Raw genomic sequence first — 115343 nt, forward strand, 5'->3', positions numbered from 1 at the left:
AGATGCTGCGCCAGCATGTCGCGCAGGGCAGCATCGTCGACCTCTTCGGCTGTGCCGACCTGGCCGACACCGGCGTTGTTGACGAGCACGTCGATGCGACCGAACCGGCTGATCGCCTCGGTCACGACATCCGCTGCCCGGTCGGTGTCGCGAACATCATGTGCGATTGTGCAGAGCGTGTCAGGATACGCCTGCCGCAGGTCAGCGAATCTGCTGAGGTCGCGAGCGGTGCCGACGACCCGTTCTCCTGACTCCAACGCTGCCGTCGCCAGTGCCCGGCCCAGACCGGACGACGCCCCGGTGATCAGCCAGACTCTGCTGGCTGCTGTCTTCTCGACTGATTCGCTGCTGCTCGCGTGGTCTGTGTTCGTGATGGTGTCTGCTCTGTGAGCATTGTTCGTTCTGTGGATGCGGTCTGCTCTGTCGTTCGTCATGTCGACGACGGTAGAGGTTCGAGCGCGCTCGAACGCAAGTCTCTGGAGAAAAAGCAGCGGGTGCGGCAGCGTGCTCGGGGCAATCGCACTACAGCGAAGCGGCTGAGGCGGCTACGGCCAGATCGCAGAAGCTGGGATAGTGTTGGTCCCAGCCTGAGCCTGCACACAGAGCACAACATCCAGCCGCGCCCACCCCACGACTGAAAGCAGACCGCATGACTGACACCGCGCATCCCCAGAACGATTCGACGCCTGACGAGACGCGCTCGACGCTCTTCATCGGGGGCGCCGCGCGCGCGACCGACGAGACGACGGCCATCATTGATCCGGCGAGGCCGAGCCATATTGTCGGCCATGCGGCGGCGGCATCGCCAGCAGACGTGGCAGACGCCGTGGCTGCGGCGAAAGGTGCGTTCGCGCAGTGGTCGGCGCTGACCCCGCAGCAGCGCGCCGACCTGATGACCGAGGCCGTCGCAGACATCGCGGCAGACCGAGATGCGGATGCCGCGCTGCTGTCGCGAGAGAACGGCAAGATCGTGGCCGAGGCGTGGGTCGACGCGCTTGTGTTCGAGCTGCGCTGGCGACAGGCGCTCACACTGGTCGACCAAGTCGATGCGGATGCCGTGCTGCACCCCGAACCCGGCATCCCGGTCGAGACGACGGTGACGTATCAGCCGCTTGGTGTGGCCACGGTGATCGTGCCGTTCAACTGGCCGCTGGCGATTCTCGCGGCATCGCTGCCGTACGCGCTGCTGGCCGGCAACACAGTGATCGTGAAGCCGCCGCTGACTGCTCCGCTGGCGACGGCGCAGCTCGTGCAGCGGGTTGCCGAGCGCCTGCCCGCAGGCGTGCTGAACGTCGTGACCGGGCCGGACGCGAACATGACGGGACTGATTCGCAACGATGATGTCGCGAAGGTCTGCTTCACCGGGAGCGTGAGCGGCGGTCGTCGCATGATGGAGCTCGCCGCGCCGACGCTGACCCGTGTGACGCTGGAGCTCGGCGGCAACGATGCGGCGATCGTGTTCGATGACGCTCCGCTCGACGAGGAGCACTTGGACCGGCTCTTCCACGCGGTGTTCGACTCGACCGGACAGATCTGTATGAACGCCAAGCGCATCTACGTGCACCGGTCGCGCCTCGACGAGCTGGTGGCCGGGCTCTCTGCGCGGCTCGACCACGTGGTGCTCGGCGACGGTGCCGACCCGAAGACGACGATGGGGCCGCTGCATTCGGCGGAACAGAAGAGGTTCGTCGACGGGCTGATCACCGAGGCGAAAGCGGCCGAGGCCGACGTGCGAGAGTTCGGCGAGCTGCCGGGCGGCGATCTGGGGGCAGGCAACTTCGTGCGGCCGGCGATCGTGGTCGAACCCGATGCGGGTCTGCGCGTGGTCACCGAAGAGCAGTTCGGACCGGTGATCCCGGTGATGGCGTTCGACGATGAGGCGGATGCGGTGCGCCTTGCCAACGACAGCTGGGCGGCCCTGGGCGGCTCGGTCTGGACGATGGATGCGGCGCGGGCTCGGCGGGTTGCCGGCCAGCTGGTCTGCGGGTACGTGTGGATCAACGACCACGGTGCGAACCGGCTCGATCTGCGGGCGCCGTTCGGTGGACTCAAGTCGTCGGGCATGGGGCGTGAGCAGGGGCTGGACGGGCTGCGTGACTTCCAGGATGCGCGGGCGGTCGCGGTGCTGGAGTCTGAGGTGCTCGAGTCGGCGTAGTCGGCTCGGGGAGATGACAGCCAGATGACGCCACCATATCAGCGGGTTCTGGTGATATGTCAGGACCGCGCTGCATCCTCGCCCGGATATCGTTGACCTATGCTGCACGATTCGCTGCTCATCAGGCATGGCCGTGTGCTCGACGTCGACGGTCATATCGAGCGTCTGTCTCGGTCCAGCGGCTGGTCGCTGGACCGAGTGCGTGCTGTCTACCGCGAGCTGCTGCAGAAGCCGGAAGTCGCAGAGGGCCTGTGGTTTCCGAGGATCTCGATCGATCAGCTGACGTGTAGGGTGCAGACGCGCTCGATCGCAGAAACGACACTGCGCACTGAGGTGCGTCTCTGGACGCCATCGTGCTCTGACCCCCGCCAGCGGCCCGAGCTGAAGGGCCCTGACTTTCCGGTGCAGATGTCGCTGCGCGCCCAGGCGCAAGCAGGCGGCGCAGACGAAGCGGTGCTGGTCGGCGCTGACGGCACGCTTCGTGAGGGCGCCTTCAGCAGCATCGTGCACTGGTCTGAGGGCCGACTGGTGGTATCAGGCAGCGAACAACGGCTGCCGAGCGTCACAGAAGCTGCGGTCATCCGAATTGCGGGCCTTCGGGGCGATGCGGTCGCAAGTCGGCTCTGCACCCCAGACGAGGTGCGCGCGGCCGACGAAGTGTGGGTGCTCAGCTCACTGCATGGTATTCGTGTGGTCAGTACATGGGATGGCCTGCGGGTCGCTTCGAACGGGCGGGCGGATGACTATCGAGCGGCGCTGCGAGGGTGTGAGCAGCACGTCGTCGAGTGGCTTGAGAATGCGCCGGCAGAACGGAGCGCGCAGCGGCACATCGCTCATCTGCGTCAGGCGGAAGGCTACGTTCCACACCAGTGCAAGCGCGATCGACACATATGAGCACATGCGACGAGACCACCGCAGAGCGCTGGTGGATCGACGTGCGACGTCTGCACATCGATCTCTGCGCCGCAGACGTACACGCCGCGCTCTACGCCGATGATTCACGGAGCTTCTGGCTGGACAGCAACAGTGGCGACGAACGATCGGCGATCAGTGTGCTGGGCACGCTCGACGGAGTGCACGCTCACGTGCTCTCGTATCGTGCAGGGGAGTCCCATACGACAAGAATCGCTGTCGACGGCAGCAGCGAACAAGTCGAAGGAGACCTGTTGCACGTCGCTGAGACACAGCTGACGAGGTTCGCCACTGGACGGCCGCCACCCGCAGTCGGAGGCTTTTGCCTCGGCTACATCGGCTATCTCGGGTATGGGCTCAAAGCCAGCACCTGTGGCGTCGCTGACTCGACACCCTCTGACATGCCAGACGGGCTTCTGACCTTTGCCGAACGAGCGATCGTCTTCGACCATGTGTCGGGTGAGGTGCAGCTGCTTGCGTTGCGCTCCGAAGGGGCTGACAAGACACTGGATGCTGCCTCGCGGCTCTGGATGCGGCGAACGACCCGCACCCTGCTGACGTTGGCGGCGACGTCGTCTGTGTCGTCGGGCAGGCGGCTGCGGAAGCAGGAGCAGCAGGAACGCGGCTTGTCGCCGGCGGAGTCGCGGGACGGGGCGTCGTCTCAGACCTGCGCGCTCCCAGATGATGCGACGCTGCAGGCCGCTTTCGGCTTTCGCCATGACCGTGAGTGCTACATGGAACGTGTGCAGACGAGCCAACGACACATAGCCGCTGGTGATTCGTACGAGGTATGTCTCACGAACATGGCGGAGTACCCCGTGTCAGTCGACCCCGTGTCAACCTATCAGCGGCTCAGAGAGCTCTCACGGGTTCCCTACGGTGCGCTGCTGCGATGCGGTGACTTCTCGGTGCTGAGCGCCTCGCCAGAGTGCTTCTTGACGATCGACGAGAACAGAACGGTCGAGACACGGCCGATTAAAGGCACCAGCCCACGCGGGGCGACTCCGCTGCAAGACGCACAGCGTCGTGAAGAACTGTTCAGCTCTGAGAAAGAGCGCGCAGAGAACCTGATGATCGTCGATCTCATGCGGAACGACCTGAGCCGAGTGTGCCGACCAGAGACGGTACGGGTGCCGAGGCTGTTCGCGGTTGAGTCGTTTCCCGGCGTTCATCAACTGATCAGTACGGTCAGAGCAGAGCTGCGAGACGACTGCACAGCGTTCGACTGCATACGCGCGACGTTTCCGGCCGGCTCCATGACTGGAGCACCGAAACGTCGCACGATGCAGATCATCGACGAGCTTGAGGGCGGCCCACGCGGTGTCTACGCCGGTGCCCTCGGCTGGCTTTCGCCGAACGGCACACTGTCACTCAGCGTGGTCATTCGCACGATTGTCGTCGAGCCGCATCGTGCGACGTTCGGCGTCGGCGGCGCAATCACGCAGCTGTCACAGGCAGCGGACGAGTACGCTGAGACGCTCGTGAAAGCGAGGGTTCTCGGTGCTGCGCTGCTGCAGTCCGGGCTCAGCGATCCTGCGGAAAGCCCCAGACCTCGTCGGCGATCTTCGTGATCTCGCGGAGCTTCGCCCACTGCTGTTCCTCGGTGAGCACGTTGCCCTCTTCGGTCGAGGCGAAGCCGCACTGCGGGCTCAGGGCGAGCTGATCGAGCGGGGCGAATTCCGCAGCCTCGCGAATACGCGCGCGCACGGCATCCGCCGATTCGAGGTCACCCGACTTCGACGTGACCAGCCCGAGCACGACCCGGCGACCGTCATGTGGCAGAAAGCGCAGCGGCTCGAAGCCGCCTGCACGATCGGAGTCGTACTCCAGGAAGAAGCCGTCGTAGTCGACCTGGCCGAGCAGGTACGGGGCGACCGGCTCGTAGCCGCCCGACGAGATCCACGTCGAGCGGAAGTTGCCACGACAGACGTGCGTGGTGATCGTCATGTCGTCAGGGCGGTCGCGAACGATGTCGTTCAGCAGATCGGCGTAGGCCTGAGCGATGTTCTCAGTGTCGAGTCCGCGCTCGCGGGCACGCTCCAGTTCCAGATCAGAGCAGAGATACGCCCATGCGGTGTCGTCGAACTGCAGGTAGCGGCACCCCGCAGCGTGGAACGCACGGACGGCATCCCGCCACGTCTGAGCCAGATCGGCGAACAGCGAAGCCCGGTCGGGGTAGACGCTGTGGTCGATGCTCTCGGGGGCCAGACGAAAGTGCATGACGGTCGGCGCCGGGATGCACTGCTTGGCCGTGACCGTGGTGTGGTCGCGCACGAAGCGGAAGTGCTCGAGCATGGGGTGGTCGTCGGGAAAGCTCACTTTGCCGGTGATGTGCACGGCGTGCGGCTTCGGCGCCGTGCCGTGAAAGGCCATGCCGCTGTCTTCTTCGACGATCTCGACGCCGTTGAGCCCGCTGAAGAAGTCGAAGTGCCAGAAGGCGCGACGGAATTCACCGTCGGTCACGGCCTGCAGCCCGACCTCCTGCTGCTTGGCGATGACGCGTGCGATCTGCTCGTCTTCGACGGCGCGCAGCGCGGCAGCGTCGATCTCGCCGCGGGCGAAGCGGTCACGCGCGTCGTGAACGGCGGGCGGGCGAAGCAGACTGCCGACCTGGTCGGCGCGAAATGGGATGCTGTGCGAGGTTGTCATAGGTTCAGTTCTATCAGTTCGGTGGCCGCTGAGGGCTTCTGGCGGCGCCGGACCACGGCTTGTCGTGGTCAGTCGGTATCCTTGAGTGACAGCCGTACGAGCGCTGTCTATCGAAAGGCACGAACCGCATGACCGAGGGAATGATCGACCACCAGACCGATCTGCAGTACGTCTCGACACGAGGGGGCATGCAGCCCGCGACGTTCACCGAGGTGCTGCTCGACGGTCTCGCCCCCGACGGCGGGCTCGTGGTGCCGCAGACGATTCCCCAGGTGAGCGCCGAACAGCGCGAGTCGTGGCGGTCGCTGACCTACCCGCAGCTCGCAGCGAAGGTGATCGCGCTCTACGCGACCGACATCCCGACTGCCGATCTCGAAGCGCTCACCGCCAAGGCCTACGGGCCCGAGCGCTTTCCCGACCCGGTCGTGCCGCTGACCCCGCTCGACGGGCGCACAGTTCTGGTGGGCCTGTCGCAGGGCCCGACCATGGCCTTCAAAGACCTGGCGATGCAGTTTCTGGGCGAGGCGATGCCCTACGTGCTCGCGCGCCGCGGCCGACGGCTGAACATCCTGGGCGCCACTTCGGGCGACACCGGCTCGGCCGCAGAGCACGCCTTTCGCGGCAAGCCCGGCATCAGCGTGTTCATGCTCTCGCCACAGGGCCGTATGAGCGATGTGCAGCGTGCGCAGATGTACTCGATCACCGACGACAACGTGCACAACATCGCCATCGACGGAGTCTTCGACGACTGCCAGAACATCGTGAAGGCGATCAACGGCGATGCACAGTTCAAGGCCGACCAGGCCATCGGCGCCGTCAACTCGATCAACTTCGGCCGAATCAGCGCACAGATCGTGTACTACTTCTGGGCGTGGCTGCGTGCGACGGATGCAGTGGCCGAGTCCGACCGCGCCGAGGCGATGCTCTCGGTGGCGGTGCCGTCGGGCAACTTCGGCAACATCTACGCGGGTCACCTCTCGCGCAGCATGGGGCTGCCGATCGACCGTCTGATCCTCGCCACCAACGAGAACAACGTGCTCGACGACTTCTTCCGCACCGGTGTGTACGTGCCGCGTTCGCGCGAAGAGACGCTGGCCACGTCGAGCCCCTCGATGGACATCTCGAAGGCCTCGAACCTCGAACGCTTCATCTGGGAGCTGCTGGGCACAGACGCATTCCCCGAGCGCTGGGCCGAGCTGCAGCGCACCGGTCGCCTCGACCTCAGCGCCGAGCTGCCGCGCCTGCACGCCGAATTCGGCTTCATCAGCGGAACCAGCACTCACGCCGACCGGCTCGCCAGCATCCGATCGACCTATGAGCACAGCGGCGTCGTCATCGATCCGCACACCGCTGACGGGGTCACGGTGGCGCATGAGCTCGATGTGCCCGGCCTGACCCTGGTGCTTGAGACGGCGCTGCCGGCCAAGTTCAGCGACACGGTGCACGAGGCGCTGGGCGATGACGTCGACGTGATCTCGCCCGCCGTGCGTGAACTGCTGCAGCAGCCTCAACACGTCGTCGATCTGCCAGATGATGTGGATGCCGTGCGTGCGTACCTCGAGGAGCACGCGCTGACGGCGCAGGTCTGAGTCTGCGCAGCTGACGGCGCGAGGTCTGTACCAGCGGATCTTACTTACCAGGTGAACTAAACTGGGATCATGACGACTCTGGTGTGGTTTCGAGACGATCTGCGGGTGAGGGACAACCCGGCGCTGCTGCAGGCGTCTCGTGACCCGGAGGGCGTCGTCTGTGTCTACCTGCTCGATGAGCAGAGTCCGGAGACCCGCGCACTGGGCGGAGCGGCGAAGTGGTGGCTGCACCAGTCTCTGATGCGCCTCAGCGAGCGGCTGGCCGAGCTCGGCGCGCCGCTGCTGCTCGAGCGCGGAGCCGCCCGTGAAGTGATTCCGCGTCTCATCTGGGGTGCTGGCGCTGGTGCAGGCGCACACGCTGAGGTCGGTGTGCATGTCGAGGCTGGTTCGCACACAGATGGTGGCGCGAACGTCGGCACCGGGGCGACGCAGATCACCCGGGTCGTCTGGAACCGGCGGTACGGTCCAGAGAAGGCGATCGATGCCGATCTGAAGCTCCGGCTGCGCAACGCAGGCGTCGCCGTGCAGTCGTTCGCTGCGAATCTGCTGCACGAACCCTGGACCGTGCAGACGAAGACCGGGGGAGCGTACAAAGTCTATTCGCCCTTCTGGCGAGCCTGTGGCGAACTGCCCGTTCGCGCTCCGGTGCCGGCGCCCGACCATCTCACGCCTGCATCCGTCGAACTGCCGACGCAAGACGGAGGACGTGAGCGGTCTGCCAGCACTGCCAGCACTGCCAGCACTGCCAGCACTGCCAACTCTGCCAGCTCGGCCAGCTCGGCCGCCGAGACGTTCTCGACGACGCTTGCGAGCTGGAACCTGCGGCCGAGCGCTCCCGACTGGTCAGCGGGCCTCGCGGATCGGTGGACACCGGGAGAGGACGCGGCCCATCGACGGCTGGCGACCTTTCTGGGCGAGGAAGCGTCGTATGCTGCCCCGGGAAGCTCACAGAGACCTGCGCCGATTGACGAGTATGCCGAGCACCGTGACGAACCTGCCGACGACGACGCGGTCTCGGGGCTCTCGCCACACCTGCGGTGGGGAGAGATCAGCCCGGCGACGGTCTGGCGGCAGGCCATCGCGAGCGGTCGGTCGGTCGGGACGTTCCTGAGCGAGCTCGGCTGGCGGGAGTTCGCATGGCACACGCTCTTTCAGCATCCCGATCTGGCGACGACCAACCTCGACCGCCGATTCGATGCGTTTCCGTGGCGAGCCGGGGCGAGGCAGGCCGCGGATGCCGCAATGTCTGCCGCAGAGAACCCTGAGCTGCGGGCCTGGCAGCAGGGCCGCACAGGGGAGCCGCTCGTCGACGCCGGTATGCGCGAACTCTGGCACACCGGCGTCATGCACAATCGCGTGCGCATGGTGGCCGCTTCGTATCTGGTCAAGAATCTGATGATCGACTGGCGGGTCGGGGAACGCTGGTTCTGGGACACGCTCGTCGATGCGGATGCGGCGAGCAACCCATTCAACTGGCAGTGGGTTGCCGGGTGCGGGGCGGACGCTGCGCCCTACTTCCGCATTTTCAACCCCGAGACCCAGCGGCGTCGGTTCGACCCGCAGGGAGAGTATGTCGACCGGTGGCAGGCGAGGCAGCCCGGGATCGAGCCGCTGGTCGACCTGCGCGCGAGTCGTGCGCGTGCGCTCGCAGCCTATGCCGAACTCACACGGGCGCCTCGGTGATACCGGTGATCGAGGTGACGGTGACGCGCCCGGCCGCGAGCAGAGCTGCGTCAGAGCCGGCGATCGGCAGATCATCTGGGTCGGCGATCATCAAATGGACGTGGTCGCCCTGACGTTCGGTCATGGTGGTGTGCACGATGCCGAACGGCGCCAGTGTCGCCGAGACCGCTTCGATGCTCTCAAGCCGGCCGGGCGCGGCGTTGGGAACGTTCAGGTTCAGAACGGTGCCCGGCGCGCTGTTCGCGACCCTGGGCAGCGCCGCCCTGACGGCGTCGGCGGCCGTCGCCCAGTGCGGATGCTCGCGCGAGTCGGCGACCGCCAGCGAGACCGCGAGGCCGCGGGCGCCGTTGACCCCGCCGGTGAGTGCCGCACCGACCGTGCCGGAGTGCAGGATGGCCCGGCCGATGTTGGCGCCCCGATTGATGCCGGAGAGCACGAGGTCGGGAGGCGGGCCGAACGCCTCATGGGCGGCGAGCAGCGCGATGAGGGCAGGCGCTGCGAAGACAGTGAAGGCCTCAGCGTCAAGATCGGCGAGCTCTCTCGGCTCGACGCGAATGCTGCCGTGCCCGCCTGCCGCAGTCACCGCTGACGACTCAGAGGCGTTGATCGATGCGCTGCTGCCGCTCGCCTCTTCTGGTGGGGCTGCGACGACTACGTCGTAGCCAGCTGCTCTGGCGGTGCGAGCCAGCGCGACGAGGCCGGGGGAGTCGATGCCATCGTCATTCGTGATCAGGGCTCGCATCGCTCGGTCCCTTTCGGATCAGTCGGGCCAGCTGGACGGGTGACAGTCGTACGCGCGGTTCTGGCGCATCGGCGGCGAATGGCGAGATCTGCACGAACCTGCTGAGGTCGATGATGGCCGAGCGGTCTCCGGTGCCGAGCCCGTGCCGCGTGACGCTGAGCGCGCCTGCGGCGGCTCCGATGACTGCAGCCTGTTCGACCGACTGCTGCTGCGCCAGGCAGGCGGCCACCGCCGCAGTGAACGAGTCGCCGGCGCCTGTGGCGTCGAGCACTGCCATGCGTGGGGCGGTCACCTGCTGCACGGCATCACCGGCGAGCATCAGCAGAGGCAGCTCTGCGCGTGTGACGAGCACGACATCGGCGCCGTGGTCTTGGATCGCACGCATAGCCCTGACGATCTCGACCGGCTCGGTCGACGAGACGCGGCGGTCGGCGAGCAGCTCGTCGTGGCTGATCTTCACAATGTCGACGCCGCCCTGCAGAGCGGCGTCGAGACGCGGGCCGGCCAGATCGACCATGACCTTGGCAGATCGGTCGCGCAGGTCGGCCGCCAGACGCCGGTAGACGTCGGCAGGCAGCGCTCGGTCACCGTGCGGGCCGCTGAGCAGTACCACGTCGGCGCTCAGAGCGGCTCGCAGCGTCTGCCCGTAGAGCGTATCGAGCGCATGGCGATTGATCGGGTCGCCGCCGGTCTCGACGATGTGCTGGCGGTGGCCGGTGCGCCGGTCGTGGATGTAGGCGGCTCCCTGGCCGGAGCGCTGAACGGCGCGCAGATCGAAGCCCTCATCTGTGATCAGGTGCTGCAGCACGCGGCCCGTCTCACCGGCGAAGCTGGCACAGAGAATCGGGGTCGCCCCGATGACCCGCACCATGCGGGCCTGCCAGACTCCTTGGCCGCCGGCATGCAGGTGAATGTCAGGCTCGCCGGCCTGCTCTTCGACGGTGATGGTGAGCAGCGGAGACGGCGCGAAGATCACAACGCTGCCGAGAGGCTCGGCGGCGAGCCGCGTGTGCAGTTCGGTCGTGTCGCTCACGGGGGCCTCCCTCCGCGCTTTTCACGATGCTATGCGGTGTGCCGCACCTGTGTCGAGTGGTTCCGTGAGATCAGTCGACCAGGGCGCTTTGTCCAGACCTCGAAGAGCCAGGTCAGGAAAGGGAAGGTCGACATGGCGAGTCCGGCGATGATGACCCGGAGCTTCCACCGGAACCACACGCCGGCGAGCAGGCAGACGGCGACGAAGACCAGCCAGGTGACACCGTGCGTCCAGTCACACGCTAAAGGTGCCGAGTCGTCAGCAGAGTGACGAGGTTCATGGTCGACCGCTCACGATTCGCTCGGTCTTCGTTCCAGGTGTAGAGCAGTACCTCGTAGAAGACCTCGCCGGGAGGAAAGACGAAGGCGACTGCACGTCCGGGCGAGACGACCACCGGCACTTCGTTGATCGGCGTGCAGATCGGCTGTTGGTCGGCGGGGAACTGGTCGGCGTACGACGCGCAGCTGTTCTGGGCGGCCGAATCGGCATCCGGAGTCGTCCAACGGAGCGTGACCGGTCTCAGCTCAGGCCGACCTTCGTTTGAATCTGCACGGAACTGTATCGGATGCTCCTCGTTCGCCGTTTCGGAATACCAGCGAACGGCGATGCCGACGCTGCCCGTGCCGTAGCCTCGGTGGTCCCATGTGGTGACCTTGGCCTGCTCTTCTGCTGCGGCATCCGAAATCAAGTAGTTGCAGGCATAGGCTCCGGTCGTGATGTTGCCCGGTTTCTTCTCTTCAGAGGCGGCAAAAGTGCGCTCTTCGACGGCGTTGGTGACTTCTGCTGCCGAGAGCAGGCACTCATCCTGCCAGGGGATCTCTGTGCGAGCGATCGCAGTCTCTTCTGATGATGAGGATTCCATACTCTCGGCTGTCGGTCTCTGCCCGGCAGCGGACATGCAGCCAGAGAGGCCGAGCGCGCAGGCGAGAGTCAACAGCGCCAAGAAGGCAGCCGGACGGTGCAGCGATGCACGGTGTGCGGCCTCGGGAAGGGACTCAGCGCGGTCTCGACTCATGACGGGCAGTCTACGTGCTCTGCAGGGCCTGGTGCGGCTGAGTCTCTGGCTCGCTAAAGCGTGCGTGTGAGCTGACGGGCGACTCGCGAGCTGGCTTGCAGGTATCGAAAGGCATCAAAATATGAGTACACTCAGAAATGAGCAGGCTCACTAGGGCTCTCGAACAGTCTGCGCATACACGAGGTGTCGGCAGCGCAGATCCTGGAGGTGGGAAATGACGGTGACCAAAAGCGAAGGTCGAGTCGCCCGTCGCAAACGAGAGACGCTCGGGCGCATCATACACGCGGCCGCAGAGCTCTTCGACGCACAGGGCTTCGACGCCACTACGACACAGCAGATCTCCGAGCGTGTCGACATCGCCGCAGGCACGCTGTTCCGCTATGCGGCCACCAAGCCGGAGCTGCTGCTGCTCGTATACAACGAGCGGCTGCGCGAGGCCTTGGCCGCGGCTGAGCGCGCCATGGACTCAGAGGCCGAGACGACGGAGGCTCTTCTCGCCTACGCCGTGTGCATTCTGCGGGCGGCCGCAGACCAGCCACGCAACACTGCGCTCTTCCAGCGTGAGCTCATCTTCGCCGATGCCGACGAGCCGTACCGTGCCGAGGGTCTCGCACTCGTCGAAGAGATGGAGCACCGTCTCTGTGATCGTCTGATGGCCGATCTCGACGACCAGACCAGAGCGGGCGACGCTGAGCTGTCGGCCACGGCATCCGCCCGCCTTCAGCCGGTCGCCCTGCAGGCCGCCCGCAGCATCTTCGCCGATCTGCACGTGCTGCTGATTCAGCCGCACCGCGCCAGTGACGCACTGAACAACGACTTCGCCGATCTGCGACTGCAGGTGGCCATGATCGTCGACGGGCTGCGCGTGCGCGCCGTCGAGATCTGCGCCTCGACCCCGGCCGGCACGATCGACGTCAAGACCGACATACCAAAGAAAAACCGAAAGGAACCATCATGACCAGCAACATCACCAACGTCACCGTGCTCGGCACCGGCGTGCTCGGATCGCAGATCGCCTTCCAGAGCGCCTACGCCGGGTTCACTGTGACCGCCTATGACATCAGCGACGAGATTCTCGAGCACGCGAAGGCGCGATTCGCCGGCCTCGCCAAGGTCTACCAGCAGCAGGTCGACGGGGCAACGGAGGCCCAGACCGATGCGGCTCTGTCTCGTCTGAGCGTGAGCAGCGATCTCGCGGCCGCGGTGGCCGACGCAGATCTGGTGATCGAGGCCGTGCCCGAGGCCGTGGCGATCAAGCGCGACACCTATCAGAAGCTGAGCGCCGCGGCACCGGCGAAGACCATCTTCGCGACGAACTCGTCGACCTTGCTGCCAAGCGACATCGTGAGCGCGACCGACCGCCCCGACCGCTTTCTCGCCCTGCACTTCGCCAACGAGATCTGGCTGCACAACACGGCCGAGGTCATGGGCACTGAACAGACCTCGCCTGAGGTCTTCGACCGAGTCGTCGCCTACGCCAAAGAGATGGGCATGGTGCCGGTCCCGCTGCACAAAGAGAAGTCAGGGTACGTGCTGAACTCGCTGCTCGTGCCGCTGCTCGACGCAGCGCTCGAACTGGTCGTCTTCGGCTACTCCGAGCCCGCCGACGTCGACAACGTCTGGCGGATCGGAACCGGCGCGCCGATGGGCCCCTTCCAGATTCTCGATGTGGTGGGTCTGAACACTCCGTACAACATCATGGCGCATGGTGACGAGCGCAAGCAGCAGATCGCCGCCTGGCTGAAAGAGAACTACCTCGATCAGGGCAAGCTCGGACGGGCCTCGGGCGAGGGGTTCTACTCCTACAACGACGCCCAGTGACCTCACACCTGCTTTCGCAGGGGCTGTCGCGGGGCCATGTCACTGAGGCCTGATCCACCTCGGTGATGCAGTGGGGTGCGTATACTGTGCCGCAATACGCACTCGACGAGACGACCCTCTCGACGACGCCGAACGACACCGAACGGCGTCGCCGAGAAGACGGAGGAACTGATGGCCTGCGATCAGGAGACCGGATTCGGATCACGGCCGGGTGAATCTGCGGGCCGTGCTCCATGGGCCGCGCTCATGGCGTTCGCCCTCGCGCTCTTCACGATCATGGCACTGGTACTGTCCGGGGCGTCGTCAGCTCACGCAGACGACAACCCGGGCGGTGACAGCCCTGTCGCCGGCCGTACCTTCCGTGTGGCGACCGACACGACGTTCGCCCCCTTCGAGTTCAGGGATTCGTCGGGGCAGATGGTCGGCATCGACATGGATCTCATGCGTGAGATCGCCAAACGAGAAGGGTTCGACGTCGAGATCCAGTCGCTCGGCTTCAACGCCGCGCTGCAGGCGCTGTCATCGAACCAGGTGGATGCGGTGATCGCGGGAATGTCGATCACCGACCAGCGCAGACAGGTCTACGACTTCACCGACCCGTACTTTCAGAGCGGCGTCCAGATGGCCGTCGCCAAGAGCAACGAAGACGTGCACTCCTACGACGATCTGCGAGGCAAGACCGTCGTGGTGAAGACGGGCTCCGAAGGCGAGGCGTACGCCAAGTCCATTCAGGAGCAGTACGGATTCAAACTCGACGGCGTCGACCAATCGGCGACCATGTACGAGAAGGTCAAGTCGGGCAACGCCGTCGCCGTCATCGACGACTACCCGGTGCTGGCCTATGGCATCGCTCAGAACAACGGGCTCAAGACCGTGACTGACAAGGTGCCCGGCGGCGACTACGCGGTCGCCGTGAACAAAGGCATGAACACCGAGTTCGTCGACGCGTTCAACCGTGGGCTGGCCTCGATCAGACAGGACGGCGAGTACCAGCGGATCATCGATCACTACCTCGCCGACCCCGAGGCCAACGCCGCTGGACAGGGCGGGCTGCTGCAGCTTGCCAAACAGGCGTTCCCCGCACTGATGCTCGGCCTGCGCAACACCGTGATCATCACGCTCATCTCATTCGTCGTGGCCATGGTGCTCGGCTTCGGCTTCGGGCTGATGCGCGTCGGCACCAGTCGCGTGCTCGACTGGATCGCCAAGATCTATGTGGGCATCTTCCGGGGCACACCGCTGCTGGTCTGGGCGTTCTTCTTCTACTTCGGAGTTCCACAGCTCATCGGGCATCCGGTGAACATCTGGATCGCGGGTGTGCTGACCTTGGCGCTGAACTCGGGCGCGTACATCACCGAGATCATCCGCGGGGCGGTGGGATCGGTCGATCCCGGTCAGCTGGAGGCGGCCCGATCGCTCGGCCTCGGCTACGGTAAGTCGATGCAGCGCGTCGTCATGCCGCAGGCGGTCAAGATCGCCACACCCTCGCTGATCAACCAGCTGGTCATCATGGTGAAGGACTCCTCGCTGCTGCTCGCCATCGGCTTCGGCGAACTGCTCTACCAGGGGCAGCAGATCTACGCGGCGAACTTCCGTGTGACTGAGACCCTGCTGCTCGTCGCCATCATCTACCTGGTGGCGATCACCCTGCTGACCTGGCTCGCCAATGTGATCGATCGGAGGATCAACCGATGAGCGACGAACCGAACAGCGTCACCACCAGCGACACCGAGCTGCCCGTACGTATCGAGGTGCGCGACCTGAAGAAGACCTTCGGGTCGAACGAGGTGCTGAAGGGCATCTCGATGACGGTGCGATCCGGCGACGTGGTCAGCATCATCGGCACCTCGGGGTCGGGCAAATCGACGCTGCTGCGATGCCTCAACCGTCTCGAGACCCCGACGTCGGGCACCGTGGTCGTGAACGGACACGACATCTCGGGCGCGAAGGTGAACATCGACGAGGTGCGCCGCGAGGTGGGCATGGTGTTCCAGCACTTCAACCTCTTTCCGAACATGACCGTCGCCGAGAACATCGAGCTGGCGCCCAGAGAGATCCACCACGTGAGCAAGACCGAGGCCCGCAGCATGGCTCTCGAACTGCTTGACCGGGTCGGGCTGGCCGACAAGGCAGACGCGAAGCCGACATCCCTCTCAGGCGGTCAGAAGCAGCGCGTGGCGATCGCCCGGGCGCTCGCCATGAAGCCCGAGATCATGCTCTTCGACGAGGCCACCAGCGCGCTCGACCCCGAGATGGTCGGCGAGGTGCTGCAGGTCATTCGCGAGCTGGCAGCCGAGGGCATGACTCTGCTGCTGGTGACGCACGAGATGGGGTTCGCACGCGAGGTCTCGAACCGTGTGCTCTTTCTCGACGCCGGCGTGGTCGAAGAACAGGGGGCACCCGAGCAGATCTTCGCGCACCCGCAGAGTGCGCGCCTGCAGACGTTCCTGTCGAAGGTGCTCTGAGGTCTCAGCTCGCCCGGTGCTCCACGGCATCGTGCATCGTGCGATCCTGCAGACGGTGCACGACGGCCTCGAGCCAGGCGCGCACGCTCTCGCGCGCCTGCGGGGTGTCGGGGTAGCGGCAGCGCAGATGCATGCCGGTGGGGCTCACAACGAACCAGATCATCACGCCGTCGACTCTCAGCGACGCAGACACGTACTGCGTCGCGAGGTCTGCCGGCAGCTGTACGGGCAGCCTGCGGGTGTCGAGCCATGAGACGGCGAACATCCCGGGCCCGGCGGGCATGCCTCCGCGCGGCTCGAAGATTCCGGCCAGCGGCGTCGCCGCGAGCCGGAGTGCGTCTTTGACATCGCGAGCACACACGCGGGGATCGTCCGACGCGCATTCGATCACCGAGTTGGTCACGAACCAGCCGACGGAGTCGTGCCAGCGCGGTTCGTACCGACTGTGCACCGGGAAGACCGCACGCAGCGGCCGCCCGGTCATAGCGAGGGTGACTCCGGCCAAGTCGGCGAGCACCATGTGCAGCAGTCGGACTCCCAGGGCCGCGGCCTGCGTCGAAAGCGTCTCGAGACGGTCGGCGTCGAGGATGTCGCGCACCTCGACCACCTCGGGAACCGCATGCCGCAGGTCGCCGAGGTCGAGTGGCAGCGTGGGCAGGAGTCCGTCTCCGGCTGCCAGGATCTCGGCCCATCGTTCGAGCACTTCGGGTGTGGCAGCCGGGCGTGCGGCGAGGGCTGCGGTGTGGTCGGCGAAGTCTGGGGCTTGGTCGAGCGATGCGGATGCTCCTGCGGCATCGGTGGTGAGCGTGGCGGTCGGACGCCCGGTCTCGAGCCGCATCAGCACGTCGTGCTCGACCGCAGACGAGTCGAGCGCCGCCAGCAGGTCTCGGGCGAGCAGCAGCACCGACCACATGTCGACATGAGAGTGGTCTGAGCCGATCACCACGGTCTGCGCGGAGTCTGCCGCATCGCTGGACGGATCGATCAGCACCAGGCGATGAGACGGACGCGAGCAGGGGCGGCAGTGCGCGTCCAGGATCGCATGCACGGCATCCCTCGTCAGCTGACCGCCCGAACGAGGATGCTCATGCCAGCTGCCGGCGCTCACCGCATGTTCGGTCAGCTGCAGGGAACCGTCGCCTGCGCGTGAGAACACCGTGCGCATAGTGCCGTGCCGACGCACCACGTCGAGCCAGGCATCGCCCAGCCGCTCTGCGGTGACCGGATGAGGCAGACGGAAGGCGAGCGCCATCCAGGAGCCTGGCCGTTCGCCCTCGCTCACGTGACGTCGCTGATCGAACGAGATCGGCACGTGCTCTCGCACCACCGCGCCCATCGTCACGGCATAGTGGCGCACGCGGCCCGCGGGCAGCGTGACTCGGGTGATGTTCGTCAGACGCACGTTCTGACTGTACCGCGTCGTCGCGCGCTATTCTGGTGTGAATCTCACGTGCTGTCACCTCTGCCGACACGTGGAGAAGACGACTGGGAGTGACCGTGCCCGTGCTGGAGCTGAGCGACGCGAAGATCGACTACGACATCAGTGGCGACGACGGGCCGCTCGTCGTGCAGCTGCACGGCCTCACTTCATGCCGCGAGCGCGATGCGCGTCTCGGGCTCGACCACGGGCGGGCGCTTCGCGACCACCGCGTGCTGCGCTACGACGCCCGCGGCCATGGGCGTTCGACCGGATCGCTCGAAGCGGCCAGCTATCGCTGGAGCCGGCTCGCCGACGACCTGCTCGCGCTGCTCGACCATGTGGCGCCTGGTGAGACCGTGCACGGGGTGGGGCAGTCGATGGGCTGCGGCACGCTGCTGCACGCGGCCGTGCGTGATCAGTCACGCTTCGCCAGTCTGACGCTGGTCTCACCGCCGACGGCCTGGGACACCCGACGGGCACAGGCGAAGAACTATCTGGCCAGCGCCGAGCTGGTGGAACGCGCCGGCATCGAGGCGTTCATCGCGCAGGGGCACAGGAACGTGACTCCGCCGGCGCTCGCCGATGTGCCCGACACCCGGCCGGCGGTGGCAGAGGGGCTGCTGCCGACAGTGCTGCGGGGCGCCGCCGAAGCGGATCTGCCGAATCCGGCATCCCTCGCGGGCATCGCCACCCCGACGTTGATTCTCGCCTGGATCGCCGACCCCGCTCACCCGATGACGACGGCGCAGGCGCTCAACGCGCTGATTCGGGGTAGCCGGCTCGTGGTCGCCCAGACGCCGTACGGCATCATGGCGTGGCCGGGGCTCTTCGCAGAGCACGTGGCCACCCATGATGCCGCGGTGCTGCAGGCTCCGCAGCAGGAGACGCCGCAGAGCGTCGCCGGCTACCTGCGGTAGTCGACGTCTTTCGTCTCACGACAGGTGAACAGCGCCATGAGACTGAGCACGGCCATCAGGCCGAGATAGAGGCCGACGTTCTGCACACCGTTTCGGGCGAGCGCGGTGGCGATCGACGGGGCGAACGCTGCACCGACGATGGCGGCCAGGTTGTAGGCGATGCCTGAACCGGTGTACCGCACATGTGCCGGGAAGAGTTCGGGCAGGAACGCGCCCAGCGGGCCGAAAGCGGCGCCCATCAGCAAGAATCCGACGCACAGGAACACCATCACGGGTGCGACGCTGAGGTGCCCGAGCATGGCGCCGAAGAAGCAGCTGAAGACGACCATGCCGGCTGAGGCGAGCGTCAGCACCTTCTTGCGCCCCCAATGATCGGCGAGTACGCACGAACCGACGATCGAACCCGCGAACACCAGCACCGAGATCATCAGCATGGCCAGATACTGCCGATTGCTGAAGCCGAGCGTCTTCGTGCCGTAGGACAGCGACCACGTGGTGAGCATGTAGAAGAGCGTGTACGTGACGGCGACGACGAGCGTGCCCTGAACGACGGCACGCCAGTGGTCATGCATCGTGGTCACCAGTGGCGCCTTGACTGTGCGGTTCTGCGCGGCGGCGAGCTTGAACACCGGAGTCTCCTCCATCGTGACGCGAACCCAGAGACCGATCACCACGAGCACTCCGCTGAGCAGGAACGGCACGCGCCAGCCCCAGGCCAGCATCTGATCATGGGAGCAGACCGTCTCAAGCAGCAGGAACAGGCCGTTGCAGAGCAGGAAGCCGATCGGAGCGCCGAGCTCAGGGAACGAGCCGTAGAGCGCGCGGCGGTTCGACGGGGCGTTCTCGGTGGCGACCAGTGCGGCGCCAGACCATTCGCCGCCCAGGCCGATGCCCTGGCAGAACCGGCAGAGGCACAGCAGCACGACCGCCCAGACGCCGGCCTGAGCGAACCCGGGCAGCACGCCGATCAGCACGGTTGCGACGCCCATGGTGAGCAGCGAGATGACCAGCGTCGTCTTGCGGCCCAGACGGTCGCCGAAGTGGCCGAAGAGCAGTGAACCGAACGGGCGGGCCACGAATGCGACCGCAAAGGTCAGCAGCGAGGCGAGCACGCCGACGGTCGCGCTGGCCTGTGGGAAGAAGACCGTGGGAAAGTAGTTGGCCGCGGCGGTGCCGTAGGCGTAGAAGTCGAAGAACTCGATGGCGGTGCCGATCATCGACGCGGCGATCACCTTGCGTGCGGAGTCTCGCTGCAGGCCTGCCGCGGTGGCGGCAGGCGCGGTCTTCGGCATTCGACCTGCGGTCGTCTGCTCATCCAGTGTGCTGGACATTGTCGTGTTTCACCTTTCACATCCTGACTGCGGCACCGGTTGGTGGGGCAGAGAAAAGGCCCTGTCGCAAAGACAGGGCCTGGATGTGCGCATCGATGATCACGCCTGTCGGGCTCTGCCTTCGCAGGCGAGCCCGAGCAACTTGTGTTCGATCATTCCGCCGACGAGTGGGACGGAATAATAATTCGTGCGGATGCGACGAACGACGTCTTGCGTACCATCATGGCGGAACCTCCTCTCGAACACCTGGTCAGCTGTCAACGACAGCCGACAGTCGCACAGTATAGGTCAGGATGCGTACGAACGCCAGGTCAGGCGCGTCGTCGGTGCGGCCGGTCGGCGGGAACGCTGCCGGAGCAGCAGCTGTGTGATCACCGTCAGATGCGGGAACTCGACGAGCATGCCGAGCACGATCGCTGCCTGGACGACGGGCTGGCCAGGCAGCGCAACGGCTGTCACGGCGAGCATCATCGGTGCGTTTCGGGCCGAGGTGGTCATCGAGAGCAGCGCATGCGCAGAATAGGGCAGACGAGTCAGATGTGACACGCCGGTGACGAGCCACCACGAGACCACGAAGAACACGAAGACGGTGACGAAGACGAGGCCGAAGGCAGCCGGATGATGGACGACGGTCGACCCGTTGGCCGCGAACAGCGCCAGAATGAGCGCGGCGATCACGGGTGTGACGAGGCAGTCGAGCACGCCCAGGATGCGTTCGCGCACGTCGACCGGAGTCGTCAGTCGCAGCGCCGCGCGCACAGCCAGAGCACAGAGGGCCGGCAGCGCGAACCACTGCAGCAGCGCCGGCCCGATCTCTGCTACGGTCGAGATCACGCTGGCGCCGGTGAGCCAGCTCAGGTACACGGGGTAGAGCGAGAGCTGCGTGACCATATTGATCGGAATCAGCGCCGCGCCCGTCACCGTGTCGCCATGTGCCAGCCGTGTGAAGCCCAGAAACCAGTCGGTGCAGGGAAAGAGCAGGTAGATCATCACGCCCAGCCGCAGCAGGGGATCGTTCGGGAGCACGAAGGAAGTCACCCCGAGGGCCAGCACCGGAACGACCACGAAGTTCATCGCCCAGGCCAGAGCGATGAGCGGCGCGCTGGGGCGAATTCGCTGAGGTGCCGTGCCAGAGACGTCTGCGCGGCGGCCGACGGGCAGGGTGACGAAGAGCATCGCCACCAGCAGGAGCACCAGCGGATCGGTCAGCTCCCCGGCGACCGCAGAGGCCGTGGTCGAGACGCTCGCGACGATGCTGCCGACCGCCATCGCGAGCACCGGCAACAGCGCCGTGACGACTGTCGCGGGGTGCAGGCCCTTCAGCATGCGCAGCTCGTTCCGCAGCAGGAGAGATCGTCGAGCAGCATGCCCTGCTCGCGCCAGAGATCGAGCGCCGAGCAGTCGCGGCCGGCCCGCTCGCCGATCACGCGGGCGACATGGGCGAAACGCTGTCGATACTTGTAGACGAAGCAGAATCGCTCGTCGTCGTGCCGCAGCGCCGGTCCGGTGAGGAACAGACCAGGGGTGACGGTCGACTCGTCGTGCTCGGTGAGCAGCGGCCAGCCGTCGTCGCGCCGGTCGAAGAGCTCGGCTGCGGGACCGAGCCCGGGACCGTAGCCGGTGGCCGCGATCGGCGGCGTCTCGCTCAGCACCGCGGGACCGCGCGAGGTGTTGACGCGAAAGCCGGTGCCGTGGCGTACCACGGCGGTGGCGCTCGCATCTCGCAGCTCGAGGCGGCCGGTCTCGAGGGCGGCGCGCATGCGGATGCGGGTGCGCGGGGCGAGCCCGAACGACGGGTCGGCCTGTCGATCGCCGTCGACTCCGTGGCCCCACGGTCGCTCGGCGTCGATGACCGACACCTCGGCACCTCGCTCGACGTGATGGCAGGCGATCTCGATGCCTGACTCGGCGCCGCCGATCACCGCGAGACGTCCGCTGCGCTCGGCCCAGGCATCCGCATGCGACGAATGGGTGAGCAGATGCTCGCCGCGGATGCCGGGCAGGCGCGGCTCACTGCGTTCGCCGCCCGCCCAGATCAGCGTGCGAGAGCGGCCGCGCCCACGGTCGGTCTCGATCTCGAAGCCGTCTTCGGTGGGCGTGATGCGCTGCACTCGGGTGTCTTCGGCGACCGGCACGCGGAAATGCGAGACCAGCGAACGGAGGTAGCGCGCGTAGCCGGGGCCGTCGGGGTAGTCGACGCCCAATGTGAACGCCGGAGAGGTGCTCGGGTGCACCGAGTTGAGGTCGGTCGCGCCGAAGCCGTTGCCGGTGAACGACGGCGTGAGGAACCGCTGTTCCGGGTGCCAGTCGTGAAAGGTCTGGCCGATCTGCCCGGCGTCGATCAGCGAGACCTCGAAGCCGTCGATCGCGTTGGCGGCGACCGCCATGCCCACGCCAGCCGGGCCCGCTCCCACGATGGTTGCGTCGATGACGTGCATGGAACACCACTCTCATAACTAATGCGAATAGTTCGCAATAGTAGTGTGGTGTGTCGGTCGTGTCGAATTCTCGGTGATGTGGGTCCTCGGTAACGTGGGGCTCAGTCGCGAGAGCCGATGCCCACTGTCCGGGCGACCAGCTCGACCAGCCAGTTGGCGAAACCGAGCACGATCGCGCCGAACACTGCTGACCACCAGAAGCGATCGATGGTCAGCCCCCAGCCCCAGGAGCTGCTGATCAGACTGGCCGTCCAGAGCAGCAGACCGTTGAGCACGAACGACCAGAGTCCCAGCGTCACGATGTAGAGCGGGATGCTGATGAAGCGCAGCACGGTGCCGAAGAGCGTGTTCACCAGGGCGATGATCGCCGCTGCCAGCAGGTAGGTCAGGATGCTGTTCATCGGAGGCTCGCCGGCGAACGGGACCACGGCGATGCCGGGCACGATCGCAGTGGTGATCCAGAGAGCGACTGCGGTCAGCACCGCCTGCGTCATGAAGCGGATCATCGCCGTCACCCCTGCAGAAAGTCGCGCAGCACGAGGGCGTGGTTCACCTTCGGGTCACGGGCGGCGTAGAGCAGGGTCACCGTCGGGTGCTCGCGCTCGACGGAGCGCAGCTGGTCGACGGCCGGGTTCGATTCGAGCTCCTGCCGGTACCGCTCGGCGAACTCGTCGAGTCGAGCCGGGTCATGGTTCCACCAGGTGCGCAGCTCAGGCGACGGTGCGGCGTCTTTGAGCCACAGGTCGAGGTGCGCACGCGCCTTCGAGACTCCTCGGGGCCACAGACGATCGACCAGAACCCGGAACCCGTCGCTCTCGGCGGGCTGTTCGTAGATGCGCTTGATCTGAAACATCAGTGAGCGTCCTCTCTCGGCTTTCGCAGCCTGATTCCACCGTAGCCCGTTCGACCCGCGGGGCATATGATCCGGCTAGGCTGAGCAGACATGAGCGATGAATCAGCATCCCCAGCCACAGCGGGCAGATCTTCGACGCGAGCGACCGGAGCCCCAACGCCAGCGAGTGAATCTCCAGCGACGGCCGAGTCGTCCCTGCAGCAGCAGGACGAGCAGCGGGCAGCGGCCGCATCGCGACTCAAAGAGCGCATCTACATCACCTTCACAGCGCTCGCCGTCGTGCTCACGCTGGCATCTCACGCCGACGTCACCCCGCAGCAGGCGGTCACCACGCTGATCGTCACCGTCATCGGCTCGGTGCTGGCCATGTTTCTCGCCGAGATTCTCGCCCACTTCGTGACGCATCAGCGCATGTTCACCGCGAGCGAGGCTCGTCACGCCGCATCGACCTCGGTCGGGGCGACCACGGCCATCGCCCTGCCGATTCTGATGCTTCTGGGGGCCTGGGGCGGCATCTGGACGCCTGAGATCGCGCTGCGCTCTTCGACCGTCCTGTTGATCCTCTGGCTTGTGGGCATCGGCTTCGCCGCTGTGCGACGCCTGAAGCTGCCTGCCTGGCAGAAGCTCCTGGTGCTGGTGGCCGAAGCCGCACTGGGGCTGCTGGTGGTCGGTCTCGAACTGATGGCGCACCACTGATCATGACGACTCGATCTGATTCCGCCGACCGAGCGCTGCGCGTGCTGGTCGCCCCAGACAAATTCAAAGGGTCGCTCAGCGCGGCCGAGGCGGCGCAGCTGATCGGCCGAGGCATCAGCATGGCGCTGCCCGATGCTCAGATCACGCTCAAGCCGATCGCCGACGGCGGCGAGGGTACGGTCGATGCCTTTCTCGAAGCCGGAGCGACCGAGCACACCGCCCAGGTGCACGGGCCGCTGCCCGATCAGGAGCGCGTGAGTGCACGGTGGGCGACGATGGGCGACACCGCGGTCATCGAACTGGCGCAGGCCAGCGGCCTGCATCTCGTACCGGCAGAACTCGACCGAAGCGACGGAGGCCACCCCACACCGGAGCAGGCTCTCGCAGCGAACACGCGCGGTGTCGGCGAGCTGGTCAGGCTGGCCCTCGATGAAGGCTACCGATCACTCGTGATCGGCATCGGCGGTTCGGCGAGCACCGATGGAGGCTTCGGATGCATCACCGAGCTCGGTCTGCGCGTCGTCGACGCACAGGATCACGTAATCAGCGACGTGCGCGATCTGGACCATATCAGCCGGGAGCGCACCTCAGGCGGGATGCGCTTTGACACGGCCGAGCTCGATCCGAGGCTCGCCGAGACGGCGATCGTGATCGCGAGCGATGTCACCGCGCCGCTGGTCGGGCCGCAGGGTGCGGCTCAGGTGTTCGGCCCGCAGAAGGGGGCCGACGCGGAGGCTGTGGTCACGCTGGAGGATCGCCTCGCGCTCTGGGGTTCGCTGCTGGAACACGAGACCGGCACCGAGGTGCGAAACGTCGAGGGCGCAGGTGCCGCCGGAGGGTTCAGCGCGCCGCTGATCGCCCTGCGCCTCGCCGAAGTGCGCTCCGGTGGTGACGAGATCGCCGATCTGTTGGGCATCTCTGATGCGCTCGCGCACACCGACGTGGTGGTCGTCGGGGAGGGGTCGCTCGACGAGCAGTCGCTGCAGGGCAAGGGGCCAGTGCAACTGGCTCGCAGCGCAGCCGCCGCAGGGGCAACCGTCGTGGCGATCGCGGGGCGCAGCACGCTCGACGACGCGCAGCAGGCACAAGTGGGCATCCGCCGTCTGGCGACGCTCGTCGACCGCGCCGGCTCACCGGAGCGGGCCATGCGCGACGCGGCCGCTCTGCTGCCGCAGGTCGCCGACGAGGTCTTCGCGACGCTCGACGCTCTGCATTGATCGCCGCTCAGCGCTGATCGTCGCAGGCGATGGCGACCAGTCGACGGGCGACCGGCGAGACGAGGTCGTCGCGCCAGACCGCGCGAATCTCGCGATGCAGATCGACGCCGGTCACCGGCACGGCGACGAGCTCGCCGCGCTCTATCCAGCGTGCGACGGCGAGTCGGCTGAGCACCGCCGGTTCTGAACCCGCTGCGGCCGTGGCCAGCCCGGCCGCGTTGCTGCCCGCTTCGAGGGCCGGGGCGACAGGGGAGTGATCGGCGAGAGCCCGGTCGACGGTGGCACGGGTGCCGGAACCCGGCTCGCGCAGGATGAGCGGCGTGCAGGCGAGCTCTTCGGCGGTGACCGGATCGGCCCGATGGGCCCACGGGTGCGTCGGGGCCGCCACGACCACGAGCTCATCCGTCGTGACCACACGGGTGTGCAGCTCGACGGGCTGATCGGGGGTCTCGACGAAGCCGAGCAGACAGTCGCCAGAGCGCACCAAATCGAACACGTCGGCCGAGTTGTGCACCTGCAGGTGCACGTCGGCGTCGGGCAGCGCCTCACGCAGCCGACCGAGCCAGCGGGGCACCAGCTGTTCGGCGACCGTCAGACTGGCGGCGAGGTCGAGGCGGACGCGCTCGCCGCTGACGACCTCGTCGATGCGGTCACTGAACGCATCGGCCGCCTGCAGCAGGACTCGTGCGTCCGAGGCAACACGCAGCCCGGCACGGGTCAGCGACGAGCCGCGGGGATGTCGCCGCAGCAGCGTCACGCCGAGGTCGCGCTCGAGCGTGCTGATCGCGCGTGAGGCGTTCGGCTGTGCGATTCCCGCTTCGCGCGCTGCCGCGCTGAGGCTGCCGAAGTCGTCGACGCCCACGATGAGCGCCAGCACCGACAGATCAGGCCATCTGTGAGTCATATCACGATGATATGTGATCGGTGCAATTCCGGGACTACTGGCCGCGCCGTGCGAAGAGGATCATGAGACAGGTGAACGACGATCAGAGCAACGACCAGAGCAACGACCAAGCCAGAGCGGCCACTATCGAGCCGCGCCAGGGAGACTCCCTCGCGCAGGCGCAGGCGCAGGCGGCGCCCGTGTCATGGGCACACCGCGTCGGCGCGGTCGTGCCGGGACTCGCCGTCAGCGCCGTCGGCATGGGGCTCGCCCTGCTGGTGAGCTCCTGGCTGCCTGTGCTCAGCCCCATGCTCGTGGCGATCGTGCTCGGCGTGCTGCTGCGCAACCTAGGCGGCGTGCACCGCATTCTCGAACCCGGCATCGCCAGCGCCGCGAAGCGGGTGCTGCGCATCGGCGTCGTGCTGCTCGGCCTGCAGCTCGTCTTCGGTGACGTCCTGGCCCTCGGGCCGGGCATGATCGTGGTCGTCGTCGCCGTGGTCGGCGTGGGCATCGGCTCTAGCCTGCTCGTCGGACGCTGGCTCGGGATGACGCCGAATCAGGTGCTGCTGATCGGCGGCGGCTTCTCGATCTGCGGCGCGGCAGCCGTGGCCGCGATCGACGGTGTGCTCGACGACGACCGAGACGAAGAGGTGGTCACGGCGGTCGCGCTCGTGGTGATCTACGGCACGGTGATGATTCCCCTGCTGCCGCTGATGGCCTCCGGGCTCGGCCTGACCGAGCAGCAGACCGGTCTCTGGGCGGGAGCCTCCGTGCACGAGGTGGCGCAGGTCGTCGCCGTCGGCGGAGCCGTCGGATCCGGCGCGCTGGCAGCGGCCGTGATCGTGAAGCTCGCACGCGTTCTGCTGCTGGCTCCGGTGCTGACCGTGATCGGTCTGCAGCGCCGCCTGTCTGCGAGCGGGAAGGCTTCTGCGAACGACGGCACGCACACACACCGCCCGCCGATCATGCCGCTCTTCGTCGCAGGGTTCATCGCCATGGTCGTTATCCGCTCGCTCGGCATCGTCCCACAGCCCGTCGTCGATGTGGCGCACACGGCTCAGACGCTGCTGCTGACCGCCGCGATGTTCGCGCTCGGGGCCGGAGTGAAGCTCAGCATGATCCGTCGTCTGGGCGCACGGCCCTTCGTGCTCGCACTGTCGACCACTGTCGTCGTCGCCGCGATCGGTCTCGGCGGCGTGCTCCTCTTCGGGTGAGCGTCCAGACGCGTACGCTGCACGGATGACCCATTTGTCTCGCCGTCTGCAGCGGCTGCTCGGCGTGCTTGCAGCCCTCGGCGTCTGCCTCGGCCTCTGCGTCGGCTGCTCTGCGGCGACCCCGCCGGGCTCCGCCGACGACTCGGGCTCCGTTGACCACCCGGGCATTGCATCCGCCGAACCGCAGCCGAGCGCTGCAGACGCGCAGGCGGCGCTGCAGACGCTGGCATCGCTGCCGGTGAAAGGCCGCGCGCCGAAGACCGGCTATGCCCGATCCGAGTTCGGCAAGGGGTGGCGCGATCCCGACCGCAACGGCTGCGACGCGCGCAACGACGTGCTGGCCCGTGACCTCGTCGACGTGCAGCGTCGGGGCCCGTGCACAGTGGTCTCGGGCACGCTTCACGACCCGTACACTGGGCGGACGATCGCCTTCGTACGCGGAGACAAGACCTCGCAGGCGGTGCAGATCGACCATGTCGTCGCGCTCTCAGACGCCTGGCAGAAGGGTGCGCAGCAGCTGAGTGCCGATCAGCGGCTCGAGCTCGCCAACGACCCGCGCAACCTGTTGGCGGTCGACGGCCCGACGAACACGCGCAAGGGCGACGGAGACGCCGCGACCTGGCTGCCTCCGAACAGATCGTTCCGCTGCTCGTACGTCTCGCGGCAAATCGTGGTGAAGTCGGCCTATTCGCTGTGGGTGACGCAAGCCGAGGCCGAGGCCATGCGGCACGTGCTGTCGGGCTGCTGAGGTCGGGCGGTCGCGTTCTTTGCGCTGATGGGGTACTGTTGTGCACTTGGTGAGCATTCGTGCTCGCCCGCGTCGTAGAACGCCTCTTGAGCTCTGTACGAGCCCGCGCTGACCTCGCTCCGAGCTGGGACCCAGCGCAGAGATCTCTTTCATACGGCGAACGGATGCGCCGACCGGCGCCTTCGCCAATCAGTCACCAGGACGGTGCGCCATGCATGTGCATGGCGGTCTCATCGTGCCCCGGGTGACGCAAGCGGTCGTGGAGACCGCGGAAAGTCACACACATCATGACGACTCAGAAGACCTTCGCCGAACTCGGCGTTCCCGCACCGCTCGTCTCGGTGCTCGAGGCCGACGGCAAGACCGAGGCCTTTCCCATCCAGGCAGACACGCTGCCCGACACGCTGCGCGGCCGCGACGTGCTCGGCCGCGGCAAGACCGGCTCGGGCAAGACCTTGGCGTTCTCGCTGCCTCTGGTCTCACGCCTGGCCGGCGCGCTTGCCGGCGGCAAACGACGCCCCGGGCAGCCCGTCGCGCTCGTACTCGCCCCCACACGCGAGCTCGCGACGCAGATCGAGACGGTGATCGAGCCGCTCGCCAGCGCCTACGATCTGCGTGCGACCACGATTTTCGGCGGGGTGAAGCAGCAACGCCAGGTCAGCGCCCTGAAAGCAGGCGTCGACATCGTCGTGGCCTGCCCGGGCCGCCTCGAAGACCTCATGAAGCAGGGCTTCGTGAGTCTCGACGCCGTGGAGATCACCGTGCTCGACGAGGCCGACCACATGGCCGACCTGGGATTCCTGCCGGCGGTCACCCGCATCCTCAACGCGACCCCCAAGAACGGTCAGCGTCTGCTCTTCTCGGCCACGCTCGACAACGGCATCGACAAGCTCGCCAACCGCTTTCTTCACGACCCGATTCTGCACTCGGTCGACGAGGCGAACTCGCCGGTCGCCAAGATGACGCACCATGTCTTCGAGGTCAGCTCGCCTGACGTCAAGAAGGCGGTCGTCGAGCGCCTCGCCTCCGGAACCGGCCGACGCATCCTCTTCATGCGAACCAAACACCATGCGAAGCGTCTCGCGCGCCAGCTCACGGCTAACGGCATTCCCGCCGTCGACCTGCAGGGCAATCTCTCGCAGAACGCCCGTGAGCGCAATCTGGCGAAGTTCGAGTCGGGCGAGGTCAAGGTCATGGTCGCCACCGACGTCGCCGCGCGCGGCATCGATGTGCCTGAAGTCGAGTTGGTGATCCACGTCGATCCGCCGGCAGAGCACAAGGCCTACCTGCACCGTTCGGGTCGTACCGCGCGCGCCGGCCATCAGGGCGACGTCGTGACGATCTGCCTGCCCGAGCAGCGCCGCGACCTCAAAGGAATGCTGCGCCAGGCCAAGATCTCGGTCGAACCGATCAAGGTGACCGCCGAGTCACCTGAGGTCGTCGAACTGGTCGGCGAAGCGGCGCCGTATGTCGCCCCGAAGCCGCCGGAGACGCCCGAGGGCAACCGTCGGCAGGGACGCGGCAAGTCGCGTCGTCGTCGCGGTGAGGGACAGGGGTCGGGTCAGCGTGACGGCTCCCATGAGTCGCGCGGTGGGCGCGGCGGCCACAGCTCGCACAGCGGAGACTCACGCGGCGACTGGAACGGCTCGGACTCACGCGGACGTCGTGACGGCGCCCGTCGTGACGGCGGTCGTGCGGCGGAATCACGCGGCGGTCGCTCGCGTCGCTCGGGCGACGGCATCGCCTCGACGCACGGCTCGCGTCCGCGCAGCGGCTCGTCGTCGAAGCAGGGCGGTCAGCGCTCCGGCGGCGCCGCTCGGTTCTCGAGCAAATCGGGAGTCGGCCAGCTCGCCGGTTCGCGCGGCAAGGGCGGTCAGCGCCACGGGCGGTAGACGCTGCTCTGCGGTCGGGACGGGCACAGTCGTTAAACTGCCAGCATGAGATTCCTCGCCACGGCAGACTGGCAGCTCGGCATGAGCGCAGGCTTTCTCGAGCCCGAGGCGAGGCCCAGATTCGCCCAGGCGCGTTTCGACGTGCTGCAGCGCATCACCCGCCTCGCGGCCGAGCGAAAGGCGCAGTTCGTCGTGGTGTGCGGCGACGTCTTCGAGACGAACCAGCTCGATCGGTCGGTGATCGCGCGCACCTTCGAGGCGCTGCGCGACTCCACCGTGCCGATCTACCTGCTTCCGGGCAACCATGACCCGCTCGACTCCGCTTCCATCTACGACGCGGAGGAGTTCACGGCACGACGGCCAGAACACGTGCACGTCATTCGTGACAGCACGCCGGTGGCCGTGGCGGCCGACGTCGAGCTCGTCGGAGCGCCCTGGTTCTCGAAACGCCCCGATGCCGACCTCGTCGCCGCAGCCTGCGCCGATCTGGTGCCCCCGGCATCCGGCGTGACCCGGGTCATGGCCGGGCACGGGGCGGTCGCGACGCTGAACCCGGACGCGACCGACCCGGCCACGATCGACGACGGTGCGCTCGGCGCGCTCATCGCGGCGGGGATGGTGCACGTCGCCGTCTTGGGCGATCGACATGCCACCGCAGAGGTCGCCACGGGCATCTGGTATCCGGGCACGCCCGAGGTGACGGCTCGTCGCGAGGTCGACCCGGGGAACGTCTTGGTCGTCGACGTCGACCCAGACGCAGATCTGTCGGAACGCGTGCAGGTCGAACGCGTGCACGTGGGCGCGTGGCGGTTTGAGACGGTCGCCGAGACGCTGCAGGATGCCGACGATCTCGCACGGCTGCGCGGACGCCTCGAACGGATTCCGGACAAGGCCCGAACCGGCGTCTGGCTGATGCTGCAGGGCACGCTCTCGACCTCGTCGCGCGCTCGTCTTGACGCACTGATCGACGAGTTCTGTGATCTGTTCGCGCTGATCAAGATCTGGGAGAGCCACAGCGATCTGGTCGTACGACCGGACGACGGCGACTTCTCAGACCTGCATCTGACCGGCTTCGCCTCGGAGGCGCTGACCGAGCTGATCGGTCGGGCCGAGGAGCCGTCTGCTGCAGACGCGCGCACCAGCGTGGCGGTCGAGCGCGACGTCGAGCGCGAGAACGATGGTGAGACTGCGAACGGGTACGTGGTAGAAGAGTCCGATCCCGAATTCGACCAGGCCGTCCGGGCAGCGCTCGAAGCCGCCGACGGAGAGAACGCCGGCGGGGAGCAGGCATCGGGGGCCAGGACCGCACAGGACGCGCTCTCATTGCTGTATCGGCTGACCGGAGGCGCGCGATGAGACTCACCCAGATCGAACTCACCGACTTTCGCGGCATCAGTCATCGCACGATCGCGTTCGGGGCAGGCGTCACTGTGGTGGAGGGGCCGAACGAGGTCGGCAAGTCGTCGGTGCTCGAGGCCATGCGCTTGGTGCGCGAGTACAAGTCGAGCTCGAGGCATCGCTCGATCAGGAACGTGCAGCCGGTGGGGCGCGATGCCGGGCCCGAAGTCGCCATCAGCATGCAGACCGGCCCGTACACGCTGACGATGCGCAAACGGTGGCTGGTGCAGCCGATCACCGAGCTGACCGTGACCGCGCCCAAAGGCGAGTCGCTCTCGGGCGATGACGCGCACGATCGTTTCGTGCAGATTCTGAGAGAGACCGTCGACATGGGGCTGCTGCACGCTCTGGAAGTGCAGCAGGGAGACTCGCTCGACCAGCCGGAGCTGGCACAGCTGCCCGCTCTGCAGACGGCGCTTGAGACGTCGGCCGACGACTTCGACGGGTATGACGAGCTGCTCGCTCGGGTCGAAAGCGAGTACACACAGTACTTCACCGCCACAGGACGCCCGGTCAGAGCGGTCAGAGACGCTCGCCAGCAGCTGGCCGATCTGGCGCAGCAGTACAGAGATCTGCGGGATCGCAGCCGCGAGATGGACGAAGCCGCTGATGCCCATGCCGTCTGTCGGCGCCTGGCCGCCGACGCCGCAGAGCGTCTGGAGCAGGCACGCACAGACGTCGCCGATCTGACCCGCAGCAGCGCCGAGCTGCGTGTGCTGCAGGAAGGCCTGGCCTCGGCAGAGCGGGAGCACGAGAGCGCACAGCAGCGGCTGGGCGCACTGCGCGACCAGCTGCAGGCACGACGTGCGATGAACGATGAGCTCGAGGATCTGAGGCAGCAGGCAGAGACACAGCGAGTCGAGGCGGAACGACTGGAGCTGAGTCAGACCGATGCGCAGACGCATGCCCGGCAGACTGCCGAACGGGTCGCCTCGGCGACGACGGCTCTGGCAGACGCCCGCGAACGGGCACGCCGCTGCGAACACGAACTGAGCCGGCGGCGCGACCATGACGAGCTGAATCGGCTCGGCGCTCAGCTGGAGCGCGCCACCGCGTCAGAGGCACAGCTCCGTGCGGCCGAGGCCGTGCTGCGGGTGCAGCATATCGATGACAAGAAGCTCAGACGCCTGACGAAGCTGCAGACCGAAGTGCACGTGGCGACGCGAATGCGAGACGCGGCTGCTGCGCAGGTCACGGCCACGCGTCTCGGCGGCGATGCGGTTGTGCTTGACGGCAGCGCCCTCGACGCCGGCGCTGTTCGTGAGGTCGCCGTGCACGACCACGTGCGCATCGAGGTCGAGGGAGTCGTGCGCGTCGACGTCGCACCTGCGGCCAAGACCAGCGAACTCGATGCCGACGTGCAGCACGCGCAGTCAGCCCTCGAACGTGCGTTGAACAGAGACGGAGTCGCCACGTTCGAAGACGCCGAGCACTCTGCCGAACTGCGTCGCACGGCCGACGCCGAGCGGCAGCGGGCCGAGACCGAGCTGCGGGCGCTGCTCGAGGTCGACGACGACGTTCCGGAAGCGATCGCCGAACTGCGAGCCCGCGTCGAAACCCTGCGAGCTCGCCTGCACAGCGATAACGAGCCGAGCGAGCCTGGCGAAGCTGCAGAGCCCACTAGACGCGACTCGGCCGATCTGGCCGTGCTCGAATCGCGATCGTCGGATGCCCGTGATCGACTCGACGACACCGAGCATGAGGTCACCCTCGCTCAACAGGCGAACGAACGTGCGCGCGAACGGCTGACTGAGGCGGCCACTGCGGCGGTGCGAGCGGCCGAGGCATACAAGGCGGCGCTTGCCGAATGCGAACGGCTGACCGCCAGAATCGACAGCGACCGACAGTCACTCGGCGACGTCGCTCTCAATGAGCTCATGGATCAGGCAGAGCGGTCTCTGCAATCAGCTGCCGAAGGCGTCGAACAGGCGAGACGACGCCTGCAGAATGCCGACGCAGAGAAGATCGAGCTGCAGGCCGAGAATGCGCGGCGGCTGGTGCAGAGCACCACCGCCGAGCTCGAAGACGTGCGCACTCAGCGTGACGAGCTGCAGGGCCGGCTCAAACTGCTGGCGGGGCAGGGCATCTACGATCGCCTGCAGGTGGTGTGCACCGATCTTGTGACGGCGCACGAGCATGTGGCGCGAACCAACCGCGCCGCACAGGCCGTGTCGACACTGCGCGAGACGCTGCTGCGGCACCGCGACGAGGCCCAGCAGCGCTACGTGGCTCCGTTCCGACGCCAGATCGAACGGCTGGGGCGCAGCGTCTTCGGACGCGACTTCGCCGTCGAGGTCAGCCCGACGCTGCAGATCGCATCGAGAACCCTCAACGGGCGCACCATCCCGTTCGACTCGTTGTCGGCCGGCGCTCGAGAGCAGCTGGCGCTCATCGGCAGACTTGCCTGCGCTCAGCTGGTCTCGTCAGACGACGGGGCACCCGTCGTGCTTGACGACACGCTCGGCTTCGCCGATCCGGAGCGACTGGAGATGCTGAACGCGGTGCTCAGCCAGCTGGGCGGCTCGGCGCAGGTGATCGTGCTGACGTGCCAGCCGCGACGCTTCGCTCGCATCGGGGGAGCCAAACAGGTTCATCTCACCCGCGCGGAGCACTGGGCAGGTCGTTGATCGCTCGGATCAGCTGGAGCAGATGGCCGATCTGACGTGAGTCCGGCGTGAGCATGAGACGAGGCAGATCGACCTTGTCGTGATCGCGCATTTCGGGCCGCAGCGGTTCGGTGCGGCAGATGGCCGCATCGGGGGTCAGATACGAGAATCGCCGGTTGAGGTCGGCGATCTCGTCGTCTGTCGGAGCGTTGCGTAGCCGGAGGATCAGCCGGCTGCCCACCCAGCGCAGCGAGTCGTAGTTGTTCCAGAAATGTGCGATCTCGTGCACGGCCTCGTCGACCGAGTCGGTGATCAGCACGCGGTCGAGGTCGTCTGGCGAGACCACTCCCGACGGAATGAGCTGATTGTCGACGAAACGGCGCAGGCCGCTCCAGAAGCCGCCGATCGGGCGTGGAGGAGCCTCATCGGCGGCAGGATCATAGTCGGCTCGACTTCGGGTGTGCCTCGCGTGCGCAGGCGCGGCATCCGCCGGAACTGCCTTGGCAGGACGGTCGAGCAGGACGATCGGGGTGGGCACCGACTTGCCTGTCTGCTGCAGAGTCAACAGCTCGAAGAGCTCGTCGAGCGTGCCGAACCCGCCAGGGATGCACACGAACCCCTGCGACTCTTTGACGAGCATGAGCTTTCGGGTGAAGAAGTACTTCATGCTGACCAGATTGGTCTCGTCGGTGAAGGTCGGGTTGGGCGATTCGAACGGCAGCCGGATGGCCACACCGATCGAGCTCTCCGGTCCGGCTCCCTCGGTGGCCGCCTGCATGATGCCAGGGCCTGCTCCGGTGACGACGAGCCAGTTCATCGCCGCCAGCCGTTCTGCGACGTCACGAGCCATCTGGTACAGCACATCGTCGGGTTTGGTGCGCGCAGACCCGAAGACTGTGACCTTGGGGCGCCCGTCAAAGCGCGCGAACAGTTGAAACGCCTGCCTCATCTCTGAGATCGCACTCGAAGCGATCTTCAGATTCAGTCGATCGGCGCCGTCTTCACCGAGACCGAGGCCCTCCATGACGATGCGTTCGACCAGATCGGCATCACCGGTGATGCCGCACTCCTCGATGAGCTCGCGCACCCGCTCCAGCTGGCGCTCGGGAGTCGACGGCAGGTCGACGGAGGCAGGATCTGTGCTGTGGGGAATCGACTGTGTGGACATATCTCCAGCATGTCACAGGGGAGTGACCAGAACGTGAACGTCGCTCCGATCATCGGTGAGAAGCCCGGACGACAGCGGGGATGGGAAGCAGAGACCGGCTGCCCCTGCCGGACGCAACGTCGTGATCGGTCTGCCAGACGGCCGTGTCATCGCGAGCACCGCACGGTCTGCTGATCGACCGAGTCGATCGGCTGCGCAGGGCGCTTGCGCTGGCGGTCGATCCGTTCGATGCCGAGCAGCTGCACCTGCGGCTGGCTCGACTCGCTGGACGAACCATCAGGCTGCGCGTCGGCGGGCAGACGACTCTGCCGTGACAGTCGAGCGGGCGCTGACCTCGGCAGCGGAGGGGCGACTGGGGCCGGGTGCACCTCATCGGCGTCGGTGGACGCGCCCCTGGAGGTTCTGGGCGGCCAGCTCGAGCAGCAGCGCCGCAAGTCGGTTCGACTGCAGATAGTCGAAGATGTCGAGGTCGCCGGCCAGATGATTCTCGCAGAGCCTGAGCCATGCGTAGCCGAGAGCAGTCGTGACGCCGCCGGCGACCGCGCCGGTGATCACCCAGCCGGCGCCCGGCACGAGCTTCAACAGGCTCGTCGCGAGTGTCTTGCCGGCAAGTGCGCTGGTCAGCTGAGCGACCAGCGCGACCGTCGCCTGCTTGGTCAGCGAGATGCCGTAGATCGAGGCGATCCTGCGCAGCATACCCACCTGCACGGCCATCAGCGGCACCGCATCTGCGACGGGAATGGGAATCGCACCGATCCCCGTGGCGGTCGTCGACGCCAGGGCGATGACCTTACGCGCGGCGCCGTGTTTGACGCCGATGCTGACGCTTTGTGCCGCGGCCAGCGCCGCGCTCACGCCTTTTGGGGCCGCTTCGAGGGACACCTCCACAAGATGCTCGAGGCCGAAAGCCTGTGTGCCAGCGAACGGGTCGTCCACTGCGGCGATCGGCACCGGCCTGCCCGTTTCGATGGGCAGCCGCAGCGACGTGAGATAGTCGACGAACTGCTGCACGTCGGGAGGAAAGCCAATGCCGGCCTTCCACGGTGTCTGCGTGATCACGAGGAACACGGGAACGTCGAGAGCCGCAAGATCTTCGACGAGACGCCGCTGAGTCTGATCGAAGCGTCGATCGGCCGCCTTGATGCAGAACCAGATGCCGTGGATGGGCTCGCCGGCCTTCGCACGCTCGGCATAGGTCTTCTTGAACGAACGAACCACATCGCGCAGCTGATCGAAGCTCTCGACTCCTTTGAAGTCGTAGAGGCCGAGAGTGCCTTCGTCGTTCGTGTACAGCGAGACCTGCTGCGTGACCGGAGCGCCGACACCGGTAGCCGCCAGATCCTCGCCGAAGACGGCGTTGATCAGTGTGCTCTTGCCAGCGCCGGTCGCCCCGATCACCGCGAGGTTGTATCGCGGCAGCTGCGCCTCATCCCACGCCTCGTCCAGACGCCCCTGAGCGTCACGACCCAGCTGTTCAGTCATGCCCGCTTCTGCAGCCCGTCGACGAAGCCCTTGACCTGGTCAAAGGTCTCTTTGCGGCCCAGCAGCAGATAAGCGGTCGGACCGACCCAGTTGAGCGCGAGCGCACCGGCCCAGAGCGCCTTCGGGCCGTTGATCTGCGACTCGGGACGCTTCACGAGATCCGAGCCGGCATAGGCGGCCAATGCGAGCTGTGCGGCGCCGGCCACGAAGCCGAAGACCTTCGAACCGCCCTTGACTCTGCCTTTGACTTCGCCTTTGGTCTCGAGCGCCTGATCTTTGAGCTTTGCCATTGATGCCTCCTCGATTGCCGTGACCACATCGGACGATGCCGTCGTGTGCCCAGCCTAGTGCGTTCGTGCGACAGGGGCCGGATGGTGAGCCGGCGTCTCATGCCTCTGCACGTCACACCGGCAGGCCGAGCCCTATGCGAGCCGGTGTTCCTGAGCGATCGTTACCTCCAGTGACGCCGAAAGATGTGCCCACGCGGGATGAGATGGCTTACTGATGCAGTCATGTCAGCAACCTCAGGAGGATCAATCATGCGACCACAACGGAGGAATCGACTGCTTGCCGTGGTTCTCTCGGCGGCCACGGCATCCACGCTGCTCGCAGGATGCTCTGCCGCCGACCAATCGGCACCGGCCGTGGGCGAGCCCAAGTCAGGCGGCACGGTCACCTACCTCGAACCGCAGGCCTTCAGCGGGCTCTACCCGCCCGCAGCCGGCTTCTACCCGAACGGCAGCATCGTCAACAACCTCACCGACCGGCTGCTCTATCAGAACCCCGAGACGCTGGAGCTCGAGCCCTGGATCGCGAGCGCACTGCCCGCTGTGAACGCGGACGCAACCGAGTACACGTTCAGCCTGCGCGAAGGGGTGACCTACTCGGACGGCACGCCGCTCGACGCCGCCAACGTCGTCAAGAACTTCGACCTCTACGGCAAAGGGGACAAGCAGCGCAAGCTGACCGTCTCGGAGGCACTGAACAACTATGACCATGCCGAGGCCGTCGACGAACACACCGTTCGCTTCCACTTCTCGGCACCGGCCCCGGGGTTCGCTCAGGCGACGTCGACCATCAACTCGGGCCTGCTGTCGAACGCCACCCTCGATCGCGACTCCGAGGGCTTCGCGCCCGGGCAGGCGAAGCAGATCGTCGGCAGCGGCCCGTTCGTCGTCACCGACGAGCAGCTGAACACGGAGTACACGCTCACGGCTCGTGAAGGGTACGACTGGGCGCCGCCGTCGCTCGCGCATCAGGGCAGAGCTCGCGTCGATGCGGTGAAGGTGGTCGTGACGCCCGAGAGCAGCATTCGGGTGGGCACGCTCGTCGCCGGTCAGGCTGACGTTGCCCGCCAGATCGATCCGCCGGATGAGGCGCAGGTCACCGGCGCAGGACAGAGTCTGCACGTCGCCAGCACGAACGGCATCGACAACGCGCTGCAGTTCCGGTTCAGAGATCGACGGCTCAGTGACATCCGAGTGCGGCAGGCGCTCATCGCCGCTGTCGACCGGCAGCAGATACTCGATCAGCTCTACACCGCGAGCTATCCGCTGGCCACCTCGCCGCTGGCGAAGAGCGCACTCGGCTACAAAGACGAATCGGCCGCCTACCGCTACGACCGACAGCGGGCACGTGATCTGCTGGACGAAGCCGGATGGCACGTCGGGGATGACGGCATTCGCACCAAGGACGGTGAGCGGCTGACCCTCACCGTCAATCACGCCATCCCGCTGCCGAGATCGAAGGAGCTGGTCACGATCCTGCAGGAGCAGCTCAAAGAGGTGGGCGTCGAGGTGAGGCTCTTCCAAGGCGATCAGGCAGCGCAGAACGCCGCCGCTCTCGACCAGGACACGGTGCAGGTCTATCACCAGATGGTCGGGCGAGCCGACTACGACGTCATCAAGAGTCAGTACTCGGGAGACAATCGCAACGTCTTTCTGAACCTGGACAAGACCGACGGATCGTACGGCGACCCGCATCTCGAGGAGCTGCTGCGCGCCGTGGCCAGCAAGCCGAGCGCCGAAGAGCGTCAGCGTGCGAGCGAAGCCGTGCAGGACTATGTCACAGAGCAGGCATATGTGCTGCCCATCTACGAAGAGCCCCTGGTCTATGGGACGAGCTCTGCGGTACAGGGGTTCGACACGGAATCGGTGGGGCGGCCGTCGTTCTACAGCCTCTGGCTGAACCGGTGAGGAGCTGAATCGCTGAACTGCTGAGGCACCGAACCGCGAAACGCTCCGCCACCGTCGTGTCAGTCGGGTCGATCAGAACCCGAGGTAGCGTCCTGGACGATGGTTGAGCGCGATGACCAGGTTCATGACCACCGCACCGATGGCAGAGAGCAGCACGTTCATCGGCGAGGTGACGGAGAACGAGGCGGCCACGATGATCACGTCCAACGCCATCTGCACGTAGCCGGCGCGCCATCCCCATCGATCCTGAATGATCAGGGCCATGATGTTGAACCCGCCGAGGCTCGCGTGATGCCGAAAGAGGATCAGCAGGCCGATGCCGGCGAGCAGGTTTCCGGCGACCGCCCCGTAGACGGGATTCTCTGCCAGCGTTCCGAGCATCGCCGGATGCAGGGGAGTGAGCGCTGACACGGCAGCGACTGAGATGACCGTGCGGATGGTGAAGTTCCATCCGCGCTGTCGCACCGCCAGTACGAAGAACGGCAGGTTGACCACCATGAACAGCACACCGAAGGGAACCGGCGTGGCGTAGGCCAGCAGCAGCGAGAGGCCCGCCGTGCCGCCGGTGACCACGCCCGCCGAGTGCAGCAGATACAGCCCGAGCGACGCAGCGAACACACCACTGCCGATGCCGACGACGTCATCGAGGATGCTGTGGTGCTGTGCCGGATATCGGCGGTCGCTGGAGTCGCTGGCAGAGGTCATAGCACCGAATTCTACTTCGTGTCGGTGTCCTCCTCGGCCTGCCCATGAGCCTCGTCGTCAGAGGCCAGGATGCGGAAGAGCGCTTTGCGAGTGCGCTTGAGCTCGTCGATCGCCGCGTCTCGCTGCTGCTGCGTCGAGTGACGGAAGTCGCCGATGACGGTCATGAGCGCATGCGCCGCTTCGCGCAGTCCTCCGTGCTCGCCGCGCTGAGGCCGGGCGTCCCAGATGTGCGCGATCTGCTCGGCGTGTTCGCCGACGTATTTGACGCCTGCGGCGGTGAGTTCGTGGGCGCCGTTCTCTCCGCTTGCGGTGATGAGCCCCTCTTCGGTCAGCTGCTGCAGCGTGGGGTAGATCGACCCGGGGCTGGGGCGCCAGCTGTCGTCAGTGCGCTCGGCGATGCGTTTGATGATGCCGTAGCCGTTCGCCGGCTCGTCGTTCAGCAGCGACAGAATCGCCAGTCGGGTGTCGCCCCGGCGTGCACGGCCGCGCCCGCCGTGTCCGAAGCCGCCACGCGGGTCGAAGCCTGGACCTCCGAAGCCCGGTCCACCAAAGCCCGGTCCTCCAAAGCCCGGACCGCCAGCGCCTGGACCTCTGCCGTGTGACCGTCTGTGGCCGCGGTCGCCGAAGCCGCCGTCATGGCCGCATCCGTCGAAGCCGGGTCCACTGAAGCCGGGCTCGTGATGGTGATGATGATTGTGATGTTCGTGTCTCACGATGTTCTCCTTTGTGACTATCGCGATATATCGCGATCTAGATGATCAGAAATATATACCGATATATCGAAAAGTGCAAGAGTGGGGCGGTCGATCTGATGCGAGGCGCACGGCGACGGTCGACAGGCCGAGGGGCCGTCCGGCGTCGCGACCACGACCGCAGGCTACTGGAGCTGGGCCGTGAGCCGGGCGATGCCCTCTTTCGCCTTCTCGCGTGTGGGGCGACGCCGCCAGCCGGAGACATTGAGACGGATGCTGTTGGCGCGATAGTCGGCTTCGACTGCGCGCAGCTGATCAACGAAGTCGGCGTCTCGCACCAGCACTGAGATCTCCATATTCAGACTGAACGAGCGGATGTCCATGTTGCTGGAGCCGATCACGGCGACCTCGTCGTCGATGGAGAAGTGCTTGGAATGCAGGACCGTCGGCGAGCGGTACAGATAGATCGAGACGCCGACGTTGAGCAGGGCCTCGTAGTACGAGCGCTGTGCGTAGTACACGAACGCCTGATCACCGATCTCAGAGACGAAGAGCTCGACGTCCACCCCGCGCGCGGCAGCGGTGAGCAGCGCGAGCAGGGTCGCCTCATCAGGCACGAAGTAGGGGCTGGTGATGCTGATGCGATGTCGGGCGTTCTGAATGAGCAGCACGAACAGCTTGAGCGAGTTGTCGCTGGCGAAGCTCGGCCCGCTGGGTACGACCTGTGCATCGGCTCCGACCACCGTCGGCATGCCTGTGCGAGGCTCGGCGGCGGGCGAAGGAGCCATCGGGGTGAGCCGTTCGCCTGATTCGCTGAACCAGTCGGACATGAAGACGGCGTCGAGCTCGCCGACGAGCGGACCCTCGACACGGACCATCAGCTCCTGCCAGTGCAGCCCTCGTCGCACGTTCTTCGGCTTCAGATAGCTGTCGTCGATCAGGTTCTGCGAACCGGTGTAGGCCACCTTGCCGTCAATGGTGACGATCTTGCGATGGTTGCGCATGTCTGGCCGCTGCCACTGCCCGCGCCAGGGCCGCAGCGGCAGCATCGCGTGCCACTGCGCGCCCATCTCTGAGAGCATCCGCTTCGTCGTGCGACGGCCCGGATAGCCGAGACCCGAGAGGTGATCTGAGAGGGCGCGCACGGTCACGCCGCGATCTCGAGCACGTCGCAGCGCCTCGAAGAAGGGCGCTGTCGATGCGTCGTGCACCAAGATGTAGAACTCCACGTGCACATACTCGGTCGCCGCATCGATGTCGTCGATCATGGCCTGCAGCGACCCCTGGTACGAATCGATCAGCTGCAGCGTGTTGTCACCCACCATGGGCAGCGCGGTCAGCCGTTCGTTGAGGCGAACTGCAGAGGGCATCCACCCTGGCGACTCCGGGACGGTGCGGTATGCGGTGACCTCGTCACGCGCGGCGAGCGCCGAGTTGATCTCGATCTGACGACGCTGGCGCCAGCGAGGCAGGCGCCCGATGCCGATGGTGAGGAATGCGATCACTCCGACCACGGGGATGAACATGATGGCGAGTACCCATGCGATGGCCGTCTGCGGCGGTCGACGCAGCGAGATGACGATCGCCGAGACGAGCACGATGAGGATGTGTGCGAGCGTCGCCAGCAGACTGGCAAGCGGCGCGGTGAACATGGCGGTCCTCGATCATGGGATCCGTGCTCGGAGCCCCGAACACGGATCCCATCCTAAATCAGTGCGGCATCGGCAACAGCACTCGCGCTTGCAGACCGCGCAGCCACACCTCAGCTGTCGCGAGCGGAGCGAGATCAGCCAAGCATCGCCGAGAGGGCGAAGACCCACAGCGAGAGCACGACGAGCAGTCCGAGGCTGTAGGGGAGAGCGGCGCGCATGATCGCCGACTCCTTGCCGGCCAGACCGACGGCCGCCGACGACACGGCGATCGACTGCGGCGAGACGATTTTGCCGATGCCACCACCGGCCACGTTGGCCGAGACCAGCAGGGTGGGATTGGTTCCGATCTCGGTCGCGGTCACCGACTGCAGGTGGGCGAAGAGCGTGTTGTTGTTGACGACCGAGCCCGTGATGAACACGCCCAGCCAGCCGATGACCGGTGAGAGCAGCGGGAACAGCGCGCCGACGCTCGCCAGCGCATGGCCGATGGTCGTCGAGCCGCCGGAGAAGTTCGCGATGTAGGCGACGATCATGATGAGCAGGATCAAGAGGATCGGCTGCCAGAGCATCTTGACCGAGGCGACGAACTCTTCGCCGACCTGCTTCCATGAGAGCGCGCTGCTGGTGAGCGCGGTGAGCAGCACCGACACCAGGATGGCGGTGCCGGCGGCACCGATCGGCGACCACGTCCACACCGCGGTCATCGGAGCATCCGCGCCCGCAGCCGTGACCTGGCCGTCGAGACCGGGAATCGCAACCGGCAGGCTCAGTGCGGAGAGCGCACCGCCCTTCGAACGATCGAAGAGGTTTGCGAAGAAGGGGGCGCTCCAGATCAGGATGAGCACGGTCAGAAACAGGAAGGGCGACCAGGCGCTGACCAGCTGACGCGGGGTGTAGTGCTCGCTGACCGGTTCGGGAGCACCGGGCATGCGGAAGGTGCGCTTCGGCTTCCAGAAGCGCGACAGCACGGCGAGGGCGGCGAGAGCCACGATCGACGGGATGATATCGGCCAAGTCGGGCTGTCCGAGCACGAGCAGCAGTACAGCCTGAGAACCGCTGAACGCGACGACCACGGTGATCAAGGCGGGCAGCACCTCGCGGATGCCGCGGAAGCCGTCGAGAATGGCGACCAGCAGGAACGGGATGATGATCGTCGGCAGCTGACCGACCAGCACCATCATGCCCGACAGCTCGGGGATCGGGACGTCGCCCTGGCGTGCGGCGATGATCACGGGGATGCCGATGGCGCCGAAGGCACCTGCTGCTGCGTTCGAGATGAGGGCGAGCACCGCGGCCTTCAGCCCGGGAAAGCCCAGCGTCAGCAGCAGGGCGGCACAGATGGTGATCGGCACGCCGAAGCCGGCCGCACCTTCGAGGAACGCACCGAAGCAGAAGGCGATCAGCAGCACCTGGATGCGCTGGTCGGCAGCGATGCCCGAGATGCTGTTGCGAATCACATCGAACTTGCCGCTGCGCACGGCGAGCTTGTACAGCCACACCGCCATCAGAATGATGTAGCCGATCGGCCACAGGCCGTTGAGCACACCGTCAAGCGCGGCACCGCCGATGGCCGACGCCGGCATGCCGAAGCCGATGAAGGCGACGATGACGGCGAGCACAGCGGCGATGGCCGCAGCGGTCGTGCCCTTCATCTTGAAACCGACCAGTGCGACCAGGAAGAAGATCACCGGAACGGCGGCGAGCCCCGCTGAGAGAGCGAGGTTGCCAGTCGGATCAAGCGGTTGCGTCCACATGACAGAGTGCCTTTCGTGCATGCCGGAACAGCACACACGAGCGCCGTTCAGTCGGGAAATGAGCGACGTCGTCGTCAGGATCGGTCGTGCGCCAGAGGGCAGCGATTGTGGTCAGACCACATCAGGACCACATGACACAATACCGCTCGTGACGGCGTGATGGCGAGAGGCCAGCCTCAAACGACCGTGCACGCATCACGAGAGGCGCCCGAAAGACGCGGCAGAACCGGTGAGTTCAGGCTTCAGACGAGACCGGGAACGAAAGTGGTCGGCGTGTTGCTCTTGGGGCCGTGGCCATGCTTCGGCGCGACGCTGGAGAGCGTCGCAGCGGCGCTCATAGAGTCGTCGTACGAGGCGTTCACCAGAATCGGGTGGTGGTCGGAGAGTCCCTGCGGCAGCGAGGTGACGCGATTGACCGTGAAGCCGGTCGACGTCGCCATGTCATAGCGTCCACGGAAGATGCGATAGCGCTGATAGGTGCGCTGCTCCGTCGCGGTCAGCTCATAGCCGTGCGTGCGCACGCGCTCCTGCAGGTGACGCTGGAAGAACGGGTAGTTGTAGTCGCCGACCATCAACGAGGGCAGACCCGCACCGAACTGTGCGAGTCGCTCGAACGAGGTGCGAATCTGATTGCGGCGCAGCGAGTTGAGCGCGGTGAGCGGTGCCCCGTGAAACGAGGCCACCATCAGCTCGCGATCTCGGGTGAGATCCATCAGTCGGGTCGCGACCAGACGCTCGTGAGCGGGTGCGGCGACACGGTCGTGCAGAGACTTCTTGAGCTGGTAGGTCTGCGATCCGATCAGGCGAAACCGGTCGGCGCGGTAGAAGACCGAGATGCCGAGACGATTGCCTCGGGTGGCCTCTGCAAGCCGCAGCGACCCGATCTCGGTCGGCAGGGAGTCGATGTCACACTCCTGCAGACAGAGCACGTCGGGATCGGTTCGACGGGTGAGATCATCGAGCTCGCACAGAGCACGGTTCTTGCGCAGGTTGTAGCTGACGACATTCATCACGACAGTTTGCCTCCAAAGGGTAGAACCGCTTTCAGGCTACCGTTCTGATCGCCCGAGCGGGGCATGTTTCGGCCAGAAACAGCTGTGAATTCACCAGATCGTCACAGAGGGTCGGTGATTTCGCCAGCATTCGACGACGCTCAGCCCAGCAGAGCGACACAGCGCCGCAGCAGGGCCGCACCGGCGTCGTCGTCGGTGAGAAGCTGACCCGGAGCCAGCGGGTCGGCGATGGTCGTGACCTCATATGGTTTGTGCAGCGTGCCGTCGGCGGCGGCGCCCGGTGAGCTCGGCGAGCCCGGCTGCACGTCGACGTGGGTGACGTCGTAGCCCTGCGCGTGCAGCCAGTCGGCCATGGTGTAGTCACTGCGTGAGTCGCCGACGGTGAACCAGCGCTTCGGCAGCGCGGAATGCTCGCCCAACAGCTCGAGCGAGCGACGGGCACCCAGCGCCTTGCCGCTGTGAGAGACCTCGACGTCGCAGCTGATCACGGTCGGGTCGATGCGCAGCTGCACGGCTCCGAGGCGGGCGCGCAGCTCGATCAGATCCCGCACCAGGGCATCCCTCGCTGAAAGGAACGCCGCATGGTCGCTGCCGGCGATCATCTCGAGCGTCATCATGGTGCGCTTCGTGTCGTCGAAGAACATGGTGTCGGCGAACTTCTCGGCCGCTGTCTCGCGGCCGAAGTCGACGACCTCCCGAGGCACTCGCATATCGACGTCGATCTGCTCGTCGTTGAGACCTGCGGCCGTGAGCTGCGCCCAGACTCCGCCCTTCTCGCCGACGACCGCGAGGCGGGTCGCGTCGGCAGCAAGACCGGCGGATGCCAGAGCCGGGACGATCTGCCGGCTCACGAAGGCGGTCGAGCGGCCGGTGTTGAACGAGATCGGCACGCCCGCTTCGGCGAGGGTGACGAGGCTGTCGGCGATCTCGGGCAGGCGCACGGTGCGGGTGACAGGGCTGGCGATCGGGCCGTCGACATCGAGGAGCAGGCCGAACGGTGCTGGTGCAGTGGACATAGCCCCATTGTGCCCGATGCCGACTGCGCGCTTGCGCTCGGCGTGCTTCTGCGCCATTCTTAGTGCCATGGTGCATCTCTCACAGCAGAACTGGTGGCAGACCGTCTGACGGTCATCCACTCCGCTGGCCGTGCTCGCTGACACGGCCCGTGCACCACGGGAGACGTTCATCGGGCCGGCCGCCCGATCCGAACGAAGGAACCCGCAATGGCCGAACCCAATCACCCCGCCCACGAGACCCGCGAGCACGCGCTTGAGCGCATCCACGAACTCACGCAGCCGACCGGCGCAGCGGTTCCCTCGCAGGTGCCCACACACTGGTACAACGTCGCCGCCGACCTGCCCGAGCCGGTGCCGCCGCACCTGCACCCGGGCACGAACCAGCCGCTGCAGCCCGAAGACCTCGAACCGCTCTTCGCGAAGGCGCTCATCGAGCAGGAGGTCAGCACTGAGCGCTACATCGAGATTCCGCAGACGGTGCGCGAGATCTATGCACAGTGGCGGCCGTCGCCGCTGGTGCGGGCGCTGCGCCTCGAGCGGGCGCTCGGCACCAAGGCGCACATCTACTACAAGTACGAGGGCGGCAGCCCCGCCGGGTCGCACAAGCCCAACACGGCGGTCGCACAGGCGTACTACAACGCGATCGAGGGCGTGACCAAGCTGACCACCGAGACAGGAGCCGGGCAGTGGGGTGCCTCGCTGTCGCTCGCCGGCGCACTGCTCGGGCTCGAGGTCGAGGTATGGCAGGTGCGTGCGTCGTACGACGCGAAGCCCTACCGCCGTGCCCAGATGGAGGTCTACGGCGGCACGTGTCATCCGTCGCCGTCGACGCTCACCGAGGCGGGTCGTGCGATGCTGGCCAAAGACCCGAACACCACCGGCTCGCTCGGCATGGCCATCAGCGAGGCGGTCGAGGTGGCCGCGGGCGACCCCCATGCGCACTACGCGCTGGGCAGCGTGCTGAACCACGTGATGCTGCATCAGAGCGTGATCGGAGAGGAGGCGATGCAGCAGCTGACCGAGCTCGGCGAGTCTGTGCCCGACGTGATCTTCGGCTGTGCCGGCGGCGGCTCGAACCTCGCCGGCCTCACCTTCCCGTTCATGGGGCGCAACCTGCGCGAGGGCACCACGACCCGTCTGGTCGCCTGTGAGCCGGCAGCCTGCCCGTCACTGACGCAGGGGGAGTACCGCTACGACTTCGGCGACGTGGCCGGTCTGACGCCGCTGCTGAAGATGTATACGCTCGGGCGCGACTTCGTGCCTCCGGCGATCCACGCGGGTGGCCTTCGCTATCACGGCATGTCGCCGATCGTCTCGCATGCCGTGCATTTGGGGCTCATGGACGCCATCGCCGTGGCACAGAACGACGCGTTCGCCGCCGGGGTGCTCTTCGCTCGAGCCGAGGGCATCATCCCGGCGCCGGAGTCGACGCACGCGGTGGCCGGAGCCATCGCCCATGCTCGACAGGCGGCCGACGGCGAAGTCATCGTGCTGGGTCTGTCGGGCAACGGCGTGCTCGACCTGCCCGCCTACGAACAGTACGTCTGAGCCGTGACGAGAGGCCGGTCGGTCATCTGCAGCAGTCTTCGGCCGAGAGCAGCGGCATATCGCGCAGTCCGGCGATGATGCGCTCGGCGTCGTAGCACTGCGGATGCCGCACGAGTTCGACTCCCGCACCCTGGATCGCCGCGAGCGTCGCTTCGGTGATGCTGCGGGAGTCGAGGTCGTGAAGCGCGGCGAAGCGCCCGATCACCGGCTGCAGCCGCCGACCGTACTCGTCGAGCCCGGCATTGACCTCTGACCGGAACTCTTCGTCACGTCGCACGAAGAAGAACTGAAAGAGCAGCTCGATGTCATCGCGCTGTCTCTCCAGATCGCGGATCTCGCTGGCGACCATGCTCTGGAGCGCCTCGTGCGGTTCGAGGTCGGCGCCATAGTCGGTGGCGGGCCCGTCGAGAGCACGTCCGATGACGTCATGGAGCAGAGCGTGCAAGAGGCCGAGCTTCGTCGAGAAATAGAAGTAGACGAGCCCGCTCGACAGCTCTGCCTCGGCGGCGACGGAACGCCCGCTGACCATCGCGAGCCCGTCGCGCACCGCAATGCGGTGGGCAGCACGGACGATGGCCGAACGGCGTTCGGACTTGGACAACCTGACACCGACCATGGATACACCCTAGCTGGGGTCGAACGGACACGAGCACAGCGTTCGGTGGGGGCGCCTGCGTACGGCGCTCCCGCCGAAGCGATCGCGACTACCAGTCGACGGCGTCGCGGATGATGGGGCAGGTCATGCAGTGGCCCCCTCCGCGCCCGCGCCCGAGCTCGGCACCGGCGATGGTGATGACCTCGACGCCTGCCTTGCGCAGGGCCGCGTTCGTCTGGGTGTTGCGGTCGTAGGTGAAGACCACACCCGGCTCGACGGCCACGGCGTTGTTGCCGCTGTCCCACTGCTGACGCTCTGAGGCGTAGAAGTCGCCCGCCGTCTCGACGAGACGCAGCTTGGGCAGGCCCAGACCTCGTGCGACGACGTCGGTGAAGCGGGCGTCGCCCTCGTCGACGATCTCGAAGCCGGGCTCCTTGTCGCTCGGGTGGATGCTGAACGTGTGCACGCCGTCGACGATCGCCGGGTGCACGGTCGCGAGATCTCGATCGGCGAAGGTGAAGACGGTGTCGAGGTGCATCGCGGCGCGCAGCTTCGGCATGCCTGCGACGATCACCTGTGTTGCCGCACCTTCGTCGAAGAGTGCCTTCGCCACCTGTGTGATGGCCTGTCGTGACGAGCGCTCGCTCATGCCGATCAGCACGATGCCGTTGCCCACGGGCATGACGTCGCCGCCTTCGAGCGACGCCTGTGCCCAATCCTGTTCGGGGTCGCCCCACCAGACCTTCGAGCCGACGAAGTCGGGGTGAAAGAGGTAGATGGCCTTCATGAGCAGGGTCTCGCCGTGTCGTGCCGGCCAGTAGAGCGGATTGAGCGTCAGGCCGCCGTAGATCCAGCAGGTGGTGTCGCGGGTGAACAGCGTGTTCGGCAGCGGCGGCAGCAGATACTCGCGAGCGCCCTTGGTGTACTGGGCGAGGCTTCCGAGCATGGGGTGCAGATCGGTGGGCAGGTCGTGCAGGCCGAGCCCGCCGATGAGGTATCGGGCAAGGGATGCGCTGTCGAGCTCGTCGAGGAACTCGCGGGTCGCAGCGACCAGACCGATGCCGACGGTGTTCGCGATCACGAGCCGGTCGAGCAGCCATGCGCGGGCGCCGGGCACGTCGATCGTCTCGGCGAGCACTTCGTGCAGCTCGACCACCTCGACGCCGCGATTCGCGAGTTTGTTCCTGAAATCGAGGTGATCGCGCTGGGCCTTCTCGACCCAGAGCACGTCGTCGAAGAGCAGGTCGTCGGAGTTGGACGGCGTGAGCCTTTCGTGGGCGAGTCCCGGTGCGGCGACGAGCACTTTGCGGAGTCGTCCGACCTCGGAGTGCACTCCGTATGCTTCGGCGCGGCCGCTGCCGACCGCAGTCTGTGCGGCGCCCTCTGATGAGTCTGTCATGATGTCGGTTCCTTTCAGAAGTTGCGTGGATCGGGTGGAACGAGAACGGGCCTGCCAGGTCGCTGCGTCAGAGCTGGATCAGCCCCTGCGCCAGGCCGACGACGCCGACGATCGCGCCGATGACCACGACCGCGAAGAGCACGAGCTCGCCGGTCGAGAAGACGCGTCGATGCTGCTCTCGTCTGGTGATCGCGAAGAGGATCGTGGCCGGCGCATAGAAGATCATCGAGATGAGGAGGAACTGCAGGCCCGCCGCGTAGATCAGGAACAGCGTGTAGACGACAGCGAGCACGGCGATCACCGCATCGGCGGCAAGACGGCGCGGCCGCTCGTGCAGATACGTCTCTCGTGTGACCACGAGCTTCAGCGCGTAGGCCGCGGCCAGGAAGTACGGGATGAGCGACAGCGCCGCAGTCAGGTCCAAGGCGAAGTCGAAGGCCTCCTCAGAGAAGTAGGTGATCACGAGCACCACCTGGGCGAGCAGGGTGCTCAGCAGCAGGGCGTTGACGGGAACGTCGTCACCGGTCTGTTTGGCGAGGAACTTGGGGAGATCCCTGTCTTTGGCCGCGACGAAGAGCACCTCGGCGGCCATCAGACTCCAGGCCAGGTAGGCTCCGAGCACAGAGACGATCAGTCCGATGCTGACGAAGACCGTGCCCCACTGACCGACCGCGGCTTCGAGCACTCCGGCCATCGACGGCTGTCGCAGCGCGGCGATCTCGCCCATCGGCAGGATGCCGTACGAGACGACGGTCACCGAGGCGAAGATGGCGAAGACGCTGAGGAAGCCGAGCACCGTGGCGCGCCCGACGTGTTCGCGCTTCTGTGCGTGGCGGGAGTAGACGCTGGCGCCTTCGACGCCCATGAAGACGAACACCGTCACCAGCATGGTGTCACGCACCTGGGTCATGAGCGAGCCGGCGTAGTCAGCACCCATCAGGTTGTCGACGAACACGTCGGGGTGAAAGCAGAAGATCGCGATCAGCACGAACACGATGATGGGAACCAGCTTCGCGATCGTGACGATGCGGTTGATGGCGGTCGCCTCTTTGACACCCTGTTTGATGAGCAGGAAGAACAGCCAGAGCCCGATCGAGCTGAGCAGGATCGCCACCCAGGTGTCGCCCTCGCCGAGCGCCGGCCAGAGCGCGCCGAGCGTCGACATGATGAGCACCCAGTACGTCACGTTGCCCACGCAGGCGCTGGCCCAGTATCCGATCGCCGAGAAGAAGCCGACGAACTGGCCGAACCCGGCCTTCGCGTAGGCGTACACCCCGGCGTCGAGTGCGGGTTTGCGCTTCGCAAGCCGCTGGAACACGAAGGCGAGCATGAGCATGCCGAAGCCGGCGACGACCCAGGCTATCAGTGCGCCGAGCACACCCGTCTCTTGGGCGAACCGACGTGGCAGAGAGAACACGCCCGCACCGACCATCGAGCCGATGACCATCATGGTCAGGGTGGCGACGGTGACTTTGGTGCTGGCGCCTGACGAGGGCTTCTGCGCCACACCGGCCTGCGGTGACCCGTTCTCTGTCGCGTGCATGCTGCACTCCTGTCGCACTGATCGGTTGAACCGCCTGTTCGGCGTCGGTTTCACCTTACATTGAGCAACTGGTCAATTCAGGCGGACAGCCGTCGCCACACCGTGTCAGCGGTCGCACCTAGGATGACTGCATGACATCGGACGCACAGATCGGGGCAGTCGCGCCGTTCTCTGAGCCCACCCGAGCCTGGTTCGACTCGGCCTTCGCGGCGCCGACCGATGCTCAGGTGGGGGCCTGGCAGGCGATCGAACGAGGCAGGCACACACTGGTCGTGGCACCGACCGGGTCGGGCAAGACGCTCGCGGCGTTTCTCTGGTCGATCGACCGGCTCGTGCGCGAGCGCCGATCTGCCCGTGCCGATGCCGATCTGCCTGAGTCCGCAACCGCAGCGGCGCCAGGCGTGCGCATTCTCTATGTCTCGCCCATGAAGGCGCTGGGCGTCGACGTCGAGCGAAACCTGCGCGCACCTCTGATCGGCATCGGCCAGGCCGCCGAGCGTCTGGGCGAGACACTGCCGCCGATCACGGTCGGCGTGCGCTCGGGCGACACGACGCCCAAAGAGCGGCGCCGTCTCGTGACACACCCGCCCGATGTGCTGATCACCACGCCTGAGTCGCTCTATCTGATGCTCACCAGCAAGGCGGCCGAGACGCTGCGCACAGTGCACACGGTTATCGTCGATGAGATCCATGCGCTCGCCGACGACAAACGTGGTGCGCATCTCGCACTCTCACTCGAACGTCTCGAGGGGCTGCTCGAGACGTCGCCGCAGCGCATCGGCCTGAGCGCGACGGTGCGTCCGATCGATGCCGTCGCAAGATTCCTGGGCGGCTCGCGGCCGGTGCAGGTGGTTGCGCCCGATCGCCGTCGGCGATTCGATCTGACGGTCGAGGTGCCTGTCGACGATATGTCGAACCCGCCGATGCCCGAAAGCGTGGCGTCGGCTGGCGACCGGGGCGAGGAAGCCGCTTCGAGCGGCCCCAACGCCGTTGCGAACGGCGACGGCGAGCACAGAGTGGGGTCGATGTGGCCGGCGATCGAGGCGTCACTGCTGAAACGCATCCGGAGCGTGCGCTCGGCGATCGTGTTCGCCAACTCCCGACGGCTCGCCGAGCGTGTCACCGCCCGGCTCAACGAGCTGGACGCCCAGCTGCAGAGCGCCGATGACGAGGTCGAACCGCTGGCACGGGTGCATCACGGGTCGGTTTCGAAAGACCAGCGGGCCGAGGTCGAAGAGGCGCTCAAGAGCGGGCGGCTGCGGTGCGTGGTGGCCACGTCGAGCCTCGAACTCGGCATCGACATGGGGCTCGTCGACCTCGTTGTGCAGATCGACGCCCCGCCGTCAGTGGCCAGCGGACTCCAACGGGTCGGACGAGCGGGGCACCAGGTCGACGGCATCTCGCGTGCGGTGTTCTATCCGACGCATCGCCAGCAGCTGCTTGAGACCGCCATCGTCACCGAGCGTATGCTCGCCGGCGAGATTGAACACCTGCACATGCCGGCGAACCCGCTCGACGTGCTCGCTCAGCAGACGGTGGCCGCGGCCTCGGTCGAGACGCTTGACGTCGAAGCCTGGTTCGAGACCGTGCGACGTGCGGCGCCGTTCGCGTCGCTGCCGCGCAGCGCATACGTGGCCACTCTTGACCTGCTCTCCGGGCGGTATCCGTCCAGCGAGTTCGCAGAGCTGCGCCCGCGCGTGCTGTGGGATCGTGACGCCCAGACGCTCGAAGCGCGACCAGGCGCCAAACGGCTGGCGATCACCAGCGGGGGAACGATTCCCGATCGCGGCCTGTTCCGGGTTGTGGCGGTGACCGGCGACGAGGGCGGCGGCACGAGAGTGGGCGAGCTCGACGAAGAGATGGTCTATGAGTCGCGTGTCGGCGACGTCTTCACACTGGGCACGACCTCGTGGCGCATTCGCGAGATCACGCATGACCGCGTCAACGTCGTGCCCGCTTTCGGGCAGCCAGGTCGTATGCCCTTCTGGCGCGGCGACAGCGCCGCTCGGCCGGCCGAACTCGGAGAGGCTCTCGGCGAGATGCTGCGCGGCCTCGAAGACGATGGAGCCGCCGAACGGCTGCAGCGTGCCGGGCTTGATCGACGAGCGGTGCAGAACACGCTGGCCTATCTGGCCGAGCAGCGCGAGGCGACCGGTATGGTGCCGACTGATCGGGCGCTCACGGTCGAACGCACCCGCGACGACGTGGGCGACTGGCGACTGGTGCTCGAATCTCCCTATGGTCAGGCGGTGCACGCACCGTGGGCGTTGGCCGTCACCGCACGGGTGAGAGAGCAGCTCGGCATCGAAGGCAGCGCCATCGCGAGCAACGACGGCATCATCGTTCGCATCCCTGACACCGAGAGCACGCCGCCGGGGGCGGAGCTCTTCGTGTTCGACCCCGACGAGATCCGCTCGATCGTCACCGCCGAGGTGAGCGGGTCGGCGCTCTTCGCAGCTCGCTTTCGCGAGTGCGCCGCGAGAGCGCTGCTGCTCGGGGCGTCCAAACCCGGCAGCCGATCACCGCTGTGGCAGCAGCGCCAGCGTTCGGCCCGACTGCTCGAGATCGCCGCACGGCATCCGCAGTTTCCGATCGTGCTCGAGACTGTGCGCGAGTGTCTGCAAGACGTCTATGACATCGACGCGCTCGTCGGCCTGATGCAGCGTGTCGACTCGCGTCGCGTGCGTCTGCGCGAGGTCGCCTGCGAGCTGCCCTCGCCCTTCGCGAGGTCGATGCTCTTCGGCTATGTCGGCGAGTTCATGTACGAGGGCGATCAGCCCCTGGGCGAGCGCCGCATCGCTGCGCTGACGGTCGACCCGCAGCTGCTGCGCGAGCTGTTGGGCGAGGTGGAGCTGCGCGAGCTGCTCGACCCCGAGGCGGTGACCGACGTCGAGGCCGAGCTGCAGCGCACGGCTCCCGCCTTCCGTGTGCACGGTGTCGAGGGCGTCGCCGACCTGCTGCGGATGCTCGGGCCGCTGAGCACGGCAGAGGTGCACGCCCGTCTCGCCGAGGCGTCGCCTGCGGCAGCCGAGCTGTTGGGCGAACTCGAGAATGCGCGACGGGTGATCCGTGTGCGCATCGCCGGTGCCGAGGTCTGGGCGGCTGTCGAAGACGCCGGCCTGCTGCGCGACGCACTGGGCACAGCGCTGCCGGTCGGCGTCGCCGATGCCCACACGCAGCCTGTCTCCGATCCGCTGCGCGAACTGGTCGTGCGGTGGGCCGCCACCAACGGACCGTTCACCGCAGCAGCGTTGGCCGCGCATTTCGGGCTGGGCACGGCGGTGGTACGGGGCGCTCTGGAGCGTCTCGTCGTCGAGGGGCTGCTCCTGCGCGGCCGATTCCGCCCGCAGCACGCGGCCGCCGCCGACGTCGATGACGACGTCGAGTGGGTGCATCGCGACGTGCTGCGTCGGCTGCGGTCGCGCAGCCTGGCGAAGCTGCGCGGCAGCATCGAACCGGTGCCGCAGCACGCCTTCGCGATGTTCCTGAGCGACTGGCAGGGCTGCTCGAACCAGCAGCGAGGTCTCGACGGTCTGCTCTCGGTGATCGAACAGCTCGCCGGTCTGCCGTTGGCTGCCTCGACGCTTGAGACGATGGTGCTGCCGCAGCGTGTCGCGGACTACACACCCGCGATGCTCGACGAGCTGATCGCCTCCGGTCAGGTGCTGTGGGTGGGGGAGGGTGAGCTGCCGGGTCATGACGGGCGCGTCAGCCTTCATCTGGCCGACACCCTCGATCTCACGCGGCAGACCTCCGATGACTCCGACGGCAGCGACAAGCCGTCGGGGCTCTCGCAGCTGATCGCCGACGTGCTCGGCGACGACGGCGCGCTCTTCGCCCACCAACTGCGTGAGCGTCTGATCGCACGGGGTGCACAATTCTCGACCGAGCAGCTGGCCGCCGCCGTCTGGGAGCTCGCATGGTCCGGGGCGATCACGACCGACAGCCTCGGCCCGCTGCGGGCGACGGTCAGCGGAACCCATGCCGCGCAGAAGACGCGCACTCGCCCGAGTGCCGCCCGCAGCATCCGCCGGGGCGCGTTCGCGCGCGTGCGCGAGGCCAGGGCCCACGACCAGACCGTTGGCGAGGGCGATTCGCGCATGCGCACCGGAGCCGCACACGCCGCTGCGACCGAACCGAGACTGGCCGGGCGCTGGGCGCTGGTGCCGCACAGCACCGCCGAGCGGGCAGAGCGTCTCTCGGCGCAGGCGGGGCTGCTGCTCGATCGCTACGGGGTGGTGACGCGCGGGTCTGTCATGGCCGAGGGATTTCCGGGCGGCTTCGCCCAGGTGTATCAGCTGCTTGCCGAGTTCGAGCGCGGCGGCTACTGCCGTCGCGGCTACCTGATCGACGGACTCGGCGGAGCCCAGTTCGCGGCATCGGGCACCGTCGATCGACTGCGGGAGTTCGCAGATCTGCACGTCTTGTCATCGGGGCAGGCGCTGACGCTGTCGGCGACCGATCCGGCGAACCCGTTCGGGGCGGCACTGCCCTGGCCAGAAGCGGAATCGGCCGACTCTGGGCGCCCGAAGCGCAACCCTGGCGCGCTGGTCACCATCGTCGACGGCGAGCCTGTGCTCTACCTTGAGCGGGGCGGTCGCACCGCCGTCTCATTCGTCTCAGCAGAAGCGGCCTCGGCCGACGACCCGGCGCAGCGACAGACGCGCCGCGACGCCGCAGCACGCTCGCTGGTCGAAACAGTGCAGAGCCGACACCTGGCGACGTTCACCGTGCTGAAGATCGACGGCGAACCCGTCGGCGGCTCGGTCTGGCGGCGACCGCTGATCGACGCCGGATTCGAAGAGACGCCGCGGGGCCTGATACTGCGCAGGCGGGTGCGCTGATGCCAGAAGGAGACACTGTCTACCGCACCGCACTTGCGCTCGACGAGGCGCTGCACGGGCAGACGCTCACCCGGTTCGATGTGCGGGTGCCGCGGGCGGCGACGGTCGATCTGGCCGGGTGCCGGGTCGACCGTGTGACCTGCTACGGCAAGCACATCCTGCATCACATCGGCGACTACACGCTGCATTCGCATCTGCGCATGGAGGGGCGTTGGGATCGCTACCGGCCCGGACAGCGCTGGTGCTCGCCCGGCTATCAGGCACGAGCCGTGCTGGCCACTGCGACGATCGTGACGGTCGGCTTCGAACTCGCCGAGGTTCGCGTCGTGCCGCGCGCCGAAGAGCACCTGCTGATCGACCATCTCGGGCCCGACCCGCTGAAGCCGCAGTGGGATCACGGCGGGCTCGAGGTCGCCGCCGAGAGGCTGTCAGCCGATGTGCGCCCGCTGCACGTCGCCCTGCTCGACCAGCGCAACGTCGCCGGGTTCGGCAACGAGTATGGCAATGAGATCTGCTTTCTGCGCGGCGTCGACCCGCACACCCCGGCGAATCAGGTGGACGCCAGGGCTGTGCTGCGCCTCGGTGCACGGATGATCCGTGCGAACCGCGACCGCGTCGAACGCACGACGACGGGCAACCGCCGGCGCGGCGAACGACTCTATGTCTGCTTTCGCGCCGGCCTGCCCTGTCGCCGATGCGGCGAGGAGATCCGCTTCGACCGTCTCGGTGCCGATGCGACGCGCCTACGCGATGTGTACTGGTGCCCGCGCTGTCAGCCGAGGCACGGCTGACCGAGCCATCGGCCGCCGAGCCGGTTGTTACCAATTCGTGTTTGTCTCAGGCAGACTTGTGGCGGTTCGGGTGCACGGTGGCATTCGGGCGGAGGGGAACCAAAATGAGTCAGGCGCAGCGTCGCAGACGGTACCGACATGCCAGAGGTCGGCATCGTCTCGCCGAGATCCGTCTGCTGACGGCGGCTCTCGTCACGCTCACTGCGGTGCTCCTCGTCGTGGGCGCACTGATTCCGAGCGTCGGCTCGGAGCCTTCGTCGCTGGCCCAGGGAGGCGTGTCTGCGGGCGCCAGAGCTGATGGAGCCGACGGAGCGGGTGGAGCTGGTGGAGCCGATGCGCCGAACTCAGCGGCGTCACGGGGCAGCAGCGCTGCTGGTGCCGATCGCTGCGAGATCTCATTCGTCGGCGACGACGTGCAGGAGCCTGCGGTCACCGAGGCCGCCGGCGAGCTCTATCATGATCTGCCGGTGCCGGATCGAACCGGCTGGGTGTTCGCCGGCTGGTATGCAGATGCCGCGAGCGCCGCATCCGCCGATCAGCGCGCCCGAATCAACGGAGCGCATCTGGTCGACTGCGCTGACGGCGAGAGCACGCTGCATGCGGCGTGGCAGACGCCGGATGCGGTGCGTGCGGCCGACGTGCGGGTGCCGATTCTGATGTATCACCAGTTCACGGCGAAGCCGGAGGGCGAGCGCGGTTGGCTGCGCCTGAACTATGCGTACATCGGAGACTTCGAGGATCACATCCGCTATATCGCCGAGAACGAGTACTACCTGCCGACCTGGGATGAGCTCGAGGCGTTCATCGACGGGCGTCTGGCGCTGCCGCGCAAGTCGGTGATCGTCACCGATGACGACGCAGACTCATCGTGGCTCGAACTCGCCGCGCCGATCGTCGAGCGGTATCAGGTTCTGGCGACGTCGTTCGTGATCACGAGCGCGCGCACCGAGGCGACGCCGAACCGCTTCGTGCTGCAGCGCTCGCACACGCACGATATGCACCGTGCCGGGGCGAACGGCAAGGGGCGCATGGTGAACGAGTCGGCTCAAGCCGTGGCGCAGGATCTGCAGACTTCGGCCGACATTCTCGGTGCGAAGGAGGTCATCGCCTATCCCTTCGGCCATCACAACGCCGTCGCAGAGCAGGGCGTACGGCAGGCAGGATTCGATCTCGCGGTCACCGTCGCCGGCGGCACGGTGCACCAGGGCAGCGACAAGCTCGCACTGCCGCGCGTGCGCATCGACTACGGCATGAAGCTCGCAACGGTGAAGGCCGCGCTGGCGCAGTGACGACTCGGGGCGTGCACGCCATATGTGGCTGTGCACGCCCCGAGCCTCGTGATGCGTGAAATCTACCTACTTCGAAAAGTCGGTGATGACGGTGACGCCGTTCACCTTGAATTCGTCCATGTCGTGATAGATCTTCTCGATGCCGTGCAGGTCGGTCTCGCCGGTGACCAGGTCACCGGGGCGCAGCTTACCGGTGGCCACCTGGCTGAGCAGCAGGGGGAATTCCGAGCGTGGCATACCGAAAGATCCGAGGTACGAGACCTCATTGGCGATGATGTCGTTGACGGTGATCGGGATGTCTCCGGCTTTGCCCATGGCAGTCATGCCAATCTGCACGGCGCGGCCTTTGCGCTGCACACTGCGCAGTGAACTCTGCAGCGTGGCATTGATGCCGAGGGCGTCGATGCTGACGTGTGCGCCACCGTGCGTGAGCTCGCGCACAGCCTCGGCAGGGTCGGTCTCCAAGCTGTTGATGGTGTGCACGGCGCCGACCTTGCGGGCGAACTCGAGTTTGTCGGCGGCGATGTCGACGGCGATGACGTTGGCACCGGCCGCAGTGGCGATCTGGATGGCCGACAGGCCGACGCCTCCGGCTCCGTAGACCGAGACCCACTCGCCGGGCTTGACTTTGCCGACGCTGAGCACGCCGTGGTAGGCGGTCATGAAGCGGCATCCCATGCCGCTGGCCTGAGTGAACTCGACCTCGTCGGGCAGCGGGATCAGATTGAAGTCTGCGGTCGGCACGTGCGCGAACTGCGCGAAGCCGCCGTTGTAGGTGAATCCGGGCATGGTCTGATGGTCGCAGACGTTCGAGTCGCCCTCGAGGCAGTGCTGGCATGTGCCGTCACCACACGTGAACGGCACGATCACGCGATCGCCGACCTTGACCCGCGAGACGTTCTTGCCGATCTCGGTGACGATGCCGCTCATTTCGTGCCCGCCGATCATAGGCAGCGGAGCGAGAAAGCCCGTCCACTCGCCGCGCCAGCCGTGCCAGTCGGAGCGGCAGATGCCGCATGCCTGCACGTCGATGATCGCACCGTCATCGGTGAGCGTGGGCTCTGGAACGTCGGTGATGTTCAGCGGAGCGTTGAACTCCTCGAGTACTGCTGCTTTCATAATGTCCTCCCTGATTCTGCGTGCGTCGCTCGCGCGCCACTGGCGAATGTATCGAGTGGATGCATCGGCCGGGGGAGTGCGAAGGAGTCGCAATTGAGGTGGTTTCGGTTCATTCGGGCGGCAGGACATGCGCGACCAGAGCAGCTCGGTGTCTCAAAGTGAAACATCTGATGTGTCGTCTGAGGATCGACTGTGCTCCGCCCCAGTCATATCTATCCACTTGCATAAGTTGCAGATACAAGTAGAATGGCACCAAGCCGATAACCCGAGACATGCCGCCCAGATATGCCGCACCGATCACCGAGATCGCTGCAGCACCACGGCATCCCTCGGCCACACGATGAGAGGCGGCAGTCATGCAGTTCGGAATCTTCTCGGTCAGCGACATCACCCGCGACCCGGTCAGCGGCGAGACACCCAGCGAGGCGCAGCGCATCAAAGCGGCGGTCGCCATTGCGAAGAAGACTGAAGAGGTCGGCATGGACGTCTTCGCCATCGGCGAGCACCACAACCCGCCGTTCTTCTCGTCGTCGCCGACCACGCTGCTCGCCAGCATCGCGGCGCAGACCGAGCGCATCGTGCTGAGCACTTCGACCACGCTGATCACCACGAACGATCCGGTGCGACTGGCCGAGGAGTACGCGATGCTTCAGCACGTCTCTGACGGACGCATGGATCTGATGCTCGGCCGCGGCAACACCGCGCCGGTCTACCCCTGGTTCGGCAAAGACATCCGCGAGTCTCTGCCCATGGCGCTCGAGAACTACAACCTGCTGCACCGGCTGTGGCGAGAGGACGTCGTCGACTGGCAGGGCAGCTACCGCACGCCGCTGCAGGGATTCACCTCGACGCCGCGGCCGCTCGACGACGTGCCGCCCTTCGTCTGGCACGGTTCGATTCGCACACCAGAGATCGCCGAGCAGGCGGCCTACTACGGCGACGGCTTCTTCGCCAACAACATCTTCTGGCCCAAAGAGCACTACATGCGGCTGATCCGCATGTATCGGCAGCGCTTCGAGCACTACGGGCACGGCACGGCGGCCCAGGCGATCGTCGGACTCGGCGGTCAGGCCTACATCGCGAAACGCTCGCAGGATGCCATCCGCGAGTTTCGGCCGTACTTCGACCACGCACCGGTCTACGGCAACGGGCCCACGATGGAGGACTTCACCAGTCAGACGCCCCTCAGCGTGGGCAGCCCGCAGGAGGTCATCGACAAGACGCTCACGTTCCGGGAGTCGTTCGGCGACTACCAGCGTCAGCTGTTCCTGATGGATCACGCGGGGCTGCCCCTGACAGCCGTGCTCGACCAGCTCGAGCTGCTGGGCGGCGAGGTCGTGCCCGTGCTGCGTCGCGAGCTGGCGGCGCTGCGCGCTCCAGGTGTGCCCGACGCGCCGACGCACGCGTCTCTGGTGCGTGCGAAGTACGGCGACGCCGAACCGCGCCAGCCCCGCCCGAACGCCAACCGCGGCGACAACGTCACCGGTGGCTCGCCCTACCAGGACACCGACGATGTGCGCCGGTGAGCCGCTCGCGACCGGCGCCGGTGCTGTCGCCGGCCGAGGCGGCGCGCGCAGGTCGGTGCGCATCGCGAACGAGGCGTGGGAGGCGCTCTTTCGCGCTCAGGGGCGACTGCTGCACGCCTTCGAGGCCGACGACATCTGGCAGCAGGTGTCGCTGAGCGAGTACGACGTGCTCTACACCCTGGCGAAAGAGCCGCACGGGCTGAGCATGGGCGAACTGAACACGAGTGTGATGCTCACGCAACCGACCCTCTCGCGCCTGGTCGAGCGCATGGTCGGCCGTGGTCTGGTCGGTCGTGAGCGGATGCCGCACGACAGCCGGCGGGTCTGCGTGACGCTGACTGCAGAGGGACACCGAGTGCAGCGGATTGTCGGCCGACGGCATGCACGACTGGTGGCCGACCGTCTGACGGCGTCGCTGAGCGACGCGGAGCTGGAGCAGCTGCGCGATCTGGCGGCGCGGCTGGCACGTTCGGCTGCCGAAGACGGCGAGGCATGAGCCGGGGAATGGTCGTGCGCGAGACGAGTCAGCAGAGTGAGAGAGAACAGGTGAGAACGATGGAACCGCAGAAAGACGAGGCGACCGGGCGCACCCGGCAGATCGTGGTGATCAGCGCCGGGGTGTCGCAGCCGTCGTCGACGCATCTTCTGGCCGATCAGTTCGTGCGGCGGGTGCTGCAGCGAGCCGAGGCGGCGCAGGTCACCGTCGAGGTGCGTCAGATCGAGCTGCGCCCGCTGGCACAGCAGATCGTGCAGGCGATGATCAGCGGTCTGCAGAGCGTCGAGATCGCACAGGCGATCGATCGGCTGGCCACAGCGGATGCGATCGTGGTCGCGACGCCGATCTACAAAGCCGGCATGAGCGGGCTGCTCAAGAGCTTTCTCGACATTCTCGACCAAGACCTGCTGCTGGCGAAGCCGACCGCGCTGCTGGCCACGGCCGGCACTGCGCGGCACGCGCTCGTGGTCGACGAGCAGCTGCGTTCGACGATGGCGTTCTTCCGCACGCTGACGATTCCGACCTCGGTCTTCAGCACATCTGAAGACTGGGGCTCGGCGAGTCTGGGCGGGCGGCTTGATCGCGCGGCAAGCGAACTGGTCGTGCTGCTGGCGAGCGACGTCGCGCGGGCGATCACCAGCAGCGGTTGGCAGCACTACCAGCATGAGTTCGGATCGGTCGCCGAGCAGACGGCGGCAGTGAGGGGCAAGACTAGTGCAGGGGATGCTGCCGGGCTCGACTTCGACTCTGACCTGATGCGGCTGGCTGCCGGTGGGCAGTGACGCTGCCGCTCGGCGACGTATACGGTGTTCGCGCTGAGAGGAAGCAATGCGGTTCGCCGGGCGACCGGTCGCTAGTCTCGTGGCAACGGGCCGGGACATCGGCTCGACCCCGGCCGACACGACCGGATCGGCCGGACTCCGACGAGAGGAACCGACCATGAGCGAGACGACGAGAGCCGAGACCGCGCGCAGGGCCGAGACGTTGGGTGCGCTGCATCGCGACCCGGGCATCCTGCAGGTGGTGAACGTCTGGGACGCGGTCACCGCCACAGTGGTCGCAGACCTGCCCGAGACCAAGGCCCTGGCGACCGCCGGGCACTCGATCGCAGCGAGTCACGGCTATGCCGATGGTGAGATTCCGCTTGATCTGCTGCTCGCAGCCACTGCGCGCATCGTGGCTGCGACCGGGCTGCCGGTGAGCGCTGATCTGGACGACGGGCACGGTGATGCCGCCGAGACGGTGCGCCGTGCGATCGATGTGGGCGTGGTGGGCGCGAACATCGAAGATCGTCTGCGGCCGTTCGAGACGTCGGTCGAGACGGTGCGCCGCGTCGTCGCAGCTGCGGGGTCAGCCGGGGTCGACTTTCAGCTCAACGCTCGTACCGATGCGTTCGTGCTCGGTGGCGACCGACCCGTTGACGTGATCATCGACGATGCGGTGACCCGAGGCCGCGCCTATTTGGAGGCCGGTGCGGCACTGGTGTTCGTGCCCGGAGTGCTCGATCGTGAGACCACCGAACGACTGGTCGATGGCCTCGGGCGAGGCCGTCTCAGCGTGATCGGGCTGCCGGGCGCGTTGAGCGCAGCAGAATACGAGCAGCTCGGCGTCGCTCGCATCTCATATGGGCCGATGACCCAGCGGCATGCGCTGCGCGCGCTGCGCGATCTGGCGACGAGTCTCTACGGCGACGGTGTGATTCCCGAAGACACGCCCGAGCTGAACTGAGTGAGCTGGGCGATCTGGGCGATCTGAGTGAGCTGAGTGAGCTGGGCCGAGCAGTGTGCGTCTGTCTCGCAGACGGCTGACTGATCAGGTCGCGTCTTGGCCGTATCGGTCTCGCAGATGGGCCAGGCGGTTGATCAGATGGTTGTGCAGCGGCAGCCCGGGCGTCTCGGTGCTGTTCGCTGCATAGCTGTCGCGCGGATGCGAGTGGAACAGATCGGGATCGTCGATCGTCTCGGCGTCATCGAGGCCGTGCACCTGCTGATGCAGATCGGCCATCAGCTCGTCGAGCTCGGTCGCCGTCTGGGCCGATTCGTGCAGCTGGCGTCGAATCTGCTCGGGCACGTCATGGCGGTATTTGTAGTAGATCTTGTGCTCGAGCGACGCCCAGAAATCCATCGCGATGGTGCGAATCTGAATCTCGACCGTCACCGGAACCGTTCCCGATGAGAGGAACACCGGCACCGAGACGATCATGTGCAGGCTGCGGTAGCCGTTGGGCTTGGGCTGGTGCACATAGTCTTTGACCTGCAGCACGGTGAGATCGTCTTGGCGCAGCAGGGCGCGGTAGACCTGTTCGATGTCAGAGACGAAGCTGCAGGTGATGCGCACGCCGGCGATGTCGGTGATCTCGGCGCGGATGGAGTCGAAGTCGGGGGCGATGCCCTTGCGCTCGATCTTGTCGAGCAGGCTCTCGGGCGACTTGAGTCGGGACTTCACATGCTCGATGGGGTTCTCGCTGTGCAGATGCGCGAACTCATCGCGCAGAATGTTCACTTTGGTGAGCACCTCGTCGATGGCGAACTTGTACTGCAGCAGAAAACCGGTGAACTGCTCTCTGAGCTGACGCCAATGAGCGACGTCGTCGTCTCCCAGCCGAGCCAGGTTCTGATTCGTGAGCCGAGGCACGAGCTCATAGTCAGCGTTCATGGAATACACGTTAGCCTGCCGTTCTCTGCAGCGACTGTGGATCGCGCGGCTGCAACGATCTCGGATGCCCGGCACCGGGCTGCTGCTGCGCCTGCACATCGTGCTGCGCCTGCACATCGACGAGATTCCAAGCCATCGAACCGGTGACGCTGATGCCCTTCGCCCCGCTGCGCCGGGTGACTCCGCGTACGAGCATGAACTGGGTGCGGAAGACCCCGCTGCGGATGCGCTCCTGAGCGTCGTGGAAGAAGACGATGTTGCTCACTCCGGTGCCGTCGTCGAGCGAGACGAACACCACGCGTCGGCCGCCGCGCATCGGGGGAGTGTTCGTCGCTCTGCGCACCCCGGCGACCAGCACCTCGGTGCCTCCCGACAGCCCGACGAGATCTCGCGCCGGGGTCACCCCGAGTCGTCGGAACAGCGGGTGGAAGCGGGTGATCACATGGTGCCCGACACCGACGCCGAGATGCTCGATCTCGAGATCGGTCTGGGTGCGGGTGCGCAGGTCGATCGCGGTGACCTCGGGATGCGGCGAGGTCGGCAAATCGAGGTCGAAGGCCAGCTGCTGGGCTGGAATGCGTATCGGTGCGGCGGTGATCGATCTGATCTGAGCGAGCAGCTCATGACGTCGTCGGGAATCGTGCCCGATGAACGCGTCGAGTGCGCCGACTCTGGCCAGCGCTTCGAACGTGCTGCGACGCGGACGCACACGATCACGGAAGTCTTGCAGATTCGCGAACGGCTGATGCGCGACCAGGCGCTCCTGCTCGGCCCGGGCGCTGCCGATCAGTTCGGTCACCGGCACGCGGATGCCGAGACTCCGGTCTTGAGGCTCGGGCAGCCGCTCGACCCGGTAGTCGAGCCCGGAACGCTGCACGTCGAGCGGCAGCAGCGGGACGCCCAGGCGACGTGCCTCGGAGAGCAGCAGGTCTTTGGGCCACATGCCCGGGTCGTGGGTCAGCAGACCGGCGAGGAACTCGGCCGGATGATGGGTCTTCAGCCAGGCGGACTGATAGGTGGGCAGGGCGAAGGCCGCACCATGCGCCTTCGCGAAGCCGAAGCTGGCGAATCCCCGCAGCATCCGCCAGCAACGATCGGTCACCGACGACGGGATGCCTCGCAGCGACGCATTGCGAAAGACCATCTGCTCGATCTGGTCGAGCTGCTGATCGTCGGCCATTGCGCGGCGGAGCACATCGGCCTTCGCCAGACCGCAGCCGGTGAGCTCGTCGAGCAGACGCATCACCTGCTCGTGGAAGATCACGACTCCCATCGTCTCTCGCAGAATCGGATCGATGCGCGGGTGAATGACCGCCGGAGACACTTCGCCGTGACGAGCCTGCAGATACTGCAGCGGCATGTTGTTCTTCATCGGGCCGGGCCGGAACAGGCTGATGTCGACAGTGAGGTCGTTGAACTGCTCGGGCTGCAGCTTGCCGACCAGCTCCATCTGCCCTGGTGACTCGATCTGGAAGATGCCCAAGGTGTGCGTCGAGCGAATCGTCTCGAAGGTCGCCGGGTCGTCGAGCGGCAGGGCGTCGAGATCGAGCGGCGTCTCGTGCAGCCGGTTCACCTCGCTCACCGCATAGGCCATCGCTGACTGCATTCGCACGCCGAGCACGTCGAGCTTGATGAGCCCCATCGGGTCGACACTGTGCTTGTCGAACTGCGACATGGGCAGCCCGATGCCTGAGGGCTGCACCGGGGTGCGGTCGAGCAGCGAGAGATCGGAGACAATGACCCCGCAGGGATGCATGGAGATGTGTCTCGGCAGTGCGTCGAGACGCTCGGTGGCGTCGACGAGCAGATCAAGCTGCGGGCTGGTGCGCACCTGCTCGGCGAAGTCGGCGAGTTCGGGCTTCTCGGCCAGCGCCCGCCGAAAGCCGCCGGCGCTGAACCTCCACAGTTCTTTGGCGATCGCGTCGATGCGCTCGGCCTCGATGCCCAGAGCGAGCCCGGCATCGCGCACCGCGCCACGGGAGCGATAGGTGTTCGTCATCGACATCAGCGTCACCCGCTGGTCGCCGAACTCGGCGAAGATGCGCCGGTAGACGTCATGGCGCCGGGCAGACTCGACGTCGAGATCGATGTCGGGCAGCGTGCGGCGCTCGGGCGAGAGAAAACGTTCCCAGAGCAGCCCGTTGTCGAGTGGTTCGACGCCTGAGATGCGCAGCAGATAATTCAGCATCGAGCCGACCCCAGACCCACGGGCCTGCACCCGCACCCCCATCTCGCGAATCAGGTCGACGACTTTGGCGACGGTCAGAAAGTACGGGGCGAACCCCAACGTCTCGATGTCGGCGAGCTCATGATCGAGACGATCGTGCACCGCATGCAGGCGGGCGGGGTCTGCCTGGGCGTACCGATCGGGGACAGCAGCTCGGGCGCGCATGGTCAGCGCGCGCATTGGGTCTCCTTCGATTCCGATCACACCGGCCTCGGGCATGCGCGGATGCCCCCAGCCGAGATCGACTTCGGGGTCGAGCGTGCACCGTTCGGCGAGACGCTCGGTGGCGGCGAGCAGATCTGTCGCGGTGGTCGTGTGGTCGCTCACGTCGACGACCATGCGGGCAATGCGCCGCATGGCGGAGGCGGGCTTCAGCCAGGCCTGTCCGGTGGCGGTGAGGCGACGGTCGCGGTCGAGGTCGTCGAGCGGCAGCAGCGTACGCGCAGAGTCTGAGATGTCTGCGGTGGCTGCCTCATCTGGCTCGCCGTATCGAACCTGATTGGTGAGCACGGCCGTGAGCCCATGCGCCTCGGCCAGCGAGAGCATCCGTGTGGCCGGTGTGACGCTGCCGGGCTGTCCCGGCTCGGCCAGCCAGCACACCACCTCGACGGCCAGCAGCTCGCGCGGCACCAGTCGGCACCAGGCGCGCAGCGCCGCACGAGCCTCGGGCAGCCGGCGCGCCTCGACCAGTCGGCCGACGTCGCTGGACGGGCCGAGCAGCACGCTCAGGTGCGGCCGTTCGCGCAGCAGCTCGCTGAGCGCGTCACGGCTGAGCGAAGGGGCCGAAGAACGGCGCGCTCTTGGGCCGGGATCGTGTGCAGCGGTCACCATGCGGCACAGCGCTGCATAGCCGGCGCCGTGCCCGGCCTGCGACCACCCCGTGGAGTCGCTGCGGCCGACTGCTCCGTGGGCGAGCAGCACGACACGGCCCAGCTGCTCGGCGAAGCTGCCGTGCACGGCGAGATCTGCGCCCAGGATCGGCGCGAGCGCCGCGTCTCGGCAGGCCTGCACATGGGCCACCGCAGCATAGACCCCGTCTCGGTCGGTGAGGGCGAGACGTTCGGCGTCGGCGCTCGACGCCAGCTCGGTGAGGCGTCTCGGGGTGGTGCAGCCGTAGTGTGTCGAGAAGCCCGAATGCACGTGCAGATGCGTGAACGGAGGCATGCCGGTCACTCCCAGACGAGCTGCAGCCGCCAGCCGTCGTCGGGCAGCCGCAGCAGGTCGTAGGTGTGAAAGTCGTCTCCCGTGCACGAGGCATCGACGCGCCAGAGCTCCTGATCGACGCGCTGGCGGTGTGTGCAGGCTGTTGCCGCTGCGCTCGTCGTCGGATGAGCGCTCACCGCGCTCGCAGCGGGGGAGGACTGGGGCGCACACCACCAGCGCCTTCGGTGAAAGAAGCTCTGCGGCACCCCGACGATCTCGTACTCGAAACGGCGCCAGACGAAACTGCGCGGCTCGCCCTCGTGCGAGAGCTCGACGGTGATCGCCTCATCGATCTTGCGTGGCATCATGGCCTCCTGCTGTGCTCACTGGTTCGAACATATGTTCGAATGATCACAGCGTAGAGGTGCCCTCCGACATCGGCAACGACGACTGATGGTCGCACGCCTGCGCGCGCCGATCACGCTTCGTCCATGGCATCCACCGGCCGTTCGGGCTGGCCGCACCGAGCACGTCAAGTCGGGTGCGGGCTCGTGCCAGCAGATCGTCAGGAACGTCTTCTGCACGAGACTGCTGACTGCTCTCGGCTGACCCGTCAGCAGCGCGAAGCTGCCAGGAGACGGTCTGGCCCATACCTTTCTCGATGCCGCGACTCAGGCTGAAGCTCCATCTGGCGCGACGCGGTTCGCTTACGTTCTCGGCGAGGCCGCCCTCTGCGATTGCGAGCGTCTGCCACCTGAGCTCGTCTGCGCAGCCCTCCCACGTCTCGGCGCAGGCGTCGCACCCGCACGAGGGATAGAACTCGTCGAAAAGCGCGCCGGCGTATATCCGAACACCTGGGAAGTCCGTGAGGACGATCACCATCGGTGCGCAGGCGTCGTCATTCGGTGTCAGCCGCACCGCTCGCACGGTCTCGGCTGCGGTCGGTGCGTTCAGCAGTTCGGCGGTGACCGCGAATCCGTCTTCACGACGCACGTCGTAGACCGACGTCAAATGCTCGATGAGCTCTGTCGCCACCGTGTGCAGCGGAGCGAATCGATCCGGGTCGCTGAAGACGCTGAGACCGACGGCTGGTGACGCCGCGGTGCGGTCAGAGCGTGAGAGCCGGAACATAGGGCCATTCTTCCGCTTTTCCGCCGGCCGCAACAGCTTCAGCGCCCGCATCTGTCAGGCGGGCTCGATTCCTCTCAAATCGCGAGAGTTCAGAACTCCTCGTAGGTCGCGGGATCCTGCCCCTTGAGCCGACCGTCTTCGCGAGCCAGCCCGTCGATCGCGGCGAGATCCTCGTCGCTCAGGACGAAGTCGAACACATCGAGGTTGCTGATCTGCCGATCGGAGTGCGTCGCCTTCGGAATCGGGACTACGCCGTTCTGCAGGTGCCACCGCAGGACGACCTGAGCCACGGTGCGCTCGTGCGCGTGAGCGATCTGCTCAAGCGTCTCGTTCTGCAGAATCTCGCTGGCTCGGCCGAGCGGACTCCACGCCTCGGTGACGATGCCGTGCTCGGTGTTCCAGCGCACCGCCTCGTGCTGCGGAAATCTCGGGTGCAGCTCGATCTGGTTCACGCTCGGCAGCACACCGGTCTCGCGCTCGAGACGTTCGAGGTGCTCGGGCAGAAAGTTGCTCACGCCGATGCGACGGGTCAGCCCGCGCTCGCGCGCCTCGATCAGCGCCTGCCATGCCTCGACGTAGCGGTCGGTCAGCGGGTTCGGCCAGTGGATCAGCAGCAGATCGAGATGATCGAGACCGGTGCGATAGACCGACTCTTCGATCGTGGGAACGGCCTGGTCGAACGCATGGTGGCGGCCGGGCAGCTTCGAAGTGACGACGATCTCGTCACGCGGCACGCTGCTGAGGCGCACCCCGGCGCCGACCGCGCCCTCGTTCTCATAGTTGAAAGCGGTGTCGATCAGGCGGTAGCCGTTGTCGATCGCCCGGGCGACCGTTTCGGCACCCGCACGCCCGTTCAGACGGTAGGTGCCGAAACCGATCGCAGGCAGGGTGGTGCCGTCGTTCAGGGTGTGCGGGGTCTGCATGTTCTCGGGGGAAGTGCTCATGCCAACGACCTTAGGCCGCGGCCTCATCTCCTGCCACCTCCTCATGCACGCCGGCCGCGTTGGTCTCGACCGATGCCGAACCCGCACGACCCGTGTGGTCGTCCGCGTCTTCGAAGCGCACCTGCAGACGGGCGTCGGCTGAAGCGCCTACCGCGTCGGCATCCGCCGTCGTCTCCGCAGACGCCAGATCGACCGTCACCACCGTGCCGCTCGCCCCCGAGACCAGCAGGTCGGCGATGCGATCGTCGATCTCGCGCTGTACCGTGCGGCGCAGCGGACGAGCACCGTACTCGGGCTCGAAGCCGCGTTCGGCGAGCCAGTCGACCGCCTGGTCGCTGACCTGCAGGCGGATGCCCTGCTCGGCCAGCCGCTCGGCCGTCGCCGCGATCATGGTGCGTGCGATCAGCCCCACCTGCTCACGCGAGAGACGACGGAACAGCACGATCTCGTCGATGCGGTTGAGGAACTCCGGTCGCATCGCCTCACGCAGACGGCCCATCACCCGATCGCGCAGCGCCCGCTCCGAACCGAAGCCCGTCGCGTCGTCGCCGGCGTTCGCGACGAAGCCGAGCGCTCCCGACCGTGAGGCCAGAAACTCGGAGCCGATGTTCGAGGTCATGATGACCACGGTGTTGCGAAAGTCGACGGTGCGTCCCTGGCCGTCGGTCAGCCGTCCGTCGTCGAGCACCTGCAGCAACAGGTTGAACACGTCGGGGTGCGCCTTCTCGATCTCGTCGAGCAGCAGCACCGAGTACGGCCTGCGCCGCACGGCCTCGGTGAGCTCGCCGGCCTCGTCATAGCCGACGTAGCCCGGGGGAGCGCCCACCAGCCGCGCGGCGGTGTGCTTCTCGCCGAACTCCGACATATCGAAGCGCAGCAGCGCGTGCTCGTCGCCGAACAGACTGGCCGCGAGCGTCTTGGCCAGCTCGGTCTTGCCGACCCCGGTCGGGCCGAGGAACAGAAAGCTGCCCACGGGCCGGTTCGGGTCGCCCAGACCGGTGCGGCCACGACGCACGGCCCGAGCCACCGCGCCGACCGCGTCATGCTGACCGATCACGCGCTCGTGCAGTTCGCTCTCGAGGTGCGCGAGCCGTGTGCGCTCGCCCTCGCTGATGCGATCGACGGGAACACCTGTGCGGCGCGCGACCACCTCGGCGATCTGTCGCTCGTCGACCACTGCCTCGGTCGGTGCCGGCGCCGAACTCGTCGTCGCGGCATGCTGATGCTCGATGCGGGCATTGTGCGCGCTCGCCGCGTCAAGAGCCGCCTGCACCTGTTCGATGCGGTCGCGAATCTGGCCGGCCTGCTCATACTGCTCGGTCGACGCCGCGGCGTTCTTCTCGGCCTCCAACTCCATGAGCTGGCGCATCAGCGCCTGCGTGTCGATGCGATCGCCGAGCCGCAGACGCAGCCTGGCCCCGGCCTGGTCGATCAGGTCGATCGCTTTGTCGGGCAGACGACGATCGGGCAGGTATCGGGCCGACAGACGCACGGCGGCGTCGAGCGCGGCATCCGTGTACCGCACGTCGTGATGCTCGGCGAAGGCGGGCGCGACGCCGTGCAGAATGCGCACGGCGATGTCCTCCGACGGCTCGTCGACGGCGACCGGCTGGAACCGGCGCTCCAAGGCGGGATCCTTCTCGATCCTGCGATATTCGTCGAGCGTGGTCGCGCCGATCATATGCAGCTCGCCTCGAGCCAGCCTCGGCTTGAGCATGTTGGCCGCGTCGAGGCCGTCGCCCATGCCGCTGCCGCCGGCGCCGACGACCGTGTGCAGCTCGTCGATGAAGACGATGAGCTCATCGCGATGCGCGGTGATCTCGTCGAGAAGCTTGGTCAGGCGCTCTTCGAAGTCGCCCCGAAAGCGCGTGCCGGCCACCATTGACGCCAGGTCGAGCGAGACCAGGCGACGCCCGGCGATCGCATGCGGAACCTCGTCGTCGACGATCGCCTGCGCGAGGCCCTCAACGACGGAGGTCTTGCCGACGCCGGCCTCGCCGACGAGCACGGGGTTGTTCTTGGTGCGGCGCGAGAGGATCTCGACGGTCTGCTCGATCTCGTCGGCTCGACCGATCACCGGATCGAGTCGGCCGTCGCGTGCCTGTGCCGTCAGATCGGTGCCGAAGCGATCGAGCATCGGGGTCTGCGATGTGGCGGATGCGTTAGTCTGCTCCGCATCGCCGCCTGCGTCCGCCTCCGAGGAGCCGGCGTTCGCAGCCGCAGCGTCGTCGACGGGTGCCACGTCATCGGGCTGCCGGGCAGACTGCCGCATCGAATCGATCAGCGACTGCGCAGTCACGCCGAACCCTGCCAGGATCTGTGCGGAAGGCGCATCCTGTGCGAGCACGAGTGCGAAGAAGAGATGCTCCAGATCGACATAGGTCGAACCCGAGGCTCGGGCGACCTGGAAGGCATGGAAGAGCGCGCGCTGCAGCGAGGGCGTGATGTTCGGGGCCTCGGTCACGGTCGCACCGTCACGGGCGACGGGGAGCCTGGCCTCGACCTCGCGCCCCAGCTGCTCGACGCTCACGCCCATGCGGGTGAGCACGTCGTGCACTGGGGCGTTCTCGGCGAGCACGCGCAGCATGTGCAGGGCGTCGACCTCGGTCTGACCTCTTCTGACTGCGTACGATCCGGCCTCGGCCAGAGCCTGCTGTGTGCGCTGGGTCAGAAACCTGCTGATGTCGATGGTGCGCTGGCCTTCGGCAGCCTGCTGCCGTGCCTGCTGGGCGTTCAGGTAGCGTGCGAGAAACTCGTCGAATGATCCCTGCCCGCTCGGTTCGCGTTCGCTCCCGTTCTGGGGGTTGTTCTCTGGCACAGTACCTCCTCGTCGGTGTCTGCGAGGGCGATACCGATCTGACAGTCGTTCAGACGTCGCCACCCTCAAAGTTGAGTGCCGTACGCTCAACCTAACGTCCGGGTGTCGCAGGTATTCCCCTGCGTCGCTTCCGTTCGCGGCATCACGAGCGCCATGCCTTAAACTGAACGGCATGCCCTCCGCCAGCCCGCTGCGCATCGCCATGATCTCGCTGCATACGAATCCCTATGGCGACCCCGGCACGGGCGACGTCGGCGGCATGAACATCGTGATCCAGCATCTTGCGGCCGAACTGGCCGCACTCGGTCACCAGGTCGATGTGATCACACGCCGCAGCGCTCCCGAGCAGCCCGACGCGATCGAGCTCGCCCCCAGACTCATGCTGCGCACGATCACGGCCGGGCCCGAGCATCCGCTGCCCAAAGCCGAGCACGAGGCGTACATCGACGCCTTCGCCGGGCAGCTGCGGGCACTCGGCGACTACGACGTGATCCACGCGCATCACTGGTACTCCGGTCTGGCGGCCCTGCCCGTCGCTCGGGAATGCGGCGCGGCGCTGCTGCAGAGCTTTCACAGCATCGCGGCAGACGCCGACACCGCACTCGACAACGGCGAGCCTCCCGAGGCGCCCGGGCGTCTCTCGGCAGAGCGCACTCTCGCACGCGAGGCCGATGCGGTGATCACGGTCAGTCATGCCGAGCAGCGCACCGTGGTCGAGCGGCTGGGCGGCGAGCCATCGCGGGTGCACGTGGTGTCTCCCGGTGTGGATGCCCGGTGCTTCCACCCGGGAGAGGCCGCCGTTCCGAGATACGTCGCCGCCGCAGCCCGCATCGAGCCGCTCAAAGGGCTCGACCTCGCCGTCGCCACGATTGCGTCGACTGACGACTCGCTGCGCCCTGACCTGCGCATCGCGGGCGGGCCGAGCAGCCAGGACGGCGGCTGTCTGACGGCTCTGCGCCGACAGGCCGCCGACGCGGGCATCGGCGACCGGGTGCACTTCGACGGCGCGATGTCGCACGCCGAGCTGGCCGATCTGATGCGCGGTGCCTCGGTGTTCCTGGTTCCGTCGCACTCTGAGACCTATGGTCTGGTCGCACTCGAGGCAGCCGCAAGCGGGGTGCCGGTGATCGCGATGGCCACGGGAGGCCTTCCCGAGGCGGTGCACGACGGCGAGACCGGTCTGCTCATGCGCGATCGCTCGCCCGAAACCTGGGCGCGCGCGCTGACCCGGCTGCTCGACGACGCCGAGCTGCGCGAGCGCATGGGGCGTGCAGGCCGCGCACTCGCTCTGCAGCGCAGCTGGGCGAAGAGCGCCCGACGGCTCGTGCAGATCTACTGTCAGCAGCGTCGGATGACGCGCTCGACGGTGCAGCCGGTATGACCGCTCGCGAACGCGTCGCCGCCATCGACTGCGGCACGAACACCGTGCGCCTGCTCGTGATCGAGGGGCCCGCACCGACGCGGGAGCTCGTGCGCCGCACACGCACGATCCGTCTCGGCGAGGGCGTCGACCGCACGCATGCCTTCGCACCGGCGGCGCTCGACCGCCTTGGCGTCGCCTTGGCAGACTACCGCCGCGATCTGACGCGTCTCGGCGTCGCAGACGACCGGCTGCGCTTCGTGGCGACGTCGGCGAGCCGCGACGTGCATGACGCGACACCGCTGCGCGACGTCGTCGAATCGACTCTCGGCGTACGACCCGAGATCATCAGCGGTGTCGAAGAGGCCGACCTCTCGTACGCCGGAGCACTCACCGGAATGCCGGCACAGCCCATGACGCTGGTCGTCGACCTCGGCGGCGGCTCGACCGAGCTCGTCGTCGGACGCAACGGCCGACCGATCGCGGCATGGTCGATGAACGTGGGCGGCGTGCGCCTCACCGAGCGACACCTCGATGCGCACCGGCCGATGTCGGCGGCACAGCACGCGGCGATGGTCGCCGACGTCGACTGCGCCCTCGACGAAGCCGAGGCTCATGTTTCGCTGGCCGGCGTCGAACGGGTCATCGGCGTCTCTGACTCGGTCGGCATGATCGCAGCGGTGACCGCCGGCGTGCGTGCCGAGCGCTTCGGCGAACTGTCGGGCGGATGCTGGAGTCTCGACGCGCTGCAGGCCGCCTGCACCCGTCTGATCGCCGCCGACCCGCATGCGCTTGCCGAGATGGGCGTCGACCGCACACGCACTGACCTGGTCTCCGCAGCCGCGGTGATCTGGTCACGGGTGAGCGCACGCATCGCCGCCCGCTCGCAGTGCGACCACGCCATCTACAGCGAGCATGACATCCTCGACGGCGCCGCTGAGACGTTGCTGGCAGGCGGCCGAGATCGGCGATGAGCAGCTCACGGGGAAGGACGAGTGAGGAGCACCGCAGGTCGACGGAGCCGGCATCTCGATCATCGCGCGGCAGGAGCGGATCGCCCGACCGACGCGTGACGACCATCGTGCTGATCGCGACGATGGGTGCCGTCGCCTTCGGCTATGACACCGGCGTGCTCGCGGGCGCGCTGCCGTTCCTCAGCCAGCCGCGCGATGCCGGCGGCCTGGGCCTCGACGCGCTGGCCGAGGGCATCGTCACCTCTGCACTCGTCTTCGCGGCGAGTCTCGGCGCCCTCGTCGGCGGGCGTCTGGCTGATCGTCTCGGTCGCCGTCGAACGCTGATCTTCGTCTCACTCGTCTTCGCCGGCGGCGCACTGGGCACCGGTTTCGCGCCGAGCGTCGAGTCGCTGGTGGCCTGCCGCGTCGTGCTGGGGCTCGCCGTGGGCGCCAGCTCGACGATCGTGCCCGTCTTCATCGGCGAGATCGCGCCGGCGCGGCGGCGCGCGGCACTGGTCACCCGAAACCAGCTGATGATCGTCACCGGGCAGCTGCTCGCAGCCGTCGCGAACGCCGCGATCGCGCGGGTGTCGTCTGACGGCGAAGCCTGGCGGCACATGCTGCTGGTCAGTGCGACCCCGGCACTGCTGCTCTTCGTCGGGCTCTGGTTCGTGCCCGAGTCGCCGCGCTGGCTGGCCATGCACGCACGATCCGCTGCAGCTCGCCGCGTGCTCGGCCTGATTCGCACTCCGGGTGAGGGCGAGCACGAGCTGCAGAGTGTCGCGGCCCTGCACGAGCGGGCGAATGAGACTGCAGGTGCGACGGACGGAACAGACCGACATCCACTGCGCGCCCGCTGGGTGCGCCGTCTCGTGCTGATCGGCGCGGGCCTCGGCATGGTCTCGCAGCTCACCGGCGTGAACTCCGTGATGTACTTCGCACCGAGCATCCTCGCGACCAGCGGGCTCGGCACGCAGGCGGCGCTCACCGCGACCATTGCGACGGGCCTGATCTCGGTGCTCGCGACGCTCGTCGGCATCCGCGTGCTGCGTCGCCTCGGTCGGCGGCCGATCATGATCACCGGGCTGATCGGCGTCGCCTCGTCGCACCTGCTGCTGGGCCTCGCCTTCGCAGTGCCGGTCGGCCCGGCCCAGCCCTGGCTCGTGCTCACGCTCATGCTCGTGCTGCTCTGCTTCGTGCAGGCGATGGTGTCGGTGGTGTTCTGGCTGATGACGGCCGAGCTCTTTCCGCTGCGGGTGCGCGGCATGGCGGCAGGTGTGGCGGTCTGCGTGCAGTGGGTGACGAACGGCGTCGTCGCGCTGCTCTTTCCGGTCGCCTTCGCGCACTTGGGCGGCGACGTCTACTTCGTGTTCGCCGGGATCAACGTGCTGAGCGCGTGGTTCGTCTGGCGAGCACTGCCCGAGACGCGCGGGCTGGCACTCGAAGAGGTCGAGGGGATGCTGCGGCGGCGTCTCGGCTGAGATATTCGCTAACATGGACTTTGTCTAGGGCAAGCATGGCATTCTAAGGGGGAACTCCACTGTGGCGTTGACCGAATTTCAGCAGACGCTGACCGAAATGATTCGGGCACGCAATCCGGTGCTGCTCGTTGAGACTCAAGAACCTGATCGTGTCGTTTCAGCAATCGAATCGATTATCTCAAGTGGTGTTATTCCGAGAGGTCGGCAGCTTGTGTTGTACAGCCTCACCCGCGGGCTGCACAGTCCCGGAGGGAACCCAGGCAAGCGGGCATTGCCTGAAGACGCGCTGCTCGAGACCATGAAGGTTGCACAGCCAACAGTCTTCGTGTTCCAAGATCTGCATCATCAGCTTGGCGCTAATGGGCGCCCAGCCGAGCCCGCCGTTATTCGTGCTGTTCTTGATGTGGCGACAGAGTTTCGCAGCGGGCCCATTGCACACACCTTGGTCATTGTAGCCCCGCAAATCACTCTTCCAGTCGATCTCGAGAAAACCGTAAGCGTCATTGATCTGCCACTGCCCACAGAGGCTGAGATTGGGAAAGCACTCGACAACTTTCTCGAGACCAACGAAGGCTCGATTCGAGTCAATCTTTCCGACTCCGACCGTCGTCGGATGGTTCAGGCAGCGCAAGGGCTGACTCTTGGTGAAGCTGAGAACGCGTTCGCCCGTGCCGTTGTAAGCGACCGAGTGCTCGATGAGAGCGATGTCGGACTGATTCTCGAAGAGAAGCGGCAAACAATTCGCAAGTCAGGTCTGCTTGAGTTCGTCCCGTCAAAGGTGAGTCTTGATGAGATTGGGGGACTCGACAACCTCAAACGCTGGCTAATGCGGCGTGACAGTGCTTGGCAGTCGGATGCCAGCGATTGGGGAGTGCCAGCTCCCAAAGGGCTGCTCGTCACTGGCGTGCCGGGCTGCGGCAAGAGTCTCACTGCAGCGGCCGTTTCGGCCCAGTGGGGCCTTCCCCTGCTACGTCTAGATATCGGTCGCGTGTTCTCTGGTCTGGTTGGCTCGAGTGAGCAGAACATGCGTAACGCTTTGCGTCTGGCCGAGGCTGTCGCGCCCAGCATCCTATGGATAGACGAGATCGAAAAGGGGTTCGGCACCGCACGACAGAGCGGCGGTGACTCTGGGACTAGCACGCGCGTGCTGGGCACATTCCTAACCTGGATGCAAGAGAAACAGGCGCCGGTGTTTGTGATGGCAACTGCAAACAAGATCGACGCGCTGCCACCAGAGTTTCTGCGTAAGGGGCGTTTCGATGAAATCTTCTTTGTCGACTTGCCAACTGCCGAAGAGCGCCGCGAAATCTGGCGCGTGCATCTTGCTGACCATCTTAATCCACCGTCTCGCGCGGGAGGAATCGTCGATCCGCAGAACGTAGATGCGCTGCAGGAATTGTCTTCGGCAAGCGAGGGTTTTTCTGGTGCAGAGATCGCCCAAGCTGTGATCAGTTCGTGTTTCGACGCTTTCGCTGACAGGCGTTCCGTCAGACAGGATGACTTGCTGCGCAGCATCGAGAACACGGTGCCGCTGTCAGTAACGCAGGCAGAGCAGATTCGTGCGATTCGCGAGTGGGCCTCCGAACGTGCAGTTTCGGCGACCTCGAAGAAGGCCCGCAGTGATTACCTGACGAAGCCCGAAATAGGCGGATCGCCCGATGTGTCAGGCTGGCGCGGCGGCCGCACAATCGAGTTCTGAGGTGAACTGTGAGCATCGAAGTATTGCTGTTGCCCCTTGGGCTGGCTGCATATGCGGCGATAAAAGAAGCCAAGTCTAAGAAGCTCTGCGAAAAGTGTCGTGTGACTCGCGTTGCAGACGCTCAGCTTTTGCAGGCTGCTCTCTCTGAGATTGGCGCTGCCATCGTGCAGTGTAACGATGTCGAGGTAGCTGCGGTGAGGAATGGGCAGAACCTTACATTTCAAAAAGTCGCTGGTGTATTTGTTGGGCGGGTTGACCGGTCTGATCAGCAGACAACCGATCAGATGATCGGTCAGCTCGACGTAGCGGTGGGCCGTGTCTTGCAGCGTCATACGGCGAGTCTCGTCGAGGCTCGGGCTCAAGAACTCGGATTCCGATTGATTGAGCAGCGAGATGAGGCCGGTACTTTGAACTACGTTTTTGAGGAGGAACGTTGAGCAGAAGGCTTTCTATTTCAATTGCACCCGATGGTTCGATCAACGCTGATGTGAGCGGTGCGCCAGGACCTGCTTGTCTTGAGTCATTGGCCACATTGCGTCAGGTATTGAACGCTGATATTGCCGACTCTAAACCAACTCCGGAATTCGGCTTCCGGCCGAATAGCCTAAACAATGATCTAGCCGTTGAGCGAAACGTGGAGGAACGGATATGAGCAGCGCACCTCAGGAGTTGCTGTGCCGCAGAGGATGGAGACTCAGGCACAGCACTTGGGTTCTTTGGGGAGTCCTGTCCTTCGGTATCTTTGCCTGCGTGGGGTGGCTCTACATCGGTATCCGCATGCGTCGTCGCTGGGTGCTTTGGGTCGCTGGCGTCTTGACCGCCTTGACCGTCGGGTACTTTATTCTGGCCTCGGTGTTGCCTGAGCTTCCAGGTAAGGGCGAGCCAATGACAGCAGAGCAGCAGACTCAGTCAACTTCGCTCGGTGGGGTGCTCATGCTGCTGTGGGCTGGAAGCACCACAGCCAGTTTCTTCGCGAATCGTCAGTGGCTTATTTGGCGAGCTTGGCATTCTCAGAATTGGTATGCACAGGTGCCACACGGGCAGAGTGCGCAGCAGTCTGCCAGCTATGCAGCAGCAAGATCTCAAGTCAATGGTGCTTTTGCACCGTTTCAGCAGGCCCCCCAACACCCCGTCGTGCCCCCTTCTTCGGCCTCGCCATACGTTCAGCCATCGTCTTCTCCGCTCGTTTCCTCCGATTGGTCGCAACCACAGCGTGCAGCAATGAGAGCGCAAGAAGACACACGTACCCGTCATGCTGCGTCGTACGCGTCACCTCAGCTCAGGGGGTTCTCTGAGACGTCAGCACGCATCGATTTGAACACGGCCACGCCTGATCAGCTGCGCGCTCTGCCGGGCCTCTCGAACGCAGACATCGAACGCCTCGTGGCAGTTCGAAGAACAGCGCCATATCGCGAGACGTCAGAGGTCGTCACGCGAGCAGGCGTCCCGCCGCACATCTTCGCAACCTTCCAAGACCGCGTCGAGGCTGTACCGGTTCTTTCGTCGAACACGGACAAGCCTCGCAACGGGCGCCGACTTGAATTCTGATCGCAGCATCCGCATCAGTCGAGTCATGCACGCGACGACCTCCGAGGGGCCGGGCCTGCGCACAGCAGTATGGACGCAGGGTTGTTCGATTCGTTGCCAGCATTGCATCAACCCTCAGCTGTTCTCACCCACTGGCGGGCGTGAAGTCTTGGTCCGTGCGATCATCATCGATGCTGTTGACGCCGGTGTCGAAGGACTAACTCTCCTCGGTGGCGAGCCGCTCGACCAAGCCGGACCATGTGCAGACCTTGCAGCAGAGGCGCAGGCGGCTGGGCTCGGCGTGATCTGTTTCACCGGATACACATTCGAGCAGGCGCTCCACTTTGCCGACGCTGATCGACTGTTCGCCAGCGTTGATCTCGTGATCGACGGCCCGTACCAGGCTGCACTAGTAGATGACGACCGAGCTTTGGTCGGCTCGAGCAACCAGCGCTTCATCTACTTGACTGATCGGTACTGTGACTACGACCCAGTTCAGACACCGGAACGTTTTGAAGTTCGAGTATCGAGCACAGGTGAGATTGATCTCGCTGGTTTCCTGACTGAGGAACAGCTGTCAAAGATCGCCGACGGTTTGGAGTCGCGGCGTCGCCGCCGACCGACTGCGTAGACTCGAACCATGCGCGCTGAGACCGACACTGAGACGACCGGTGCGAGTTCGACCGTCTGCACACCGGCGATTCGCGTCTACCGTGGTGGGCGACTCGAACGCGAGACCACGTCGCTGGCCGAGATCGAGCAGCTGCAGCACGACGCCGAGCGCACCACCTGGGTCGACCTGCCGACGGCCGATCACCAGGCGCTCGTGCAGATCGCCCAGACCCTGCACCTGCACCCGCTCGCCATCGAAGACGTCGAAGAGAGCCACGAACGCGCCAAGCTCGTGCGCTATGAGACGCATCTGTTCTTGACGCTCTATGCCATGGCCGCCCCGGCAGACATCGAGGCAGAGCTTGAACGGCACCAGATCGACATCTTTCTGACCAGAAACGTCGTGGTGACCGTGCGACACGGCGACGGCTTCGATCTCGGTGGGGCGCGCCTGGCGTGGGAGGCGCATCCGACGCTGCTCGCGATCGGCGGCATCACCGTGCTGTGGGCGATCGTCGACCAGATCGTCGACTCCCACTTCGACACCGTGCAGCAGCTCGACGAGGGCATTGACGCTCTCGAAGACGAGCTTTTCAGCGACACGCCAAACTCCCGCGGCATCCAGCGCACGGCCTACCACCTGCACAAGCGACTGGTCACGCTGCGTCGGCTGGCGCTGCCGACCCGAGAGATCCTCAGCAGCGTGATCAACCGGGCGACGCCGCCGCTGCCCGAAGCGCTGCGGCCGTATTTTCTTGATGTGTACGACCACGTGCTGCGCGTCAGCGACTGGACCGACTCGTTGCGAGACCTGGCCAGCACGATCATCGACACGAACCTCTCGAGCCAGAGCAACCGGATGAACCTGGTCATGAAGAAGCTGACGTCGTGGGCCGCCATCATCGCCGTGCCCACGCTGATCACCGGCTTCTTCGGCATGAACGTGAACTTTCCCTATTTTCAGACCGATGTCGGTGCGGTGATCGCCGTGACGCTGATCGCGCTGACCTCGGTTGGGCTCTACGCCTGGTTCAAACGCCTGGACTGGCTGTGAGCCTGGCGGTCTGGGGAGCACTGCTTGCCGCGTCGATCATGGTGAGCCTCACCCCGGGCGCCGGAGCCATCTCGACGATGACGAATGCGCTGAACGTCGGGTGGCGCCGGTCGATCTGGGGCGTGCTCGGCCAGCAGATCGGTCTGCTCATTCTGCTGGTGATCGTGGCCTGCGGGCTGGGTGCGCTGCTCGCACACGCGCCGGGAGTCACCACGGCGATCCGCTACGCCGGCGCCGCCTACCTCGGCTACCTCGGGGTTCGGCAGCTGCTGCTCGCGCGCGCCGTCGGTCGGGTCGCCGAAGACGAGGGCACCGACGCCGGCACGGCTGCCGAGAACCAGGCCGCTGATTCGGGGGATGCTGCCGGCGTCAGCCGATACCTGCGACCCGGCGCGATGGTGATGCGCGGAACATGGGTGAACCTCAGCAACCCCAAGGCGATCATCTTCTTTCTGGCCTTCATGCCGCAGTTCATCGATGCGTCGAAACCGGTCGTGCTGCAGTATGCGGCGGTGATCGTCACCATGATCGTCGTCGACATCTGTGTGATGTGGGGCTTCTTCGCTCCTGCCGCCCGCGCGGTCGGGCGATTCGCGCGAAACGCGCATGGTCAGCGTGTGATGAATGCGGTGTTCGGGGTGCTGTATCTTGCGGTCGGCGTGCTGCTGATCTTTCTGCACTGAGGCCCGCCGCAGCGCGACATGATGTGCGATTCGTCGTGCGGGTGATCGGGCGATGTCGGCGCGACGAAGTACCATGGGCGGCATGAGGCCGATGCGAACGACCCAAAACTCCGCACCGACACCAGGCATGTCGCACGCGCACAGATTGGTGAGAACGTCGAGATCGCTGCGTCTGCCGAGATCGTCCCTGGCACGACTCTCGACTCTGCTGCTGGCGGCCGCGCTGCTCGCGTTGGCGCTGCTGGCGACGTCCGTCAGACCGGCAGCGGCATCCGTCGACGACTTCAGCTTCGAATCGATGTCTGTCGACTACCACCTGAGCCGCGACGCCGACGGCAGAGCACGAATCGATGTCACCGAGACTCTGGTCGCCGATTTCCCGAGCTTCGATCAGAACCGCGGTCTCGTGCGCAAGATCCCCCTCGACTATGACGGGGTGTCGCTCGACCCGACGGTCACGGCGGTGACCGATGACGCCGGCCGCGCAGTGGTGTACGACACCAAGCGCGTCGGAGGCCAGCTCGAAGTGTCTCTCGGCTCAGACGAGTTCGTGCACGGCAGGCAGACCTACGTGCTGAGCTACGCCATGCAGAACACCGTGCGTCACTTCGCCGACACCGACACCGACGAGTTCTACTGGGATGTCAACGGCGAGAGCTGGCAGCAGCCCTTCGGCGTCGTCTCCGCGACGCTCACGGTCGATCCCTCGCTCGTCTCCGCCCTGAACGGCCAGGCCTCCTGCTATCAAGGTGCACACGGATCGACCGTGCGCTGTCAGATCGTGCGTCTCGAAGACGCGGGTGACGCTGCCGCCCGGTTTACCGCGCAGACTGACGGCGGGCTCGCCCCCGCGCAGACGATGACCATCGCGGTCGGCTTCGCCCCGCAGACCTTCGTGATCCCCGAACCTCCCTCACGGGCATGGTGGACGACATGGCTGCCGCTGGGGCTGAGCGCAGTCGCTCTCGGGCTCGCCGTCGCCCTGGTCGTCGTGCGAAGCCGTCGATGGCGGGACGCCCCGGGGCGTGGAGTGATCGTTCCGGAGTACGCACCGCCCGCAGGGCTTCCGATCGTCGCCGGGGCCGACCTGGTCAACCGGATGAACAGCTGGATGCCGGCCGCAGTCATCGACATGGCGGTTCGCGGCGTCGTTCGCATGGTCGACATCGAACATGTCGGCATGTTCGGCGCCAAAAGACCGAGCTTCGCGATCGAGATGGTCGACCCCGGTCGCATGCAGGCTCATGACGCAGAGGTGCTCACCGTGCTGGCCGGGCCTCGTCAGCTGCAGCCGGGTGAGCGCGTGGCCATTGAGACGAAGCCCGACCAGCACCGTGCCGAACGTGCGCAGGCGGTGATCGTCGATGTTCAGAAGCGGCTCCTCGCCGGCGGGTTCCGAGCCGTGCCGACCTCCACGCTGCCGCTTGCCCTGCGAGTGTCAGGGTGGGGCATGATGGCGATCTCCGCCGCGTACGGGCTGTGGGCGCTGGTGCAGGCCGAACGCATCACCTGGTGGCTCATCGCAGCCGGGTTGGCCACGGTGGGGTCGCTGATGCTGCTGTTCGTGGCCCTGCCTCGCCCGAAGACGCTGACCGAAGCGGGTGCTGAGGCCAGAGACGAGGTCAAAGGCCTGAAGATGTACATGGAGCTTGCCGAGCGAGATCGCTTCGCCGTGCTGCAGAGTGTGCAGGGCGCCGAACGCATCGATCTGTCCGACGGCTCCACCAGTGTGCGTCTGAACGAAAGGCTGCTGCCGTGGGCGGTGCTCTGGGGCATCGAAGGCACTTGGGCGAAGCAGCTGCAGGTCGACTACGAGCGCACCGGCAGCCAACCGGGGTGGTATGACTCGATGACGCCGTTCACTGCGGGAGTCCTCGCTTCCAGACTCGCCGCGTTCAACACCGCTGCGACCACCTCGGTGCAGCCGCCCACCTCAGGAGGCAGCTTCTCCGGAGGCGCGGGCGGCGGCGGATTCGCCGGCGGCGGCGGTGGCGGTGGCGGTGGCGGAGGCCGATAGCCGACCGAGGTCACTGCGAAGACAGCACGAGGGCATCGCCCTGACCGCCGCCGCCGCAGATGCCGATCGCCGCCCAGTGCGTGTCGTCGCCGGCATCCGTGCCGACTGCGGCGTCGTGCAGCCGGCGCAGCTGCATGGCGGCGCTGAAGACGATTCGTGCGCCCGAGGCCCCGATCGGGTGCCCCAGTGCGACCGCACCGCCCAGTGCGTTGAGACGTTCGTCAGGCAGGTCGAGCAGCCGAGCGGTCTGTATGGCGACTGCCGCGAACGCCTCGTTGACCTCGAGCACATCCAGCCGAGCGACGTCGACTCCGGCTCGCCGACAGGCCAGTCGAATCGCCAGGGCCGGTTTGTCGAGCAGCCCGGTGTCCGGGCCGGCGATCTGTGCGAATCCGGCGATGCGCGCCAGCACCGGCAGCCCCAGCCGACTCGCCTGAGCGCGTGTGGTCAGCAGCAGCGCCGCTGCGCCGTCCGAGATCGGAGACGAGTTGCCCGCCGTTATCGCACCCTCAGAGGCGAATGCAGCACGCAGCCGCCCCAGGGTCTCTGCCGTGCTCTCGGGGCGTACCCCTTCGTCCGCAGCGACCTCACTCTCGCCGCGCCGCGAACGCACGTGCACCGGCACGATCTCCTCGGTGAGCAGACCGGTGCGCTGCGCGTGGTCCGCACGCCGATGCGATCGCGCGGCCAGGGCATCCTGCGCATCGCGATCGATGCCGGCGGCGCTGGCGTCGCGTTCGGTCAGCACACCCATGGCCTCGCCCGAGAAGGCGTCGGTCAGGCCGTCGGCACCGAGCGAGTCGACGACGGAGGCGTCGCCGAAGCGGTAGCCGACACGGGCGCCGGGCAGCAGGTGCGGAGCGTTCGTCATCGACTCCTGACCGCCGGCTGCGACCAGATCGGCCTCGCCGGTGCGCAGCAGGCGCACCGCCTCGATGATCGCGCTGCTGCCTGACAGACAGACGCGATTGATCGTCGTGGCGGGGGAGGTCAGCGGCACCCCGGCGGCGACCGCCGTCTGCCGAGCCGGATTCTGCCCGCAGCCGGCCTGCACGACGTGCCCCATCATCACGTGGTCGATCGCGTCGGGCTCGATGCCCGCACGCTCGACGGCTCCGCGCAGGGCCGCGGCGCCGAGGTCGACGGCGCTGAGTGTCGCGAGCTGCCCGCCCATGCGGCCCTGCGGCGTGCGTGCCCCGCTGACGATGACGACGTCGTCCGGCGACGTCTGTGGTTCGGATGTCATGGTCGTAGTGCTCCTGTCAGATCTGATCGCTCGGCTGTCTGTCGCCGACTCGTCGATCGGTTCAGCGGCCGCTGAACGCGCTGTGTCTGGTGAGATCGCGGCCGACCAGCAGCGCCTGCACGCTCTCTGTGCCCTCGTAGGTGTGCAGCGCCTCGATGTCGGTGAAGTGCCGCATCACGCCGTAGTCGAGCAGAATGCCGTTGCCGCCGAGCATGTCGCGACCGATTTGGGCGATGTGCCGGGCACCGCGGGTCGCCACGTACTTGGCCAGCGATGCCTGCTGCGCGCGCATGGTGCCGGCAGTCTCGCGATCGGTGAGCGTGCGCAGATGCAGCTGGATCGTGGTGAGCTCCGAGAGCATCTGGACGAGTCTCTCCTGCACCATCTGGAAGTCGCCGAGGGTGCGGCCGAACTGCTCGCGCTGTCGGGCGTACTGCAGCGCAGACTCGAAGATCGCCTGGGCATGACCCAGCGCCGACCAGGCGATGCCCAGACGTGTGGCCGCCAGCACCCGATTGGTGTCTTTGAACGAGCGTGCGCCGGGCAGTGCCGCATCGGCGGGCACACGCACGTTGTCATAGGTGATCTCGGCCTGATGGATGGCGCGCAGCGATCCCTTGCGGCGGATCGTTTCACCGTGATAGCCGGGCGCGTCTTGGGGCACGAGGAAGGCGCGGACGTCGCCCGCTTCGTCGCGCGCCCAGGTCACGGTGACGTCGCCGACTGAACCGTTGCCGATCCACTTCTTGCGACCCGTGATGATCCAGTCGTCGCCGGAGCGTCGAGCCGATGTGGTCAGTGCCACGGAGTCACTGCCGTGATCCGGCTCGGTGAGTGCGAACGCACCGAGCTTCTCGCCGCGGGCGAGTGGAACCAGCCACTCAGCTTTCTGCGCGTCGCTGCCGAACATGGCGATCGTGCGCAGCGCCAGCGCGCCCTGCACCGCGATGATCGTGCCCAGCGAGCCGTCGCAGCGGTGCACCTCAGCCGCAACCAGACCCGCCGCGAGCGGTGACATCGGGGTGAGACCCGGGCCTTCGACGCCGTCTGTGAGCAGGTCGAGCTCGCCCAGTCGTCGAGCGAACTCGAGGCGGTATTCGCCTTTGTCCCAGGCCTCGTCGATCAGCGGCAGCGCCTCGGCGGTGAACTGTCGCGCACGATCGAGAAATGCTCGGTCGGCAGCGGGGATGTCGGCGAACACGCCATAGTAGTCGGTGTCGAGCGCCTGCAGAATGTCGTACTCCGGCAGCGGCGGCAGGGGAGTGCGAACGGTCTCGGTCTCGGGGTCGGCAGTGGTCATAGTGATCCTTTCACAGAGCTCGACACGGGGTCGTTCGCGTGTCGAAGCGGGAATCGATGAGGTGATGAGGTTCAGCGCCGTTCGGGCACGTTCGCGGTGCCGCGCGGCAGCAGGTCTGCGCCGGTCACGCGACGGCTCGCACCGGAGCGGTCGAGCAGCGGGATGATGCCGCCGGTGTGTCGGGGATAGTTCGCCCCGAGCATGAGAGCCGCATCGACGTCCTGGGGGCTCTCAGCCGTTCCGTCGGCAAGCACGAGGTTGACCTCCTGAGCCAGACCGTCGAGCAGCAGACCTCGGGCCTCGGCCGCATCGCCGGGCCCCGCGACTCGAGGTGCGTCGGCGGCCTGCTCGCTTCGGGCTCGTGCCGTCGTGATGGCCTGGGCGGCCTCGGGCGTGAGCTCTCCGGCAGCGGTCAGATAGCGCAGGCGGCTGGGCCCGCCGATCTCGACCATCTGCTGCAGACTTGCGCTGACCGGGAACCTGGCCGGCCAGGCGTCGTGCAGCGTCTCGAAGATGTGCAGCTGCACGCCGTGCCCGATGTAGTCGAGCAGCGTCAGCGGGGTCATCGGCAGGCCGTCACCGACCAGTGCACCGTCGACCGTCGCGACGTCCCACCCCGAATCGATGAGGTGCAGTGCATCGCCGATCAGCCGTGAGAGCAGCCGGTTGACGAGAAAGCCCGGATGATCAGCGACGCGAACAGCCGTCTTGCCCAGCCGGGCCGCGAGGCTCAGCGCGGTGTCTGCGACACGGTGCGCGGCGTCTTCGTCACGAGCCTCGGTTTCCTTCGGCAGGATCAGCTCGACCAGCGGCAGCACGGCGACCGGGTTGAAGAAGTGAAAGCCGATCAGGCGCTCCGGGTGCTGCAGCACGCTCGCCTGCTCGCTGATCAGCAGCGACGACGTGTTCGTCAGCAGCAGGGTCTGCGATGAGACCAGCGCCTCCACGTCGCGCCACACCTGCTGCTTGACCGAGAGATCCTCGAAGACCGCCTCGATCACGACGTCACTGTCGGCGAGCCTGTCTCGATCGGCCACCGTCGTGACCAATGCCCGCACTCGGGCGTGGGCCGTCTCGTCGAGGCCGCCTCGATCACGGGCCTGCTCCAGCAGCATGTCGATGCGCGACGACGCCAGATCGGCGCGATCCTGATCGACTTCGACGACGACGACGGGCACACCGAGACGTGTGGCGAACACCACGGCGAGCTGCGTGGCCATGAGCCCGCCGCCGACCACGCCGACATGTCCGATGTCGAGCTGAGCACCGCCTGGGCGCGCCGCGCGCCGAACCCGCTGCAGCGTGAAGAAGGCATAGATGCTCGCCCGCGCCTCGTCCGTCAGCAGCAGGCGCCCGAAGGCCTCGACGGTGGCACCGGCGAGCGGCTCGCCCGGGGCGTCGTTGCGAGCGTAGGTCGCGATGCGCTCTCGTGCCGTCGCGAGACCGGCGGACGCCGTGGGCACGCCCGCCACGGCGGTGCAGCCCGGCAGCGGTTCGGTGGCACGGCCGATCAGCTCGACGGCGGCATCCACCGCGGGCAGATCGGTCGGAATCCGTCGCCGCACACGTGCGCGCACATCATCGGCATCCCAGTCTCTTGAGCCCGCGGCTGGTCGACGAGACACCGCCACGCTGCCGGCGAGCACCCCCGCCGCCCACTCGAGCGATGCATCCAGCAGCCGGTCGGCCGACACGACGGCGTCGACGACGCCGAGGTCTCGCGCACGCTCGGCCGAGAGATTTCGCCCGGCCAGCGAGTCGACGACGGCGATGCGGGCAGCGACGTCGGGGCCGACCAAGGCGGTGAGCCAGGTCAGACCGCCCCACCCGGGCACGAGGCCCAGGCTGAGCTCGGGCAGACCGATGGCGGCGACCCCGGCGGCAGCGATGCGAAAGTCGGTGTGCAGCGCGACTTCGAGACCGCCGCCGAGGGCCGCGCCGTTGAGCAGGCTGAACGTCGGCACCGGGAGGGCGAGCAGACCGGCGAACGCTCGGTAGGCGCGCGCGGCCGACTCAGTCGCCTCGGTCGGGGTCGCGACGCGCTGGAACTCGCTGAGATCGGCACCGGCGCCGAACACGCTCCCCGCAGCGGTGAAGATCAGCGCATCGACGTCGGCGTCACGCACCTGATCCGGGAGCGTGCGCAGGTATCGCTCGAACGCCGTGATCGCGGCAGCCGACCAGACCAGCAGTTTCGCGGCCGGTCGCATCGTGATCACGCCGACGCGAAACGGGCGGCTGTCGTCTGCGGCACCGAGGCGGGCATCGCGCGGATCGTTCACGGTCTGCACCTCGAAGACGAAGTCGACCGGTGCCGTCTCGGTGGTCGCGGATGCTGGGCTGGATGCTGACATGGGGGTCTGATTCCTCTCGTGCGTCATCGGACTGCATCCGAGCATGGCATGAGACGGAGTCGTGCTGCAAGTGAGACGGGGTTTCAGATACGATTCTGGCGATGCTGCCGCAGTGCCTGCTGCACCACACGGCCGACGGTGGACATCGGCGCGTCGACGTCGAAGACCACGACGACCGAGCCGGCGTCGGCTGCGGTTGGCTGCTGGTCGTGGTCACGTGCGTCTGCGGCGGTCGGCGGGGGCTTCGGCTGCGCGGCGTCTTGATGGTCTGCCGCCCTCGGAGCGAAGATCGTCAGCAGGCGCGCGAGCTCGGCGGCCAGATCCCGGTGGGCCTGGTCTGGTGAGATCTGCTCGCGGATCGCCTGCCGCAGCACCGCGTTGTGCGTGGTCGCGACGATGTCGGCGAACTGCAGCGCCTCGATGTGTCGCAGCGCTGGCAGCTGCTCGCGCAGATACCGGTCGAAGACCTTCTGGTAACGCGTGATCGTGACGATCTCGCGGTCGCGCAGCTTGGGCGTTGCACGTACGATGCGATCGCGCGAGCGGATGCTGGGGAGGCGGGCGAGAAAACGGTCGAGCACCAGCAGGGCGGCATCGATCACGTCTGTGCGAGCGTCGACGGTGACCACCTGACCGCGCAGGCGTGCGGCGAAGAACGCGTCGACCTGCTCCAGAATGTCATCGTGGTCGGCGAAGATCACGTCGTCTTTGGTGCCGAACTGGCGAAAGAACGTGCTGCGTGAGACATGTGCTGCCGTGGCGATGTCTGCGGCGCTCACCTCGTCATAGCCGCGGGCGGTGAACAGGGCGAGGGCGATATCGGCCACTTCGACTCGACTCAGCGATGCTGTGCTCATTCGGTCACGCTACCACGCAGAGGCCACCCAGGAGATGCTACCGCATCCCATGAACTATGAGACTCAGTGTCGTATAGCATTTTCGGGTGGCCCCGATTGTGCCTAGAGTGCCGAGCATGACGAACCTCGACATCTTCCCGGCTCCGACCTCCGCAACGACGCGGATCGCTGACCGACGCTTTCGACAGCTCGTGCGCACACCGCGACAGGCGGCTGAACAGATCCGAACCGACGCGACGCTGGCGGTCAGCGGGTTCGGGGGAGCGGGGCATCCCAAAGCGGTGCTCTCGGCTCTCGCTGACCTGGCCGACGCGGCCCTTCGCACCAGCCCCGACGGCAGGCAGCCATACGCACTGACCCTGTTGAGCGGAGCATCCACCGCCGCCGATCTCGACGGCCGACTCGCCGAATCCGGTGTCGTCGCCAGCCGCGTGCCCTACAACGCCGACCCGAAGCTGCGTCGCCAGATCAACGCCCTCGACGTCGACTATGTCGAAGTGCACCTTTCCCGTCTTGCGCAGCAGGTGCGCGAAGGCTACTTCGGTCGCGTGCACACGGCCGTCGTCGAAGTCGCCGCGATCACCGAAGACGGCGAGCTGGTGCCCGGCAGCTCGATCGGCAACAACCAGGCCTGGCTCGACGAGGCGGACGAAGTGATCATCGAGGTCAACCGGTGGCAGCCCATCGAACTCGACGGAGCCCACGACATCTACCAGAACACCGGGCTGCCGCTGCACGGCACTCCGATTCCGCTCGAGCACGTCGACCAGCACATCGGCCGGCCGCACCTCACCGTCGACCCGCAGAAGGTCGTCGCCGTGGTCGAGACCGATCTGCCGGATGACAGCCCGAGCTTCACCGCGCCTGACGAGGCCAGTCGAGCGATGGCCGGGCACATCCTCGAGTTTCTCGACCACGAAGTGAGAGCGGGACGTGTGCCAGCGGGCAGCCTGCTGCCGCTGCAGTCCGGCGTGGGCAATGTCGCCAACGCCGTGCTCGCAGAGCTCGCGAACTCGAGCTACCGGGGTCTGCAGTGCTACAGCGAGCTGATCCAGGACGGCATGATCGAACTCATCGACTCTGGTGTGGTCTCGTTCGCATCGGCGACGGCGCTGGCGCTCAGCCCTGCGATGTTCGACCACGTCAAGCGCAACATCTCGTTCTACCGCGATCGCATCGTGCTGCGGCCGCAGGAGATCTCGAACAATCCCGAGCTGATCAGACGGCTCGGCGTCATCGCCATGAACAGCATGGTCGAGGCCGACATCTACGGCAACGTCAACTCGACCCACGTCAACGGCGTCAATGTGGTCAACGGCCTTGGCGGATCGGGAGACTACGGGCGCAACGGCTACCTGTCGATGTTCATCAGCCCGTCGACGGCGAAAGGCGGATCGATCTCGAAGATCGTGCCATTCGTCTCGCATGTCGATCACACCGAGCACGACACGCAGGTGCTGATCACCGAGCGCGGGCTGGCCGACCTGCGCGGGCTGAGCCCGGTTCGGCGCGCTCGGGTGGTCATCGACAACATCGCTCATCCCGACTACCAGCCGCTGCTGCACGACTACCTTGAGCGAGCGAGCCGGCGGGGCGGGCATGTGCCACACCTCTTCGCCGAAGCCTTCGGCTGGTACGACCGCTTCGAGCGAACCGGAAGCATGCTTTCGCGCTGAGTGTCGAAGTCATCCCTGAGCCCCGGATCCCGAGAGGTCTTACGATGAGAGCTGACGTCTGCACTCAGGAGGATCATATGTCGACCCCGGAACCAGCGACACGCGCAAAATGGCTGCACCGCGGCCCCGGCGTGATGTCCGGCTTCTCGACGACGGTCGGCGTGCTGCTGGCAGTGCTTCTGGCCGCTGTCGTCGTCGCGATCATCAAGCCGCTGACCCTGGTGTTCTTCGCCCTCTTCATCACGCTCGGACTGGAGCCGGTGATCCGCTGGCTCGAGAGCAAGGGGATGAAGCGCCCGCTGGCGCTCGGCACGGTGCTCGGCGTGGGCCTGCTGATCTTCGGCGTGGTCGTCTGGATGATCGTGCCCGGCATCGTGCAGCAGGTCGGCCAGTTCGTCGACACGGTGCCGAAGAGCTTCGACGAAGTCAGCCAGCGGCCCTGGTTCCTGCACGTGGACGAGCAGTTCAACGGAGCGGCGACCACGACGCTGCAGACGATCGAGACACAGGTGACGAACCCCGACTTCTGGTGGGGCGTCGGCGGTGGAGCCTTCGAGATCGGCCGCGGCGTGGTCGACGCCATGACCGGCACGATCTTCGTGCTGATTCTGACCCTCTACTTCGTGGTCTCCCTCGATCGCATGAAGCAGGCGTTCTCACTGCTGGTGCCGAAGACGAAGCGGGCGAACGTCATGGACATCACCGAAGAGATCACGGGCTCGGTCGGCAGCTACCTCGGCGGCATGGTCGTGCTGGCCTTCTGCAACGCGGTCTTCAGTCTGATCGTGATGACCGTCTTCGGCGTTCCGTTCTCGCTCGTGCTCGCCATGCTCGCGCTGTTCATCACGCTGATCCCGCTCATCGGCAGTGTGATCAGCACCGTGCTGATCACTGCGGTCGCCCTGCTCGGCTCACCGCTCACCGCGCTGTTCGTCGCCCTCTGCCTGATCATCTACATGCAGGTCGAGGCATATGTCCTGACTCCGCGCATCGTCGGCAAGAGCGTCAACATTCCCGGGTCGCTCGTGCTGATCGGCGCGATGGTGGGTGCGACCCTCGCTGGACTCATGGGCGCGCTTGTCGCCTTTCCCGTGGCCGCTTCGATCCTCATCATCGTCAAACGCGTGATCGTGCCCGCTCAGGAGCAGCGCTGAGACGACCGCCCGTAACCTGCGTGCAATGCGCGTCGGCGTAAGATCTTCCCTCGGCGTGGCAGGCCTCCACGACTGTTCGCCACTTCACCAGACTGAGGAGACGACATGGCTCGAGGAGCTTTCGACTGGCGGCTGCACGGAGACGGCGTGCACATCGGACCGGGCGAGGCGGTGGCTCCCGACGAGCGACTGACCTGGCCGCGCACGATCGGCATCGGCACCCAGCATGTGGTCGCCATGTTCGGCTCCACCTTCCTGGTGCCGCTGCTCACCGGATTCCCACCGGCGACGACCCTGCTGTTCTCTGGCCTCGGCACCATCATCTTCCTGCTGCTGACCCGAAACCGGGTGCCCAGCTACCTCGGATCGAGCTTCGCCTTCATCGCCCCGATCGCCGCGGCGCAGAGCGAGCACGGGTACGCGGGCGCGCTCGGCGGCGTCGTGATCGCCGGTGCCACGCTGTTCGTCATCGGCCTGGTCGTGCAGCGGGCGGGCGTTCGATGGATTGAATGGCTGATGCCGCCTGTCGTCACCGGTGCGATCGTCGCTCTGATCGGCCTGAACCTCGCGCCCAGTGCCAAGGCGAACTTCGAGGTCGCCCCAATCACCGCGCTGGTGACGCTGGGAGCGATCATCCTGTGGGGCGTGCTCTTCCGTGGGTTCCTCGGTCGTCTGTCGATTCTGTTCGGCGTGGTGATCGGCTACGTCACTGCGGTCGTCCGCGGTGAGGTCGACTTCTCGGCCATCGCCGACGCAGCATGGTTCGGGCTGCCGCACTTCCAGACGCCCACCTTCCACATCTCGACCGTGGGCCTCTTCGTGCCCGTCGTCTTCGTGCTGATCGCTGAGAACATCGGACATGTGCGGTCGGTCGGCATGATGGTCGGCCGAAATCTCGACGACAACATCGGTCGTGCGCTGATCAGCGACGGTCTTGCCACGGTGCTCGCGGGTTCGGGCGGCGGCTCGGGCACGACCACCTACGCAGAGAACATCGGTGTGATGGCCTCGACCAAGGTGTTCTCGACCGCGGCCTACTGGGTCGCCGGCATCGTCGCCGTGCTGCTGAGTCTCTTTCCCAAGTTCGGAGCGGCGATCGCCACGGTGCCCGCCGGTGTGCTCGGCGGTGCCGGTGTGGTGCTCTACGGCATGATCGGTGTGCTCGGCGTGCGCATCTGGGTCGAGAACAAAGTCGACTTCTCGAAGTCGATCAACCTGACCACAGCCGGGGTCGCGCTGATCATCGCGATCGCCGACTTCACCTGGCAGGCCGGCGACCTGGTGTTCGGCGGCATCGCATTGGGAACCTTCGCCGCCATCGCCGTCTACCACGTCATGCGTGGAGTGACCCGGCTGCGCGGCGGACGCAGCACGACGCCGGTTTCGCCGGCGAGCACGGATCGCGTGGACGAAGCCGCGCACTGATCCACGCGAGTCGGCCGAGCCGGGCCGGCCGTGACATCCTCATCACCATGACACGACTAGGCTGAGAGTATGCGTCTGATCACTCCCAATCACCCCCTCATCGACCACAAGCTGACCGTTCTCCGAGACCGGAGCACCCCGCAGCCGGTGTTCCGTCAGCTCGTCGAAGAGCTCATGACGCTGCTGGCATACGAGGGAACCCGCGACGTGGCCGTCGAAGCCGTCCGCGTCATGACACCCGTCGCCGAGACCACCGGTGTGCGGCTGCAGCAGCCGCTGCCCCTGGTGGTGCCGATCCTGCGCGCAGGTCTCGGCATGCTCGAGGGCATGACGAAACTGCTGCCGACCGCTGAAGTGGGGTTCCTCGGCATGGTGCGCGACGAGCAGACGCTGCAGCCGACGACGTATGCGAAGCGGCTGCCCGACGACCTCAGCGATCGTGCCTGCTTCGTGCTCGATCCGATGCTCGCGACCGGCGGTTCGCTGATCGGTGCGATCGACTACCTCTTCGAACGCGGAGCTCGCAAGGTGACTGCGATCTGCATTCTGGGTGCGCCGCAGGGAGTCGAGGCGGTCGAAAAGCACTTCGAGGGCCGCGATCTCACCGTTGTGCTCGGCGCCGTCGACGAGGGGCTGAACGACCAGAGCTACATCGTTCCGGGCCTCGGCGATGCCGGCGATCGGCTCTACGGAACCATCGACTGATCCCTCCCGGGGCCGTGCGTCGCCCGGCGCCGCATCCGGTATCGTGGGGTGCGGAAGTTCCACGAGTCTTTCGTAGGGCGAAAGATCTCACCGAACCTGATCAAGGGAGACAGTTCATCCATGGCGAAGATCATCTACACGCACACCGACGAGGCCCCGCTGCTCGCCACGTATTCCTTCCTGCCGATCCTGCAGGCGTTCACCGCGACCGCCGACATCGATGTGCAGACGAAAGACATCTCGCTGGCCGGCCGCATCCTGGCCGCGTTCAGCGATCGCCTTCCCGCAGAGCAGCAGGTGGGCGACGCGCTGGCCGAGCTCGGTGCGCTGGCCAAGACGCCTGAGGCCAACATTCTGAAGCTGCCGAACATCTCGGCATCGGTGCCGCAGCTCAAGGCAGCCGTCGCCGAGCTGCAGAGCAAGGGCTTCGACGTGCCAGACTTCCCGGACGAGCCGGCAGACGACGACGAGCGCAGCGTGCGCGCCGTCTACGACAAGATCAAAGGCTCGGCGGTCAACCCCGTGCTTCGTGAGGGAAACTCCGATCGTCGTGTGCCGGTCGCCGTGAAGAACTTCGCGCGCAAGCATCCGCACTCGGTGGCTGAGTGGTCGCCCGAGTCGAAGACTCGCGTGCTCACGCTCGGCGACCATGACTTCCGTCACAACGAGCAGTCGGTGGTGCTGCCGAAGGCCGACGATCTCACCGTGCAGCTCGTCGCCGACGACGGCAGTGTCACGGTGCTGAAAGAGTCGATCCCGGTGCTCGAGGGAGAGGTCTTCGACGCGACGTTCCTCAGTGCCAAGGCACTGGATGACTTCCTCAAAGAGTCCATTCAGCAGGCGAAAGACGCCGGCGTCATCTTCTCAGTGCACCTCAAGGCGACCATGATGAAGGTCTCAGACCCGGTCATCTTCGGTCACGTCGTGCGCGCGTTCTTCCCCGACCTCTTCGAGAAGTACGGTGACGCCCTCGAAGCGGCGGGCATCAGCGCGAACAACGGTCTGGGCGGCGTGATCGCCGGCATCGACTCGCTGCCGGAGGATGTTCGCGAAGGTGTGCGCGAGGCCATCGAGGCCGGCTACCAGAACGGTCCGCGTCTGTCGGCGGTCAACTCTGACAAGGGCATCAGCAATCTGCATGTGCCGAGTGACGTCATCATCGATGCCTCGTTGCCCGCGCTGATCCGCAACGGCGGTCGGCTCTGGGACATGACCGGCGCCGAGGACGACACCTTCGCGGTGATTCCGGACAGCTCCTACGCAGGCGTATACGAGGCCACCATCGAAGACGCGGTGCGCAACGGCAAGTTCGACCCGACGACGGTGGGCAGCGTTCCCAACGTCGGTCTCATGGCGAAGAAGGCAGAAGAGTACGGCAGCCACGACAAGACCTTCGTGATCGATCGACCCGGCGTCGTGCAGGTGCTCGACCAGGCAGGCGAGGCGCTCATCGAGCAGCGCGTCGAGGCCGGCGACATCTGGCGCGGCTGCCAGAGCAAAGACGAGTCGATTCGCGACTGGGTCAAGCTCGCGGTCACTCGTGCGCATCTGTCCGAAACGCCCGTCGTGTTCTGGCTCGACGACAGCCGTGCCCACGATCGCAACCTCATCGAGAAGGTGCACGCCTACCTCGCCGATCTCGACACCGACGGGCTCGACATCCGTGTGCTCTCGCCGATCGAGGCCACGAAGTTCACGCTGAAGCGCTTCCGCGCGGGCGAAGACACCATCTCTGCCAGCGGCAACGTGCTGCGTGACTACCTGACCGACCTGTTCCCGATCCTGGAGGTCGGCACCAGCGCCAAGACGCTGTCAGTCGTTCCGCTGCTCGCCGGCGGCGGCCTCTTCGAGACCGGTTCCGGCGGTTCGGCCCCCAAGCACGTGCAGCAGTTCCTGGCCGAGAACCATCTGCGCTGGGACAGCCTCGGCGAGTACCTCGCCATCAGCGAGAGCCTGCGCTTCCATGCTCGAAAGAGCGACAGCCCGCGCGCGCAGGTGCTGGGCGACGCGCTTGACCAGGCCACCGAGCGCTACCTCAACGAAGATCGCTCGCCGTCGCGCAAGGCCGGAGAGATCGACGACCGTGGCAGCCACTACTACGTGGCTCGCTTCTGGGCTGAGAACCTTGCGCAGCAGACCGACGACGCCGAGCTCGCCGAGCTCTTCGCCCCGGTCGCCAAGGCGCTGTCCGAGGGCGAGCAGCAGATCACCAGCGATCTGCTCGCAGTGCAGGGCAGCCCGGTCGACATCGGCGGCTACTATCGTCCCGACGACGCACTCGCCTCGGCGGCGCTGCGTCCCTCGGCCGCACTGAACGAGATCATCGACTCGATCGGTCGCGCCTGAACGACGCACCTCTCGGTGGCGCACGGTCTGTGACCGGCGCCTGATCTCGCGAGACGCCGGCATCCACGTGCAGAACGTGTGATGCCGGCGTCTTTCGTCTCCGCAGCCCTGCCGCGCAGCCGAGCCCACAGCTCGACGCGAGGCAGATCAACTCCGGCAGATGTCGGCGAAAGATGTCGGTCGGCGAACGGAAATGTGCCATTCTGACACGACTGCGACCGACATCGTATACACCGGTTGTTTCCCCTCTCTGCACTGTCAGAATGAGTGATGTGCGGCCAAGGACGGTCGCGAGGCTGCCGGGTCAGCTTGGTCCGGCGACAAGCGGAATATAAGGAGCATCATGACGATCTATGCAGCGCCCGGCAGCGAGGGCAGCCTGATCACGTTCCAGGAGAAGTACGACAACTTCATCGGCGGCGCGTGGGTGCCGCCGGCAGACGGGGAGTACTTCGACAACATCACTCCGGTCACCGGCAAGGTCTTCACCAAGGTGGCACGCGGCAAAGGCGCCGACGTCGAGAAGGCGCTCGACGCCGCATGGGCGGCGTTCCCGAAGTGGAGCAAGCTCTCGGCTACCGAGCGAGCAGACATTCTGTGGAAGATCGGCGACCGCATCGACGCCAGCCTCGAGAAGCTCGCCGTCGCTGAGACGTGGGACAACGGCAAGCCGGTGCGCGAGACGCTCGCCGCCGACATCCCGCTGGCGGCCGATCACTTCCGTTACTTCGCCGCCGCGATCCGCGCGCAGGAGACCAACACCAACGAGATCGACAGCGACATGGTGGCCTACCACTTCAAAGAGCCGCTGGGCGTCGTCGGTCAGATCATCCCGTGGAACTTCCCGATTCTGATGGCTGCGTGGAAGATCGCTCCCGCTCTTGCAGCGGGAAACACCATCGTTCTGAAGCCCGCAGAGTCGACCCCGGTCTCGCTGCTCGAACTGATCAAGGTCATCGAAGACCTGCTGCCGGCCGGCGTGCTGAACATCGTCAACGGCTTCGGCGCCGAAGCCGGTGCCGCGCTGACGTCGAGCAACCGCATCCGCAAGATCGCGTTCACCGGGTCGACGACGACGGGTCGGTTCATCGCGCAGCAGGCTGCGAACCTGATCATTCCCGCCACGCTCGAGCTGGGCGGCAAGAGCCCGAACATCTTCTTCGAAGACGTCGCCGACAAGAAAGACGACTTCTACGACAAGGCGCTCGAGGGCTTCGCACTCTTCCAGCTCAACCAGGGCGAGATCTGCACCTGCCCGTCGCGTGCGCTGATCCAGGAGTCGATCGCCGACACGTTCCTGCCTGATGCAGTGGCTCGGGTCGAGAAGTCGATTCAGGGCAACCCGCTCGACACGGCCACGCAGGTCGGCGCCCAGGCCAGTGAGGCTCAGCTGAAGAAGATTCTCAGCTACCTTGAGATCGGCAAGCAGGAAGGCGCAGAACTGCTCACCGGCGGTGAGCGCAATGTGCTCGACGGCGATCTTGCGGGCGGCTACTACATCAAGCCGACGATCTTCAAGGGCAACAACAAGCAGCGCATCTTCCAGGAAGAGATCTTCGGGCCGGTCGTCTCAGTGACGACGTTCAAAGACTTCGACGAGGCGCTCGACATCGCCAACGACACGCTCTACGGCCTCGGCTCGGGCGTGTGGAGCCGTAACGGCAACATCGCGTACAAGGCCGGCCGCGGTATCCAGGCCGGTCGCGTCTGGACGAACACCTATCACAACTACCCGGCAGGCGCGGCCTTCGGCGGCTACAAAGAGTCGGGCATCGGTCGTGAGACGCACAAGATGGTGCTCGATGCCTACCAGCAGGTCAAAAACCTCCTGGTGTCGTACAGCGAGAAGCCGCAGGGCTTCTTCTAAACCGACGCACACCACGTGTGACCCTGATCGCTTCGGAGATCAGGGCAGCATACGGGGGTGACCGCAGGCCGAGTCGCAGCTGTGTCGGCTCGGACATCGACGTGACGGGGCGTGCCCGATCGTTCCGATTCGGAACGGCGGGCCGCCCCGTCATCGTCTTCGATGGCTGGCGCTCGACGTGCGCGTCCGTCACGATGGGAACACCGGCATCTTCGATGCCTTCGACGAAGGAGTCAATCATGAGCCCACGCACTGAGTCAGTCGACGGCACGCCTGCCGCACTGCTCGAACAGGCGCTGCACTCGCGAGTCGTGATCACGACCGCGGCTGCGGCGGTGCTGCACACCATTCGTGAGAAGCACGGCGACGTGATCTTCCATCAGTCCGGCGGCTGCTGCGAGGGGTCAGGGCCAGCATGCTTTCGAGTGGGCAGCTACATCGTCTCACCGCTCGACCGACTGCTGGGCTTCGTCCTGGACGGCAGCAGTGCGGATGCCGCGGGCACGCCGGTCTGGATCTCCAGCACGCAGTTCTCGGCGTGGGAGCACACCCAGGTCGTGATCGACGTGGCAGAGGGTGTCGGCCTGGGCGGATTCTCTCTGGAGGGACCCGAAGGGTACGTCTTTCTGTCTCGCGGGCGCCTCTTCAGCAGCGAGGAGACCGCCGAGCTGGCTCCGGCTCCCACGAAGGCCGAAGTCGACGCAGGGGCTGAGACGCCGAGACCGCTGCCACCGGTCGATCTCGACGGCGAGTTCGGCTCGGTCTGTCAGCTGCCGACGTTCTGATCAGATGTCTTCGAGGCCGTAGGCGCGCATCTTGCGGTAGAGAGACGACCGCGAGATGCCCAGCGCCTGAGCCGTCGCAGACTTGTTTCGGTTGCACTCGTACAGGTTCTGCACGATCGCATCCCGCTCGATGGCCTCCATGGCGGTGAGCACCATGAGGTCGCTGAGGCTCGCGAAGCGTGGGATGTCGCTGCGCTGCACGGTCTGCCCGGGCTCGAGATTCGAGACCAGCGTCGCGAGCACGTCGTGCAGCTGCTTGAGATTTCCGGGCCAGCTCGACTGGCTCAGCGCGGCCATGGCGTCGTCTGCGACGCGCAGCGGCTGTCTGTCGCCGGCGAGCACCTGCAGAAACTGCGCGACGATGCCGGGAATGTCGTCCGGGCGATGTCGCAGAGCGGGAATCATCGTGGTGTGCTGAAAGAACGGGAGCAGCTGCGCCGAGGGCATCCGGTCGCTCATGTGCGACGGGTTGTACGTCGCGGCCACCAGCACGTCGGCGGAACGGGTGATCAGGAACTCGGCCAGCGGCTCGATGGTCTCTTGCGGCAGCGAGTGGATGTTGCGCAGAATGAGCAGGTCTGGCCGGCCGGCGAGCAGCTGTGCGAAGCCGCGGCCGCGACGCACGCGACGATACAGGTCTTCGGGCTCGACGATCGTGCTGCGGCCGTCGGGCTTGAGCTGGTGGAAGATCTCGTCGACGGCCGAGGTCTTGCCCGTTCCGGTCTCGCCGACTGCGAGCACCGACTCGCGTCGACGCAGTGCTGCGCCCAGATCGGTGCGAGTCTGCAGCCACAGAGGAGACCGCCCAGAGAGCAGCTGGACGTCTGCGAAGCGACGATAGTTCTCGCCCAGACGCATGGTGCTGCTCGTGCCGGTGTGGCCGATGACCCCGAGCGAGCGACTGGTGCCGATGAACTCGAGCTCGAGCACCAGACCGTCTTGAGCGAGCCCGGACGACATCAGCAGCGTCGGCTTCATCACGCACTCGGCACCGGTGTGCAGACGAACCTGTCGGCGATCGGCGCTGTGCTGGGTGATCATGCGCAGGGCGGTGCGCTGCAGCATGGCACGGTCTTCGACGTCGAGCGTGAGCGTCGCCCAAGTGTTGCAGATCTCGAAGCCGTCGGCGTAGGCGAGCACCGGCCCGGTTGCCAGCGCGTCGCGATCGCTGAACAGGCGCAGCAGCGGCTGGCGTTCGCTGGTCGTTTCGTCCAGCAGTCGATGCTCGATGCGTCTCTTGGCGATGCTGAGGGTGTGACGCATCAGCTTGGTCGCGAGTTCGTCTCGGGTGGCCTTGGTGGTCATCTCGACGACGCCGATGAGCTGACCGCTGATCGGGTGGCGCAGCGGCAGGCCGACACAGGCGTACTGCTGGAAGGCGTCGTTGAAGTGTTCGGCGCCGATGACGGCAGTGGGCCTGCCCGTCGCAAGCGTCGTGCCGATGCCGTTCGTGCCGACCGACGCCTCGGCGAAAGAGTAGCCGGGCAGCATGTTGATCTCGCTGAGCGAGTCGCGGCCGGAGATGTCGCAGAACGCGGCCGACACGATGTTGCCGGTGGTGTCGGCGACGACGACGCCGGCGCTGACCTCGCTGAGGTCGCCGGCGAGCGTCTGCAGCGCTTCGGTCGAGTGCCGGGCCAACGGTGTCTGAGCCACGCTGCTGATCGGCGTGATCTGCTGCAGGTCGTGCGCCGAGACATCGGCCTCGCGGCAGCGTCGCCAGGATTCGGCGATCTCAGGGCGCAGCAGTGCGTCGTCGACGGCGCCGGAGGTGATCAGCCGCTCGCGGGCCCGGACGGCCCCAGAGAGGCCTTTGGGCATGAGAGGCGATGGAACTGACACGGGTGCAGTCTATGCGATGAATCTGTCAGCGAGCGAGGAAGTCGGCGGTCGCCTGGCACGCTGTCGGCGAACGCAGGATTCCACTGTGCGTGACCCCCGGGAGCAGGCGGATGCGGGCGTTCGGCAGGTATGCGGCCGCCAGCCGGGCAGCCTGCTCGCGTTCGGCATCCGCACAGCCGGCCAGAAGCAGCGTCGGCATGCGCATCGTGGAGAGCACGCGGGTCGGCACGCCGCGATCTCCGTCGGCCGCGGTCATGTAGGCGGCGAGGGCGAGCGGGTCGTTCATCCGCATGGCCAGAACGGTCGAAGCCGAGAGGGGGCGGCCGAGATGCTGCTCCCAGCGCTCGATGAACAGCTCCATAGACCCCTGTCGCAGCGTCTCGACGATGCCGGGAAAGAAGACCCGGTCGAATGCGCCGGGGGAGTTCTGCGGCGATCCCGCCACGCTCACCATCGTCGAGACTCGTGTGGGGTGGTCTGCAGCGAGTGAGAACATGATGCGACCGCCGAGAGAATAGCCCACGACTGCCGCCCGGGGAATCTGAGCGGCGTCGAGCACATCGCAGACGTCTGTGACGAAGTGGTGCATGTCGTAGGCCGTTGCGTCGTGCGGTCTGCCGCTGCGGCCGTGACCGCGGAGATCCATGGTGAGCACGTCTCGGGCCGGCAGAACCGGGTCGATCCAGCCCATGCCGCGCCAAACGGACTGCGACAGCGCGGTGCCGTGCAGCATGATGACTGGTGCCAGGTCGGTCGCTGCCGTCGCGCTGAAACGGCGGCAGCGCAGTTCGACGCCGTCGAGCGATGAGTGCACGGTGAACGACTGCATGTGTGGAGAGTACCTCATGCGCTCGATCGGTCTTCGGCGGGTCGATATATCATCTCGTGGTTCCGAGGTGAGCCGGTCGTGCTCGGCTTAGACTGCAGACATGAGCACGAACCGAGAGAAGGATCCCGGGCGAAGGGCCCGGAAGGAAGCTGGGCTCGATGCTGATCTCGAACAGATCTGGCAGGATGAGTCCCCGATGACTGCACAGAGCACCGACTTCGCCGACCAAGTCGACGGAGAGCTCGGCACGCGTCGTCGCGCTGGATCGAAGCACAACGATTCGGCTGCCGTCTCTGAGAGCTGACCTGAACTCTCACACCGGTGGTGGTGTCTCACAGCGTGGACGCCGCCACCGGTTCTCTGCGCCCGGCGCCGCTCAGTCGCGTTTGGCGATGGGGGCGTAGCGTGCTCCGGTGACGCTGCAGAGGTCGTCTGGCGTCAGCTCGACGTCAAGCCCACGCTGACCGCCGGAGACCAGCATGGTCTCGATGGCGCGGGCGCCGTCGTCGACGAAGATGGGCAGCCGGCTCTTCTGCCCCAGCGGACTGATGCCGCCGACCACATAGCCGGTGCGGCGCTGTGCCAGCTGAGGATCGGCCATGTGGCACCGTTTGACTCCCAACGCGTGCGCCATGGCCTTGAGATCGAGTCGCGCATCCAGACTCACGACGCCGACTGCGAGATCCTGACTGCGCGATGCAGCACCGTCGATCTCGACGACCAGCGTCTTGAAGATGCGGTCTGCAGGCAGATCGAGCTTGTCGACGGCTTCGTCGCCGAAGTGTCGGTCATCGGGGTCATGCTCGAAGCCGTGCAGCTGATAGGCCACTCCGGCACGGTCGAGGGCACGGGTCGCCGGCGTGGCCGACCCGTGCCCTCTGTGCGCTGCCATCTGTGTCGATCTCTTTCGCGTGTCTCAGCCGGCGATCGACGCCTGGTAGATGCTCTCGATGGCGGCGTCGAGCGTCTGGTTGAACTCGTCGTCGCTCTGCTGTGCGGTGAGACCCTCGGTGAGGGCGCGGCTGAAGCTGGCGATGACTCCCGGATTCTTGGCCAGCAGCGCGTTGGCCTCGTCTCGGCTGTAACCACCTGAGAGGGCGACGACGCGCACGACGCGGTCGTGGTCGACGAGAGCGGAGTAGAAGCCGGCCTCGGTGGGCAGTGAGAGCTTGAGGGTCACGTTGCGCCCCTCGGGCAGCGCATCGAGGTGCTGCAGAATCTGATCGCGCAGAATCGACTCGGAATCGGCCTTGTCGGCTGCGGTGATGTCGACCTCGGGCTCGATGATCGGCACAAGCCCGGCGTCGAGCACCTGATCGGCCAGCTCGAACTGCTGGTCGACGACGGCGATGATGCCCGACTCGTTGGCCTGTTTGATCAGCGAGCGCTCTTTCGTGCCGAAGACCTCGTTCGCGTTCGCCTTGTCGAGCTGCTGCTGCAGCGTCGGGATCGGTTTGAGCACCTGCACGCCGTCTTTGAGCTCGGCGAGCCCTTTGTCGATCTTCAGGAACGGCACGATGCCCAGCTCGTTCCAGAGGTACTTCGCGCTCGGGGCCCCGTTGATCTCACGGTCGACCGTCTGCTCGAAGAGAATCGCGCCGAGCACACGTTCGCTGGTGAAAGCAGGGCTGGTGATGATGCGAGTGCGCAGCTCGTGAATGAGGTCGAACATCTCGGTCTCATTGCGGTACTGTGATTCGTCCACTCCGTAGAGACGCAGCGCCTTGGGCGTGCTGCCTCCGGACTGATCGAGCGCGGCCAGGAAGCCGGCACCGGTCGAGAACCGCTCGTACTGTGCATCGAACACTGATGACATGGTCACCGCTTTCTTTGTTTGGTCAGCAGGGTGCCGTCGTGCGACACGACGATCATTATCTCACGCTGTGACGAGCTCGGGCAGCGGTGGCAGCGCCGAGCGCAGCTCGCGAGCGGCGGCCTCGGGGTCGTCCGCCTGGGTGATCGCACGTACGACGACGATGCGGCTCGCCCCGGCGTCGAGCACCTGCTCCAGGGTCTCGGCGTTGACGCCGCCGATGGCGAACCACGGCTTGGCATCGCCACGGCTCTGCGTATGCACCTGTCGCACGGCGTCGAGGGTGACCGGGGCCCGACCCGGTTTCGTGGGAGTGCGCCAGACCGGCCCGATGCAGTAATAGTCAGGATCGCCCAGACGCGCCTGCTCGGCCTGCACTCGCGAATGCGTCGACAGACCGACGAGCGTGCCGTCAGGCAGCAGCGAACGGGCGTCGGCGACGCTGAGGTCGCGCTGCCCGACGTGCAGGATGTCGGCGCCGGTCAGCGTGGCGACGTCGGCTCGGTCGTTGGCGGCGAAGAGTCGCCCATGTCGGCGCGCCGCAGCCGCGAGCAGCTCGAAGTACTCCAGCTCATCACCGGCGTCGAGATGCTTGTCGCGCAGCTGAATGATGTCGACGCCTCCGCGGTAGGCGGCGTCCACGAACTCGTCGAAGTCTCCGGTGCCCAGTCTTGCGTCGGTGCACAGATACAGCTGCGCCTGCTGCAGCATGCTCAGTCGCCATTCTCGGGTGCGAGGTGTGGCGTGCGGGTCGGTGGAGCGGTCAGCGTGCTGAGACTTGACGATCATGCGTCCAGTGTACGAACCGGGCGGTACAATTGCCCCACATGAGCACGGGAGCCGAGAACTCGGCTGAGAGTGCGCGCGATTCACCAGGCCGAAACAGGCCGGTGATCGTGTGCAGACCGTCGACCTGATCCGGATCATACCGGCGTAGGAAGCGAGCAGAATGAACAAGCATGTCATCGTCATCGGTGCCGGCGTCGTCGGCCTGGCGACCGCGTGGCGACTGCATCAGCGCGGTCACGCGGTGACGATCGTCGATCCGGCGCCCGCTTCGGGCGCGAGTCATGCGGCGGCCGGGATGCTCGCCGCCGTGAGCGAGTACGCCTTCGAAGAAGAGAGTCTGCTCGCGCTCTCCGTGCCGGCCGCGCGTCTCTACCCGCAGATCGTCGCCGAGCTGGACCAGGCGACGGTGGTCGGCACCGGTTACCGGTCGACGCCGACCATCGTCGCCACCGCCGACGCCGCCGATCGCGAGCTGCTGCGAAGCCTGCGCGCCCAGCAGCTCGAACTCGGGCTCGACGTGCAGGATCTCACCTCACGAGAGGCCCGTGCGCTTGAGCCGCTGCTCGGCCCGGGCATCAGCGGGGCGTTCCTGGCCCGCGACGACCACCAGATCACCCCGCGACGTCTCGCAGGGGCCTATATGTCGGCCCTCGAAGTGTGCGACGACGTGCATGTGGTGCCGGAACGCGCCGTGGAGCTGCTCTGGCGAGACGAGCGGGTGGTCGGCGTTCGTCTCGAACCGAGCGAACGTCGAGAAGGGCCGGTCACCCATCGCTTCGACGAACAGCCCGCGTGGCCGTCGAGCGAGGTCGTGGCCGACGTGCCGCCGGCGAGCCCGACCCCGAGCGTGTCGGCGCAGCAGGTCATCGAGGCAGACGAAGTCGTGGTGGCCAACGGCCTGGAGAGCCCGAGGCTCGGCGGCCTGCCGCGAGGTCTGGTCTGGCCGATCCGCCCGGTGCACGGCGACGTGCTGCGTCTGCGCACTCCGGAGCGGCTGCGCCCGCTCACCACTCACACGATCCGCGGCCTCGTCCACGGCCGCAGCGTCTACATCGTGCCGCGCGAAGACGGAACGGTCGTGATCGGGGCGACCGAACGCGAAGACGCTCGAGACGCCGTGCTCGCAGGCAGCGTGTTGCAGCTGCTTCGCGACGCCCACGAGCTGCTGCCGGCGGTCGACGACCTCGAACTCATCGAGGCCACTGCTCGTGCCCGCCCCGGCACACCGGACAACGCGCCTCTGCTCGGCCGAGTCGCCGACGGGCTGCTCGCCAACACCGGCACCCACCGCCATGGCATCCTGCTCAGCGCTCAGAACGCCGTCGTGATCTCCGATCTCGTCGACGGCACCGCCGCAGCATCCGACTGGCAGGCGTTCGACCCCTGGCGCTTCTCGTCAGACGATCGATCCGAGACCCCCACAGGAGCATCCGCATGACACAGATCATTCTGAACGGCGAGGCCGTCGAGACCGAGGCCGACTCGGTGCTCGCCCTCGTGGCCGAACGAACCGGCACCCCGCTCGCCGCCGACGGCCGACCCGTCGACGGCTCGCGGCTCGGCGTCGCGGTGGCCGTCGACGAGACGATCGTGCCGCGCGGCCGCTGGGCGCAGACGGTGCTCACACCGCAGGCCCGCATCGAACTCGTGACCGCGAAACAAGGAGGCTGAGATGGCTGACCACGACGATGACGATCTCTTCGAGGTCGCGGGGCGGTCGTACCGTTCGCGGCTGATCATGGGCACCGGCGGCGCACCCAGCCTCGACGGGCTGGAACAGGCGCTGCTGGCCAGCGGCACCGAGCTGACCACGGTCGCGATGCGACGGCACACCCCTTCGGCGGGGCCGAGCCTGTTCGACATCCTGCGGCGCAACGACATCGAGGTGCTGCCCAACACGGCCGGCTGCTTCACCGCGCGTGAGGCCGTTCTCACCGCTCAGCTTGCGCGCGAGGCGCTCGAGACGAACCTGGTGAAGCTCGAGGTCATCGCCGACGACCAGACGCTGCTGCCCGACGGGCTCGAACTCGCCGACGCGACCGAGCAGCTGGTCAACGACGGGTTCGACGTCATGGTCTACACCAACGACGACCCGATTCTGGCACGCCATCTCGAGCAGGCCGGTGCCGCGGCGATCATGCCGCTCGGGGCGCCGATCGGCACCGGGCTGGGCATTCTGAACCCGCACAACATCGCGGCGATCACCGCGAACGCCGGAGTGCCCGTGGTGCTCGACGCCGGCGTGGGCACGGCCAGCGATGCGGCTCTCGCCATGGAGCTCGGGTGCGACGCGGTGCTGCTCGCCACGGCGGTGACGCGCGCGGAGCATCCGGCGGTCATGGCGCGCGCATTCCGGCACGCGGTCGTGGCCGGGCGGCTCGCCGCTCTCGGCGGGCGCATTCCGAAGAGGGCGGACGCACTGGCGTCGTCTCCTGTCGAAGGCCGGCCCGACCTGTGAGTGGCGTCGATCACATCGCATCGTTCGTCGAGAGGCTCCAGTCTCTCGACGAGCTGCCCGTGCTCACCGACGACGAGCGACGCAGGTACTCCCGCCAGCTCATTCTGCCCGGGGCAGGCGAGGCAGCGCAGCGTCGGCTGAAGGCCGCTCGTGTGCTGGTCATCGGCGCAGGCGGTCTCGGATCGCCGGTGCTGGAGTATCTGGCAGCGGCCGGCGTGGGCACGATCGGCGTCGTCGACGACGACCGGGTCGACGAGTCGAATCTGCAGCGGCAGGTCATTCACGGCGTCGACCGCATCGGCGAGCTCAAAGTGACCTCGGCGGCGCAGACGGTGGCGCGCATCAATCCGCTGGTGAACCTCGAGGCTCATGCCGTGCGGCTCGATCGAGACAATGCGCTGCGCCTCTTCGCCGAGTACGACCTCGTCGTCGACGGTGCCGACAACTTCGCCACCCGCTACCTTGTGGCAGACGCGGCAGAGATCGCCGGACGACCGGTGGTCTGGGGATCGATTCTGCGCTATGAGGGACAGGTCAGCGTCTTCGGCATCGACGCGTGCTACCGCGACCTCTTTCCTGAGCCGCCAGAGCCCGGCGAGGTGCCCTCCTGCGCCGAAGGGGGAGTCTTCGGCGTGCTGCCGGGCATGATCGGAACGGTGATGGCCGGTGAGGCGATCAAGCTCATCACCGGCATCGGCGAGCCTCTGGTCAACCGTGTGCAGGTGCTCGACGCGGCAGCGGGCCGATGGCGCGAGCTGCGACTGACGCCTGACCCCGACCGGGTCAGGGTGCACGATCTCGAGGCCGACTACGTCGAGCTCTGCGGCACGCCGGGCATGGCACAGGGGTCCAGTGTGACGGCTCGTGATCTGCAGTCGCTGCTGCAGCGACGAGCCGCCGGCGAGATCGACTTCGATCTCATCGATGTGCGAGAACCGGACGAGTTCGACCTCGTGCACATTCCGGGCGCGCGGCTGCTGCCGTTGGCCCGGCTGCAGCACGAGATCCGTGCCCGGGCCTTCGACGTGTCGCCTGGACGCGAGGTCATTCTGGTCTGTAAGACGGGTGCGCGCTCGACGCAGGCGCTCGAAATGCTGCGTGACTCCGGACGCACCAACGTGCGGCAGGTGGTGGGCGGCACGATGGGCTGGGTGCAGACGGTCGATCCCTCGCTGCCGCGCTACTGAATCATCGCTGGGCTCCTGAACCATCGCTGCGCCATTGAACCATCTCTGCGCGACTGGCTCGGCGTCGAGCCTCAGCGCAGGTCGACGAAGTGATCGACCGGGCCGTGACCCTGCCCGACGTGCAGAGCGTCGGCGCTGCGCAGCGCCCGGGTGAGCCAGGCCTTGACCGTGATCAGCGCGGTGGGCCAGTCGTCGCCTGCGGCGAGGCGAGTCGCCATGGCCGAAGAGAGCGTGCATCCGGTTCCGTGCGTGCAGTCGGTGTCGACGCGCGGAGCGTCGGCTTCGAAGAGCCCGTCGGGCACGGGCGACCCCTCAGGGTCAGACCGGGCGTCGACAAGCGCGTCGTGCACGCGATCGCCGACCAAATGCCCGCCTTTGACGAGCACCACGGTATCGCAGCGTGCGCTGACGAGTCGGGCCTGAGCCACGGCATCCGCCCACGTCTGTGCCTCAGACGCGTCGGCGAGCACCGCGAGCTCCGGAACGTTGGGGGTGATCAGATCGGCACTGCGGCAGAGATCTCGCACGGCCGCCTCGGCGTCTTCGGCAAGCAGGCGGTCGCCGCTGGTGGCCACCATTACCGGGTCGAGCACCACGATCGGCGGCCGCACCTCGTCAAGCCAGGACTTCACCGTCGTGACGGTGTCGGCGTCGGCGAGCATGCCGATCTTCACGCCGTCGATCTCCACGTCGTCAGACACAGCCTCCAGCTGCTCGCGCAGAAAAGAGACCGGCGGCAGGTGCACCGAGCGCACACCCCGGGTGTTCTGCGCCACGAGCGCGGTGACGACCGCCATGGCGTAGCCGCCCATCGCCGAGATCGATTTCAGATCGGCCTGCACCCCGGCGCCGCCGGTGGGGTCGGTGCCTGCGATGCTGAGGATGCGCGGCACGCGGATGCTCTCCGGGCGTGATGCGGCATGGTTGACGGTCATTTGGACGATCCCTTCGCTCGTGCTGACGAGAGCAGGTTCGACGGGTCTCTTCTCAGCCCCCGTTCGGGGCACCCCGTGTCACACGCCCAGAGTATACGCCTGCGACCCCGGAGGGTCAGTCTCAGCGAGCGTCGGCGCCGACCCGCGTCTGCACCTCGTGCAGCACCTCGAGCAGGGCCTCGACCGGCTGCGCACCGGAGGCGCCGAAGCGATCGTTGAACAGGAAGAACGGCACTGATGAGATGCCGAGCTCGGCGGCGCGTCGTTCGTCGGCCTGCACCTCGCCCGTATGCGAATGCGTGGTCAGCTCGCGACTGATCGATGCGGCATCGAGGCCCTGCTCACTGGCGATCTCCTCGAGCGTCTCGAGACGACCGATGTGGCGGCCCTCGCTGAAGTGGGCGTGAAACAGTGCCAGTGCGACTTCGCGTTCCCGATGGTCGAGACGGGCCGCGTGCAGCAGCTCGTGGGCGAGACCGGTGTTCGACTGCTGCAGCACGTCGAAGTGGAAGTCGAGCCCGGCGTCGGCGGCGGCCATGGTCACTCGGTCGAGCTCGGTTTGGGCCTGAGACACCGTGATGCCCTTGATGTCGGCCAGATGCTGCGCCGCACTGCGGGCGTCTGCGTCATCTGCATCGGGGTTGAGCTCGTAGCTGCGCAGGCCGAGCAGCACACGGTTCTCAGGCCGCTCTTCGCTGAAGCGCTGCACCGCTGCGAGCAGATTGCTCAGCCCGATGTAGCTCCACGGGCAGGCGAGGTCGATCCAGGTCTCGACGCGGAGCGCAGGCGCTCCGTCTGACGACGACTGCTGAGCGGGCGCGGGGGAGTCTGGCATGTTCGGTCTCTCATCCATCTGAAAAGGGTGACTCCATGCTAGCGAGAGGTGCGTGCGCGCTCACGACGACCGGCCGAGCGGTGCGACTCCAGACGAGCCGGCGGGCGTCAGACCCGACCGCGACCGGAGAGCTCCGGAGGCAGGAACTTCGGCGTGAAGTGCCACAGCAGCCAGGCTCCGACGACGCCCAGACCGGCCATGACCGCGGCAGAGGCCGCGATTCCTGCGGCGGCGGCGAGGCCGGAGAGAATCAGCGGCGAACTTGCACTGCCGGCGTCTGCGACCAGACGCCAGGCTCCCAGAAACGCCGCCGGGTGGTGCTCCGGCGCCAGATCCGCGCCCATGGTCATGATGATGCCGGATCCGAGGCCGTTGGCCAGAGACATCAGGCTCGCCGTGACGAGCAGCCCCCACGGCCCGTGCACCGGCAGCAGCGCGAGGTGTGTCACCGCCAGACCGAGCAGCGTCGGCAGCACGACCCAGAGCCGCCCGAAGCGATCCATGAGCTGGCCCGACACGTAGAAGAGCGCGAGGTCGAGGGCACCCGCGATGCCCATGATCAGCGCGATGGTCTCGGTGTCTGCGCCGATGTGCGTGCCCCAGAGCGGCAGAATGACCTGGCGGCTGGATCGCAGCAGCTGCACTGCGGCGATTCCCAGCCCCATGGTCGCGAGCACGCGTCGCGAGCTGACGAGGGTCTGCCACAGCGATGGGGCGGATGCCGTGGTGTCGGAGGCGTGGGCATCGTGCGACTGATCTGCGGCCGGCACGTCAGACGTGGGTGCCTCGGCGGGAAGGCCAGCTCGCAGCAGTGTCTCAGGGTCGGGCATCAGAACCAGCAGCACGGCGACCACGACGCTGAGCGCGATGCTGGCCACGAAAGCCGACGTGCTGCCGAACCATGCGATCAGGGGTGCGACGAGCATGGGGCCGAGAAACAGGCCGCCTCTGACGGTGCCGCCGAGCACTGACATGGCACGGGCTCGATGTGAGACCGGCACGAGCTCGGTGAGCAGGGCGTGTCTGGCGAGGTTGAACGCGGCAGCGGCCATGCCGACCAGCAGCGTGCCGACCAGCAGCACGGTCACAGACGATCCCACTGCGGCAACCGCGGCGCCGGCTGCGCCGAGGGCAGCCGCCACGATCATCGTGCGCTGCTCGCCGAGACGAGCGACCATCCAGCTGCTGGGCAGATCGCCGATCACCTGACCGATCATCAGCATGCCGGCGATGAGCCCCGCGAGGGCGGTGTCGGCTCCGAGCTCGACCGCTCTGGCCGGCAGCACAGGCACCAGGCAGGCCTCAGCGGTCGCGAAGAGCAGAGCTGGAAGAAAGATCGGCACGGCATACCGACGCAGCTGATTCATCCGGCCAGTGTAGACCCGAGGAGGCTGTCGGCTCTCGGTGCACTGAATCTTGCGTTGCTCGGGGGTCGGGGTCGGGGTCGGGGTCGGGATCGGTGTCGGCCGGTCAGGGTAGAGTCAGCGCGACCGAAAAAGACGAGCGAGGGCAGAAGGCACCATGGTGACGCAGCGCGGCACACGCGACGAACTGCTGCAGGTCGACGACCTGGTCTGTGTGCTTCGTCGTCGCCCCGTGCGGCGCGTGAGCCTCAGAGTGGGGCGCGTGGGCGGTGCACCCCAGAGTGCTCTGGGCACGCTCAGCTCTGTGGTGCTGACGGCTCCGGCAGGCATGCGCGAGTTCGAGCTGCGGCGTTTCGTACGCACCAATCGGAGCTGGATCGATCGCTGTCTGGCCGAAGAGCGGCGGCGAGACATCGCGGTTCCGCAGCTCGACTGGTCTGAAGAGCAGATCGCATGGGCGAAGGCCCGACTGGCGGAGCTCGTGCCTGCGCTGATCGCATCGTGGACCCGGCGTCTCGATCTGCCGCGGCCGACGTGGACGCCGCGTCTCATGCGCACGCGCTGGGGAAGCTGCACGCCCGCAACCCGACGCATTCGCTTCAGCCTCGAACTGGCTCGCTACGATGACGCCTATGTCGAGTACGTCGTGGTGCACGAACTCGTGCATCTGCGAGTGCACAACCACGGTGCCGAGTTCCAGGCCATGATGAGTGCCGCGCTGCCGGCGTGGCGTCGTCTGCGGGCCGCGCTCGGGCATCCGCGCGCCGACATGCTCGCACCCGGTGGCCGCGAGTGCAGGGCGCAGGAACCCGCCTGATCGCGCGTTCGCAGGCACGGCGCGACAGATGAGACCTACTCTGAGTCGTCTGTCGGATGCACCGGGTGGTCGAGTTTGGCATGACGACCGTCTGCCGAGGAGCGCCCGGTCAGCCGCCGCATCGCCCACGGCCAGAGATACTCTCTGGCCCATTGGACGTCGGCGGAGGTGACGTGCCAGCGACCGACAGGCGGCCCGGCCACATGCTCGGGGCTGAGATCGTGTTCGACACCGAGCGTCTCGAGCACGCGAATGGCCATCAGATGGTGGCCGAGGGGCGAAAGATGCAGACGATCCGGCGCCCAGCGACTGGGGTCATGGAGTGCGCGCAGCCCCCATTGGTCCACGACCAGCGCACCCCGGCGTGCGGCGCTGGCGCGCATGTTCTCGTTGTAGATGGCGACTTTGCCGCGAATCAGAGCGAAGGCGGGCATGGTGCGCAGATCGGGGCCGGTGAAGATCAGCACGGTCGCGCCGGTGGCGGTCAGCCGTGCCAGAGAGCGATCGAAGATGGCGGCCACACGGTCGGGGTCGCTGCCAGGGCGCAGAATGTCGTTGCCTCCGGCGCAGAACGTGATGAGATCCGGGCGCATCGCGATGGCCCGGTCGACCTGCTCGCGAACGATCGGCTGAATGAGCTTGCCGCGCACGGCGAGGTTGGCGTATTCGAACGTGGAAGACTGCCTGGCCAGAACTTCGGCTGCTCGGTCGGCCCAGCCTCGTACGCCGCCCGGAGCCTGCGGGTCTTCGTCTCCGACGCCTTCGGTGAAACTGTCGCCGATGGCGACGAAACGCTGAAAACGCACGGTGGCGGGCGATGAGAGCTCACTCATGCAGACTCCTTTCGTTGTTGGCCTCAGGTGCCGGTGCCGGTGACCGCCACTCGTCGGTGCGGCGGCGCATGGCATCCTCTCGAATGCGAGCACGCAGCACTCGCCGGCGGTGTCGCTGCCAGCGTTTGACCGACCAATCGATGATCACGCCCAGTGAGAGCGCGATGGCGATGGCGAGGACGGCGGCGAGAAACGGCGACTGCTTCGCCCATGCCCCGGCGAGCAGACCGATCAGCACCGAGTACACCGACCAGCTGGCTCCGGCGAGCAGACTGAGCGGGGCGAACCGGCGCCAGGGAAAGTCCGTGGCTCCGGCGGTCATGTTGACGACGACGCGCCCGACGGGAATGTAGCGGGCGGCGAGTATGAGAACGGCCGGACGGCGGTGCAGCGTGTGGCGCGCGGTCTGGATGAGCCGCTGCATGCGTGGTCGGGCCGCCCAGGCGCGCTGATCCAGATGCAGTCGCGAACCGAGCCAGAAGGCGATGTTGTCGCCGGTTGCTGCGGCAACCGCTGAGACGAGCAGCAGCATCCAGAGTTGAGGCTCGCCCTGCGCTACGGCCAGCGCCGCCAAGGCGACCACCAGAGACTCACTAGGCACGGGTGGAAAGAACGCGTCGATCGCGATGAAGAGAAACAGGAAGACGAGAACCCAGGGGCTGGACGACATCGTGAGCAGAGTCGCGTCGAACGCGTCGAACATCTCGGTCATGCACTGCCTCTCGTACCCCGACAGTCTACGGTGACTCCCGTCGCGGCTCGGACAGCGTCGCCGAACCTCATGGCCAGCTCACAACGAATCGACAGCTTCGTCGCGTGACCCTCGTCGATTCGGGGGATCGGCTCGCCCGCTATGCTGACTCAATATGTTCGAGAGTCTCGACGCAATGCCGATCTGGGTGCCGATCGGCCTGGTCGTCGCTTCGCTGATCGCGGGGCTGGTCGATTCGATCGTGGGCGGCGGCGGGCTCATCCAGCTGCCGGCGCTGCTGCTCGTGCCAGGATTTCAACCGGTGCAGGCGCTGGCGACGAACAAGGTCGCTTCGGCGTGCGGCACGATCACCAGCTCGATCACCTTTGCGAGGCGGGTGCGGCCAGACTGGCGGATGCTGGCCCCCGTCGTCGTCGCGGCGTTCGCGGCTTCGTTCGGCGGGGCGGTGCTCGCCGCACGGCTGCCGGCCGGCATCTTCACGCCGATCATCGTCGTGGTGCTCGTCGGCGTGCTGATCTTCACCCTGATGAGACCGGATCTCGGCAGCCGTCCACGTGACGACGTCGGCAGCGTGTCGTTCGCGGTGCTGCGCGGGCTGGCCCTCGGCCTGGTGCTCGGCTTCTACGACGGCCTGCTGGGGCCGGGCACCGGCGTGTTCCTGGTGCTGGGCATCACGCTGGTGCTGCAGGCAGATCTGCTTCGTGCCGCGGGTGGGGCGAAGATCGTGAACGTGGCCACCAATCTGGGCGCCCTGGCATATTTCATCCCGTTGCAGGCGGTGCACTGGCCGCTCGCGATTCTGCTCGGCGCGGCGAATCTCGTCGGCAGCTATCTCGGCGCACGGCTCACCATGCGTCTGGGGGCACGATTCGTGCGGTGGATGCTGGTGATCGTGGTGAGCGCGCTGATCGTTCGCCTCGTGCTGCAGCTGTTCGGCGTGTGACCGAACAGCCGCAGGCGCGAGGCCATGGTGCGGTTGCGCTGGCGGATCAGTCGAAGAAGGTCTCGATGTCGGCACCGAGCGAGACGAGTCTCTCCTGCAGCTGCTCGTAGCCGCGGGCGATGATGTCGACGTCGCGCAGCACGCTCTCGCCCTTGGCCGCGAGCATCGCGATCAGAATCACGACCGCGGGGCGCAGCGCAGGCGGGCAGCTGATCTCGGCGCCAGACCAATGGGTCGGGCCGGTCACGTCGAGGCGATGCGGGTCGCGCAGCCGAACATCCGCGCCCAGGCGGGTGAGGTCGGTCAGATGGATGGCACGACCCTCGTACACCCAGTCGTGAATGAGGGTGTGCCCGTTGGCGCAGGCGGCGATCACCGTGAAGAACGGCAGGTTGTCGATGTTCAGACCGGGGAACGGCATGGAATGGATCTTGTCGATCGGTGCGCGCAGCGTCGAGGGAAAGACCGTGACGTCGACCAGCCTCGTGCGGCCGTTGTGCGCGGCGTACTCCGCTGAGAGCGAGTACTGCAGTCCCATCTCGTGCAGGGTCGCGAGTTCGATCTCCATGAACTCGATCGGCACGCGACGCACGGTGATCTGCGAGTCGGTGACGATGCCCGCCGTCAGCAGGCTCATGGCCTCGATCGGATCTTCGCTGGGCCAGTAGTCGACATCTGCGTCGATGTGGCTGCGGCCGGTGATGCGCAGGGTGGTGGTGCCGATGCCCTCGATCTCGATGCCCAACAGCTCGAGGTAGAAGCAGAGATCCTGCACCATGTAGTTGGGGCTGGCGTTGCGGATGGTGGTGACTCCGTCGTGCACCGCGGCTGCCATGATCGCGTTCTCGGTGACGGTGTCGCCGCGTTCGGTGAGCACGATCGAGACGTCCTGCGGGGTGTCCTGAGACACGGTGGCGTGGTACCAGCCGGCTTCGGCCTTGATGCCGAGGCCGAATGCCTGCAGAGCGATCAGGTGCGGCTGCACCGATCGCTCGCCAAGATCGCAGCCGCCGGCGTACGGCAGGTCGAAGCGGGAGTGACTGCCGAGCAGCGGCCCGAGGAACATGATGATGCTGCGGGTGCGCCGACCGGCGGCTTCGTCGATGTGAGTCAGATCGAGGTCTGCGGGAACCCGGATCTCGACGTCGTTGCCGTCATCGGTCCAGGTGACGCTGACGCCCAGGCTGCGCAGCACGTCGATGATGCGATCGACCTCGACGATGCGGGCGACGCGATGCAGGCGCGTCGTGCCACGGTTCATCAGCGATGCGCAGAGCAGCGCGACGGCGCCGTTCTTGCTGGTCTTTACATCGATCTCGCCGTGCAGCTTCTTTCCGCCGTGCACGCGCAGATGCGTGTGTCGGGGGCGGTCTTCGAGGTTGATCAGTTCTCGTCCGAGTGCGTCGCTGATGCGGCCGAGCAGTTCGACGCCGATGTTCTGGCTGCCGTGCTCGATGCGGTTG

95 protein-coding genes, 2 pseudogenes and 2 riboswitches (2 of these 99 cut by a window edge) are annotated in these 115343 nt (G+C 66.5%); of the genes and pseudogenes, 50 read left to right on the forward strand and 47 right to left on the reverse strand.

The window, feature by feature from the left end; translation table 11 throughout:
- Nucleotides 1-434, reverse strand: the start of a protein-coding gene (locus tag F8O07_RS05600; protein ID WP_158031114.1) for an SDR family NAD(P)-dependent oxidoreductase. It extends 538 nt beyond the left edge of the window; 434 of the gene's 972 nt are visible here — the first part of the coding sequence; its start codon is at nucleotides 432-434; its stop codon lies off the left edge, out of view.
- Between the two features lie 215 nt (nucleotides 435-649).
- Here F8O07_RS05600 and F8O07_RS05605 point away from each other — a divergent pair, with 215 nt between their 5' ends.
- The 3 genes from F8O07_RS05605 to pabB all read left to right on the forward strand — a co-directional run bounded on the left by F8O07_RS05605 (nucleotide 650) and on the right by pabB (nucleotide 4638).
- Complete coding sequence (locus F8O07_RS05605) at nucleotides 650-2155, forward strand: aldehyde dehydrogenase family protein (protein ID WP_158031115.1); 1506 nt, start codon at nucleotides 650-652, stop codon at nucleotides 2153-2155.
- A 99-nt stretch (nucleotides 2156-2254) separates the two neighbouring features.
- Complete coding sequence (locus F8O07_RS05610) at nucleotides 2255-3049, forward strand: aminotransferase class IV (RefSeq protein WP_158031116.1); 795 nt, start codon at nucleotides 2255-2257, stop codon at nucleotides 3047-3049.
- Nucleotides 3046-4638, forward strand: coding sequence for an aminodeoxychorismate synthase component I (gene pabB, locus F8O07_RS05615; RefSeq protein ID WP_158031117.1), 1593 nt, complete (start codon nucleotides 3046-3048; stop codon nucleotides 4636-4638). Before F8O07_RS05610 ends, pabB begins: the two co-directional genes overlap by 4 nt.
- On the opposite strand, the gene F8O07_RS05620 is transcribed toward pabB, so the two are convergent.
- Complete coding sequence (locus F8O07_RS05620; RefSeq protein WP_158031118.1) at nucleotides 4592-5716, reverse strand: 5-methyltetrahydropteroyltriglutamate--homocysteine S-methyltransferase; 1125 nt, start codon at nucleotides 5714-5716, stop codon at nucleotides 4592-4594. The two genes, pabB and F8O07_RS05620, sit on opposite strands and share 47 nt — an antisense overlap.
- A 161-nt stretch (nucleotides 5717-5877) precedes the next feature.
- Between F8O07_RS05620 and thrC the strand changes: the two genes are divergently transcribed.
- The gene (gene thrC, locus F8O07_RS05625; protein ID WP_158031816.1) at nucleotides 5878-7305 is read left to right on the forward strand and encodes a threonine synthase; all 1428 of its coding nucleotides are present in this window, start codon (nucleotides 5878-5880) and stop codon (nucleotides 7303-7305) included.
- Nucleotides 7306-7374: 69 nt separating this feature from the next.
- On the forward strand, nucleotides 7375-8988 hold the full coding sequence (locus F8O07_RS05630; RefSeq protein ID WP_158031119.1) for a cryptochrome/photolyase family protein: 1614 nt from the start codon (nucleotides 7375-7377) through the stop codon (nucleotides 8986-8988).
- Here the strand turns inward: F8O07_RS05630 and surE are convergent.
- From surE to F8O07_RS05650, 4 genes and pseudogenes are all read right to left on the reverse strand, one after another.
- Complete coding sequence (gene surE, locus F8O07_RS05635) at nucleotides 8969-9730, reverse strand: 5'/3'-nucleotidase SurE (RefSeq protein ID WP_158031120.1); 762 nt, start codon at nucleotides 9728-9730, stop codon at nucleotides 8969-8971. The two genes, F8O07_RS05630 and surE, sit on opposite strands and share 20 nt — an antisense overlap.
- Nucleotides 9708-10763 carry a PfkB family carbohydrate kinase gene (locus tag F8O07_RS05640; RefSeq protein ID WP_225733192.1) on the reverse strand — a complete coding sequence of 352 codons (1056 nt, stop codon included), beginning with the start codon at nucleotides 10761-10763 and terminating at the stop codon, nucleotides 9708-9710. The genes surE and F8O07_RS05640 overlap by 23 nt, the downstream gene beginning before the upstream one ends.
- A 29-nt stretch (nucleotides 10764-10792) precedes the next feature.
- Nucleotides 10793-10987: pseudogene (locus F8O07_RS10840) on the reverse strand (DUF3817 domain-containing protein); the annotation flags it as partial.
- Between the two features lie 17 nt (nucleotides 10988-11004).
- On the reverse strand, nucleotides 11005-11778 hold the full coding sequence (locus F8O07_RS05650) for a hypothetical protein (protein ID WP_158031121.1): 774 nt from the start codon (nucleotides 11776-11778) through the stop codon (nucleotides 11005-11007).
- A 214-nt stretch (nucleotides 11779-11992) separates the two neighbouring features.
- Here F8O07_RS05650 and F8O07_RS05655 point away from each other — a divergent pair, with 214 nt between their 5' ends.
- The 4 genes from F8O07_RS05655 to F8O07_RS05670 all read left to right on the forward strand — a co-directional run bounded on the left by F8O07_RS05655 (nucleotide 11993) and on the right by F8O07_RS05670 (nucleotide 16064).
- Entirely contained in the window at nucleotides 11993-12736 is a 744-nt protein-coding gene (locus F8O07_RS05655) for a TetR/AcrR family transcriptional regulator (RefSeq protein ID WP_158031122.1), read from the forward strand.
- Nucleotides 12733-13599: a 3-hydroxyacyl-CoA dehydrogenase gene (locus F8O07_RS05660; protein ID WP_158031123.1), complete on the forward strand. Its 867-nt coding sequence runs from the start codon at nucleotides 12733-12735 to the stop codon at nucleotides 13597-13599. Before F8O07_RS05655 ends, F8O07_RS05660 begins: the two co-directional genes overlap by 4 nt.
- A 171-nt stretch (nucleotides 13600-13770) precedes the next feature.
- Nucleotides 13771-15294 carry an amino acid ABC transporter substrate-binding protein/permease gene (locus tag F8O07_RS05665; protein ID WP_225733193.1) on the forward strand — a complete coding sequence of 508 codons (1524 nt, stop codon included), beginning with the start codon at nucleotides 13771-13773 and terminating at the stop codon, nucleotides 15292-15294.
- Nucleotides 15291-16064 (forward strand): amino acid ABC transporter ATP-binding protein, encoded by a 774-nt coding sequence (locus F8O07_RS05670; protein WP_158031124.1) that lies wholly within the window; start codon nucleotides 15291-15293, stop codon nucleotides 16062-16064. Before F8O07_RS05665 ends, F8O07_RS05670 begins: the two co-directional genes overlap by 4 nt.
- A 4-nt stretch (nucleotides 16065-16068) precedes the next feature.
- Here the strand turns inward: F8O07_RS05670 and F8O07_RS05675 are convergent, their stop codons facing one another.
- Nucleotides 16069-17466 (reverse strand): peptide synthetase, encoded by a 1398-nt coding sequence (locus F8O07_RS05675; protein ID WP_158031125.1) that lies wholly within the window; start codon nucleotides 17464-17466, stop codon nucleotides 16069-16071.
- Between the two features lie 89 nt (nucleotides 17467-17555).
- Here F8O07_RS05675 and F8O07_RS05680 point away from each other — a divergent pair, with 89 nt between their 5' ends.
- Nucleotides 17556-18401 (forward strand): alpha/beta fold hydrolase, encoded by an 846-nt coding sequence (locus tag F8O07_RS05680; RefSeq protein ID WP_225732823.1) that lies wholly within the window; start codon nucleotides 17556-17558, stop codon nucleotides 18399-18401.
- Here F8O07_RS05680 and F8O07_RS05685 read toward each other — a convergent pair.
- The 5 genes from F8O07_RS05685 to F8O07_RS05705 form a co-directional block, all read right to left on the reverse strand.
- Nucleotides 18389-19732: an MFS transporter gene (locus F8O07_RS05685; RefSeq protein WP_158031127.1), complete on the reverse strand. Its 1344-nt coding sequence runs from the start codon at nucleotides 19730-19732 to the stop codon at nucleotides 18389-18391. The two genes, F8O07_RS05680 and F8O07_RS05685, sit on opposite strands and share 13 nt — an antisense overlap.
- 288 nt (nucleotides 19733-20020) lie before the next feature.
- Nucleotides 20021-21058, reverse strand: a complete 1038-nt coding sequence (locus F8O07_RS05690) for an arsenic resistance protein (RefSeq protein WP_158031128.1) — start codon at nucleotides 21056-21058, stop codon at nucleotides 20021-20023.
- A complete protein-coding gene (locus tag F8O07_RS05695) occupies nucleotides 21052-22170 on the reverse strand; it encodes an NAD(P)/FAD-dependent oxidoreductase (protein ID WP_158031129.1) in 1119 nt (372 codons plus the stop codon). The genes F8O07_RS05690 and F8O07_RS05695 overlap by 7 nt, the downstream gene beginning before the upstream one ends.
- Nucleotides 22171-22271: 101 nt before the next feature.
- Nucleotides 22272-22676: a phage holin family protein gene (locus F8O07_RS05700; RefSeq protein ID WP_225733194.1), complete on the reverse strand. Its 405-nt coding sequence runs from the start codon at nucleotides 22674-22676 to the stop codon at nucleotides 22272-22274.
- A gap of 5 nt (nucleotides 22677-22681) precedes the next feature.
- A complete protein-coding gene (locus F8O07_RS05705) occupies nucleotides 22682-23023 on the reverse strand; it encodes a DUF488 domain-containing protein (RefSeq protein WP_192496655.1) in 342 nt (113 codons plus the stop codon).
- Nucleotides 23024-23113: 90 nt separating this feature from the next.
- On the opposite strand from F8O07_RS05705, the gene F8O07_RS05710 reads away from it, so the two are divergent.
- A complete protein-coding gene (locus F8O07_RS05710; RefSeq protein ID WP_158031130.1) occupies nucleotides 23114-23719 on the forward strand; it encodes a hypothetical protein in 606 nt (201 codons plus the stop codon).
- Nucleotides 23720-23721: 2 nt separating this feature from the next.
- Nucleotides 23722-24936, forward strand: coding sequence for a glycerate kinase (locus F8O07_RS05715; RefSeq protein ID WP_225733195.1), 1215 nt, complete (start codon nucleotides 23722-23724; stop codon nucleotides 24934-24936).
- 7 nt (nucleotides 24937-24943) lie between these two features.
- Here the strand turns inward: F8O07_RS05715 and F8O07_RS05720 are convergent, their stop codons facing one another.
- Nucleotides 24944-25840: a LysR family transcriptional regulator gene (locus tag F8O07_RS05720; RefSeq protein WP_158031131.1), complete on the reverse strand. Its 897-nt coding sequence runs from the start codon at nucleotides 25838-25840 to the stop codon at nucleotides 24944-24946.
- Nucleotides 25841-25902: 62 nt separating this feature from the next.
- Between F8O07_RS05720 and F8O07_RS05725 the strand changes: the two genes are divergently transcribed.
- The 5 genes from F8O07_RS05725 to F8O07_RS05745 all read left to right on the forward strand — a co-directional run bounded on the left by F8O07_RS05725 (nucleotide 25903) and on the right by F8O07_RS05745 (nucleotide 33698).
- A complete protein-coding gene (locus F8O07_RS05725) occupies nucleotides 25903-27033 on the forward strand; it encodes a YeiH family protein (RefSeq protein ID WP_158031132.1) in 1131 nt (376 codons plus the stop codon).
- 25 nt (nucleotides 27034-27058) lie between these two features.
- Entirely contained in the window at nucleotides 27059-27781 is a 723-nt protein-coding gene (locus F8O07_RS05730; RefSeq protein WP_158031133.1) for an HNH endonuclease family protein, read from the forward strand.
- A gap of 287 nt (nucleotides 27782-28068) precedes the next feature.
- Nucleotides 28069-29673, forward strand: coding sequence for a DEAD/DEAH box helicase (locus F8O07_RS05735; protein WP_158031134.1), 1605 nt, complete (start codon nucleotides 28069-28071; stop codon nucleotides 29671-29673).
- Between the two features lie 45 nt (nucleotides 29674-29718).
- On the forward strand, nucleotides 29719-31029 hold the full coding sequence (locus F8O07_RS05740) for a metallophosphoesterase family protein (RefSeq protein ID WP_158031135.1): 1311 nt from the start codon (nucleotides 29719-29721) through the stop codon (nucleotides 31027-31029).
- Nucleotides 31026-33698, forward strand: a complete 2673-nt coding sequence (locus tag F8O07_RS05745; protein WP_158031136.1) for an AAA family ATPase — start codon at nucleotides 31026-31028, stop codon at nucleotides 33696-33698. Before F8O07_RS05740 ends, F8O07_RS05745 begins: the two co-directional genes overlap by 4 nt.
- On the opposite strand, the gene F8O07_RS05750 is transcribed toward F8O07_RS05745, so the two are convergent.
- Nucleotides 33667-34845, reverse strand: coding sequence for an LOG family protein (locus F8O07_RS05750; RefSeq protein WP_158031137.1), 1179 nt, complete (start codon nucleotides 34843-34845; stop codon nucleotides 33667-33669). The genes F8O07_RS05745 and F8O07_RS05750 overlap by 32 nt on opposite strands.
- Before the next feature lie 143 nt (nucleotides 34846-34988).
- Here F8O07_RS05750 and F8O07_RS10550 point away from each other — a divergent pair, with 143 nt between their 5' ends.
- The gene (locus F8O07_RS10550) at nucleotides 34989-35159 is read left to right on the forward strand and encodes a hypothetical protein (RefSeq protein WP_192496656.1); all 171 of its coding nucleotides are present in this window, start codon (nucleotides 34989-34991) and stop codon (nucleotides 35157-35159) included.
- Between the two features lie 55 nt (nucleotides 35160-35214).
- Here F8O07_RS10550 and F8O07_RS05755 read toward each other — a convergent pair whose 3' ends face one another.
- Both F8O07_RS05755 and F8O07_RS05760 read right to left on the reverse strand, forming a co-directional pair.
- Nucleotides 35215-36327, reverse strand: coding sequence for a YcjF family protein (locus tag F8O07_RS05755; protein WP_158031138.1), 1113 nt, complete (start codon nucleotides 36325-36327; stop codon nucleotides 35215-35217).
- A complete protein-coding gene (locus F8O07_RS05760; protein WP_158031139.1) occupies nucleotides 36324-36617 on the reverse strand; it encodes a PLDc N-terminal domain-containing protein in 294 nt (97 codons plus the stop codon). The genes F8O07_RS05755 and F8O07_RS05760 overlap by 4 nt, the downstream gene beginning before the upstream one ends.
- Before the next feature lie 249 nt (nucleotides 36618-36866).
- Between F8O07_RS05760 and F8O07_RS05765 the strand changes: the two genes are divergently transcribed.
- Nucleotides 36867-38522 carry a TIGR04028 family ABC transporter substrate-binding protein gene (locus tag F8O07_RS05765; protein ID WP_158031140.1) on the forward strand — a complete coding sequence of 552 codons (1656 nt, stop codon included), beginning with the start codon at nucleotides 36867-36869 and terminating at the stop codon, nucleotides 38520-38522.
- A 72-nt stretch (nucleotides 38523-38594) separates the two neighbouring features.
- Here the strand turns inward: F8O07_RS05765 and F8O07_RS05770 are convergent, their stop codons facing one another.
- From F8O07_RS05770 to F8O07_RS05795, 6 genes are all read right to left on the reverse strand, one after another.
- On the reverse strand, nucleotides 38595-39227 hold the full coding sequence (locus F8O07_RS05770) for a YitT family protein (protein WP_158031141.1): 633 nt from the start codon (nucleotides 39225-39227) through the stop codon (nucleotides 38595-38597).
- An 11-nt stretch (nucleotides 39228-39238) separates the two neighbouring features.
- The gene (locus F8O07_RS05775) at nucleotides 39239-39940 is read right to left on the reverse strand and encodes a PadR family transcriptional regulator (protein WP_158031142.1); all 702 of its coding nucleotides are present in this window, start codon (nucleotides 39938-39940) and stop codon (nucleotides 39239-39241) included.
- A gap of 164 nt (nucleotides 39941-40104) precedes the next feature.
- Nucleotides 40105-41571, reverse strand: a complete 1467-nt coding sequence (gene cls / locus F8O07_RS05780) for a cardiolipin synthase (protein ID WP_158031143.1) — start codon at nucleotides 41569-41571, stop codon at nucleotides 40105-40107.
- Between the two features lie 134 nt (nucleotides 41572-41705).
- A complete protein-coding gene (locus F8O07_RS05785) occupies nucleotides 41706-43325 on the reverse strand; it encodes an L-lactate permease (RefSeq protein WP_158031144.1) in 1620 nt (539 codons plus the stop codon).
- Nucleotides 43326-43567: 242 nt separating this feature from the next.
- Nucleotides 43568-44335: an endonuclease/exonuclease/phosphatase family protein gene (locus F8O07_RS05790; protein WP_158031145.1), complete on the reverse strand. Its 768-nt coding sequence runs from the start codon at nucleotides 44333-44335 to the stop codon at nucleotides 43568-43570.
- A gap of 143 nt (nucleotides 44336-44478) precedes the next feature.
- The gene (locus F8O07_RS05795) at nucleotides 44479-45423 is read right to left on the reverse strand and encodes a hypothetical protein (RefSeq protein ID WP_225733196.1); all 945 of its coding nucleotides are present in this window, start codon (nucleotides 45421-45423) and stop codon (nucleotides 44479-44481) included.
- Between the two features lie 138 nt (nucleotides 45424-45561).
- Here F8O07_RS05795 and F8O07_RS05800 point away from each other — a divergent pair, with 138 nt between their 5' ends.
- Nucleotides 45562-46902 (forward strand): TrpB-like pyridoxal phosphate-dependent enzyme, encoded by a 1341-nt coding sequence (locus F8O07_RS05800; protein WP_158031146.1) that lies wholly within the window; start codon nucleotides 45562-45564, stop codon nucleotides 46900-46902.
- A gap of 22 nt (nucleotides 46903-46924) precedes the next feature.
- Here the strand turns inward: F8O07_RS05800 and F8O07_RS05805 are convergent, their stop codons facing one another.
- From F8O07_RS05805 to F8O07_RS05815, 3 genes are all read right to left on the reverse strand, one after another.
- Nucleotides 46925-47518: a TetR/AcrR family transcriptional regulator gene (locus tag F8O07_RS05805; protein WP_158031147.1), complete on the reverse strand. Its 594-nt coding sequence runs from the start codon at nucleotides 47516-47518 to the stop codon at nucleotides 46925-46927.
- Between the two features lie 88 nt (nucleotides 47519-47606).
- Nucleotides 47607-48896: an arginine deiminase gene (locus tag F8O07_RS05810; protein WP_158031148.1), complete on the reverse strand. Its 1290-nt coding sequence runs from the start codon at nucleotides 48894-48896 to the stop codon at nucleotides 47607-47609.
- A 67-nt stretch (nucleotides 48897-48963) separates the two neighbouring features.
- Nucleotides 48964-50439, reverse strand: a complete 1476-nt coding sequence (locus F8O07_RS05815) for a basic amino acid/polyamine antiporter (RefSeq protein ID WP_158031149.1) — start codon at nucleotides 50437-50439, stop codon at nucleotides 48964-48966.
- Between the two features lie 131 nt (nucleotides 50440-50570).
- On the opposite strand from F8O07_RS05815, the gene F8O07_RS05820 reads away from it, so the two are divergent.
- The 3 genes from F8O07_RS05820 (at nucleotide 50571) to F8O07_RS05830 (ending at nucleotide 57363) form a co-directional block, all read left to right on the forward strand.
- Nucleotides 50571-55283: an ATP-dependent helicase gene (locus F8O07_RS05820; RefSeq protein WP_158031150.1), complete on the forward strand. Its 4713-nt coding sequence runs from the start codon at nucleotides 50571-50573 to the stop codon at nucleotides 55281-55283.
- Nucleotides 55283-56074, forward strand: coding sequence for a DNA-formamidopyrimidine glycosylase family protein (locus F8O07_RS05825; RefSeq protein ID WP_158031151.1), 792 nt, complete (start codon nucleotides 55283-55285; stop codon nucleotides 56072-56074). The genes F8O07_RS05820 and F8O07_RS05825 overlap by 1 nt, the downstream gene beginning before the upstream one ends.
- 104 nt (nucleotides 56075-56178) lie before the next feature.
- Nucleotides 56179-57363 (forward strand): polysaccharide deacetylase family protein, encoded by a 1185-nt coding sequence (locus F8O07_RS05830; protein WP_158031152.1) that lies wholly within the window; start codon nucleotides 56179-56181, stop codon nucleotides 57361-57363.
- Between the two features lie 66 nt (nucleotides 57364-57429).
- On the opposite strand, the gene F8O07_RS05835 is transcribed toward F8O07_RS05830, so the two are convergent.
- On the reverse strand, nucleotides 57430-58482 hold the full coding sequence (locus tag F8O07_RS05835; RefSeq protein WP_158031153.1) for a zinc-dependent alcohol dehydrogenase family protein: 1053 nt from the start codon (nucleotides 58480-58482) through the stop codon (nucleotides 57430-57432).
- Nucleotides 58483-58838: 356 nt separating this feature from the next.
- Between F8O07_RS05835 and F8O07_RS05840 the strand changes: the two genes are divergently transcribed.
- The 4 genes from F8O07_RS05840 to F8O07_RS05855 all read left to right on the forward strand — a co-directional run bounded on the left by F8O07_RS05840 (nucleotide 58839) and on the right by F8O07_RS05855 (nucleotide 62232).
- Entirely contained in the window at nucleotides 58839-60008 is a 1170-nt protein-coding gene (locus F8O07_RS05840; RefSeq protein ID WP_158031154.1) for an LLM class flavin-dependent oxidoreductase, read from the forward strand.
- Complete coding sequence (locus tag F8O07_RS05845) at nucleotides 59995-60504, forward strand: MarR family winged helix-turn-helix transcriptional regulator (RefSeq protein ID WP_158031155.1); 510 nt, start codon at nucleotides 59995-59997, stop codon at nucleotides 60502-60504. Before F8O07_RS05840 ends, F8O07_RS05845 begins: the two co-directional genes overlap by 14 nt.
- A gap of 59 nt (nucleotides 60505-60563) precedes the next feature.
- Entirely contained in the window at nucleotides 60564-61286 is a 723-nt protein-coding gene (locus tag F8O07_RS05850) for a CE1759 family FMN reductase (protein WP_158031156.1), read from the forward strand.
- A 157-nt stretch (nucleotides 61287-61443) separates the two neighbouring features.
- Nucleotides 61444-62232 (forward strand): isocitrate lyase/PEP mutase family protein, encoded by a 789-nt coding sequence (locus F8O07_RS05855; protein WP_158031157.1) that lies wholly within the window; start codon nucleotides 61444-61446, stop codon nucleotides 62230-62232.
- An 84-nt stretch (nucleotides 62233-62316) separates the two neighbouring features.
- Here F8O07_RS05855 and F8O07_RS05860 read toward each other — a convergent pair whose 3' ends face one another.
- The 6 genes and pseudogenes from F8O07_RS05860 to F8O07_RS05885 all read right to left on the reverse strand — a co-directional run.
- Nucleotides 62317-63159: a GTP pyrophosphokinase family protein gene (locus tag F8O07_RS05860; RefSeq protein WP_158031158.1), complete on the reverse strand. Its 843-nt coding sequence runs from the start codon at nucleotides 63157-63159 to the stop codon at nucleotides 62317-62319.
- A gap of 10 nt (nucleotides 63160-63169) precedes the next feature.
- The gene (dnaE, locus tag F8O07_RS05865) at nucleotides 63170-66550 is read right to left on the reverse strand and encodes a DNA polymerase III subunit alpha (protein WP_158031159.1); all 3381 of its coding nucleotides are present in this window, start codon (nucleotides 66548-66550) and stop codon (nucleotides 63170-63172) included.
- A gap of 5 nt (nucleotides 66551-66555) precedes the next feature.
- On the reverse strand, nucleotides 66556-66897 hold the full coding sequence (locus tag F8O07_RS05870; protein WP_158031160.1) for a DUF6504 family protein: 342 nt from the start codon (nucleotides 66895-66897) through the stop codon (nucleotides 66556-66558).
- Nucleotides 66898-66940: 43 nt separating this feature from the next.
- Nucleotides 66941-67660: a DUF6226 family protein gene (locus F8O07_RS05875; protein WP_158031161.1), complete on the reverse strand. Its 720-nt coding sequence runs from the start codon at nucleotides 67658-67660 to the stop codon at nucleotides 66941-66943.
- Between the two features lie 89 nt (nucleotides 67661-67749).
- Nucleotides 67750-68604, reverse strand: coding sequence for an aldo/keto reductase (locus F8O07_RS05880; protein WP_158031162.1), 855 nt, complete (start codon nucleotides 68602-68604; stop codon nucleotides 67750-67752).
- Nucleotides 68605-68815: 211 nt separating this feature from the next.
- A pseudogene (locus F8O07_RS05885) lies at nucleotides 68816-71422 on the reverse strand (ATP-dependent Clp protease ATP-binding subunit); the annotation flags it as partial.
- A 172-nt stretch (nucleotides 71423-71594) separates the two neighbouring features.
- Between F8O07_RS05885 and F8O07_RS05890 the strand changes: the two are divergent.
- The 10 genes from F8O07_RS05890 to F8O07_RS10555 all read left to right on the forward strand — a co-directional run bounded on the left by F8O07_RS05890 (nucleotide 71595) and on the right by F8O07_RS10555 (nucleotide 82808).
- A complete protein-coding gene (locus tag F8O07_RS05890) occupies nucleotides 71595-72803 on the forward strand; it encodes a glycosyltransferase (protein ID WP_158031163.1) in 1209 nt (402 codons plus the stop codon).
- Nucleotides 72800-73756, forward strand: a complete 957-nt coding sequence (locus F8O07_RS05895; protein ID WP_158031164.1) for an exopolyphosphatase — start codon at nucleotides 72800-72802, stop codon at nucleotides 73754-73756. Before F8O07_RS05890 ends, F8O07_RS05895 begins: the two co-directional genes overlap by 4 nt.
- A gap of 95 nt (nucleotides 73757-73851) precedes the next feature.
- Nucleotides 73852-75216 (forward strand): sugar porter family MFS transporter, encoded by a 1365-nt coding sequence (locus F8O07_RS05900; protein ID WP_263969994.1) that lies wholly within the window; start codon nucleotides 73852-73854, stop codon nucleotides 75214-75216.
- Between the two features lie 67 nt (nucleotides 75217-75283).
- Nucleotides 75284-76915 (forward strand): AAA family ATPase, encoded by a 1632-nt coding sequence (locus F8O07_RS05905; protein ID WP_225733198.1) that lies wholly within the window; start codon nucleotides 75284-75286, stop codon nucleotides 76913-76915.
- An 8-nt stretch (nucleotides 76916-76923) separates the two neighbouring features.
- On the forward strand, nucleotides 76924-77352 hold the full coding sequence (locus F8O07_RS05910) for a hypothetical protein (protein ID WP_158031166.1): 429 nt from the start codon (nucleotides 76924-76926) through the stop codon (nucleotides 77350-77352).
- Nucleotides 77349-77567, forward strand: coding sequence for a DUF2997 domain-containing protein (locus F8O07_RS10845; RefSeq protein ID WP_158031167.1), 219 nt, complete (start codon nucleotides 77349-77351; stop codon nucleotides 77565-77567). The genes F8O07_RS05910 and F8O07_RS10845 overlap by 4 nt, the downstream gene beginning before the upstream one ends.
- A gap of 921 nt (nucleotides 77568-78488) precedes the next feature.
- On the forward strand, nucleotides 78489-79073 hold the full coding sequence (locus F8O07_RS05925; protein ID WP_225733199.1) for a 4Fe-4S single cluster domain-containing protein: 585 nt from the start codon (nucleotides 78489-78491) through the stop codon (nucleotides 79071-79073).
- A 9-nt stretch (nucleotides 79074-79082) separates the two neighbouring features.
- Entirely contained in the window at nucleotides 79083-80108 is a 1026-nt protein-coding gene (locus tag F8O07_RS05930) for a magnesium transporter CorA family protein (RefSeq protein WP_158031170.1), read from the forward strand.
- A complete protein-coding gene (locus F8O07_RS05935; RefSeq protein ID WP_192496657.1) occupies nucleotides 80105-80791 on the forward strand; it encodes a LysE family transporter in 687 nt (228 codons plus the stop codon). Before F8O07_RS05930 ends, F8O07_RS05935 begins: the two co-directional genes overlap by 4 nt.
- 148 nt (nucleotides 80792-80939) lie before the next feature.
- Nucleotides 80940-82808, forward strand: a complete 1869-nt coding sequence (locus F8O07_RS10555; protein ID WP_192496658.1) for a DUF2207 domain-containing protein — start codon at nucleotides 80940-80942, stop codon at nucleotides 82806-82808.
- A gap of 10 nt (nucleotides 82809-82818) precedes the next feature.
- Here F8O07_RS10555 and F8O07_RS05945 read toward each other — a convergent pair whose 3' ends face one another.
- From F8O07_RS05945 to F8O07_RS05960, 4 genes are all read right to left on the reverse strand, one after another.
- Entirely contained in the window at nucleotides 82819-84054 is a 1236-nt protein-coding gene (locus F8O07_RS05945) for an acetyl-CoA C-acyltransferase (protein ID WP_158031171.1), read from the reverse strand.
- 61 nt (nucleotides 84055-84115) lie between these two features.
- Nucleotides 84116-85354 carry an acyl-CoA dehydrogenase family protein gene (locus F8O07_RS05950; protein ID WP_158031172.1) on the reverse strand — a complete coding sequence of 413 codons (1239 nt, stop codon included), beginning with the start codon at nucleotides 85352-85354 and terminating at the stop codon, nucleotides 84116-84118.
- A 71-nt stretch (nucleotides 85355-85425) separates the two neighbouring features.
- Nucleotides 85426-87708, reverse strand: a complete 2283-nt coding sequence (locus F8O07_RS05955) for a 3-hydroxyacyl-CoA dehydrogenase NAD-binding domain-containing protein (RefSeq protein WP_192496659.1) — start codon at nucleotides 87706-87708, stop codon at nucleotides 85426-85428.
- A gap of 83 nt (nucleotides 87709-87791) precedes the next feature.
- Entirely contained in the window at nucleotides 87792-88565 is a 774-nt protein-coding gene (locus F8O07_RS05960; RefSeq protein WP_158031174.1) for a TetR/AcrR family transcriptional regulator, read from the reverse strand.
- A 116-nt stretch (nucleotides 88566-88681) separates the two neighbouring features.
- Between F8O07_RS05960 and F8O07_RS05965 the strand changes: the two genes are divergently transcribed.
- The 7 genes from F8O07_RS05965 to F8O07_RS05995 all read left to right on the forward strand — a co-directional run bounded on the left by F8O07_RS05965 (nucleotide 88682) and on the right by F8O07_RS05995 (nucleotide 98523).
- Nucleotides 88682-90241 (forward strand): succinate CoA transferase, encoded by a 1560-nt coding sequence (locus tag F8O07_RS05965; protein WP_158031175.1) that lies wholly within the window; start codon nucleotides 88682-88684, stop codon nucleotides 90239-90241.
- Nucleotides 90242-90318: 77 nt separating this feature from the next.
- Nucleotides 90319-91395 carry an AI-2E family transporter gene (locus tag F8O07_RS05970; protein ID WP_192496660.1) on the forward strand — a complete coding sequence of 359 codons (1077 nt, stop codon included), beginning with the start codon at nucleotides 90319-90321 and terminating at the stop codon, nucleotides 91393-91395.
- A gap of 105 nt (nucleotides 91396-91500) precedes the next feature.
- Entirely contained in the window at nucleotides 91501-92820 is a 1320-nt protein-coding gene (locus F8O07_RS05975; RefSeq protein ID WP_158031177.1) for a uracil-xanthine permease family protein, read from the forward strand.
- 69 nt (nucleotides 92821-92889) lie between these two features.
- Complete coding sequence (upp, locus tag F8O07_RS05980) at nucleotides 92890-93525, forward strand: uracil phosphoribosyltransferase (protein ID WP_158031178.1); 636 nt, start codon at nucleotides 92890-92892, stop codon at nucleotides 93523-93525.
- Between the two features lie 120 nt (nucleotides 93526-93645).
- Nucleotides 93646-95871 (forward strand): NADP-dependent isocitrate dehydrogenase, encoded by a 2226-nt coding sequence (locus F8O07_RS05985; RefSeq protein WP_158031179.1) that lies wholly within the window; start codon nucleotides 93646-93648, stop codon nucleotides 95869-95871.
- A gap of 343 nt (nucleotides 95872-96214) precedes the next feature.
- Nucleotides 96215-97738: an aldehyde dehydrogenase family protein gene (locus F8O07_RS05990; protein ID WP_158031180.1), complete on the forward strand. Its 1524-nt coding sequence runs from the start codon at nucleotides 96215-96217 to the stop codon at nucleotides 97736-97738.
- Nucleotides 97739-97977: 239 nt separating this feature from the next.
- Nucleotides 97978-98523: a DUF779 domain-containing protein gene (locus tag F8O07_RS05995; RefSeq protein WP_158031181.1), complete on the forward strand. Its 546-nt coding sequence runs from the start codon at nucleotides 97978-97980 to the stop codon at nucleotides 98521-98523.
- On the opposite strand, the gene F8O07_RS06000 is transcribed toward F8O07_RS05995, so the two are convergent.
- From F8O07_RS06000 to thiE, 5 genes are all read right to left on the reverse strand, one after another.
- The gene (locus tag F8O07_RS06000; RefSeq protein ID WP_158031182.1) at nucleotides 98524-100365 is read right to left on the reverse strand and encodes a sigma-54-dependent Fis family transcriptional regulator; all 1842 of its coding nucleotides are present in this window, start codon (nucleotides 100363-100365) and stop codon (nucleotides 98524-98526) included.
- A gap of 25 nt (nucleotides 100366-100390) precedes the next feature.
- On the reverse strand, nucleotides 100391-101194 hold the full coding sequence (locus tag F8O07_RS06005; protein ID WP_192496661.1) for an alpha/beta fold hydrolase: 804 nt from the start codon (nucleotides 101192-101194) through the stop codon (nucleotides 100391-100393).
- 376 nt (nucleotides 101195-101570) lie between these two features.
- Nucleotides 101571-102086, reverse strand: a complete 516-nt coding sequence (gene ybaK, locus F8O07_RS06010; protein ID WP_158031184.1) for a Cys-tRNA(Pro) deacylase — start codon at nucleotides 102084-102086, stop codon at nucleotides 101571-101573.
- Between the two features lie 24 nt (nucleotides 102087-102110).
- Nucleotides 102111-103010, reverse strand: coding sequence for a fructose bisphosphate aldolase (locus F8O07_RS06015; protein WP_158031827.1), 900 nt, complete (start codon nucleotides 103008-103010; stop codon nucleotides 102111-102113).
- 60 nt (nucleotides 103011-103070) lie between these two features.
- A complete protein-coding gene (thiE, locus tag F8O07_RS06020) occupies nucleotides 103071-103796 on the reverse strand; it encodes a thiamine phosphate synthase (RefSeq protein ID WP_318655793.1) in 726 nt (241 codons plus the stop codon).
- 34 nt (nucleotides 103797-103830) lie between these two features.
- A riboswitch (TPP riboswitch) is annotated at nucleotides 103831-103964 on the forward strand.
- Between thiE and F8O07_RS06025 the strand changes: the two genes are divergently transcribed.
- The 4 genes from F8O07_RS06025 to moeB all read left to right on the forward strand — a co-directional run bounded on the left by F8O07_RS06025 (nucleotide 103957) and on the right by moeB (nucleotide 107441).
- The gene (locus F8O07_RS06025; RefSeq protein WP_158031185.1) at nucleotides 103957-105234 is read left to right on the forward strand and encodes an FAD-dependent oxidoreductase; all 1278 of its coding nucleotides are present in this window, start codon (nucleotides 103957-103959) and stop codon (nucleotides 105232-105234) included. (Overlaps the previous riboswitch by 8 nt.)
- On the forward strand, nucleotides 105231-105467 hold the full coding sequence (gene thiS, locus F8O07_RS06030) for a sulfur carrier protein ThiS (protein ID WP_158031186.1): 237 nt from the start codon (nucleotides 105231-105233) through the stop codon (nucleotides 105465-105467). Before F8O07_RS06025 ends, thiS begins: the two co-directional genes overlap by 4 nt.
- A gap of 1 nt (nucleotide 105468) precedes the next feature.
- Nucleotides 105469-106254 carry a thiazole synthase gene (locus F8O07_RS06035; RefSeq protein ID WP_158031187.1) on the forward strand — a complete coding sequence of 262 codons (786 nt, stop codon included), beginning with the start codon at nucleotides 105469-105471 and terminating at the stop codon, nucleotides 106252-106254.
- Nucleotides 106251-107441 (forward strand): molybdopterin-synthase adenylyltransferase MoeB, encoded by a 1191-nt coding sequence (gene moeB / locus F8O07_RS06040; protein ID WP_158031188.1) that lies wholly within the window; start codon nucleotides 106251-106253, stop codon nucleotides 107439-107441. Before F8O07_RS06035 ends, moeB begins: the two co-directional genes overlap by 4 nt.
- A 71-nt stretch (nucleotides 107442-107512) precedes the next feature.
- Here the strand turns inward: moeB and thiD are convergent, their stop codons facing one another.
- The 3 genes from thiD to F8O07_RS06055 form a co-directional block, all read right to left on the reverse strand.
- Nucleotides 107513-108376, reverse strand: coding sequence for a bifunctional hydroxymethylpyrimidine kinase/phosphomethylpyrimidine kinase (gene thiD / locus F8O07_RS06045; protein ID WP_225733200.1), 864 nt, complete (start codon nucleotides 108374-108376; stop codon nucleotides 107513-107515).
- Nucleotides 108367-108462, reverse strand: a riboswitch (TPP riboswitch). It overlaps the preceding gene by 10 nt.
- Nucleotides 108463-108497: 35 nt before the next feature.
- A complete protein-coding gene (locus tag F8O07_RS06050) occupies nucleotides 108498-109211 on the reverse strand; it encodes a DsbA family protein (RefSeq protein ID WP_192496662.1) in 714 nt (237 codons plus the stop codon).
- A gap of 107 nt (nucleotides 109212-109318) precedes the next feature.
- Nucleotides 109319-110578, reverse strand: a complete 1260-nt coding sequence (locus tag F8O07_RS06055; protein ID WP_158031190.1) for an MFS transporter — start codon at nucleotides 110576-110578, stop codon at nucleotides 109319-109321.
- A gap of 154 nt (nucleotides 110579-110732) precedes the next feature.
- On the opposite strand from F8O07_RS06055, the gene F8O07_RS06060 reads away from it, so the two are divergent.
- A complete protein-coding gene (locus F8O07_RS06060) occupies nucleotides 110733-111392 on the forward strand; it encodes a M48 family metallopeptidase (RefSeq protein WP_158031191.1) in 660 nt (219 codons plus the stop codon).
- Nucleotides 111393-111427: 35 nt separating this feature from the next.
- Here the strand turns inward: F8O07_RS06060 and F8O07_RS06065 are convergent, their stop codons facing one another.
- Nucleotides 111428-112225: an SGNH/GDSL hydrolase family protein gene (locus F8O07_RS06065; RefSeq protein ID WP_158031192.1), complete on the reverse strand. Its 798-nt coding sequence runs from the start codon at nucleotides 112223-112225 to the stop codon at nucleotides 111428-111430.
- Complete coding sequence (locus tag F8O07_RS06070) at nucleotides 112218-112937, reverse strand: DedA family protein (RefSeq protein ID WP_225732815.1); 720 nt, start codon at nucleotides 112935-112937, stop codon at nucleotides 112218-112220. The genes F8O07_RS06065 and F8O07_RS06070 overlap by 8 nt, the downstream gene beginning before the upstream one ends.
- A gap of 154 nt (nucleotides 112938-113091) precedes the next feature.
- Here F8O07_RS06070 and F8O07_RS06075 point away from each other — a divergent pair, with 154 nt between their 5' ends.
- A complete protein-coding gene (locus F8O07_RS06075) occupies nucleotides 113092-113880 on the forward strand; it encodes a sulfite exporter TauE/SafE family protein (RefSeq protein WP_158031193.1) in 789 nt (262 codons plus the stop codon).
- Nucleotides 113881-113926: 46 nt separating this feature from the next.
- Here F8O07_RS06075 and F8O07_RS06080 read toward each other — a convergent pair whose 3' ends face one another.
- Nucleotides 113927-115343 carry the 3' portion of a helix-turn-helix domain-containing protein gene (locus F8O07_RS06080; RefSeq protein WP_158031194.1) on the reverse strand. Its footprint extends 143 nt past the window's final position, so 1417 of the gene's 1560 nt are visible here — the last part of the coding sequence; its start codon lies beyond the right edge, outside the window; the stop codon is at nucleotides 113927-113929.

Source organism: Pseudoclavibacter sp. CFCC 13796 (assembly GCF_008831185.1).
Lineage (GTDB): Bacteria > Actinomycetota > Actinomycetes > Actinomycetales > Microbacteriaceae > Pseudoclavibacter_A.

Excerpts from the sequence above, each read along its gene's own strand:
- F8O07_RS05605 (WP_158031115.1), top strand. The coding sequence starts at position 650 with ATGACTGACACCGCGCATCCCCAGAACGATTCGACGCCTGACGAGACG.
- F8O07_RS05610 (WP_158031116.1), top strand. The coding sequence starts at position 2,255 with ATGCTGCACGATTCGCTGCTCATCAGGCATGGCCGTGTGCTCGACGTC.
- pabB (WP_158031117.1), top strand. The coding sequence starts at position 3,046 with ATGAGCACATGCGACGAGACCACCGCAGAGCGCTGGTGGATCGACGTG.
- F8O07_RS05620 (WP_158031118.1), bottom strand. The coding sequence starts at position 5,716 with ATGACAACCTCGCACAGCATCCCATTTCGCGCCGACCAGGTCGGCAGT.
- F8O07_RS05630 (WP_158031119.1), top strand. The coding sequence starts at position 7,375 with ATGACGACTCTGGTGTGGTTTCGAGACGATCTGCGGGTGAGGGACAAC.
- surE (WP_158031120.1), bottom strand. The coding sequence starts at position 9,730 with ATGCGAGCCCTGATCACGAATGACGATGGCATCGACTCCCCCGGCCTC.
- F8O07_RS05650 (WP_158031121.1), bottom strand. The coding sequence starts at position 11,778 with ATGAGTCGAGACCGCGCTGAGTCCCTTCCCGAGGCCGCACACCGTGCA.
- F8O07_RS05655 (WP_158031122.1), top strand. The coding sequence starts at position 11,993 with ATGACGGTGACCAAAAGCGAAGGTCGAGTCGCCCGTCGCAAACGAGAG.
- F8O07_RS05660 (WP_158031123.1), top strand. The coding sequence starts at position 12,733 with ATGACCAGCAACATCACCAACGTCACCGTGCTCGGCACCGGCGTGCTC.
- F8O07_RS05665 (WP_225733193.1), top strand. The coding sequence starts at position 13,771 with ATGGCCTGCGATCAGGAGACCGGATTCGGATCACGGCCGGGTGAATCT.
- F8O07_RS05670 (WP_158031124.1), top strand. The coding sequence starts at position 15,291 with ATGAGCGACGAACCGAACAGCGTCACCACCAGCGACACCGAGCTGCCC.
- F8O07_RS05685 (WP_158031127.1), bottom strand. The coding sequence starts at position 19,732 with ATGTCCAGCACACTGGATGAGCAGACGACCGCAGGTCGAATGCCGAAG.
- F8O07_RS05690 (WP_158031128.1), bottom strand. The coding sequence starts at position 21,058 with ATGCTGAAGGGCCTGCACCCCGCGACAGTCGTCACGGCGCTGTTGCCG.
- F8O07_RS05695 (WP_158031129.1), bottom strand. The coding sequence starts at position 22,170 with ATGCACGTCATCGACGCAACCATCGTGGGAGCGGGCCCGGCTGGCGTG.
- F8O07_RS05700 (WP_225733194.1), bottom strand. The coding sequence starts at position 22,676 with ATGATCCGCTTCATGACGCAGGCGGTGCTGACCGCAGTCGCTCTCTGG.
- F8O07_RS05705 (WP_192496655.1), bottom strand. The coding sequence starts at position 23,023 with ATGTTTCAGATCAAGCGCATCTACGAACAGCCCGCCGAGAGCGACGGG.
- F8O07_RS05710 (WP_158031130.1), top strand. The coding sequence starts at position 23,114 with ATGAGCGATGAATCAGCATCCCCAGCCACAGCGGGCAGATCTTCGACG.
- F8O07_RS05715 (WP_225733195.1), top strand. The coding sequence starts at position 23,722 with ATGACGACTCGATCTGATTCCGCCGACCGAGCGCTGCGCGTGCTGGTC.
- F8O07_RS05720 (WP_158031131.1), bottom strand. The coding sequence starts at position 25,840 with ATGACTCACAGATGGCCTGATCTGTCGGTGCTGGCGCTCATCGTGGGC.
- F8O07_RS05725 (WP_158031132.1), top strand. The coding sequence starts at position 25,903 with ATGAGACAGGTGAACGACGATCAGAGCAACGACCAGAGCAACGACCAA.
- F8O07_RS05730 (WP_158031133.1), top strand. The coding sequence starts at position 27,059 with ATGACCCATTTGTCTCGCCGTCTGCAGCGGCTGCTCGGCGTGCTTGCA.
- F8O07_RS05735 (WP_158031134.1), top strand. The coding sequence starts at position 28,069 with ATGACGACTCAGAAGACCTTCGCCGAACTCGGCGTTCCCGCACCGCTC.
- F8O07_RS05740 (WP_158031135.1), top strand. The coding sequence starts at position 29,719 with ATGAGATTCCTCGCCACGGCAGACTGGCAGCTCGGCATGAGCGCAGGC.
- F8O07_RS05745 (WP_158031136.1), top strand. The coding sequence starts at position 31,026 with ATGAGACTCACCCAGATCGAACTCACCGACTTTCGCGGCATCAGTCAT.
- F8O07_RS05750 (WP_158031137.1), bottom strand. The coding sequence starts at position 34,845 with ATGTCCACACAGTCGATTCCCCACAGCACAGATCCTGCCTCCGTCGAC.
- F8O07_RS05755 (WP_158031138.1), bottom strand. The coding sequence starts at position 36,327 with ATGACTGAACAGCTGGGTCGTGACGCTCAGGGGCGTCTGGACGAGGCG.
- F8O07_RS05760 (WP_158031139.1), bottom strand. The coding sequence starts at position 36,617 with ATGGCAAAGCTCAAAGATCAGGCGCTCGAGACCAAAGGCGAAGTCAAA.
- F8O07_RS05765 (WP_158031140.1), top strand. The coding sequence starts at position 36,867 with ATGCGACCACAACGGAGGAATCGACTGCTTGCCGTGGTTCTCTCGGCG.
- F8O07_RS05770 (WP_158031141.1), bottom strand. The coding sequence starts at position 39,227 with ATGACCTCTGCCAGCGACTCCAGCGACCGCCGATATCCGGCACAGCAC.
- cls (WP_158031143.1), bottom strand. The coding sequence starts at position 41,571 with ATGTTCACCGCGCCGCTTGCCAGTCTGCTGGCGACGCTCGCACACATC.
- F8O07_RS05785 (WP_158031144.1), bottom strand. The coding sequence starts at position 43,325 with ATGTGGACGCAACCGCTTGATCCGACTGGCAACCTCGCTCTCTCAGCG.
- F8O07_RS05790 (WP_158031145.1), bottom strand. The coding sequence starts at position 44,335 with ATGAATGTCGTCAGCTACAACCTGCGCAAGAACCGTGCTCTGTGCGAG.
- F8O07_RS05795 (WP_225733196.1), bottom strand. The coding sequence starts at position 45,423 with ATGGCACTAAGAATGGCGCAGAAGCACGCCGAGCGCAAGCGCGCAGTC.
- F8O07_RS05800 (WP_158031146.1), top strand. The coding sequence starts at position 45,562 with ATGGCCGAACCCAATCACCCCGCCCACGAGACCCGCGAGCACGCGCTT.
- F8O07_RS05805 (WP_158031147.1), bottom strand. The coding sequence starts at position 47,518 with ATGGTCGGTGTCAGGTTGTCCAAGTCCGAACGCCGTTCGGCCATCGTC.
- F8O07_RS05810 (WP_158031148.1), bottom strand. The coding sequence starts at position 48,896 with ATGACAGACTCATCAGAGGGCGCCGCACAGACTGCGGTCGGCAGCGGC.
- F8O07_RS05815 (WP_158031149.1), bottom strand. The coding sequence starts at position 50,439 with ATGCACGCGACAGAGAACGGGTCACCGCAGGCCGGTGTGGCGCAGAAG.
- F8O07_RS05820 (WP_158031150.1), top strand. The coding sequence starts at position 50,571 with ATGACATCGGACGCACAGATCGGGGCAGTCGCGCCGTTCTCTGAGCCC.
- F8O07_RS05825 (WP_158031151.1), top strand. The coding sequence starts at position 55,283 with ATGCCAGAAGGAGACACTGTCTACCGCACCGCACTTGCGCTCGACGAG.
- F8O07_RS05830 (WP_158031152.1), top strand. The coding sequence starts at position 56,179 with ATGAGTCAGGCGCAGCGTCGCAGACGGTACCGACATGCCAGAGGTCGG.
- F8O07_RS05835 (WP_158031153.1), bottom strand. The coding sequence starts at position 58,482 with ATGAAAGCAGCAGTACTCGAGGAGTTCAACGCTCCGCTGAACATCACC.
- F8O07_RS05840 (WP_158031154.1), top strand. The coding sequence starts at position 58,839 with ATGCAGTTCGGAATCTTCTCGGTCAGCGACATCACCCGCGACCCGGTC.
- F8O07_RS05845 (WP_158031155.1), top strand. The coding sequence starts at position 59,995 with ATGTGCGCCGGTGAGCCGCTCGCGACCGGCGCCGGTGCTGTCGCCGGC.
- F8O07_RS05850 (WP_158031156.1), top strand. The coding sequence starts at position 60,564 with ATGGAACCGCAGAAAGACGAGGCGACCGGGCGCACCCGGCAGATCGTG.
- F8O07_RS05855 (WP_158031157.1), top strand. The coding sequence starts at position 61,444 with ATGAGCGAGACGACGAGAGCCGAGACCGCGCGCAGGGCCGAGACGTTG.
- F8O07_RS05860 (WP_158031158.1), bottom strand. The coding sequence starts at position 63,159 with ATGAACGCTGACTATGAGCTCGTGCCTCGGCTCACGAATCAGAACCTG.
- dnaE (WP_158031159.1), bottom strand. The coding sequence starts at position 66,550 with ATGCCTCCGTTCACGCATCTGCACGTGCATTCGGGCTTCTCGACACAC.
- F8O07_RS05870 (WP_158031160.1), bottom strand. The coding sequence starts at position 66,897 with ATGATGCCACGCAAGATCGATGAGGCGATCACCGTCGAGCTCTCGCAC.
- F8O07_RS05875 (WP_158031161.1), bottom strand. The coding sequence starts at position 67,660 with ATGTTCCGGCTCTCACGCTCTGACCGCACCGCGGCGTCACCAGCCGTC.
- F8O07_RS05880 (WP_158031162.1), bottom strand. The coding sequence starts at position 68,604 with ATGAGCACTTCCCCCGAGAACATGCAGACCCCGCACACCCTGAACGAC.
- F8O07_RS05890 (WP_158031163.1), top strand. The coding sequence starts at position 71,595 with ATGCCCTCCGCCAGCCCGCTGCGCATCGCCATGATCTCGCTGCATACG.
- F8O07_RS05895 (WP_158031164.1), top strand. The coding sequence starts at position 72,800 with ATGACCGCTCGCGAACGCGTCGCCGCCATCGACTGCGGCACGAACACC.
- F8O07_RS05925 (WP_225733199.1), top strand. The coding sequence starts at position 78,489 with ATGCACGCGACGACCTCCGAGGGGCCGGGCCTGCGCACAGCAGTATGG.
- F8O07_RS05930 (WP_158031170.1), top strand. The coding sequence starts at position 79,083 with ATGCGCGCTGAGACCGACACTGAGACGACCGGTGCGAGTTCGACCGTC.
- F8O07_RS05945 (WP_158031171.1), bottom strand. The coding sequence starts at position 84,054 with ATGACATCCGAACCACAGACGTCGCCGGACGACGTCGTCATCGTCAGC.
- F8O07_RS05950 (WP_158031172.1), bottom strand. The coding sequence starts at position 85,354 with ATGACCACTGCCGACCCCGAGACCGAGACCGTTCGCACTCCCCTGCCG.
- F8O07_RS05955 (WP_192496659.1), bottom strand. The coding sequence starts at position 87,708 with ATGTCAGCATCCAGCCCAGCATCCGCGACCACCGAGACGGCACCGGTC.
- F8O07_RS05960 (WP_158031174.1), bottom strand. The coding sequence starts at position 88,565 with ATGAGCACAGCATCGCTGAGTCGAGTCGAAGTGGCCGATATCGCCCTC.
- F8O07_RS05965 (WP_158031175.1), top strand. The coding sequence starts at position 88,682 with ATGACGAACCTCGACATCTTCCCGGCTCCGACCTCCGCAACGACGCGG.
- F8O07_RS05970 (WP_192496660.1), top strand. The coding sequence starts at position 90,319 with ATGTCGACCCCGGAACCAGCGACACGCGCAAAATGGCTGCACCGCGGC.
- F8O07_RS05975 (WP_158031177.1), top strand. The coding sequence starts at position 91,501 with ATGGCTCGAGGAGCTTTCGACTGGCGGCTGCACGGAGACGGCGTGCAC.
- upp (WP_158031178.1), top strand. The coding sequence starts at position 92,890 with ATGCGTCTGATCACTCCCAATCACCCCCTCATCGACCACAAGCTGACC.
- F8O07_RS05985 (WP_158031179.1), top strand. The coding sequence starts at position 93,646 with ATGGCGAAGATCATCTACACGCACACCGACGAGGCCCCGCTGCTCGCC.
- F8O07_RS05990 (WP_158031180.1), top strand. The coding sequence starts at position 96,215 with ATGACGATCTATGCAGCGCCCGGCAGCGAGGGCAGCCTGATCACGTTC.
- F8O07_RS05995 (WP_158031181.1), top strand. The coding sequence starts at position 97,978 with ATGAGCCCACGCACTGAGTCAGTCGACGGCACGCCTGCCGCACTGCTC.
- F8O07_RS06005 (WP_192496661.1), bottom strand. The coding sequence starts at position 101,194 with ATGCAGTCGTTCACCGTGCACTCATCGCTCGACGGCGTCGAACTGCGC.
- ybaK (WP_158031184.1), bottom strand. The coding sequence starts at position 102,086 with ATGGCAGCGCACAGAGGGCACGGGTCGGCCACGCCGGCGACCCGTGCC.
- F8O07_RS06015 (WP_158031827.1), bottom strand. The coding sequence starts at position 103,010 with ATGTCATCAGTGTTCGATGCACAGTACGAGCGGTTCTCGACCGGTGCC.
- thiE (WP_318655793.1), bottom strand. The coding sequence starts at position 103,796 with ATGATCGTCAAGTCTCAGCACGCTGACCGCTCCACCGACCCGCACGCC.
- F8O07_RS06025 (WP_158031185.1), top strand. The coding sequence starts at position 103,957 with ATGAACAAGCATGTCATCGTCATCGGTGCCGGCGTCGTCGGCCTGGCG.
- thiS (WP_158031186.1), top strand. The coding sequence starts at position 105,231 with ATGACACAGATCATTCTGAACGGCGAGGCCGTCGAGACCGAGGCCGAC.
- F8O07_RS06035 (WP_158031187.1), top strand. The coding sequence starts at position 105,469 with ATGGCTGACCACGACGATGACGATCTCTTCGAGGTCGCGGGGCGGTCG.
- thiD (WP_225733200.1), bottom strand. The coding sequence starts at position 108,376 with ATGACCGTCAACCATGCCGCATCACGCCCGGAGAGCATCCGCGTGCCG.
- F8O07_RS06050 (WP_192496662.1), bottom strand. The coding sequence starts at position 109,211 with ATGCCAGACTCCCCCGCGCCCGCTCAGCAGTCGTCGTCAGACGGAGCG.
- F8O07_RS06055 (WP_158031190.1), bottom strand. The coding sequence starts at position 110,578 with ATGAATCAGCTGCGTCGGTATGCCGTGCCGATCTTTCTTCCAGCTCTG.
- F8O07_RS06060 (WP_158031191.1), top strand. The coding sequence starts at position 110,733 with ATGGTGACGCAGCGCGGCACACGCGACGAACTGCTGCAGGTCGACGAC.
- F8O07_RS06065 (WP_158031192.1), bottom strand. The coding sequence starts at position 112,225 with ATGAGTGAGCTCTCATCGCCCGCCACCGTGCGTTTTCAGCGTTTCGTC.
- F8O07_RS06070 (WP_225732815.1), bottom strand. The coding sequence starts at position 112,937 with ATGACCGAGATGTTCGACGCGTTCGACGCGACTCTGCTCACGATGTCG.
- F8O07_RS06075 (WP_158031193.1), top strand. The coding sequence starts at position 113,092 with ATGTTCGAGAGTCTCGACGCAATGCCGATCTGGGTGCCGATCGGCCTG.